The organism is Cryobacterium sp. Hh38, from assembly GCF_004403235.1.
GTDB classification, from domain to species: domain Bacteria; phylum Actinomycetota; class Actinomycetes; order Actinomycetales; family Microbacteriaceae; genus Cryobacterium; species Cryobacterium levicorallinum.
This window is the reverse complement of sequence record NZ_SOHD01000028.1, coordinates 1-114602: the sequence shown is the minus strand read 5'-3', so window position 1 is coordinate 114602 and position 114602 is coordinate 1. Positions and strand designations below refer to the sequence as shown.

At 65.8% G+C, this 114602-nt stretch carries 108 protein-coding genes, 2 tRNA genes, 1 pseudogene and 1 riboswitch (1 of these 112 running past the window's edge); of the genes and pseudogenes, 76 read left to right on the top strand and 35 right to left on the bottom strand.

Going from position 1 to position 114602, the window contains the following annotated elements; translation table 11 throughout:
* The 9 genes from E3T41_RS10130 to mutM form a co-directional block, all read left to right on the top strand.
* Positions 1–1176, top strand: the 3' portion of a protein-coding gene (locus E3T41_RS10130) for an ATP-dependent DNA helicase RecG (protein ID WP_104132593.1). It extends 1068 nt beyond the left edge of the window; the window shows 1176 of its 2244 coding nt (coding positions 1069–2244); its start codon lies off the left edge, out of view; it ends in the stop codon at positions 1174–1176.
* Between the two features lie 63 nt (positions 1177–1239).
* Positions 1240–1728, top strand: a complete 489-nt coding sequence (coaD, locus tag E3T41_RS10125; RefSeq protein WP_092449249.1) for a pantetheine-phosphate adenylyltransferase — start codon at positions 1240–1242, stop codon at positions 1726–1728.
* A gap of 134 nt (positions 1729–1862) precedes the next feature.
* Positions 1863–2912 carry a MoxR family ATPase gene (locus E3T41_RS10120; protein WP_134478502.1) on the top strand — a complete coding sequence of 350 codons (1050 nt, stop codon included), beginning with the start codon at positions 1863–1865 and terminating at the stop codon, positions 2910–2912.
* Between the two features lie 3 nt (positions 2913–2915).
* A complete protein-coding gene (locus tag E3T41_RS10115; protein WP_134478402.1) occupies positions 2916–4292 on the top strand; it encodes a DUF58 domain-containing protein in 1377 nt (458 codons plus the stop codon).
* Entirely contained in the window at positions 4285–6666 is a 2382-nt protein-coding gene (locus tag E3T41_RS10110; protein WP_134478400.1) for a DUF3488 and transglutaminase-like domain-containing protein, read from the top strand. Before E3T41_RS10115 ends, E3T41_RS10110 begins: the two co-directional genes overlap by 8 nt.
* 37 nt (positions 6667–6703) lie before the next feature.
* Complete coding sequence (locus E3T41_RS10105; RefSeq protein WP_241991115.1) at positions 6704–7273, top strand: DUF177 domain-containing protein; 570 nt, start codon at positions 6704–6706, stop codon at positions 7271–7273.
* Between the two features lie 2 nt (positions 7274–7275).
* Positions 7276–7479: a 50S ribosomal protein L32 gene (gene rpmF, locus E3T41_RS10100; protein WP_092108959.1), complete on the top strand. Its 204-nt coding sequence runs from the start codon at positions 7276–7278 to the stop codon at positions 7477–7479.
* Between the two features lie 33 nt (positions 7480–7512).
* Positions 7513–8205, top strand: a complete 693-nt coding sequence (gene rnc / locus E3T41_RS10095) for a ribonuclease III (protein ID WP_092449246.1) — start codon at positions 7513–7515, stop codon at positions 8203–8205.
* A 5-nt stretch (positions 8206–8210) separates the two neighbouring features.
* The gene (gene mutM / locus E3T41_RS10090; RefSeq protein WP_092449245.1) at positions 8211–9122 is read left to right on the top strand and encodes a bifunctional DNA-formamidopyrimidine glycosylase/DNA-(apurinic or apyrimidinic site) lyase; all 912 of its coding nucleotides are present in this window, start codon (positions 8211–8213) and stop codon (positions 9120–9122) included.
* A gap of 29 nt (positions 9123–9151) precedes the next feature.
* Here the strand turns inward: mutM and E3T41_RS10085 are convergent, their stop codons facing one another.
* On the bottom strand, positions 9152–10237 hold the full coding sequence (locus E3T41_RS10085; RefSeq protein ID WP_158251638.1) for a GNAT family N-acetyltransferase: 1086 nt from the start codon (positions 10235–10237) through the stop codon (positions 9152–9154).
* 233 nt (positions 10238–10470) lie between these two features.
* On the opposite strand from E3T41_RS10085, the gene smc reads away from it, so the two are divergent.
* Together smc and E3T41_RS10075 are read left to right on the top strand one after the other, a co-directional pair.
* Positions 10471–14136 (top strand): chromosome segregation protein SMC, encoded by a 3666-nt coding sequence (smc, locus tag E3T41_RS10080; protein ID WP_134478398.1) that lies wholly within the window; start codon positions 10471–10473, stop codon positions 14134–14136.
* Between the two features lie 40 nt (positions 14137–14176).
* Positions 14177–14734: a HutD family protein gene (locus E3T41_RS10075; protein ID WP_092449242.1), complete on the top strand. Its 558-nt coding sequence runs from the start codon at positions 14177–14179 to the stop codon at positions 14732–14734.
* Here E3T41_RS10075 and E3T41_RS18760 read toward each other — a convergent pair.
* From E3T41_RS18760 to E3T41_RS10030, 10 genes are read right to left on the bottom strand one after another with little or no spacing between them, the layout of a single operon-like run.
* Positions 14731–14856: a hypothetical protein gene (locus tag E3T41_RS18760; protein ID WP_255452959.1), complete on the bottom strand. Its 126-nt coding sequence runs from the start codon at positions 14854–14856 to the stop codon at positions 14731–14733. The two genes, E3T41_RS10075 and E3T41_RS18760, sit on opposite strands and share 4 nt — an antisense overlap.
* Before the next feature lie 42 nt (positions 14857–14898).
* Entirely contained in the window at positions 14899–15216 is a 318-nt protein-coding gene (gene fdxA, locus E3T41_RS10070) for a ferredoxin (protein ID WP_134478396.1), read from the bottom strand.
* Entirely contained in the window at positions 15213–16613 is a 1401-nt protein-coding gene (locus tag E3T41_RS10065; protein ID WP_134478394.1) for an FAD-dependent oxidoreductase, read from the bottom strand. The genes fdxA and E3T41_RS10065 overlap by 4 nt, the downstream gene beginning before the upstream one ends.
* Before the next feature lie 44 nt (positions 16614–16657).
* A complete protein-coding gene (locus tag E3T41_RS10060; protein ID WP_104132585.1) occupies positions 16658–17578 on the bottom strand; it encodes an ABC transporter permease in 921 nt (306 codons plus the stop codon).
* Entirely contained in the window at positions 17568–18353 is a 786-nt protein-coding gene (locus E3T41_RS10055) for an ABC transporter ATP-binding protein (RefSeq protein WP_092449238.1), read from the bottom strand. Before E3T41_RS10055 ends, E3T41_RS10060 begins: the two co-directional genes overlap by 11 nt.
* Positions 18350–19777: a sulfate adenylyltransferase subunit 1 gene (locus E3T41_RS10050; RefSeq protein ID WP_134478392.1), complete on the bottom strand. Its 1428-nt coding sequence runs from the start codon at positions 19775–19777 to the stop codon at positions 18350–18352. Before E3T41_RS10050 ends, E3T41_RS10055 begins: the two co-directional genes overlap by 4 nt.
* A gap of 4 nt (positions 19778–19781) precedes the next feature.
* Positions 19782–20828 carry an ABC transporter substrate-binding protein gene (locus E3T41_RS10045; protein WP_092449236.1) on the bottom strand — a complete coding sequence of 349 codons (1047 nt, stop codon included), beginning with the start codon at positions 20826–20828 and terminating at the stop codon, positions 19782–19784.
* The gene (gene cysD / locus E3T41_RS10040; protein WP_233195300.1) at positions 20828–21739 is read right to left on the bottom strand and encodes a sulfate adenylyltransferase subunit CysD; all 912 of its coding nucleotides are present in this window, start codon (positions 21737–21739) and stop codon (positions 20828–20830) included. Before cysD ends, E3T41_RS10045 begins: the two co-directional genes overlap by 1 nt.
* A complete protein-coding gene (locus E3T41_RS10035; RefSeq protein WP_134478390.1) occupies positions 21736–22521 on the bottom strand; it encodes a phosphoadenylyl-sulfate reductase in 786 nt (261 codons plus the stop codon). The genes cysD and E3T41_RS10035 overlap by 4 nt, the downstream gene beginning before the upstream one ends.
* Positions 22518–24254: a nitrite/sulfite reductase gene (locus E3T41_RS10030; protein WP_092449417.1), complete on the bottom strand. Its 1737-nt coding sequence runs from the start codon at positions 24252–24254 to the stop codon at positions 22518–22520. The genes E3T41_RS10035 and E3T41_RS10030 overlap by 4 nt, the downstream gene beginning before the upstream one ends.
* 321 nt (positions 24255–24575) lie before the next feature.
* Between E3T41_RS10030 and ftsY the strand changes: the two genes are divergently transcribed.
* Together ftsY and E3T41_RS10020 are read left to right on the top strand one after the other, a co-directional pair.
* Complete coding sequence (ftsY, locus tag E3T41_RS10025) at positions 24576–25451, top strand: signal recognition particle-docking protein FtsY (RefSeq protein ID WP_104132582.1); 876 nt, start codon at positions 24576–24578, stop codon at positions 25449–25451.
* Between the two features lie 22 nt (positions 25452–25473).
* Positions 25474–25977 carry a DUF2004 domain-containing protein gene (locus tag E3T41_RS10020; protein ID WP_092449232.1) on the top strand — a complete coding sequence of 168 codons (504 nt, stop codon included), beginning with the start codon at positions 25474–25476 and terminating at the stop codon, positions 25975–25977.
* 102 nt (positions 25978–26079) lie between these two features.
* Here E3T41_RS10020 and E3T41_RS10015 read toward each other — a convergent pair whose 3' ends face one another.
* On the bottom strand, positions 26080–27573 hold the full coding sequence (locus E3T41_RS10015) for an MFS transporter (RefSeq protein ID WP_104132581.1): 1494 nt from the start codon (positions 27571–27573) through the stop codon (positions 26080–26082).
* 61 nt (positions 27574–27634) lie between these two features.
* Here E3T41_RS10015 and E3T41_RS10010 point away from each other — a divergent pair, with 61 nt between their 5' ends.
* The 3 genes from E3T41_RS10010 to E3T41_RS10000 all read left to right on the top strand — a co-directional run bounded on the left by E3T41_RS10010 (position 27635) and on the right by E3T41_RS10000 (position 31006).
* Positions 27635–28234, top strand: a complete 600-nt coding sequence (locus E3T41_RS10010) for a TetR family transcriptional regulator (protein WP_158251637.1) — start codon at positions 27635–27637, stop codon at positions 28232–28234.
* Between the two features lie 79 nt (positions 28235–28313).
* A complete protein-coding gene (gene ffh, locus E3T41_RS10005) occupies positions 28314–29903 on the top strand; it encodes a signal recognition particle protein (protein ID WP_092449230.1) in 1590 nt (529 codons plus the stop codon).
* A gap of 314 nt (positions 29904–30217) precedes the next feature.
* Positions 30218–31006 (top strand): LLM class F420-dependent oxidoreductase, encoded by a 789-nt coding sequence (locus E3T41_RS10000; RefSeq protein WP_104132580.1) that lies wholly within the window; start codon positions 30218–30220, stop codon positions 31004–31006.
* A gap of 136 nt (positions 31007–31142) precedes the next feature.
* Here E3T41_RS10000 and E3T41_RS09995 read toward each other — a convergent pair whose 3' ends face one another.
* A complete protein-coding gene (locus E3T41_RS09995) occupies positions 31143–32279 on the bottom strand; it encodes a glutamate--cysteine ligase (RefSeq protein ID WP_134478386.1) in 1137 nt (378 codons plus the stop codon).
* Positions 32280–32480: 201 nt separating this feature from the next.
* On the opposite strand from E3T41_RS09995, the gene rpsP reads away from it, so the two are divergent.
* The 3 genes from rpsP to rimM are packed head-to-tail and all read left to right on the top strand — an operon-like array spanning position 32481 to position 33786.
* Positions 32481–32885 carry a 30S ribosomal protein S16 gene (rpsP, locus tag E3T41_RS09990; RefSeq protein ID WP_092449227.1) on the top strand — a complete coding sequence of 135 codons (405 nt, stop codon included), beginning with the start codon at positions 32481–32483 and terminating at the stop codon, positions 32883–32885.
* Between the two features lie 3 nt (positions 32886–32888).
* The gene (locus tag E3T41_RS09985) at positions 32889–33125 is read left to right on the top strand and encodes an RNA-binding protein (RefSeq protein WP_035879344.1); all 237 of its coding nucleotides are present in this window, start codon (positions 32889–32891) and stop codon (positions 33123–33125) included.
* A gap of 4 nt (positions 33126–33129) precedes the next feature.
* Positions 33130–33786, top strand: coding sequence for a ribosome maturation factor RimM (rimM, locus tag E3T41_RS09980; RefSeq protein WP_233195299.1), 657 nt, complete (start codon positions 33130–33132; stop codon positions 33784–33786).
* Between the two features lie 115 nt (positions 33787–33901).
* On the opposite strand, the gene E3T41_RS09975 is transcribed toward rimM, so the two are convergent.
* The 3 genes from E3T41_RS09975 to nirB are packed head-to-tail and all read right to left on the bottom strand — an operon-like array spanning position 33902 to position 38572.
* Entirely contained in the window at positions 33902–35140 is a 1239-nt protein-coding gene (locus E3T41_RS09975; RefSeq protein WP_134478384.1) for a uroporphyrinogen-III synthase, read from the bottom strand.
* Entirely contained in the window at positions 35140–35949 is an 810-nt protein-coding gene (cobA, locus tag E3T41_RS09970) for a uroporphyrinogen-III C-methyltransferase (protein ID WP_134478382.1), read from the bottom strand. The genes E3T41_RS09975 and cobA overlap by 1 nt, the downstream gene beginning before the upstream one ends.
* A gap of 4 nt (positions 35950–35953) precedes the next feature.
* The gene (gene nirB, locus E3T41_RS09965) at positions 35954–38572 is read right to left on the bottom strand and encodes a nitrite reductase large subunit NirB (protein WP_241991114.1); all 2619 of its coding nucleotides are present in this window, start codon (positions 38570–38572) and stop codon (positions 35954–35956) included.
* Positions 38573–38883: 311 nt separating this feature from the next.
* Here nirB and nirD point away from each other — a divergent pair, with 311 nt between their 5' ends.
* From nirD to E3T41_RS09920, 9 genes are all read left to right on the top strand, one after another.
* Entirely contained in the window at positions 38884–39297 is a 414-nt protein-coding gene (gene nirD, locus E3T41_RS09960; RefSeq protein WP_241991113.1) for a nitrite reductase small subunit NirD, read from the top strand.
* Positions 39294–40148 carry a sirohydrochlorin chelatase gene (locus tag E3T41_RS09955; protein WP_092449223.1) on the top strand — a complete coding sequence of 285 codons (855 nt, stop codon included), beginning with the start codon at positions 39294–39296 and terminating at the stop codon, positions 40146–40148. Before nirD ends, E3T41_RS09955 begins: the two co-directional genes overlap by 4 nt.
* Positions 40149–40157: 9 nt before the next feature.
* Positions 40158–40991 (top strand): tRNA (guanosine(37)-N1)-methyltransferase TrmD, encoded by an 834-nt coding sequence (gene trmD, locus E3T41_RS09950; protein ID WP_104132578.1) that lies wholly within the window; start codon positions 40158–40160, stop codon positions 40989–40991.
* Between the two features lie 9 nt (positions 40992–41000).
* Positions 41001–41543, top strand: coding sequence for an MFS transporter (locus E3T41_RS09945; protein ID WP_134478378.1), 543 nt, complete (start codon positions 41001–41003; stop codon positions 41541–41543).
* A gap of 175 nt (positions 41544–41718) precedes the next feature.
* The gene (gene rplS, locus E3T41_RS09940; protein ID WP_092108884.1) at positions 41719–42060 is read left to right on the top strand and encodes a 50S ribosomal protein L19; all 342 of its coding nucleotides are present in this window, start codon (positions 41719–41721) and stop codon (positions 42058–42060) included.
* Positions 42061–42209: 149 nt separating this feature from the next.
* Positions 42210–42938 (top strand): signal peptidase I, encoded by a 729-nt coding sequence (gene lepB / locus E3T41_RS09935; RefSeq protein ID WP_092449220.1) that lies wholly within the window; start codon positions 42210–42212, stop codon positions 42936–42938.
* Positions 42938–43582 (top strand): ribonuclease HII, encoded by a 645-nt coding sequence (locus E3T41_RS09930; RefSeq protein ID WP_134478376.1) that lies wholly within the window; start codon positions 42938–42940, stop codon positions 43580–43582. Before lepB ends, E3T41_RS09930 begins: the two co-directional genes overlap by 1 nt.
* Before the next feature lie 12 nt (positions 43583–43594).
* Positions 43595–43918, top strand: a complete 324-nt coding sequence (locus E3T41_RS09925; protein WP_092449218.1) for a DUF2469 family protein — start codon at positions 43595–43597, stop codon at positions 43916–43918.
* A 49-nt stretch (positions 43919–43967) separates the two neighbouring features.
* Entirely contained in the window at positions 43968–45467 is a 1500-nt protein-coding gene (locus tag E3T41_RS09920; protein ID WP_092449217.1) for a glyceraldehyde-3-phosphate dehydrogenase, read from the top strand.
* Positions 45468–45672: 205 nt separating this feature from the next.
* Here E3T41_RS09920 and E3T41_RS09915 read toward each other — a convergent pair whose 3' ends face one another.
* The gene (locus E3T41_RS09915; protein WP_092449216.1) at positions 45673–46116 is read right to left on the bottom strand and encodes a nitroreductase family deazaflavin-dependent oxidoreductase; all 444 of its coding nucleotides are present in this window, start codon (positions 46114–46116) and stop codon (positions 45673–45675) included.
* 39 nt (positions 46117–46155) lie between these two features.
* On the opposite strand from E3T41_RS09915, the gene E3T41_RS09910 reads away from it, so the two are divergent.
* The 4 genes from E3T41_RS09910 to dprA all read left to right on the top strand — a co-directional run bounded on the left by E3T41_RS09910 (position 46156) and on the right by dprA (position 50881).
* On the top strand, positions 46156–47295 hold the full coding sequence (locus E3T41_RS09910) for an alcohol dehydrogenase catalytic domain-containing protein (RefSeq protein ID WP_104132573.1): 1140 nt from the start codon (positions 46156–46158) through the stop codon (positions 47293–47295).
* A gap of 150 nt (positions 47296–47445) precedes the next feature.
* The gene (locus E3T41_RS09905; protein WP_092449214.1) at positions 47446–47802 is read left to right on the top strand and encodes a YraN family protein; all 357 of its coding nucleotides are present in this window, start codon (positions 47446–47448) and stop codon (positions 47800–47802) included.
* Positions 47802–49337, top strand: coding sequence for a YifB family Mg chelatase-like AAA ATPase (locus E3T41_RS09900; protein ID WP_092449213.1), 1536 nt, complete (start codon positions 47802–47804; stop codon positions 49335–49337). The genes E3T41_RS09905 and E3T41_RS09900 overlap by 1 nt, the downstream gene beginning before the upstream one ends.
* Complete coding sequence (gene dprA, locus E3T41_RS09895; RefSeq protein WP_241991112.1) at positions 49334–50881, top strand: DNA-processing protein DprA; 1548 nt, start codon at positions 49334–49336, stop codon at positions 50879–50881. The genes E3T41_RS09900 and dprA overlap by 4 nt, the downstream gene beginning before the upstream one ends.
* A 102-nt stretch (positions 50882–50983) precedes the next feature.
* Here dprA and E3T41_RS19010 read toward each other — a convergent pair whose 3' ends face one another.
* A complete protein-coding gene (locus E3T41_RS19010) occupies positions 50984–51511 on the bottom strand; it encodes a hypothetical protein (protein WP_370257450.1) in 528 nt (175 codons plus the stop codon).
* Positions 51512–51569: 58 nt separating this feature from the next.
* Entirely contained in the window at positions 51570–51923 is a 354-nt protein-coding gene (locus tag E3T41_RS19005; RefSeq protein WP_370257447.1) for a hypothetical protein, read from the bottom strand.
* Positions 51924–52095: 172 nt separating this feature from the next.
* Here E3T41_RS19005 and E3T41_RS09885 point away from each other — a divergent pair, with 172 nt between their 5' ends.
* Positions 52096–53064: a metallophosphoesterase gene (locus tag E3T41_RS09885; RefSeq protein ID WP_134478374.1), complete on the top strand. Its 969-nt coding sequence runs from the start codon at positions 52096–52098 to the stop codon at positions 53062–53064.
* A gap of 126 nt (positions 53065–53190) precedes the next feature.
* The gene (locus tag E3T41_RS09880) at positions 53191–54204 is read left to right on the top strand and encodes a tyrosine recombinase XerC (RefSeq protein ID WP_241991111.1); all 1014 of its coding nucleotides are present in this window, start codon (positions 53191–53193) and stop codon (positions 54202–54204) included.
* 57 nt (positions 54205–54261) lie between these two features.
* Here the strand turns inward: E3T41_RS09880 and E3T41_RS09875 are convergent, their stop codons facing one another.
* Positions 54262–54798 carry a murein hydrolase activator EnvC gene (locus E3T41_RS09875; RefSeq protein WP_134478372.1) on the bottom strand — a complete coding sequence of 179 codons (537 nt, stop codon included), beginning with the start codon at positions 54796–54798 and terminating at the stop codon, positions 54262–54264.
* A gap of 339 nt (positions 54799–55137) precedes the next feature.
* Here E3T41_RS09875 and rpsB point away from each other — a divergent pair, with 339 nt between their 5' ends.
* The 9 genes from rpsB (at position 55138) to E3T41_RS09830 (ending at position 61950) form a co-directional block, all read left to right on the top strand.
* Entirely contained in the window at positions 55138–56082 is a 945-nt protein-coding gene (gene rpsB / locus E3T41_RS09870) for a 30S ribosomal protein S2 (RefSeq protein WP_092449210.1), read from the top strand.
* A 10-nt stretch (positions 56083–56092) separates the two neighbouring features.
* Positions 56093–56920 carry a translation elongation factor Ts gene (gene tsf, locus E3T41_RS09865; RefSeq protein WP_104132570.1) on the top strand — a complete coding sequence of 276 codons (828 nt, stop codon included), beginning with the start codon at positions 56093–56095 and terminating at the stop codon, positions 56918–56920.
* Between the two features lie 122 nt (positions 56921–57042).
* The gene (gene pyrH / locus E3T41_RS09860) at positions 57043–57825 is read left to right on the top strand and encodes a UMP kinase (RefSeq protein WP_092449208.1); all 783 of its coding nucleotides are present in this window, start codon (positions 57043–57045) and stop codon (positions 57823–57825) included.
* A gap of 30 nt (positions 57826–57855) precedes the next feature.
* Positions 57856–58410 (top strand): ribosome recycling factor, encoded by a 555-nt coding sequence (frr, locus tag E3T41_RS09855; protein WP_092449207.1) that lies wholly within the window; start codon positions 57856–57858, stop codon positions 58408–58410.
* 11 nt (positions 58411–58421) lie between these two features.
* A complete protein-coding gene (locus tag E3T41_RS09850) occupies positions 58422–59435 on the top strand; it encodes a phosphatidate cytidylyltransferase (protein ID WP_092449206.1) in 1014 nt (337 codons plus the stop codon).
* A gap of 46 nt (positions 59436–59481) precedes the next feature.
* A complete protein-coding gene (locus E3T41_RS09845; protein ID WP_134478370.1) occupies positions 59482–60126 on the top strand; it encodes a DivIVA domain-containing protein in 645 nt (214 codons plus the stop codon).
* A 54-nt stretch (positions 60127–60180) separates the two neighbouring features.
* A complete protein-coding gene (locus E3T41_RS09840) occupies positions 60181–60840 on the top strand; it encodes a lytic transglycosylase domain-containing protein (RefSeq protein WP_134478368.1) in 660 nt (219 codons plus the stop codon).
* 52 nt (positions 60841–60892) lie between these two features.
* Positions 60893–61195, top strand: a complete 303-nt coding sequence (locus E3T41_RS09835) for a hypothetical protein (RefSeq protein ID WP_174775294.1) — start codon at positions 60893–60895, stop codon at positions 61193–61195.
* A complete protein-coding gene (locus E3T41_RS09830; protein WP_104132567.1) occupies positions 61192–61950 on the top strand; it encodes an alpha/beta hydrolase in 759 nt (252 codons plus the stop codon). The genes E3T41_RS09835 and E3T41_RS09830 overlap by 4 nt, the downstream gene beginning before the upstream one ends.
* Positions 61951–61964: 14 nt before the next feature.
* Here the strand turns inward: E3T41_RS09830 and E3T41_RS09825 are convergent, their stop codons facing one another.
* Both E3T41_RS09825 and E3T41_RS09820 read right to left on the bottom strand, forming a co-directional pair.
* Positions 61965–63014, bottom strand: coding sequence for an AI-2E family transporter (locus E3T41_RS09825; RefSeq protein ID WP_092449202.1), 1050 nt, complete (start codon positions 63012–63014; stop codon positions 61965–61967).
* Between the two features lie 23 nt (positions 63015–63037).
* Positions 63038–64645 (bottom strand): hypothetical protein, encoded by a 1608-nt coding sequence (locus E3T41_RS09820; protein WP_092449201.1) that lies wholly within the window; start codon positions 64643–64645, stop codon positions 63038–63040.
* Between the two features lie 244 nt (positions 64646–64889).
* Here E3T41_RS09820 and E3T41_RS09815 point away from each other — a divergent pair, with 244 nt between their 5' ends.
* The 5 genes from E3T41_RS09815 to E3T41_RS09800 all read left to right on the top strand — a co-directional run bounded on the left by E3T41_RS09815 (position 64890) and on the right by E3T41_RS09800 (position 69840).
* Positions 64890–66716, top strand: a complete 1827-nt coding sequence (locus tag E3T41_RS09815) for a hypothetical protein (RefSeq protein WP_104132565.1) — start codon at positions 64890–64892, stop codon at positions 66714–66716.
* A complete protein-coding gene (locus E3T41_RS09810) occupies positions 66713–67690 on the top strand; it encodes a tetratricopeptide repeat protein (RefSeq protein ID WP_092449199.1) in 978 nt (325 codons plus the stop codon). Before E3T41_RS09815 ends, E3T41_RS09810 begins: the two co-directional genes overlap by 4 nt.
* Before the next feature lie 573 nt (positions 67691–68263).
* The gene (locus E3T41_RS09805) at positions 68264–68995 is read left to right on the top strand and encodes a hypothetical protein (RefSeq protein ID WP_134478366.1); all 732 of its coding nucleotides are present in this window, start codon (positions 68264–68266) and stop codon (positions 68993–68995) included.
* A gap of 175 nt (positions 68996–69170) precedes the next feature.
* Entirely contained in the window at positions 69171–69464 is a 294-nt protein-coding gene (locus E3T41_RS17925) for an IS110 family transposase (protein WP_166791536.1), read from the top strand.
* On the top strand, positions 69391–69840 hold the full coding sequence (locus E3T41_RS09800; protein WP_166791535.1) for an HNH endonuclease signature motif containing protein: 450 nt from the start codon (positions 69391–69393) through the stop codon (positions 69838–69840). Before E3T41_RS17925 ends, E3T41_RS09800 begins: the two co-directional genes overlap by 74 nt.
* Before the next feature lie 100 nt (positions 69841–69940).
* On the opposite strand, the gene glgB is transcribed toward E3T41_RS09800, so the two are convergent.
* Complete coding sequence (gene glgB, locus E3T41_RS09795) at positions 69941–72280, bottom strand: 1,4-alpha-glucan branching protein GlgB (protein WP_134478362.1); 2340 nt, start codon at positions 72278–72280, stop codon at positions 69941–69943.
* Positions 72277–74373, bottom strand: a complete 2097-nt coding sequence (locus tag E3T41_RS09790; RefSeq protein WP_370257440.1) for an alpha-1,4-glucan--maltose-1-phosphate maltosyltransferase — start codon at positions 74371–74373, stop codon at positions 72277–72279. The genes glgB and E3T41_RS09790 overlap by 4 nt, the downstream gene beginning before the upstream one ends.
* A gap of 116 nt (positions 74374–74489) precedes the next feature.
* Here E3T41_RS09790 and glgP point away from each other — a divergent pair, with 116 nt between their 5' ends.
* A complete protein-coding gene (glgP, locus tag E3T41_RS09785) occupies positions 74490–77057 on the top strand; it encodes an alpha-glucan family phosphorylase (RefSeq protein ID WP_134478358.1) in 2568 nt (855 codons plus the stop codon).
* 105 nt (positions 77058–77162) lie between these two features.
* On the opposite strand, the gene glgX is transcribed toward glgP, so the two are convergent.
* On the bottom strand, positions 77163–79241 hold the full coding sequence (gene glgX, locus E3T41_RS09780) for a glycogen debranching protein GlgX (protein WP_134478356.1): 2079 nt from the start codon (positions 79239–79241) through the stop codon (positions 77163–77165).
* 70 nt (positions 79242–79311) lie between these two features.
* Here glgX and E3T41_RS09775 point away from each other — a divergent pair, with 70 nt between their 5' ends.
* The 3 genes from E3T41_RS09775 (at position 79312) to ligA (ending at position 83993) form a co-directional block, all read left to right on the top strand.
* On the top strand, positions 79312–80490 hold the full coding sequence (locus E3T41_RS09775) for a cysteine desulfurase family protein (protein WP_134478354.1): 1179 nt from the start codon (positions 79312–79314) through the stop codon (positions 80488–80490).
* Positions 80491–80551: 61 nt separating this feature from the next.
* Positions 80552–81748 carry a tRNA 2-thiouridine(34) synthase MnmA gene (gene mnmA / locus E3T41_RS09770; RefSeq protein WP_104133022.1) on the top strand — a complete coding sequence of 399 codons (1197 nt, stop codon included), beginning with the start codon at positions 80552–80554 and terminating at the stop codon, positions 81746–81748.
* On the top strand, positions 81741–83993 hold the full coding sequence (ligA, locus tag E3T41_RS09765; protein ID WP_134478352.1) for an NAD-dependent DNA ligase LigA: 2253 nt from the start codon (positions 81741–81743) through the stop codon (positions 83991–83993). Before mnmA ends, ligA begins: the two co-directional genes overlap by 8 nt.
* A 189-nt stretch (positions 83994–84182) precedes the next feature.
* Here ligA and E3T41_RS09760 read toward each other — a convergent pair whose 3' ends face one another.
* From E3T41_RS09760 to E3T41_RS19000, 4 genes and pseudogenes are all read right to left on the bottom strand, one after another.
* Entirely contained in the window at positions 84183–85325 is a 1143-nt protein-coding gene (locus E3T41_RS09760) for a glutathione-independent formaldehyde dehydrogenase (RefSeq protein ID WP_092451956.1), read from the bottom strand.
* Positions 85326–85562: 237 nt separating this feature from the next.
* On the bottom strand, positions 85563–86384 hold the full coding sequence (locus E3T41_RS09755; RefSeq protein ID WP_092451954.1) for an aldo/keto reductase: 822 nt from the start codon (positions 86382–86384) through the stop codon (positions 85563–85565).
* Between the two features lie 39 nt (positions 86385–86423).
* Positions 86424–87149 carry a zinc-binding dehydrogenase gene (locus E3T41_RS09750; RefSeq protein WP_233195424.1) on the bottom strand — a complete coding sequence of 242 codons (726 nt, stop codon included), beginning with the start codon at positions 87147–87149 and terminating at the stop codon, positions 86424–86426.
* 6 nt (positions 87150–87155) lie between these two features.
* Positions 87156–87362 (bottom strand): annotated as a pseudogene (locus E3T41_RS19000) (alcohol dehydrogenase catalytic domain-containing protein); the annotation flags it as partial.
* A 318-nt stretch (positions 87363–87680) separates the two neighbouring features.
* On the opposite strand from E3T41_RS19000, the gene gatC reads away from it, so the two are divergent.
* From gatC to E3T41_RS09725, 5 genes are read left to right on the top strand one after another with little or no spacing between them, the layout of a single operon-like run.
* Positions 87681–87977, top strand: coding sequence for an Asp-tRNA(Asn)/Glu-tRNA(Gln) amidotransferase subunit GatC (gatC, locus tag E3T41_RS09745; RefSeq protein WP_092451940.1), 297 nt, complete (start codon positions 87681–87683; stop codon positions 87975–87977).
* Positions 87978–87979: 2 nt separating this feature from the next.
* Positions 87980–89527, top strand: a complete 1548-nt coding sequence (gatA, locus tag E3T41_RS09740) for an Asp-tRNA(Asn)/Glu-tRNA(Gln) amidotransferase subunit GatA (protein WP_134478350.1) — start codon at positions 87980–87982, stop codon at positions 89525–89527.
* The gene (gene gatB / locus E3T41_RS09735) at positions 89527–91032 is read left to right on the top strand and encodes an Asp-tRNA(Asn)/Glu-tRNA(Gln) amidotransferase subunit GatB (RefSeq protein WP_092451936.1); all 1506 of its coding nucleotides are present in this window, start codon (positions 89527–89529) and stop codon (positions 91030–91032) included. The genes gatA and gatB overlap by 1 nt, the downstream gene beginning before the upstream one ends.
* 3 nt (positions 91033–91035) lie before the next feature.
* Positions 91036–91302: a hypothetical protein gene (locus E3T41_RS09730; protein ID WP_092451934.1), complete on the top strand. Its 267-nt coding sequence runs from the start codon at positions 91036–91038 to the stop codon at positions 91300–91302.
* A complete protein-coding gene (locus E3T41_RS09725; RefSeq protein WP_092451932.1) occupies positions 91299–92402 on the top strand; it encodes a VIT1/CCC1 transporter family protein in 1104 nt (367 codons plus the stop codon). The genes E3T41_RS09730 and E3T41_RS09725 overlap by 4 nt, the downstream gene beginning before the upstream one ends.
* On the opposite strand, the gene E3T41_RS09720 is transcribed toward E3T41_RS09725, so the two are convergent.
* Positions 92363–93187 (bottom strand): PDC sensor domain-containing protein, encoded by an 825-nt coding sequence (locus E3T41_RS09720; protein WP_092451930.1) that lies wholly within the window; start codon positions 93185–93187, stop codon positions 92363–92365. The genes E3T41_RS09725 and E3T41_RS09720 overlap by 40 nt on opposite strands.
* The gene (locus E3T41_RS09715) at positions 93184–93990 is read right to left on the bottom strand and encodes a FadR/GntR family transcriptional regulator (RefSeq protein ID WP_134478348.1); all 807 of its coding nucleotides are present in this window, start codon (positions 93988–93990) and stop codon (positions 93184–93186) included. The genes E3T41_RS09720 and E3T41_RS09715 overlap by 4 nt, the downstream gene beginning before the upstream one ends.
* A gap of 119 nt (positions 93991–94109) precedes the next feature.
* Between E3T41_RS09715 and E3T41_RS09710 the strand changes: the two genes are divergently transcribed.
* The 11 genes from E3T41_RS09710 to E3T41_RS09660 all read left to right on the top strand — a co-directional run bounded on the left by E3T41_RS09710 (position 94110) and on the right by E3T41_RS09660 (position 104172).
* Positions 94110–95156 carry an ABC transporter ATP-binding protein gene (locus E3T41_RS09710; protein WP_134478346.1) on the top strand — a complete coding sequence of 349 codons (1047 nt, stop codon included), beginning with the start codon at positions 94110–94112 and terminating at the stop codon, positions 95154–95156.
* Between the two features lie 23 nt (positions 95157–95179).
* Positions 95180–96373, top strand: a complete 1194-nt coding sequence (locus tag E3T41_RS09705; RefSeq protein ID WP_134478344.1) for an extracellular solute-binding protein — start codon at positions 95180–95182, stop codon at positions 96371–96373.
* Positions 96374–96394: 21 nt separating this feature from the next.
* Entirely contained in the window at positions 96395–97318 is a 924-nt protein-coding gene (locus E3T41_RS09700) for an ABC transporter permease (protein WP_092451922.1), read from the top strand.
* 9 nt (positions 97319–97327) lie between these two features.
* Positions 97328–98128 carry an ABC transporter permease gene (locus tag E3T41_RS09695; protein WP_092451920.1) on the top strand — a complete coding sequence of 267 codons (801 nt, stop codon included), beginning with the start codon at positions 97328–97330 and terminating at the stop codon, positions 98126–98128.
* Positions 98129–98302: 174 nt separating this feature from the next.
* On the top strand, positions 98303–99517 hold the full coding sequence (dinB, locus tag E3T41_RS09690; RefSeq protein WP_092451919.1) for a DNA polymerase IV: 1215 nt from the start codon (positions 98303–98305) through the stop codon (positions 99515–99517).
* A 26-nt stretch (positions 99518–99543) separates the two neighbouring features.
* Positions 99544–99864 carry a hypothetical protein gene (locus tag E3T41_RS09685; RefSeq protein ID WP_134478343.1) on the top strand — a complete coding sequence of 107 codons (321 nt, stop codon included), beginning with the start codon at positions 99544–99546 and terminating at the stop codon, positions 99862–99864.
* A 340-nt stretch (positions 99865–100204) separates the two neighbouring features.
* Positions 100205–100315: riboswitch (TPP riboswitch) on the top strand.
* A 32-nt stretch (positions 100316–100347) separates the two neighbouring features.
* Positions 100348–100986 (top strand): ECF transporter S component, encoded by a 639-nt coding sequence (locus tag E3T41_RS09680; RefSeq protein WP_092451916.1) that lies wholly within the window; start codon positions 100348–100350, stop codon positions 100984–100986.
* 8 nt (positions 100987–100994) lie between these two features.
* Entirely contained in the window at positions 100995–102491 is a 1497-nt protein-coding gene (locus E3T41_RS09675; RefSeq protein ID WP_174775293.1) for an ABC transporter ATP-binding protein, read from the top strand.
* Positions 102488–103270: an energy-coupling factor transporter transmembrane protein EcfT gene (locus E3T41_RS09670; protein ID WP_134478341.1), complete on the top strand. Its 783-nt coding sequence runs from the start codon at positions 102488–102490 to the stop codon at positions 103268–103270. Before E3T41_RS09675 ends, E3T41_RS09670 begins: the two co-directional genes overlap by 4 nt.
* Positions 103271–103274: 4 nt before the next feature.
* Positions 103275–103826 carry an AAA family ATPase gene (locus E3T41_RS09665; protein ID WP_170851591.1) on the top strand — a complete coding sequence of 184 codons (552 nt, stop codon included), beginning with the start codon at positions 103275–103277 and terminating at the stop codon, positions 103824–103826.
* Between the two features lie 73 nt (positions 103827–103899).
* The gene (locus E3T41_RS09660; RefSeq protein WP_092451912.1) at positions 103900–104172 is read left to right on the top strand and encodes a hypothetical protein; all 273 of its coding nucleotides are present in this window, start codon (positions 103900–103902) and stop codon (positions 104170–104172) included.
* Here E3T41_RS09660 and E3T41_RS09655 read toward each other — a convergent pair whose 3' ends face one another.
* The 4 genes from E3T41_RS09655 to orn all read right to left on the bottom strand — a co-directional run bounded on the left by E3T41_RS09655 (position 104173) and on the right by orn (position 106673).
* Positions 104173–105474, bottom strand: coding sequence for a hypothetical protein (locus E3T41_RS09655; protein ID WP_092451910.1), 1302 nt, complete (start codon positions 105472–105474; stop codon positions 104173–104175).
* 24 nt (positions 105475–105498) lie between these two features.
* A complete protein-coding gene (locus E3T41_RS09650) occupies positions 105499–105849 on the bottom strand; it encodes a metallopeptidase family protein (RefSeq protein ID WP_092451908.1) in 351 nt (116 codons plus the stop codon).
* A 29-nt stretch (positions 105850–105878) separates the two neighbouring features.
* Positions 105879–105954 (bottom strand) — tRNA-His (locus tag E3T41_RS09645).
* Positions 105955–105998: 44 nt separating this feature from the next.
* The gene (orn, locus tag E3T41_RS09640) at positions 105999–106673 is read right to left on the bottom strand and encodes an oligoribonuclease (RefSeq protein ID WP_092451906.1); all 675 of its coding nucleotides are present in this window, start codon (positions 106671–106673) and stop codon (positions 105999–106001) included.
* A 123-nt stretch (positions 106674–106796) separates the two neighbouring features.
* Between orn and E3T41_RS09635 the strand changes: the two genes are divergently transcribed.
* The 8 genes from E3T41_RS09635 to E3T41_RS09600 all read left to right on the top strand — a co-directional run bounded on the left by E3T41_RS09635 (position 106797) and on the right by E3T41_RS09600 (position 113928).
* Positions 106797–107015: a thioredoxin gene (locus E3T41_RS09635; protein WP_233195426.1), complete on the top strand. Its 219-nt coding sequence runs from the start codon at positions 106797–106799 to the stop codon at positions 107013–107015.
* Positions 107016–107018: 3 nt separating this feature from the next.
* Positions 107019–108530 (top strand): ABC transporter substrate-binding protein, encoded by a 1512-nt coding sequence (locus E3T41_RS09630; protein WP_104133194.1) that lies wholly within the window; start codon positions 107019–107021, stop codon positions 108528–108530.
* A 78-nt stretch (positions 108531–108608) separates the two neighbouring features.
* Entirely contained in the window at positions 108609–109556 is a 948-nt protein-coding gene (locus tag E3T41_RS09625; RefSeq protein WP_134478339.1) for an ABC transporter permease, read from the top strand.
* Complete coding sequence (locus tag E3T41_RS09620) at positions 109553–110410, top strand: ABC transporter permease (protein WP_134478337.1); 858 nt, start codon at positions 109553–109555, stop codon at positions 110408–110410. The genes E3T41_RS09625 and E3T41_RS09620 overlap by 4 nt, the downstream gene beginning before the upstream one ends.
* Complete coding sequence (locus E3T41_RS09615) at positions 110407–112188, top strand: ABC transporter ATP-binding protein (RefSeq protein ID WP_134478335.1); 1782 nt, start codon at positions 110407–110409, stop codon at positions 112186–112188. The genes E3T41_RS09620 and E3T41_RS09615 overlap by 4 nt, the downstream gene beginning before the upstream one ends.
* 72 nt (positions 112189–112260) lie before the next feature.
* Positions 112261–112336: transfer RNA gene (locus E3T41_RS09610), tRNA-Arg, on the top strand.
* Between the two features lie 168 nt (positions 112337–112504).
* A complete protein-coding gene (locus tag E3T41_RS09605; RefSeq protein ID WP_134478333.1) occupies positions 112505–112741 on the top strand; it encodes a helix-turn-helix domain-containing protein in 237 nt (78 codons plus the stop codon).
* The gene (locus E3T41_RS09600; RefSeq protein ID WP_134478331.1) at positions 112741–113928 is read left to right on the top strand and encodes a site-specific integrase; all 1188 of its coding nucleotides are present in this window, start codon (positions 112741–112743) and stop codon (positions 113926–113928) included. The genes E3T41_RS09605 and E3T41_RS09600 overlap by 1 nt, the downstream gene beginning before the upstream one ends.
* The last annotated feature ends 674 nt before the right edge of the window (positions 113929–114602 follow it).

The following is a 114602-nucleotide window of genomic DNA, read 5'->3' as shown; positions in this document are numbered from 1 at the left end:
GGGCAACATCTGCGGTCGATTACGACCCTGCTCGGCCCCGATCTCGCGGCCGAACTCATGCCGACCCTGCTCACCGGCAAACTTCCAGTCGCGCAGAAGCGCAAGGCCCTGTTGCGCACAGTGTCCGGCCAGTCCCGCATCGTGATCGGCACCCACGCGCTACTCAGCGACACCGTGACGTTTTTCGACCTTGGGCTGATCGTGATTGACGAACAGCACCGATTCGGCGTCGAGCAGCGGGAAACCCTGCGGTTGAAGGGCGCCGAGCCACCGCACGTTCTCGTCATGACGGCCACTCCGATTCCCCGCACCATTGCCATGACGGTGTTCGGCGACCTCGACGTGAGTACCATCCGCATTTTGCCGGCCGGGCGCCAGGGCATCACGAGCATCGTCGTGCCGCTGGCCGATCACCCAGACTGGTTCCAGCGCATCTGGACCAAGCTCGCCGAAGAGCTCGCTTTGGGTCGACAGGGATTCGTGGTCTGCCCGGCAATTTCGCCCGCCGAGGTTGAAGAAGACGCCGAACTGGCACCCGCGTCTGAGGACGACAAGAAGACTCCGCTCGCCAACGTTGAGACCGTGCACGAGAGGCTGCGTGGATTTGCGCCCCTGGCCGGGTACCGCATCGAGGCCCTGCACGGGCGCATGACGAGCGAGGAAAAGGATCGCATCATGCAATCCTTTGCCGCCGGTGAGATCGACGTTCTCGTCGCGACGACCGTCATCGAGGTGGGCGTTGACGTGCCCAACGCTTCGGCCATGGTCGTGCTCGACGCTGAACGCTTCGGCGTCTCCCAACTGCACCAGCTGCGCGGTCGGGTCGGACGTGGCGGCGTGCCCGGGCTGTGCCTGTTGGTCACCAACTCCCGCACCGGCTCGCCTTCCCGCCAGCGCATCGGTGATGTCGCCGCGACCCTCGACGGTTTTCGGCTCGCCGAACTCGACCTGGCGCTCCGCCGGGAAGGTAATGTGCTCGGCGATATGCAATCCGGCGAGGGAACGTCCCTGCGTTTTCTTCGGGTGGCCGAGGACGGCGACCTGATTGCCGAGGCGCGACAAGCCGCCTTCCATCTCGTTTCGGGGGATCCGGGCATCCGCACCAACCCGGCCCTGCGCGACGCGATTGCCCGTCGACTGAACGAATCCGAGCGCACCTGGCTCGTGAAAGGCTGAATATGCCCACTGAAGCGCACGACCAGGCAGCACACCGTCAGTCTCTGGCAGTAGGGTGTGAGCATGCGCAGGATCGCCGTTGTCCCTGGATCATTTGACCCCGTCACACTGGGCCACTTGGACGTGATCAATCGCGCGGCCGGCCTGTTTGACGAGCTGCATGTGCTTGTGGTGCACAACCCCGACAAATCGGCCCTGTTGCCGATCAGTCAGCGCGTGTCGCTGCTGGAACAGGCCATCAAAGAAGCCGGACTCCCCACCAACATCGTGGTCGCCAGCTGGAGTATGGGCTTGCTCGTCGACTACTGCATGGATGTCGGCGCCAGCGTGCTGGTGAAAGGCATCCGCTCTCAGGTGGATGTGGCTTATGAGACGCCGATGGCGATTGTCAATCGCAACTTGGCCGCAGTGGAGACGGTCTTCCTCTTGCCGGATCCGGCCAACGCCCACGTCTCCAGCTCGCTGGTCCGTCAGGTGGCCGGCCTCGGCGGCGACGTCTCGCCGTATGTGCCGCGGGCCGTGGCGCAGTATCTGGAGCGGTCGCGGGTATGAACCGCCAGCCGGCTCGCTCCTCTGAGGACTTAGCGTCGGTTCCGCCAGCCGACACCGCTCAGCTCCGGACTGCGCCGTTCACCACCGAGTCGGGCGTTGACCTCACCGAGCTTCAGGCCGCCGGGCGCGCGATCATGCGCAACGTCGAGACGGTCATCGACGGCAAGCACGAGGCCGTGCAGATCGCCCTGACCGTGCTGCTGGCCGAGGGACACCTGCTGATCGAGGACGTTCCCGGTGTGGGTAAGACCATGCTCGCCAAGGCGCTGGCTCGTTCCGTGGACTGCACGGTCGGGCGAATCCAATTCACGCCCGACCTGCTGCCCTCGGACGTGACCGGCGTCTCGGTGTTCAACCAGGCCGAACGTCGCTTCGAATTCAAGCCAGGGCCGGTGTTCGCCAACATCGTCATCGGTGATGAAATCAACCGGGCGAGCCCAAAGACTCAGTCGGCGCTGCTGGAATCGATGGAGGAACGCCAGGTCACCGTCGACGGCGTCACCTACCCGCTCGCGCTGCCGTTCACCGTGATCGCCACCCAGAATCCGATCGAGATGGAGGGCACCTATGCCCTCCCGGAGGCTCAGCGGGACCGATTCATGGCGCGCATCTCCATGGGGTACCCCGACATCGGGTCCGAGCTCGCCATGCTCGACTCGCGGGATACCAACAGCCCGCTCGCGCTGATCTCCGCTGTTGTTTCGGGGCAGATCCTGCGCGACATGATGCACACCGCCCGAGCAGTATTCGCCTCCGGCGCCGTGAAGGAATATGCCGTCAATCTGGTGCGCGCCACACGCGATGATCGGGACCTGCGCCTCGGGGCCAGCCCGCGGGCGACCCTGCAGCTCATTCGCGCGGCCAAGGCACAGGCCGCCCTGAACGGACGAGACTACGTGCTGCCCGACGACATCGACTCCCTGGCCGTGGCGGTGCTCGGCCACCGGCTGGTTCCGACCAGCCGCGCCCTCGGCCACCACCACCAGGACAGCGGCCCCGTCATCGACGACATCGTGCGCCGAATCCTGGGCGACACTCCCGTTCCGGTGGGAGCTGCTGCGTTCGCTGTCCCGGCATCCGCTGTACTCAAAACGGCCGTGCTGGCATCGGGGCGGTCAGGGCCGGTGCTGCCGGCCGTACGCGGGATTCCAGCCAAACCGGTCGGTTCCACCGGACAGCCCTAGCTCATGGCCGCGCGCGGGGCAGGTGGTTCGGAGCGGTCGGCTTGGCTGCAGCGGCTCACCGCTGGGTTGACCTCCCGGCTCACCCGGCGCGGCGGTGTCTGTCTGATGGTCGGAGCCGTGATCTTCGCCAACGCGGTCGTCGTGAACAGCCGGGATCTGCTGTTCGTGGCCAGCATGCTCATCGTGGCGCCGCTCATCGCGGTCGGCTATGTGTCCGTGCGACCGGCGCGGGTGGAAGTGACCCGCACCTTCCGGCCGCCGATCCTGTCGGCCGGCGGCGAGAGCGTCGTGTCGCTGCATCTGCGCAACCTCTCGGCGCGGCCGTTGAGCGGCGCCCGCTGGGCCGATACCCCATCGCCCGGTATTACTACGCCGCCCGCGGCCATCCTGCCGCTGGTGAGTCGGCGAGGCGCGCCCGGTGACAGCGTGCGGCTGGAATACGCACTCTCGCCGCGTCAGCGCGGTGTCTACGCGGTGGGACCCCTCGGGGTGTCCCGTCACGACCCGTTCGGCTTCGCGCACGGCCTACGTCTGTTCGGTGAGCCGCATGACCTGATCGTCACACCGCGGGTCATGCTCCTTCCCGGCGGGGGACTGGCCCAGACCAGCAATGACGGTTCGATTCGGGAACTGCTGCGCCAGGCCATCCAAACCTCCGACGAACTCATCGCTCGTGAGTACCGGCCCGGGGATGCTCTGCGCCGCGTGAACTGGCCGGCCACAGCGCGGCACGGCGAAATCATGGTGCGGCAGGAGGAACAGCGCAGCAATCCTGAGGCCCGCATTGTGCTCGATACCACCCTGGCCGGTGCCGCCGGCCTGGGTCCCGGTCGGGTACCGCCGCATCTCGTGGCCGCATTCGAACTCGAGGTCGAGCTGGCGGCATCCGTTGGGGTGCACCTGATAGACGCGGGCTACCGGCTCGAAGTCATCGAACTCGGCGCGAGCCAGTTGGTGCCGGGCGGCGAACAGACGCTCGGTGGGCTGCACGGCGACGTGCCGGCCAGTTATCGTGCCCTCGGCGGCGATCGGGCCCTGTTGGAGGGCCTAGCGAGCGTCGTTCCGGTGCCGTGGCCAAGTCGCAGCACGCGCCTGGCGGCGTCACGACGAGTGCCGGTGCGTGCGGCCCTGCGCGGCGCAGAGTCGTTGCTGCCGACCTTTGCACTGTTGGTCAGCCTGTCTGAAGCGGATGTCGACGACCTCGTCGCCCTCGCCCGTCACTGCGATCCCGCCATTACGTTCGTGCAACGTACCGTCGTCGCTGTCGCCCGCGAACGGCTGCAGGAAGCCGGCTGGCGCTGCCTGGAGGTCGCGAGCATCGATGACCTCGAAACCGTGTGGAACGACGTGAATCGGGAGCGAGGCCCCGTTCATGACTAGCCTGGCGACGAAGCCGGTCGCTCTGCGCGGAGTCACCCCAGCCCAACCCCGACCGCGTGCCCGGCGGGGCGGTCGAGGTGCCGCCCGCTGGCCGCTGGCCCTGACCCAGCTCGTGCTGGTGCTCGTGTGCTGTGCGGCACTGGGCCCCCTGCTGCGGGGCACCGCCTGGTGGTGGGTCTGTGCAGTGGTCGCCAGCGCCGTGCTGCTGGGTTCTTCCGTATTCCGCCGTCTCGGCCTGCCGAGGGCCGTCGTTCCGTTGGCGAACACGGTGGTGTTGCTGGGCGCTCTGACGCTGCTGTTCGGCGGCGGATCCGGCCTGTTCTGGCTCATTCCGACACCACAAACGGTGGGCACGTTCAGCGGATTGATTGCCGCAGGGGGAGAGTCAGTTGCCCAGCAGAGCACGCCGGCGGCGGTGACCGTCGGCATCCTCTTTCTGCTCGCCGGCGGAACGGGACTGATCGCTATTCTGATGGACCTGCTCGCCGTGACCCTGCGCCTGCCGGCCGTCGGCGCGGCTGTGGCGCTCGTGCCGCTGCTGATTCCGGGCTTCATCATCGAGGACGGTGCCGATCTCGCCGCACTCGTGGCGGCGGCCGCCGCCTTTCTGCTGCTGCTGCGGGTGGACGTCTACGTTGGCCGCGTGCGGGAAGCCCGGCATTCACCGGCCGGACCGCACGCGCCCCGCGCCTTTCGGTCGGATCGGCCACGCGGGCCCGGACCGATGAGCGGCTCCATCGTGGTGGCATCGTTGACCATCTTGGGCGCCCTGATTCTGAGCACGGTCGCCCCGGCCTTCACTGTCGGGGGACTGGTCGCCTCCCGGTCCGGCGGTTTGCTGTTCGGCAGCGGCGTCAGCCCGATGATCAACCTGGGGCAGGATCTGCGTCGGCCCAAGGCCGGTCCGGCCTTCCATTACACCTCGACCGGCACCGAGCAGCCCTATTTCACACTACTGACCCTCGACGAAGTGATCGGCCTGAATTGGACGGCGCGCATCGACGCAGCCGACGTGCAAAACACCGTCGATCGCATTCCGCGACCCTTCGGTCTCGACGCCAACGTGGAGACCGCCCCGGCATCGACCACGGTCGTCATCGACGGCGTCACCAGCCGATGGCTGCCAGCGCCGGCCCGTGCCACGAGCATCGACGGGCTGAGCGGCCGATGGTATTGGGATAGCCGCACCCGGGCGATTACCAGTCGTTCCTCGAACACCGTCGGCCAGGAATACACGGTGTCGGCGTTGGAGCTCAAGCCAACGGCCTTGCAACTGCGCAGTTCGAGCACGAACTTTCCGGCGAGCGTGCAGGGCAACCTGCAACTGCCGGTAGACTCGCCGCCCATCATCGAGGAGACGGCCCGGCGAGTCTCAGCCGACACCACGTCGAACTATGACGCGGCGGTCGCCATGCAAAAGTACCTGCGCAGCAGCGTTTTCGCCTACGACACCGATGCCCCGGTCGAGGACGGCTACGACGGCGGCGGCGTCGACGTGATCGGGCAGTTTCTAGAAGCCAAGCGCGGCTACTGCGTGCACTTCGCCGCCACCATGGCCGCGATGGCCCGCACCCTCGGCATTCCCTCGCGGGTGTCGCTCGGCTATCTGCCCGGCGTCAAGTCGCAGGATCTCGAACAGGGGCTGGGCCGCTACAACGTTGATTCGCACGACCTGCACGCCTGGCCGGAACTGTACTTCGTCGGCATCGGCTGGGTGAAATTTGAGCCGACGCCTGGCCGGGGCATCGTGCCCAACTACGAGCAGGCCGAGGTTACTGGCACGCCGTCGACCGAGCCCGGTGCGCCCGGCTCCACGAACGCACCAGGCCTGAGCCCCGATCGGCTCGCCGACGATTCCGCCCTGGAACGCGGCGCGTCGGCGCAAACCGGCGACGCCGGTAACCGGCTCGGCATCGTCGGATTCAGCGCACTGGGTCTGCTCCTGCTTCTGGTTCCGGGTGCGGCGAGACGGATGCTGCGGCGCTGGCGGGTGCGCCACATCCGCTCCAAAAATGCCGGCGCGAGCCTCGCCTGGCTCGAAGTGCAGCACACCAGTCTCGATCTCGGGGTGCCTGTGCGCGTCACCGAGACGCCGCGCGCGTTCGCCGTGCGCCTGGAGCGGCTCGGCCCCCTCGACCCGGCGTCGGCGGCAGCGCTCGAACGAGTGCTGCTGGCGGTGGAACGGTCCCGGTTTGACCGATCGTTGGGCCAAGCGGAAACCCTCGTCGACGATCTGGCCCTGGTGGTGCGCGGGCTGCACGTCGGCGCGAGTGTCGGCATCCGTTTGCGAGCCCTGTTTGCGCCGCGATCGCTGTTCACCGTGCTGGGAGCGGTGCTGCGCGGGGAACGTCGAGCCGCCCCGATCGCCCCCTGAACGGAGTACCCACGCAGAAAGCGTAGAATTTACGACCGTGACTAAGTTCAAGAAGACGCCGTACACGGTCGACGTGCGTGACCTCATTAACCGCCCGGGCACCATGCACGAACGCCACCTCGGCATTGACGTACCCGACGACCTCGGCGCTGGCCTCGTGGCGGTGAAAGCCGGGTCGACCCTGTCGACTGAGCTGCGCCTCGAGGCGATGCACGAGGGAATTCTGGTAAGCGTCGAGGTCTATGCGCGGGCACTCGGTGAGTGCGGTCGATGCCTGAAAGACATCGACCTGCCGGTCCGAGTTCATTTTGCCGAGCTTTTCGGTTATCCTCAGGAGGAAGCCTTCGAGTTTGAGATTTCGGACGACCATGTCGATTTGGAATCTTTGATCCGGGACGCGGTAGTGTTATCACTTCCGTTCCAGCCGGTATGTCGGCGTGATTGCCCTGGTCTTGACAGTGAGACCGGGCTGCCGCTTGCCGAACTGCCCGAACTCGTTTCCGACGAGAGCTACGATCCCCGGTGGTCAGCGCTTGCGGGGTTTACGGCTTCCACAGACAAAGACATGGATGCGGACATCCATGTTTCAGACAGAGAAGAGAAGTAGTCATGGCAGTACCGAAGCGCAAGATGTCGCGTTCCAACACCCACTCGCGTCGCGCGCAGTGGAAGGCCACGCCTCCCACCCTCGTAAAGACCATGGAGGGCGGCAAGGTTGTCTACAGCCTGCCGCACCGTGCCAAGGTTGTCACCGACTCCACCGGCACTCCGTTGTTCATGGAATACAAGGGCCGTAAAGTCGCCGACATTTAAGTCGCCTCTTCTCTCCAGACCAGAACTCGGTCGATGAAAAGAGTTAATACCGAGCGGTCGCCCCTGTTGGCGACCCTCGGCGTGCAGATTGAACCGGTGATTCTGGAGCTAGCTCTGACCCACCGGTCTTTTGCGTACGAAAACGGCGGCATTCCCACAAACGAGCGCCTGGAATTTCTCGGCGACTCGATTCTGGGGCAAGCCGTCACGGTCATGCTTTACCGTACCTACCCGAACCTCGACGAGGGTCACCTCGCGAAGCGTCGGGCCAGCCTGGTGTCCACGGCCGCTCTCGCGCAGATTGCCCGCGGCCTCGGCCTGGGCGACTACATTCTGCTCGGTCGGGGCGAGACCCTCACCGGCGGCCGCGATAAGGCATCCATTCTCGCCGATACCGTCGAGGCGCTCATCGGCGCCACGTTTTTGGATGCCGGTGGCGAAGCTGCCACCGCGTTCGTGCTGCGCTTGATCGAGCCACTGCTGGCTGAACCTGGCCATTTTGGTGTGTCGATGGACCCGAAAACGAGCCTGCAGGAGCTCGCAGCGAGCGCTGGCGTCGGCGTTCCCGTGTACACACTCGAAGGTAGTGGCCCCGACCACTCCAAGGTGTATGTCGCGACGGTCGTTATTGGTTCGGCCGTGACCGCCCAGGGCGTCGGCCCCAGCAAGAAGTTCGCCGAAATGGCTGCGGCTCGTGACGCAATCGACCAGCTCAACGCGCTCTAACTTCTATGCCGGAGCTCCCCGAGGTGGAGGTCGTGCGTGCCGGTCTCCAGCCGGCCGTCACCGGCGCTCTCGTCACCGGGGTTGAAATCTTCGACGAGCGCTCCCTGCGTCGGCACGTTCCGGCGGCCGGATCCTTCGCCGAGCAGCTCACGGGGCGGCGAATTCTCGCCGCCGTGCGTCGCGGCAAATTCCTCTGGTTGCCCCTCGACAGCGATCGCGCCCTGGTCGTTCACCTCGGTATGAGCGGCCAGGTGCTGCTGCGCACACCGGGTGCCGCGGAGGATCGCATGTTGCGCATCCGCTTGACGCTGGAACACCCGACCCACGGCGAGCTGTGGGTCAATTTCGTCGACCAGCGCATCTTCGGCAGCATGGCCGTCGACGCGATGGGCCCGACCCGTGACAGCCTGCCGGGCGGATATTCGGGTCAGCCCCAAGCGGATGCCGCCTGGCAGAACCGCATTCCCTCACAGGTAGCGCACATTGCTCGCGACCCGATCGACCCCTCGTTTGCTTCGAACGCCTTCTTCGCCGCTCTCGCGCGCAAGAACACCGGCATCAAGCGGGCGCTGCTCGACCAGAACCTGATCAGCGGCATCGGCAATATTTACGCGGACGAGGCGCTCTTTGCCGCGCGGATCCACTACGAGCAGCCCGCAGCATCGCTGTCGGCGGCGAAGGCCAGAACGTTGCTCGCGGCCGTGCGCACCATTCTGCAGCGTGCCCTCGCCGAGGGCGGCACCAGCTTCGACGCCCAGTACGTCAACGTGAACGGGCAGTCCGGCTACTTCGCGCACAGCCTCGAGGCCTACGGTCGGCAGGGCACGCCGTGCTCCCGTTGCGGGACCCTGATCGTGCGCGAGCAGTTCATGAACCGCGGCTCGCACTTCTGCCCGCGCTGCCAGCGCCTGCGCTGACTGCCGGTCGGAGCCCTCGGTTTTCCGGATCATTTTTCGGCCGGCACGACCCGTTTCCAGGCACCCTCATAGCCCATCGGCACGAAGCCGAGCGCCTCGTTGACCACGAGCATGTGCCGGTTCTCTTCGGCGTTGAAGGTCGTCACCGACGGATGCCCCGGGCTTTCCTGCGCAAGATACTCCAAATTCGCCGTCTTCAGTAGCATGCCGAGGCGGTGCCCGCGGTGTTCCCGCAAGACCAGGGTGTCCTCCTGGCTGACGGACCGCTCGCGTTCGGCCGGTACCGACAGCTGGGTGAAGGCGACCAGGTGACCGCTCGGCTCGTGCAGCGCGGCGGCGGTGAGCATTCTCCGGGGGCTGGAGCCACGGGAGGTCTCCTCGTCGACCAGCCGGTCGGCGGTCCAGACGTCTTCGGGTTCCGTAAGGCCCGCAGTCGGGGCGTCGGTGCTCATCCGGGTATAGGGGACGGCGAGGTCGTCGCGCCAGCGCGGGGGAGTGCCCGCGCTCCAATAGTGAACGGTGTAGTCGCCGCCGGCGTGCGCTGCTGCATCCGCTTGAAAGCGGCGGATCACGCCCTCGTCGGCGGGTAGTGCGAGTCGGCTGCCGCGCTCGACCTGTTCTAGCCGGTAGCCGCGCGCGAGCAGAAAACGCACCTCGGCGTTGTCTTGTGGGACCGACCCGAAGCCGGTCGGTGCGGTCAGGCGTTCTCCGGGGGTATCCGCAGACACCGTGTACACGATCAGCTCGTGCCGATTCTCGGTCCCGACAAGGTGTTCGACCCGGTCGGCGAGGGCCGTGCCGATGCCGCACCTGCGCCAGGCTGGCAGCACCTGCACGCCCAGCCAGGCATGGTCGTCGTTTGCGTCGAGCAGGGTTTCATAGGTGGCGCGGGCCACCACTGTGCCCTCAACCCGAGCAACGAACATGCGCTTAGGGTCGTATTTCGGATTGAGCCATCCGGGCAGCAGCTCGGCAGCCGAATAGTTGAGTGCGTTCGTACCAAACCCCTCAGCCTCGACGAGGTTTCGCAGCGCGGCCACCGCCACGAAGTCGGGCCAGCTGGGCGCGTGCGGTGTAGCGGGAATGACGAGTTCGTCGATTGAGAAGTCGCTCATGCTGCGCCACAGTAATCCGAACAGCACCAGTCCGTGCGGCCGGCCCCGCATAGAACCGCGGATAATTTCGCCCGCAGCCCCGATCTGAGTGCCGAGGCCGCCGAAACGTCTCCGCGGTTCTGCACGCAACTCTTCCCAATAAGCGGATGTCCCGGCCGCTGTCGGTGGCGCAGGGTACCGTTGAACCAGCCCCGAGACCAGGACTCGCGGCCGACCGACCGAAAGGGTGCCCGTTGTATCTGAAGAGCCTCACCCTCAAGGGGTTCAAATCGTTCGCGCAGCCGACGACGTTCGCCTTCGAGCCCGGCGTTACGTGCGTGGTCGGCCCGAACGGGTCGGGCAAGTCCAACGTGGTCGACGCGCTCGCCTGGGTGATGGGGGAGCAGGGTGTGAAAACCCTGCGCGGCGGCAAGATGGAAGACGTCATCTTCGCCGGCACATCGACGCGCGGGCCGCTCGGTCGGGCCGAAGTCATCCTCACCATCGACAACTCCGACGGCGCCCTGCCGATCGAGTACTCCGAGGTCACCATCTCCCGCACGCTGTTTCGCAATGGCGCGAGTGAATACGCCATCAACGGGCGCACCTGTCGGCTGCTCGATATGCAAGAGCTGCTCAGCGATTCCGGTCTCGGCCGGGAGATGCACGTCATCGTCGGTCAGGGTCAGCTCGACGCCGTGCTGCGTGCGACCCCCGAAGAGCGTCGCGGCTTCATCGAAGAAGCCGCGGGCATTCTTAAACACCGACGTCGCAAAGAGAAAACGCTGCGCAAGCTCGACGCCATGCAGACCAACCTCACCCGGCTGAGCGACCTCGCCGGGGAAATTCGCCGCCAGCTCAAACCGCTCGGCCGTCAGGCCGACATCGCCCGCGAGGCGCAGACCATCGCCGCCGTGGTGCGCGATGCCCGCGCGCGCTTGCTCGCTGACGACGTTGTGCTGCTGCGCGCCGCGCTCGACGCCCATAATCACACCGAGAGCGAACGGCACACCGAACGGGTCGTGCTGCAGGAGCAGCTCGCGCAGAAGCAGGGTCGGGTGCAGCGGCTCGAACTGGCCCAGGTCGGCGACGCCGTCGATCTGGCCCGCCGCACCAGTTTTGGCCTGGAGTCGGTGCAGGAACGCCTGCGCGGCCTGTTCACTCTCGCCAACCAGCGACTGGCCCTGCTCGGTTCGCAGGCTGAGCCGACCGGTCCGGCCTTCAGCGTCACGCCCGCCATGCTGACGGATGCTGCTGCCGAGGTTGAACAACTGCGCGCAAGCATCGGGACGGCCGAGACGGCCTGGGGCACCGCCCGGGAGCAGAGCGCGGCGGCACGGTCGCAGCTGGATGCCGTCGACGACGACATCGCCGCTCAGGCTGCGCTCGTCACCCGGCATGATCTCGAAATCTCGCAGCTGACCGGCCAGTCCGAGACGGCCCGGTCGCGGCTGGCCGCTGTACGCGGCGAACAACTACGGCAGCAGAACGCCCTCGACGCGGCGTTCGATCGCAGCGAGAAGGCACAAAGTCAGCTGGCCGAGCTCGAAACGGCCGTGACCGAGGCCGCCGAAGAACCAGACTCCGACGACCTGTCCGAGGCACTCGCACTGGCGCAGACCGCAGTGCAGCGCGTCGAGGCCGACGTGGAACGACTGCGCGATGAGCTGCACCAGCACGAACGCGAGCGCGACGCCCAGGCGGCCCGGCAGGGTGCATTTTCCCTCGCACTCGACCAGAAAGACGGTTCCTCCGCACTCCTCGGCGCGCAGCTCCCCGGTATCCGTGGCCTGGTGGCCGATCGGGTGCGCGTGCAACCCGGGTTCGAGGCGGCGATCGCCGCCGCGCTCGGGTCTCTCGCCGACGCGGTGCTGGCCGACAACCGCGAGGCAGCACTGGAAGCCATCGGCCACGCCCACACCGACGATCTCGGCCGGGTCGAACTCCTCATCGCGGACGGTGCCGACACCCTGGCTCCGGGCGTTGATTCCAGCGTTGATCTGGGCGCGGGCATCCGTTGGGCGACGTCGGTCGTCGACGGGCCGGCCGGAGTGCGTGCTCTGCTCGCCCAGACCGTGATCGCCGACGATCTCGCCGTAGCCCGCGCCGCCCAGCTGACCGACACCGTGACGATCATCACACTCGTCGGTGAGGTGCTGGGCCCGTGGGTCGTGCGCGGCGGATCCGGCGCCCGGCCGAGCAAACTCGAACTCGTCGCCGAACGCGACACCGCCGCCGAAAAGCTAACCACCGTCACAGCACTGATCGAGCGGGTGCGCTTCGACCTCGGCGATCAGCGTACCCTGCTGCACGCGCACAAAGAGCAGTCGGTCAGCGCGCGGGCGGCCGTGCGCGCCCTCGAAACGCAGCTCGCCACTCAGACGGAACGCCGCGGCCGCCTCACGGTGCAGGCCGACGCCGCGACCGCCGACCTCGCCCGGGTCAGCGCCGCCCTGACACTCGCGACCCGCGCCGTCGAAGAGGTCGAAGCCGTCGTCGCCGAGGCGTCCGCCACGCTGGTCACCGCCCAGTCCCGGCCACGACCCCTCCTCGATGCGACCGTGCGCGATGCGCTCTACCGTGAGCTGGAGGTCGCCCGGGATCGTGAGGTGGAAGCTCGCCTCCAAGTTGAAACGGCCCGCGAACGGGTGCGGGCCGGTGAGGCACACGTCGTCGCCCTGACCGAGCAGCTCGCGGCCGAGCATACGGCCGCCGAGGCCGCGGCCCGGCGCGCCGTCATTCGCCGCCGCCAAGTGGATGCCGCTTCCCGCGTTGCCGAGGCGCTCCCGGCCGTGCTCGCCGCGGCCGACCGCTCGGTCGCCGAGGCCCGGCTGCGTCTGGCCAGCGCCGAGGCCGAACGCACCAGTCAGAACACCGAACTGCAGCAGCTTCGCCTCGACGAGAGCGCCTGGCGTGAGCGGCTGGCCGCGATCACCGAGAACGTGCACGGTCTCGAACTCGAGATCTACGAGAAGAAGCTGCACCTCTCGGCTCTGCTCGAACGGGCCGGCAGCGAACTGGGCCTGACCGAAGACGTGCTTGTGGCCGAGTACGGGCCCGATCAGCTGATCCCGACCGACGGCATGATCGTCTCTGACGACTCCGGCGCCGACAGCACCCCGCACGCCAGTGGGGCCAGTGAACGCGCTGCCGGTGAGCGCGACAGCGACGACCGCACCGCGAGCGATCGCGACATCGCGGGCCGCAGAGCCGACGGCATCCGCTTTAATCGGGCTGAACAGCAGAAGCGGTTCGCGGCCGCCGAACGCAAGCTCGGCCAGTTGGGCAGGGTCAACCCGCTCGCGCTCGAAGAATTCGCCGCGCTCGAGCAGCGGCACCGATTTCTCACCGAACAGCTCACCGACCTCACCGAAACTCGCAGCGACCTGCTCACCATCATCGCCGACATCGACGAGAAGATGCAGGCCATCTTCTCCGACGCCTTCGACGACACCCAGGCGGCCTTCGCCGAGGTGTTCCCGGTGCTGTTTCCCGGCGGCAGCGGCAGTATCTGGCTCACCGACCCCGATGATCTGCTGACGACCGGCATCGAGGTGTCGGTCAAACCGGCCGGCAAGAAGATCGAACGGCTCTCGCTGCTTTCGGGCGGTGAACGTTCCCTCGCCGCGGTCGCTCTGCTGATCGCCATTTTCAAGGCCCGCCCCAGCCCGTTCTACATTATGGACGAAGTGGAAGCGGCCCTTGACGACGCCAACCTCGGCCGGCTGCTGACCATCTTCGAAGATCTGCGCGAAACCAGCCAGCTCATCGTCATCACGCACCAGAAACGCACCATGGAAATAGCGGATGCCCTCTATGGCGTCAGTATGCGGCAAGACGGGGTCAGCGCCGTCGTCGGTCAGCGCGTGGGGACTCGTGCTGACCAACGAGAGCGCGACCGGGAACCGGCGGCGTCCTGACCGCTCGGCGTCTGCCGTCTGCTAACCTGAGCCTGAAATCATGCACATTATTCGACTTGACTCTCTTCGACCCGCCCCCTGGCGTAACGGCGGAGGGACCACCCGCGAGGTGGCGTCCTTCCCCGCCGGCGCGGTGGACTTCGACTGGCGCATCAGCATCGCCGACGTGACCGCGGCCGGTGATTTCTCGAGTTTTCCAGGGGTCGACCGCATCCTCACGGTGATCGAGGGCGAGCTGATGGTCGTGATCGTCGATGGCGAAGAGCACGCCATGGAGCAATACCGGCCATTCCGGTTTTCCGGTGACAGCGCGACGAGCTGCGCCCTGCCGGTCGGCGATACCAGAGACCTGAATGTGATGACGAGGCGCGGAGCATTCAAGGGCTTTCTGTCGATCGTCGAGCTGTCGAAGAAACGCGCCCACCCGGTGTTCGACGACCAATTCGCCCTACTGCTGAAGGGGTACGCCGTCGTGACCGCCGGCGGCGAGGAGGCCAAGCTGGGTGCCCTCGATACCGTGCGCGGCGACGATCCAGCCCCGGAAGTTCTCGGACGGGGATTCCTCGCCGTCATCACCCTGGAAGCGGTTCCGACCTAAGCGGATGCTGTTGCGGCATTCGCCACCGCTTCGTTGCCGAGCAAGCCTGCGGCATACAGAATCACGAGCGCGATGAGAAGTGCTCCTGCAATGAGCAGTGCTACCCACAGTGCCGGCCTCAAGCCCGAGCCTTATCCATAGCGTGCAGAATAGCAGTCGCGCCGTTACCCCTGTGGCGGCAGCGCGCTGATCAACGCGTGGTCCTTGGCGAGCACGCCGACCTTGGCCGCGCCGCCCGGGGAGCCGAGGTCGTCGAAGAATTCGACGTTGGCCTTGTAATAGTCGGCCCACTGTTCGGGCAGGTCGTCTTCGTAGTAGATGGCCTCGACCGGGCAGACCGGTTCGCAGGCGCCGCAGTCGACGCACTCATCGGGGTGAATATAGAGGGAGCGTTCGCCTTCATAGATGCAGTCCACCGGGCATTCGTCGATGCAGGCACGATCTTTGACATCGACGCAGGGCAGCGCAATCACATAGGTCACAGTGTCAGCAACGCTTCTGTGCGAGAGATCGCAACCTGTTCGGCCCGAGAGACGACTTTGACTCGCTCCCGACCGGGAGTGACCAGGTCCTGCGCGCCGAGCAGCTGCTCGTGCGCGTCCAGGGTGCGCCAGCCCTCCCAGGTCGTGAACTCGACGCCGCGCTCCGCCAGCAGGGTCAGAATCGCCTCCGCTGATTCGTCAGCCGTTTCGCCGGAGACGAGCGCGGGCAGGTCGGCCACGAGCCGGGTCACCGTCTCGAGGGCGTCGCCTTTGGTATGGCCGATCAGGCCGACCGGGCCGCGCTTGATCCACCCGGTGGCGTACAGCCCGGCAAGAGGCTCGCCGGCGGCATCAAGCACCCGCCCGCCGTCGTTCGGAATGACGCCGCGCACGGCGTCGAACGGCACCTCGGTCAGAGCGCTGCCCCGATAGCCGACCGCGCGATAGACGGCCTGCACCGGGTAGTCGACGATCTGGCCGGTCGACCGCACGCCACCGTCTCCGGTGTGTTCGGTACGTTCAAAGCGGATGCCTTCCACTCGTCCATCGCCGTAGACCTCGACCGGCGAGTGCAGAAAGTGGAGGTGCAGGCGACGTGAGGCGCCGAGCGGAGCCTTGGTGAGCCATCCGTTCAGCGTGCGGGTCATGATCTTGACCTGGTTGTTGCTGGCGACGAGCTGTTCGCTGTGCGAATCGGGAGTGAAGTCTTCGGCGTAGACGACGAGGTCGACGTCGGGAATATCGGCGAGTTCGCGCAGTTCGATCGGGGTGAATTTCACCTGTGACGGCCCGCGGCGGCCGAACACGTGCACGTCGGTCACCGGGGATCCGGCGAGCCCGGCGTAGACCGAGGCGGGAATGTCGGTGCTGAGCAGATCGTCGGCGTGCTTGGCCAGGATGCGGGCCACGTCGAGGGCGACGTTGCCGTTTCCGATGACGGCCACGTCGGTCGCGTCGAGCGGCCATTCCAGCGGCACATCGGGGTGGCCGTCGTACCAGGAGACGAAGTCGGCGGCGCCGAACGAGCCGGGCAGGTCGATGCCGGGAATGACGAGCGGGGCGTCGAGAATGGCGCCGGTGGCGAAGATGACCGCGTGGTAGTGCTCGCGCAGATCAGCCAGGGTCAGGTCGGTGCCGTAGGTGACGTTGCCGATGAAACGAATGATGCCTGCGTCGAGCATCTCCTGCAACGACTTGACGATGCCCTTGATGCGCGGGTGGTCGGGGGCGACGCCGTAGCGAATGAGTCCGTAGGGGGCCGGCAGCGCATCGAACAGGTCGATGGCCACGGTGTGACCGGTTTCGAGCACGAGCCGGTTGAGAATATTGCCGGCGTAGATTCCGGCCGGGCCGGCGCCGATAATGGCAACGCGCAGTGCAGAGGGAGCGGGGGTCATAAGGAGCCTTTCAAACAAAGGGAAGAAGAGTGGATGCGGGCGGGTCAGCGCAGGCCAGCGGCCATCAGTCCGCGGCGGCGCAGCAGGCGACGCTCGATCGGGGCGAAGATCACGAGTTCCACCAGGATTCCGACGAACAGAATCACCAGGATCGTGGCGAGCACCCCGGACAGGTCGGCGAGCTCGCGGCTTTGGTGCAGCATGGAACCGAGACCGAAGCCGATCGTGCCGCCCATGGTGATGATCTCGGCGGCCATGAGTGAGCGCCAGGCGAAGGCCCAGCCCTGCTTGAGGCCGGAGAAATAGCCGGGCAGGGCGGCGGGCAACACCACGAGGGTCGCCATCTGCAGGTGCGAGGCGCCGAGTACCGTGCCGACGCGGCGCAGCTGCGGTGGAATCTGATCGACGCCCGAGACGAGCCCATTGGCAATCGAGGGGACAGCGCCCATCAGAATGACGAAGTACACCGTGGCGTCGGTGAGGCCGAACCACATGATCGCGGCGGGAACCCAGGCGACCGAGGGGAGCACCTGCAAGCCGGAGAGCAGCGGTCCGAGCGCACGCCGCACCGGGCGGCACTCCGCGAGCAGCAGCCCGATCGGGGTGCCGATGGCGATGGCGATGAGAAAGCCGAGACCGCCGCGCTCGAGGCTCGTCGATACCGCGAGTTGCAGGCGGTCGCTCGACCAGGCACTCACGAGGGAATCGAATACGTCTAAGGGGCCGGGAGTGAGGTCGGGCCGGGGTTTGACGATGAGAATGTAAACCTGCCAGGCCGCGACCAGCGCAATGAGCAGCAGAATCGGGGGAAGGACACCGTCGAGGGTGCGGCGAAAGGCGCCGCGGGGCGTTTCGGGAACGGCCTGCAGCGAATCCAAACCGGCTTCGAGGCGGCGCAGTTCGTCGTGGCTCGGGTCGTTGGTTGCTCCGCCACGAATGGTGTCGGTGCGAGCATCAAGCGGCATTGCGGCGGATCTCCTCGCGCAGCTGGTCAGTGATTTCGTCACCGAGGCGGGCGACCTCGGGGGACTCGATCCGGCGGGAGCCGGTGTCGGTGATGGTCCATTCGTTGACGATGCGGCCTGGGCGTGAGGACATCAGCAGAATGCGCTGTCCCAGCCGTGCGGCCTCGCGCACGTTGTGGGTGACGAACACGATCGTGCGGCCGGTCTGGCGCCAGACCCGTTCGAGTTCTTCGTGCAGCAGGTCGCGGGTGATGGCGTCGAGCGCGGCGAAGGGTTCGTCCATCAGCAGCACCTTGCGGTCCTGCGCGAGCGAGCGGGCCAGGGCGACCCGCTGCCGCATACCCCCGGAGAGTTCGTGCGGGCGTTTGTCGGCGGCATCGGCGAGGTTGACCAGGTCGAGCAGTTCGAGGGAATCCGCTCGGCGGTCCTTGCGCGGAACCCCGCGCAGTTTCAGGGCCAGCTCCACGTTGCGGCCGGCCGTCAGCCACGGAAACAGCGCTGCGTCCTGGAACATGACGGCGGCCTTGCCGCTCGCCACGGTGACGGCGCCCTCGGTGGGTTTCTCCAGGCCGGCAATGATGTTGAGCAGCGTGGACTTTCCACATCCGCTTGCCCCGAGCAGGCAGACGAACTGGCCGGCTTCGATCGACAGGTTGATGTCATCGAGCACGAGCGGACCGGTGCCGTAGCGCTTACCGAGGCCATCGATCGTGATCGCGACGGGTTCGAGCGCGGTCGGGGCCGGGGCGACAGACACGCTGGTCAGGGAGGTCACGGCGACACGTCCGACCCGGCACCCGAGCCGTCGCCGGCGCGGGTGGGCTCGCCCGGCGCGGTGACGATACCGGCGGCCAGGGTTGCGCCGTCCTGCGGGTGAATGACGAGGAACGCCCCGGAGCGACGATTCTGCGCATAGCGTTCCACCGGCAAATCGCGCGACAAACGGATGTTGGCCTGCCCGATATCGTTCACGGCCAGGCTGGTGGCGGGTTCGACGCCGAGGGTCGTGAGGTCGAGGCGGCCGGTGACCTCGCGAATCAGGGCCTGCACGACGGTCGTGCCGAACTTCAGGAGCACGCGGGCTCCCGGTGCGAGCGGACGCGGGTCGAGCCAGAACAAATCGGCTTCGAGGGCGCGGGTGACCGGGGGCAGGCTGCCTGCGGCCGCGATGACGGCCCCTCGGGCGATGTCGAGGTCGTCGGCCAGGCGCAGCGCGATCGACTGGGGCGCGAAGGCCTCGTCGAGCTGCACTCCGGCGAAGTCGATACCGGTGACGGTGCTGGTGCCTCCGCCGGGCTCGACGCTTACCATGTCGCCGACCTTGATGCTGCCGCTCGCGACCTGCCCGGCGTAGGCCCGGTAGTCGCGGTAGGAATCGACCAGTTCCGGGGAGACGACGACCGCGCCCTGCGGCCGCAGCACGAGCTGAACCGGCAGGCGGAACGCCTCGGTGGCGCGCCCGGAATCGTCGAGGTCGTCGATCACGGTGAGGGTTTCGAGCAGTTCGAGCAGGCTCGGACCGGCATACCAGGGGGTGCGCTCGGAGCGGTCGACGACGTTGTCGCCGACCAGGGCCGACACCGGAATGACGTGGACCTCCGCACGCGAGTCAGAACCGAGGCCGAGTTCGGCGGTGACCAAGCGAACGCTCGCCTCCACCTCACGGAAGGAGGCCTCGTTGTAATCGAGGAGGTCGATCTTGTTGACCGCGACGATTACGTGCGGCACGCGCAACAGGGCGACAACGCTGAGGTGCCGGCGGGTCTGCTCGAGCACGCCCTTGCGGGCGTCGATGAGCATGATGACGGCATCCGCTGTGGTGGCGCCGGTGACCATGTTGCGGGTGTACTGCACGTGGCCGGGGCAGTCGGCGAGAATGAACGAGCGGGCGGGAGTCGCGAAGTAGCGGTAGGCCACGTCGATGGTGATGCCCTGTTCGCGTTCGGCGCGCAGGCCGTCGGTCAGCAGGGCGAAGTCGATGCCACCGCTCTCGCCGCCGAAGCCACGCTCGGTGGACGTGCGGGTGACGGCTTCGAGCTGGTCGGCGAGGATCGCCTTCGAATCGTGCAGCAGCCGGCCCACCAGGGTGGACTTGCCGTCGTCGACCGAACCGGCCGTCGCGAAGCGGAACAGGGTGCCTTCGGGGGCGGCGACGGCGGCTTCCGTGGTGAGGTCCTGGGTGTCAATGGTGAGGGTCATGCGATTACTCCGTTCCGAGTCCGGCGGCCGAAACAGGCGCGCCTTGCGCTGCGGCGAGAATGCCGTTGAGCTGGGTCAGGTCAAACAAGCCATTGAGGTCGCCGTCTTTTGCGAGGCCGGCAGAGACTGCTCGTTTCAGCGAGACCGGAAAAGTGCCGGCCAGGGGGTCATTGGTGAAGTGCAGGCCGACCAATGCGCGTTCGATGACCGCGTCGGCGAGCGGCTTGCCGGTGTCGGCGGTCAGCTTCGCGTTGATCACGCCGGCCGCCTCGGCCTGGTGCTCGTTCAGCCAGGCAATGGATGCCGTGTGTCCCTCGAGCAGCGCCCGCACCGTTTCCGGGTGGTCGCGATTGAAATCAGCACCGACAAGCAGCACGGTCGTGGGGAATTCGCCCTTCGGCCACCGGGATGATTCTTCGACGAGCACGTGAGCATCCGCTTCGAGCACCAGCCGAGAGACCCAAGGTTCGGGCAGCCAGGCGCCGTCGATCTGCCCACTCTGCAGCAGGGTGAGCGCGCGGGCGTTGTCGGTCGGGGTGACCGTCACGTCGCCGCCACCGGTCGTGCTGGTCTCGTAACCCTCGTCCTCGAGCCAGGAGCGGAGGGCAATGTCCTGCGTGTTGCCGAGCTGAGGGGAGGCGAGAGTCGTGCCGGCGAGGTCGGCGGGGGAGTCGATGCCGTCGCGCACGACGAGGGCGGCGCCGCCGATTGTGGCACCCGCCACGATCACCGCGCTCTGCCCCTTGCTCTGAACAAACGTGTTGATGGCCGGGCTCGGACCGACGTAGGCGGCATCGATAGCACCGGCGCTGAGCGCCTCGATCGCGGCCGGACCGGCACCGAAAGCCTGGGCGGTCAGGGTCGTTTCGCCGAGGGCGTCGGCGAAGAATCCCTGCTCGATGCCGACCAAGGCCGGGGCATGGGTGAGGTTGTCGAAGTAGCCGAGTCGGATTTCCTGGACCGGCCCGGTGGCGGAGGCCGCGCCGGAGCATCCGCTCAGCAGCAGCGTCACGGCCAGGGTGACGCCGACCGCGGAGATGGGGACGCGCATCAGAAGTATCCTTCCTTCTTGCGGTCTTCCATGGCGGCCTCTGAAATGCGGTCGTCGGCGCGGGTTGCGCCTCGTTCGGTGATGGTGGAAACGCCCACTTCGCGCACGACATCGGCGACGGATGCTGCGGTCGAGTCGACCGCACCGGTGCAGCTCATATCACCCACCGTGCGGTACCGAACCGTGCGCGTTTCGACGGTTTCGTCGGCACGGGGCAGGCTGACCGGGCTGACCGAGCGCCACATATTGTCGCGGCGGTAGACCTCACGCTCGTGGGCGTAGTAAAGCGGGGGCAGCTCGATGTTTTCGCGTTCGATGTAGCGCCAGACGTTGAGTTCGGTCCAGTTGCTGATCGGGAAGGCGCGCACGTGCTGGCCGACGGTGTGGCGGCCGTTGTAGAGGTTCCACAGTTCGGGGCGCTGGTTGCGCGGGTCCCACTGGCCGAATTCGTCGCGCAGGGAGAGGATGCGTTCCTTGGCGCGGGCTTTGTCTTCGTCGCGGCGGGCGCCACCGAAGACAGCGTCGTGCCGGCCGGCGGCGATGGCGTCGAGTAGCGGGAGGGTCTGCAGCGGGTTGCGGGTGCCGTCGGCGCGTTCGGCGAGACGGCCGTCGGCGACGTAATCCTCGACCTTGGCGACCGTGAGGCGCACCCCGTGCGCTGCGACGGTCTTGTCGCGAAACTCCAGCACCTCGGGGAAGTTGTGGCCGGTGTCCACGTGCAGCAGCGAGAAGGGAATCTTGCCCGGCCAAAAGGCCTTCGCGGCGAGGTGCAGCACCACGACGGAGTCCTTGCCGCCGCTGAACATGAGCACGGGCCGCTCGAACTCGGCGACGACCTCACGAATAATGTGGATGGCTTCGCTCTCGAGCACGTCGAGTTCGGAAAGGCGGTGTGCCGTCGTGGTAGTCATAGGTGGAGCCCGCATTCTGTCTTCTTGAGGGTGGCCCAACGGCCGGAACGGGGATCGGCTCCCGCCGCGACGGGCTGGGTGCACGGGGCACAGCCGATGGAGGGGTAGCCCTGCGACAGGAGTACGTTCACCGGCACGTGATTCTCGGTGGCGTAATCCATCAGTTCGTCGTAGCTCCAGGCGGCGACCGGGTTGACCTTGACCAGGCCATTGCGTTCGTCCCAGGTGACCAGGGGCGTGTTGGCGCGGGTAGGGGCTTCGTCGCGGCGCACACCGGTGAACCACAGTTCGTAGTCGCCGAGCGAACGCTGTAGCGGTTCCACCTTGCGCATGGCGCAGCAGGAGTTGGGGTCGCGGGCGAACAGTTCGGCGCCGTGCAGGGCGTCCTGCTCCGGAACTGTCGTGAGCGGCAGCACGTCAACGACAGTCACCGGAAGGGCGGCGGCGACAGCGTCGCGGGTCTCGTAGGTTTCGGCGAAGTGGTAGCCGGTATCGAGAAAGAGCACGTCGACGTCGGGCAGCTGCTTAGACACGATCTCGGGGAGTACCGCGTCGGCCATGGAGCAGGCGACGGCGACACTGTCGGCGCCGAAGTTGCGCGCGACCCAGGCCACGACCTCCGCAGCGGTGGCCTCGCGCCCGTTGGCTGCTGCGGCCGCTTCGAGTTCGGCTGAGCCAGCTTCGGCGAGGGCCTGCAGTTCGGCGGCCGGTCGGCGCGGCGGCAGGTCACGGGCAACGGATGCCGCGGCCTGTTTGACCGCGTTCAGATTGATGGCGCTCATTTGAGGTCCTCCTCGTCGGCGCGGTGCGCCCACTGGGCAAAGGTTTCGTCGTCGGTGCGGGCGGCCAGGAAACGCAGCACGAGGCTCTCGACATAGTCGGCGAGGTTCTCGGCGGTTACCTTGAGGCCGCGCACGGTACGGCCGAGGCCGGCCTCGTCACGGTCAGCGGAGACCAGGCCGCCGCCGAGGTGCACCTGGAAGCCGGGGGTGGACCCGCCGTTGCCGTCGGGCAGCAGCTGGCCCTTGAGCCCGATGTCCGCAGTCTGAATGCGGGCGCAGGAGTTGGGGCATCCGTTCACGTGCAGGCTGATCGGGTGCGGGGCATCGATTCCGGCGAGCCGTTTCTCCAGCTCGAGGATGGCATCCGTTGCCGTCTGCTTGGTCTCGACGATGGCGAGCTTGCAGAATTCAATGCCGGTGCAGGCGATGGTCGAGCGGCGGAACAGGCTCGGGCGGGCCGACAGCCCGATCTCGTCGAGGGCCGCGATCAGGGGTTCGACGTGTTCTTCGGCGATGTCGAGCACGACGAGCTTCTGGTGCGGCGTGGTGCGCAGTCGGCTCGAACCGTGGGCTTCGAGCAGGTCGGCGACACGGGTAAGGGTCTGACCGGAGATACGACCGACGAAGGGGGCCAGCCCGATGTAGAAGCGGCCGTCCTTCTGCTTGTGCACACCGATGTGGTCGCCCTGCGTCTTCGGGCGCGGTGCGGCAGGGCCGTCGGGCAGGGTATAACCGAGATATTCGTCTTCGAGAATACGACGGAACTTGTCGGTGCCCCACTCGGCGAGCAGAAACTTGAGGCGGGCCTTGCCGCGCAGGCGGCGGTAGCCGTAGTCCCGAAAGATGGAGACGACGCCGCGCCAAACCTCGGACACCTGGTCGGGAGCGACGAAGGCTCCGAGCCGTTCGGCCAGACGCGGGGTGGTGCTGAGCGCGCCGCCGACCCAGAGATCGTAGCCGATGCCGAGTTCGGGGTGCTCCACGGCCACGAGGCCGATGTCGTTGATCTCGTGCACGACGTCCTGGCTGGGGTGACCGGTGATGGCGGTCTTGAACTTGCGCGGCAGGTTGGCGAATTCGTCGGTGCCGAGATATTTGCGGGCAAGCTCGTTGATCGACTCGGTCGGGTCGATGAGTTCGTCGGCGGCGATGCCGGCCACGGGGGAGCCGAGGAACACGCGCGGCACATCACCGCAGGCCTGGGTGGTTTCGAGTCCGACGGCTTCGAGGCGGCGCCAGATTTCGGGCATGTCCTCGATCTGGATCCAGTGCAGCTGAATGTTCTGGCGGTCGGTCAGGTCGGCGGTGTCGCGGCCGAAGTCGCGGGACACCTCACCAATCACACGGGCCTGTTCGGTCGTGAGCTGGCCGCCGTCGATGCGCACCCGAAGCATGAAGTAGCGGTCTTCGAGCTCTTCCGGTTCCAGGGTGGCGGTCTTGCCGCCGTCGATGCCGGGCTTGCGCTGCGTGTAGAGGCCCCACCAGCGAAAACGGCCGTGCAGGTCGGTGCCGTCGATCGAGTCGAAACCCTGCTTGGAATAGATCTGCTCGATGCGGCCGCGCACGGCGAGGCCATTGTCGACCTGTTTCCAGACCTCGTTGCCGTTGAGCGGTTCGGTGCCGTCGATCTTCCACTGGCCGTTCGGACGGGTGGATGGCCGCGGCGAGCGAGCTGCTGCCAGCTTGGTGGCTGCCGCCGGAGCGTTCTCGGCCCCCGTCGTGACGGTGGGCACCGTCTCGGTTTCGTTCGGCACGTCGGCTCCCTCGGTTTGCGGCGCCGCTCCAATGATTTCGATCGCAGCGACCCCGCCAACGCTACTGCGACCACGGTGCAATGTCGCAGCCGAGGGTCACGTGCTGTCACACACTGTCACGCAGCGTCATACAGACCGCCGGGTACTCGGCGCGCCTTCCGGGCAGTGGATGACGGCGGCGCCTGAGTGGTGTCGCGGACATCCGCTTGGTTGGTGCCGCTCACCGGCCATTGCTGCCACGGGGACAAGCTGGTGCCGCTCGCCGCGCGCAAGGCGGCGGCGCCCCCGTAGGCTAGGGACATGGCTGAACGCACCCCCTGGTCCCTCTCCGGCGCACTGCGCGGAATGTTCACGAAGAAGACCATCGACGCGCAGACCTGGGACGACCTCGAGGACGCCCTGCTGCAGGCCGATTTCGGCCCGAATATCACCGAGTCGGTCATCGCCGACCTGCGTGCCAAGGTCGCCAAGTACAACACGACCGACCCTGCCGATTTACAGCGGATGCTGCGCGAAGGAATTGAAGAGCGGCTGTCCGTTCTCGACTCCACCCTGACCCTCTCCGAACGGCCGGCCATCGTGCTCGTCGTCGGCGTCAATGGCGTCGGCAAGACCACCACGATCGGCAAATTCGCCAAGTTTCTGCAGACCTACGGTCGCAGCGTCGTTATCGGCGCGGCCGACACTTTTCGGGCGGGGGCGGTCGAGCAGCTGGCGACCTGGGCCGAACGAGCCGGGGCGCAGATCGTGAAGCCGCAGATGACCGGCCAGGATCCGGCCTCCGTCGCCTTTCAGACGGTCGAGAAGGCGAAGAACGAGGGCATCGAGATCGTGCTCATCGACACCGCCGGGCGGTTGCAGACCAAGGGCGGACTGATGGACGAGCTGACCAAGATTCGCCGGGTCGTCGAAAAGCAGGGACCGATCGCCGAGGTGCTGCTCGTGCTCGACGCCACGACTGGTCAGAACGGGCTTGCCCAGGCCGAGGCGTTCATCGAGCACGCCGGGGTGACCGGGCTCGTGCTGACCAAACTTGACGGCTCAGCGCGTGGCGGCTTCGTGCTCGCCGTGCAGGAAAAGACCGGCATTCCGATCAAGCTGGTCGGGCAGGGTGAGGGCATCAACGACCTCACCGGTTTCACCCCGCACGTGTTCGCGCAAAAACTCGTCGGCTGATGAAGAATTTAAGAGGAGCACTATGAGCATCGAACACGATTTCTTCGGAATTCTCGGCGACGAAGACGAGGGCGAGGTGTACTGGTCGGAGTCGGCTGAGCTCGGAGACCAGAGCGTCGAGATCGACCTCAGCTCGCCCGACGAAGATTCGGTCACCGCCGAAGCGCTCGATATCGCCGCGGCCATGATCGGGTCGATGGAGGACCTCGACTCCCAGGTGCGGGAATCCCTCGTCGCTGATCTGTCGGCCGAGGTCTCCGTGACCAGCCAGTACATCGCCGAGCAGCTCGACGAAATGGACCAGGAAGCGATCGAAAACGCCATCATCTGGGATTCCGGCGACCAGCAAATTGACTTCCTGCGTTCGCTGCGCCTGCAGCGCATCGGCTTTCACCCGCACCGCGCCGGCAGCGAAGCGCACTTCGCGGTGCTCGAATACGCCATCAGCCCCGACGACACCGACGGCCTGCTAGTCGTGACAATCGACGTACACGGCGACACCGTCCAGGTAACCCTGGACAGCTAACCCATCATTTCCGGGCCCGGGCCCGGAAACCGGGCCCATGATCTATCGTGGGCCCGGTTCCTTAGGGTGGGCCCAGGTGAGCGCCGGCAGCCCCGAACCGGGCTACCCGAGGTGTGCGGCCTGCCCCGCGCCGAGCAGGTCTTCCTTGCGCGGGCGCACCAGGAAGAAGGCGATGGGCCCCGCCGCGAAGATAATGATGGCCGCCCACAGGAAGGCGGACTGGTATCCGCTCACGAGAGCGCCCAGCTGAACGACTTCGGTGGGAACCTTACCGATCAGGTACGAACTCACGGCAGCGGTGTACAGCGCGGTGAACAGGGCGGTTCCGAGCGAACCGCCGATCTGCTGCATCGCAGTCACGGCCGCGCTCGCCGCACCGGCATCATGCTCGGCAATTCCCGACAGAGCCACGTTCTGCAGCGGCACGAAGATCATGGCGAGTCCGGCGCCGAGCAGAATGAGCCCCGGCAGCACCTCGAGCGAATAGTTGCCGTTCACCGTGATCTGAGTCATCCAGAGCAGCCCGGCCGCGCCGACGATCGGTCCGACGGTCATCGGAATGCGCACGCCGGTACGCGCCAGAAACTTCGACAGCACGCCGGCACCGATCATGATCGTCGCGGTCATCGGCAGGGAAGCCAGACCGGACTGAATCGGGGTGTAGCCCAGCACGATTTGAAAGTACAGGGTGAGAAACAGCAGCCCTCCGAGCAGCGCAGCACCCGAGAGCAGCGCCGTGAGGAAGGCTCCGCCGCGTACCTTGTTTGCCATAATGCGTAGCGGCAGCAGCGGATGATTCGACCGCTTTTCCACCAGCACGAACAGCACGAGCAACACCAGTCCGAGCGGGAGGCAAACGAGCACGGGCGAGCTGGCCCACCCACTCTCGGCCTGCGCGAAGCCGAATACCAGGGATCCGAGGCCGAGTGCCACGAGAATAGTCCCCGGCACGTCATATCGGGTATTTCCGTGTGCCTTGCTCTCGCGAACGACCGGGATGGCGGCCGCAATCGCCACGATGGCGATCGGCACGTTCACGTAGAGGCACCAGCGCCAGCTTGCGTACTCGGTGAGCACGCCGCCGAGGATGAGGCCGACCGCCGCGCCGCCGCCGGCGATCGCGCCGTAGACGGCGAAGGCTTTGATGCGGTCCTTGCCGCCGGGAAAGTTGACCGTGAGCAGGGCGAGCGAGGCTGGCGCGAGCAGCGCGGCGAACAGGCCCTGCAGGCCGCGGGCGGCGAGTAGCTCCCAGGTGCTCTGGGCGGCGCCGCCGAGGGCCGAGGCAATGGCGAACCCGGCCATGCCCACGATGAAGGAGCGTTTGCGGCCCCAGAAGTCGGCAATACGCCCGCCGAGCAGCAGCAGCGCGCCGAAGACAAGCGAGTACAGCGTGACGACCCAGGTGCGCTCGCCGTCGCTCATGCCGAGCGCGGTCTGTGCCTGGGGGAGCGCGATGTTCACGATGGTTCCGTCGAGTACGACGGTGAGCTGGGCGAGCGCCACGATGGCCAGCAGCAACCACTTTCGTGGGTGGGGCGCGGTGGCCGCCGACGCGGGCGGGGCAGAACTGGACTGGTTTGTACTGATACCGGGCATAACAATGACTCTATCGTGCAAACCGAACGAACTCGTTCGTTTTGTGAACTATAGTGAAAACATGGCACGCGACGGAGCAGACCCCCAGACCCGCATTCTTGAGGCGGCGCGCACCGAATTCGCCGCCTACGGACTAGCCGGGGCCCGCATCGACCGCATCGCCAAGAGCGCCGCGGCGAGCAAGGAACGCCTCTACGCCTACTACTCCGACAAGCAGCAGCTGTTCCTCGAGGTGTTGGAGCTCAACCTGCGCGAGTTCGCGAGCGATGCCGTGCTCACCGACAATGACGTGCCGGCCTTCGCCGGAGCGCTGTTCGATCACGGAATGCTGCACGGTGACCACCTGCGCATGATCGACTGGGCCCGCCTCGAGACCGATGGTACCTGGCTGCCGGCCCTCGAGGTCATGCTGGGCTATCGGGACGAACAGGTGCGGCGCATCCGCTTGGCACAGACAGCCGGTCGGGTCGATGCTTCCTGGCAACCGGTGCAGCTCATGACGCTCATCTTCGGCATCGCCTCAGCCTGGGTTCACGAGCCCGGGGCGGTGCTCGCGCACGGGGGCCCTCCTCCGGACGTGACGGCAATCGCGGTTCGCCGAGCCAACGTCGTTCGTGCGGTCGAGCGGCTGATTGCACCGAGTGTGGCGGCGCAGAACTGACGCTCGCCCGAATTTGACGGAACCGCGCCTCAGCATCCGTTTCGAAGTAGCAGCGGCCACCGGTTAAACTAAACGCATCATGGCAACTTTTGGAAACCTCTCAGATCGTCTTGCCGAGACGTTCAAAAACCTCCGCACCAAGGGCAAGCTCAGCGCAGCGGATGTCGACGGCACCGTTCGTGAGATCCGTCGCGCCCTGCTCGACGCCGACGTCGCCCTCGAGGTCGTCAAGGATTTCACCGGCAAGGTGCGCGAGCGCGCCCTCGGCGACGAGGTCAGCAAGGCGCTGAACCCGGCCCAGCAGGTTGTGCAGATCGTCAACGACGAGCTCATTACGATTCTCGGCGGCCAGCAGCGCCGGCTGGAATTCGCCAAGAAGCCGCCGACCATCATCATGCTCGCGGGCCTGCAGGGTGCCGGTAAGACCACCCTCGCCGGCAAGCTCGCGAAGTGGCTCGCCAAAGACGGCCACACCCCGCTGCTCGTCGCCGCCGACCTGCAGCGCCCCAACGCGGTCACCCAGCTCGAGGTCGTCGCTAAACAGGCCGGTGTCGCCGTCTACGCGCCCGAGCCCGGAAACGGTGTCGGCGACCCGGTCAAGGTCGCCCGCGACGGCGTGAAGTACGCCCTGCAGAAGGTTCACGACGTCGTCATCGTCGACACCGCCGGACGTCTCGGTGTCGACGCGGAGCTCATGAAGCAGGCCGCCAACATTCGCAAGGCGATCGATCCAGACGAGGTGCTCTTCGTCATCGACGCCATGATCGGCCAGGACGCCGTCGCCACGGCGAAGGCCTTCCAGGACGGCGTCGACTTCACCGGCGTCGTGCTCACCAAGCTCGACGGTGACGCCCGCGGTGGCGCCGCCCTGTCGGTCGCTTCGCTCACTGGACGCCCGATCATGTTCGCCTCGACCGGTGAAGGACTCGACGACTTCGAGCCGTTCCACCCGGACCGCATGGCCGGTCGCATCCTTGACCTCGGTGACATCCTCACCCTGATCGAGCAGGCGCAGGGTGCCTTCGATGAGGACGAGGCCCGCAAGGTCGCCGAGAAGTTCGCGACCGACTCCTTCACCCTCGACGACTTCCTCGGCCAGATGCAGCAGCTGCGCAACATGGGTTCGATCAAGAAGATGATGAGCATGCTGCCCGGCGCCGGCGCCATGAAGGCGCAGCTTGAGAACTTCGACGAGCGCGAGATCGTGCGCACCGAGGCTATCATCCAGTCGATGACCAAGCTTGAACGCACCACCCCGAAACTGCTCAACGGATCGCGCCGTATGCGCATCGCGAAGGGTTCGGGCATGACCGTCACCGAGGTGAACCAGCTTGTGCAGCGCTTCGAACAGGCCGCCAAGATGATGAAGACAGTCGCCAAGGGTGGTATGCCCAATATCCCCGGCATGGGCCCCATTCCCGGTGCCGGCTACGGCGGCAAGCCCAAGCAGGTGGCCAAGAAGAAGGGCTCCAAGTCGGGCAACCCAGCCAAGCGCGCTGCCGAGAACGCCGCGATCGCCTCGGGCGTTAAGTCTGCCGGTGAGTCTTCCAAAGCGGATGCCGCCGGCTCCGGTTTCGGCCTCGGCTCCGGCGCCCAGCCGGGTAAGGGCAAGGCCGGCGGCCCCACCGAAGAGGAAATGGCCGCGCTGCAGAAAATGCTCGGCCGGTAGTATCCGTTTGGGGAAAGCCTTTGGTGAGCCGGGCCCGCCTTACGGAAGCGGGCCCTTGATGGATCATGGGCCCAGTTTCCGGGCCCGGGCCCGGTCGCAGAAGGTGGGCCCAATCTGATCGCTGAGTCCGTGGACCGCGCGTAACTCCTGCAAATCGTGAGCGCCAGAAGCCCGTTCCGTGCAAATTACTGGGATCTGCGGTGATCGCCGAAGAAATGGCAGGAGTTGTGCGCGTGCAGTGGCCTTCGGTCGGCGCTGGAGGCCGGGGGCCTGGGCGCCGGGGCACGAACCGTGGGCGGTCTTAGGCTGGACGCATGACTTCGACGGCGAACCACAACGTGCGCATCGGTGTGCAGATCGCCCCGCAGCACGCCCAATACTCCAAGATTCGCGACACCCTCACCGAGGTCGAGGCCCGAGGCGCCGACATCGCCTTCAACTGGGACCACTTCTTTCCGCTCACGGGCGAGCCCGATGGTCTGCACTTCGAGTCGTGGACCATCCTCGCCGCCTGGGCCGAGCAGACCACGACCCTCGAGTTCGGCGCCCTGGTCAACTGCAACAGCTACCGGAACGCCGACCTGCAGGCTGACATGGCGCGCACGATCGACCACATCAGCGGCGGTCGCTTCATCTTCGGCACCGGCGCGGGCTGGTTCGAGCGCGACTACCAGGAATACGGCTACGAGTTCGGCACTCCCGGCACTCGGCTGAACGCCCTCGATGCCAGCCTGGGCCGCATCGAGGCCCGCTGGGCCAGGCTCAACCCGCCGCCCACCCGCGACATCCCGGTGCTCATCGGCGGTGGCGGCGAAAAGAAAACCCTGCGCATCGTCGCCCAGCACGCCGATATCTGGCACTCGTTCTCCAACCCCGAGGTGCTCGAGCACAAGCTCGGAGTACTCGGCGCCTGGTGCGACGAGGTCGGCCGCGACCTGAGCGAGATCGAGATCTCCACCGAGCTGCGCGGCCGCACGGTGGACGACGCTGACGCGCTCTACGACCTCGGCACGCGCCTGTTCACCGTAGGAATCTCCGGCCCCGACTACGACCTCGGCCAGGCCACCGACTGGCTGGCCTGGCGCGACAGCAAGAACGCCTGACCCGAGCGGATGCTGCTGCGCGGCCCCGCGCTGCTTGCGCGGCTGGTGTGCGCCGCGCGCGAGCCAACAAGGGGCGCCCGTGCAGCGAACCGGCGCGTGGCGACCGCACGGCTTGGGCGCGCGTGCATCCAACGCGCTAGCTCCCGAGCCCCTCCGCGAGCTCGTGGCTGAGCGCCGCAACCACCGCCGGCAGGCTGCCGTCATGCGTGGCCGCGACGGCGAGCTGCCGCTGGTAGCTCCCGCCCTCATCGATGATGCGGTGCAGTCCGAGCAGCTCCGGCAGGCAGCCGAGCCGCTCGGCGACGGGGGAGAGGGTCTCGATGAGGCGGCGCACATCATCCGTTACCAGGCATTCGGCGCCCGCAGCATCGAGGATGATCTCGGCGTCGAGCCCGTAGCGGGCGGCCCGCCACTTGTTCTCGCGCACGAACCACGGCTGCATGCGCGGAACGTCTTCCCCCGCGTCGAGGCGGGTGGACATCCACTCGACCAGGCACTGGATGAACGCGGCGATCGCGCCGAGCTCCACGGACGTCGAGACGCCGTCGCAGACTCGAATCTCGATTGTGCCCCAGCGCGGCGACGGGCGAATATCCCAGCGCACCTCGGTGACGTCCTCGATGATGCCGGTCACGGCCATGTCGTCGACGTAGCGCTCCCAGGCTTCCCAATCGGGCAGGTCCCAGGGCAATCCAGCGGTCGGCAGCTGCTGGAACATGAGCGAGCGGTTGCTGGCATAGCCCGTGTCGACCCCGGCCCAAAACGGGCTCGACGCGCTCAGCGCCTGCAGGTGTGGCACGTAGGTGAGCAGGCCGTTCATGATCGGAATGACCTTGGCCTTGTCCTCGATGCCGACGTGCACGTGGATTCCCCAAATCATCATATTGCGGCCCCACCACTGGGTGCGGTCGATGAGCTTGTGATAGCGGGCTTTGTCGGTGACGGTCTGGTCGAACCACTGCGCAAACGGATGCGATCCGCTGCAGATCAGGTCGACCTCGCGTCCCGAAAGCACGCGGCGCACCTCGCCGAGCTGGTCGGCGACATCCGCTACCGCACCGCCTACGGTGGTGTGCACGCCCGAAACCAGCTCGACCGTATTGAGCAGCAGCTCGCCGGTGATCGTTGGGTGGGCCGAGCCGTCGGGGCCGCGCAGGGCGTCGAGCACTTCGTCGGCGATATTGACCAAATCGCCGGTCGAGCGGTCGACGAGGGCGACCTCCCACTCGATGCCCACGGTGGATCGGGCGGATCGGGCGAATTCCAGTGGCACGGGGGCTCCTTGAGTGGGCCGGTAAAAGTCGTTGAGGTCCGATTATCACAATGCCCGCAATCTCTGACAGAATGATTAGTCGCGATCCGTTGTGCCCGACCCTCTATCTCGGTGCAACGTGATCCTATAGAGCTTATGCCGAGTGTGCCCCCACGCTCACGGCCCAAGGTTCGCCAAACAACGAATTAACACTGGAGAATTGTGGCTGTCAAAATCCGTCTGAAGCGCATGGGCAAGATCCGTGCACCGTACTACCGCATTGTCGTTGCCGACGCGCGCACCAAGCGCGACGGTCGTGTCATCGAAGAAATCGGCATCTACCACCCCACGGAGGAGCCCTCGGTCATCGAGGTCAAGTCCGAGCGTGCGCAGTACTGGCTGAGCGTCGGCGCTCAGCCGACCGAGCAGGTTGCTGCACTCCTCAAGCTCACGGGCGACTGGGGCATCTTCAAGGGCGACAAGAACGCTAAGAACACCGTCAAGGTGAAGGAACCGAAGGTCGCTTTCGTCGCTGACGAGAAGAAGAAGCCGGTTCTCAAGCCCAAGGCCGAGAAGCCGGTCGTCAAGGCCCCCGAGGTTGCTGCCGAAGCAACCGAAGAGGCGTAACTGTTGCTTGCTCCCGCGCTCGAACACCTCGTCAAGGGGATCGTTGATCACCCCGATGATGTGCACGTTGCAGAAAAGAACTCGCCCCGAGGCGAGGTGCTCGAGGTTCGTGTGAACCCCGAGGATCTCGGCCGGGTCATTGGTCGTGCCGGTCGCACAGCCAAGGCCCTGCGCACCCTCGTTGCGGCTCTGGCCGATGGTCGACGCGTACGTGTCGACGTCGTCGACACCGATTTCTAGTTCAGTGAACGACACGACGGTGAACGATAGCGAGAAGGACCGCACCCAGCAATTACGGGTGGGGCGCCTGACTAAGGCTCACGGCCTCAAGGGAGCAATCAAGCTCGAACTGTTCACGGATGACCCGGGACGACGTTTCGTCCCGGGCGCCGTGTTCACCCTGCAGGTTCCGACCGGGTCGGCCTGGCACGGCAAGACGATTGAACTCGTCGAGCTGCGCTGGTATAACCAGCACGCGGTCGGTTTTTTTAAGGATGTTCCCGACCGCTCCACGGCAGAAACGCTCGCCAAGGCGATCCTCTGGATCGACGCGGACGTCGCCGAGCAGTCGGATGAAGAAGACGCCTGGTACGACCACCAGCTCGTCGGGCTCGCCGTCATGCGTGACGGTGTGCGCATCGGCACCATCGGTCGCCTCGAGCACATGCCCGCGCAAGATCTGCTGATCGTGAAGACGCCCACTGGCGACGTCATGATCCCCTTCGTGAAGGCCATCGTGCCGAGCGTCGATGTGAAGGCCGGCATCGTCACCATCACCCCGCCGCCCGGACTGCTCGAAGAGCTGCCCGAGGACCCGGCCGATGCTGCAGCCGACGCCGTGGCCGAACCGGTCTCTGAAACGGATGCCGCGGCATCCGCTCTCGAGACCGACCGCCCGTAACGCGCTCCATTCACAGCGCGCGGGACTTGCGCCGCTGCGCGGGAGGCGCAACTCCCGCGTACTGGCGCAGTTCCCGCGCAGGGCGAGGCGCCGGTCACGAGTGGTACCGCCCGGCCTACACGTTGAGCCGGTAGCCTCGTTTGACCACGGTTGCAACCAGTCCGGGCACGGCGAGCGTCTGCCGCAGGCGGCTGAGCGATACCTCCATGGCGTGATCGTCGGAGTAGCCGGCCAGCGCGAGGTCTTCGCGGGAGACGACCGCTCCGCGCGCCCGCACGAGAGCGCGCAGAATGGCGAGTGCCGTCGGGGGAAGCTGCACGCGTTCCTCGCCGATCTGCACGATCGAACCACGCAACTGCAAGAGTCCGTTCTGGGTTTCGATGCGCTCGACCATGTTCTGTTCCAGGTGTTCGCAAACCAGGCGAATCAACGCGCCCATGCGAAACCGGGTCGGTTGAATCGGCGCGATCCCCGCGGCAATCAGCGGCGCACTGGTCACCGGTCCGACGGCGGCCGCGCAGACCTGAGTCTGTAACGCTGCAATCAGCTCGGGGTAGACATCCATTCCCTCTGCCGCGGTGAACAGGGCGTGCACGGCCGGGGCGCTCGTGAAGGTGACGCAGTCCAGCTGACGGGAGCAGATGGCCTCGACAAGCTTGTAGACGCGCGCGTCGCTGTCGTCCATGGCAATCCAGCGGTACGGCGCCACGACGAGCACACGCTGATGCACGGCGCGCAGCCGGTCGAGTTGTACCTCATCGGTGGCCCCGTGCACCTGAATTCCGATGGTCAGTCCCGGCGGATACTCGGCCAAAACCTTGTCAACGAGCGAGGCGGTCGTCTCTGAATCGCTCATTCCAGAGTCATTGAGCCCGGTTGCGCGAATGCCGCCGCGGGCCTTGGGCCCTCGCACCAGAATCGTGGTGTCGGCGAGCGCATCGGTCAGTTCGGAGCCGATTCCGTCGGCCTCGGCCACCTCGAACCAGCGCCGTACGCCGTAGCCGGTCGTCGCGAGCAGTAGATCGGGCCGCGCGGCGATCATGGTGCGGGTATCGTCGAGCAGCGGGCCATCCTGCTGCGAGTGGGCGATGCGCAGCGTCGGTGCGTGCACGACCCGCGCGCCGCGTCGTTCGAAGGCGTCGATCAGGTCGCTCGAGCGGCGATCACTGGTCACGCCGATGCGAAATCCCTCGAGCTGGTTTGGCTGCAGAAACGGGGCAGCGACCTTAATGGGCTCGGTCGCTCCCGGCAGGCGTACGTGCTGCGCCTGCCGGTCCGGTGCCGGCAGCTGCGAAGCGGATGCCGCCGGCTCGCCTCCCGAAGCAGCCTCGGCCCCGTCGTTCGTCGCCGCCATCAGTCGGTCACCGAAAATTCGGCGGCGCGGGTCACGAGGTCGTTCGCGGCCGCGTCACCGCTGAACGCGAGGCGTACGACCTCGCCGACGACCAGCACGGCGGGGCTGCGTACGCCGGCCGCGGCCGCATCGGCCAGCACCGTCGCGAGCGTGCTCACGGTCGTGCGCTGGGTGGCACTGAAGCCGCGCTCGATAATCGCCACCGGCATGCCGACTGGCATGCCGTGGCGGAGCAGGCCCTGGCTCAGGGTCGGCAACGTGCCGACTCCCATCAGCACGACGATGGTGCTGCCGAGCAGAGTGAGACCCTCGAGCTCGTTGTCGGTGAGCGGCGCGTGGCCGCTGATCACGGTGAACGCGTGGCTGATGCCGCGGTGGGTGAGCGGGATTCCCGCCGCCGCCGGAACGGCGATCGCACTGGTGACGCCGGAAATCACGGTCACTGGAATGCCGTTGCGGTGGCAAGCCAGAACTTCTTCGCTGCCGCGCCCGAAGACATAGGGGTCGCCTCCCTTGAGCCGCACCACGCGCTTGCCAGCCAGGGCATGTTCGACAATGAGTTCTTCGATGCCGGTCTGCGAGACCGGATGGCTGCCGGCGCGCTTGCCGACGTCGATGAGGACCGCGTGGGGCGCGAGCAGGGCGAGTTCGTCGTTCGGGGCGAGGCGGTCGAACAACACGACATCCGCTTGAGCGATGGCCGTCACTGCTGCGACGGTCAGCAGTCCGGCGGCGCCGGGGCCCCCGCCCACGAGTGTGACTGATCCGGTGCTGACTGACCCAGTCGTTCGGGAATTCTGGGCTGTCATTTGCTTACTCTTTTCGTACAGGAATGCGGCTTCCGCTTAGGAGAACAGTACTCGACGAGGCTCGCTCGGCCGGGGTCGCCGGCCGGATTTGGTCACGCTCCGTAACGAGCACGATGCTCGGGTCGGGTTCGGTCGGCGCGTTCACGAAGGAACGGAACCGGCGCAACCGCTCCGGATCAGCGAGCGTCGCCGCCCACTCGTCCTCATAGTTGTCGACGTGGGCGAGCATGGCCTGTTCGAGTTCCTCGGCCAATTCGAGCGAATCATTGATAACCACGTCGCGCACGTGCTCCAGGCCGCCCTCGAGGTCTTCCATCCAACGGGCGGTGCGCTGCATCCGATCGGCCGTGCGAATGTAATACATCATGTAGCGGTCGATGTACTTGATCAAGGTTTCTTCGTCGAGGTCGGTCGCGAGTAGCTGCCCGTGGGCCGGCTGAAAGCCGCCATTGCCGCCGACATACATGTTCCAGCCGTTGTCGCTCGCGATGATGCCGACATCCTTGGCGCGGGCCTCTGCACACTCGCGGGCGCAGCCCGAGACCCCGAACTTGAACTTGTGCGGCGCGCGCAGCCCGCGGTAACGCAGTTCAAGGCGGATCGCGAGGCCGACGGCATCCTGTACTCCGAATCGGCACCAGGTTGACCCGACGCACGATTTCACGTTGCGCAGCGCCTTGCCGTAGGCCTGCCCGGATTCGAATCCGGCGTCGACCAGGATTCGCCAGATGTCCGGCAGCTGCTCCAACCGGGCACCGAACAGGTCGATTCGCTGGCCGCCGGTGATCTTGGTGTAAAGGTCGAAATCGAGAGCGACCTGCGCGATCACGGCGAGTTTGGTCGGAGTGATCTCGCCGCCCGGAATGCGCGGAACGACGGAGTAGGTGCCGTCTTTTTGCATATTGGCCATGGCGCGGTCGTTGGTGTCCTGCAGGGTGCCGCGGCCGGCATCCAAAATGTAGGCGGTGTTCTGACTGGCCAGAACCGAGCCGAGGGCGGGCTTGCAGACATCGCAGCCGCGGCCGGTTCCAAAGCGGGAGAAGATCTCATCGCTCGACGAGAGGCCGAGCACCCGCACCGATTCGAACAGTTCCTGCCGGCTTAACTCGAAGTGTTCGCACAGCGCGTGCGACACGGTTTGACCGGATGCCGTCAGCTCGGCCTCGAGGATCTTCTTGACCAGCGGCACGCACGACCCGCACTGGGTGCCGGCCCGGGTGCACACCTTGAGCGCGCCGAGTTCGGTGCAAGCTTCCGTTTGGTGTTCATTGTTCACATCGTCGCCGCGCACGGCGCTCCGCACCGTTCCGGCCGAGACCATGTTGCAGGAACAGACCAGCGCGTCGTCGGGCAGTTCGTCGCCGGCCGGAGCCTCGGTGCCGGCGGCCGAGAGGTAGGCGGCGGGTTCGCTGCTGAGCTCGCGGCCGACCATGGGGCGCAGGGCCGAGTAGGGCGTGGCGTCGCCGACGAAGATGCCGCCGAGCAGGGTCTTGGCGTCGTCGGTCATGACGAGCTTTTGGTACAGGCCGCGGGCCGGGTCGGCGTAGACGATTTCGAGCGACCCCGCCGTGGTGGCAAGTGCGTCGCCGAAACTCGCGACGTCGACGCCGGAGAGCTTGAGCTTGGTGGCCTCGTCGACGGTTGTGAACTCGGCGCTGCCACCGAGCAGCCGGTCGGCCACGACCTCGGCCATGGCGTTGGCCGGGGCGACGAGGCCGACGCAGCGGTCGTTCCAGCTGGCAACCTCGCCGATGGCCCAAATATTCGCATCGCTCGTGCGGCAGTCGTTGCCGATCGTGACGCCGCCGCGGGTACCGACGGCGAGTCCGGCGTCCCGGGCGAGCTCGTCGCGCGGGGAGATGCCGATCGCGTAGACGACCATATCGGCGGCGATCGTACGGCCGTTGCCGAGTTGCAGGCCGGTCACTGCGGTGTTGTCATCGTTCGTGAGAATGGTGCGGGCCCGAGTGCCGAGGTGCAGCTCGATGCCCTGGGCCACGATGAGCCGGCCGAGGGCCTGTCCGCCGCCCTCGTCGAGCTGGGCCGACATCAGCCAGCCGCCGGAGTGTACGATGGCGGATTCGGCGCCGAGCTTGTGCAGTCCGCCGGCCGCTTCGAGGCCGAGCAATCCGCCGCCGGCCACGACGACCTTGGGGGTGCGGCCGAGTGAGGCCGTGAGGGCGGCGAGTTCGTCGACGAGGGCGTCGACGTCGTCGACGGTGCGGTACACCCGAATGTGATCGCGACCGGGCATCTCCGGAACGGGCGCGCTTGACCCGGTGGCGAGCACGAGGTCGTCATACTCGAGCACGGCTCCGGCCCCGGTTGTGACTGTCTGGTTGACCCGGTCGATGCGGGTGGCGCGTTCGTTGATGCGCAGGGCGATCCGTTCGCTGTCCCACGGCGCGGTGGGCTCCAGAGTGAGGTCGATCATTCCGGCGAGCCGCTGGCTCAGCGCGACCCGGTCGTAGGGGCGGTGGTTCTCCTCGGCCAGCACGACGATCGACAGGGTGTGCTCGGTGTCGCGGGAGTGCAGGGCGTCGGTGAGGCGGTGGGCAGCGGGTCCGCCGCCGATCACGATGACCCGGCGCGGCGTCTCGGCAGCGGGAATAGCGGCATCCACTTTGCTCGTCGATGTGACGGCGTGTGTCGCAGTCCCAGCGGTTGTTGCAGGGTCTGGGGCAGAATACGCGGAAGCGGTTTCATTCGAAGCTGGCATCAGCATCCTTTCGAAGCGGGGCAATTGTGAGCGTAGTTCGGGGCAGTTTCCCCCTCGTGTCGCTCGTGTGTCCCGTGCTGGTCGAAAGCCCCACAGCGGCGCACCCCCGCTGTGAGGCGAGTTTCACGGCGAGGAAACATAGGGGGCGTCTGGTCGAAATATGGCCCGCCTACCGTGGGATCAACGCACAAACGCGACAACCCAGGGAGCGCACCATGACGATGACAACCGCCGAGTTTCGCCCTACCGTTGCACTGACCCGCCCCACCTTGGTCTGGGAGCGCGCCTGCGCCGTGGCCGATCTGGAACTCAGCTGGGGCGAAGCGGCCCTCATCCGCGAAAACCAGATCGCCCTGTTTCTGCTCTCGCCCACCGAAATCTACGCCGTCGACCACCGCGACCCGCACACCGAGGCCCACGTCATGGCCCGCGGCATCGTCGGCTCCAAGGGCGACCGCCCCACCATCGCCTCCCCGCTGCACAAAGAGGTCTATGATCTCGGCACCGGAGAATGCTTCACCAACCCGACGCTCGTACTGAACACCTACGAAACCCGCGTGGTCGGCGGTTTCATCGAGGTCGCCGTCGAGACTAAACGGTACGCCCCCGAACTACTCAGTGCCGCATGACCCTGCTCGGCGAACGACTCAGAACCGACCAGGTGCGAACCATTCCGGCTCGCGCCCCCCAGGCTCGCACCGACCAGGTGCGAGCGGATCGACCCCGCAGCAATCAAGCGGATGCCGCGCCCCAGACGGCACTACCCGCCGCGCTCGTCGCCATCTCGCACGGCACGAGTTCTGCTGACGGGCAGGCCGCCATTGCCGCCCTCGTCGATGCCGTCGCGCTCGCGCGCCCCGATCTGAGCGTGACCGGCGGTTTCGTTGACGTGCAACAACCGGATATCGCGGCCAGCCTCGGCGCGCTGCGCCCGAATCGCGCCGCAGTGGTGGTGCCCCTGCTGCTTTCCGCCGGCTATCACGTGCACGTCGATCTGCAACGCGAGTCCCGCGTGCCCGGCCGCGTGACCACCGTCTCCCGGGCCCTCGGCCCCGATGATCGCCTCATCGATGTGCTCGAGCACCGGCTCGCCGCCGCCGGATTCACCGCCCAGCCCGGCCGCGAGGTCGTCCTCGCCGCTGCCGGTTCCAGCGACACACGCGCGGTCGAGGACTGCCGCCGAATCGGCGAGATGCTGGCGCAGCGCCTCGGCGTGCGCGTCACGGTCGGTTTTTTGTCCGCCGCCTCGCCCCGACTGGCGTGCGCCGTCACCGAGGCCCGCCTCCGCAGCGACAGCGTCACCGTGAGTACCTACTTGATGGCACCGGGATTTTTCTTCGACCTGACCCGCGCCCAGAGCGCCGGTGCCGAGTCGGTCACCTCTCCACTGCTGGTGCCGGGCGAACCAGCCCCCGCTCCGCTGGTCGATTTGGTCGTCGGCCGGTACCTTGAGGCGAAAGCGCACGCCGGACTCTTCTAGAATTTGACCATGCGCATCGACATTGTCACCATTTTTCCCGAATTCTTCGATGTGCTCGATCTGTCGCTGCTCGGCAAGGCTCGCCAGAGCGGACTGATCGAACTCGGCGTGCATAACCTGCGCGACCACACCCACGACCGGCACCACTCGGTCGACGACACGCCCTATGGCGGCGGTGCCGGCATGGTCATGAAGGCCGAACCGTGGGGCGCAGCCCTCGACGCCATCCTCGGCGCCGCTCCCGAGGCCGTAGCGACCGAAGCTGTAGCGACCGACGCCGCGGCCGTAGCGACCGAGGCTGCCGCAACTGAAACGCCGACCGCCGTCAACGCCGCCGACGACGGCCCGATCCTCATCTTTCCCTCCCCGGCCGGCGCTCAGTTCACCCAGGCGATGGCCCGCGAACTCTCGCTCGAGCAGCACCTCATTTTCGGCTGCGGCCGGTACGAGGGCATCGACCAGCGCGTCGTCGACCACTATGAAGCCCGCGGCCGGGTGCGCCTGGTTAGCCTCGGCGACTACGTGCTCAACGGGGGAGAGGTTGCCGTGATGGCCATGATCGAAGCCATCGGACGCCTCATCCCCGGCGTCGTCGGCAACCCGGAAAGCCTCGTCGAGGAATCCCACGAAGACGGCCTGCTCGAATACCCGAGCTACACCAAACCGTCCAGCTGGCGCGGCCTCGACGTACCGCCCGTGCTGCTCAGCGGCAACCACGGCGCCATCAGCACCTGGCGCCGTCAGCAGCAGATCGAACGCACCGAACGGGTGCGCCCCGACCTGATGTCACCCGATCTTCTGCCCCCAGCGAACGCCAAGCAAAGCCCCAGCCGCCGTCGATAAACTGGCGCGGTGATCATCCGCCGCGTTTTCTACCACTGGCAATTCATTGCCGCCGGAGCCCTGCCGCTCTGGCTCCTCGTCGGGTCCTCGATCTTTGGATCGGGCGCCTGGGCCGTTCTGGGCATCTTCTTCGGAGCCGTGCTCATCGGCCTCGGGCTTCTCCTCGTCGCCCTCCTTTTCTTTGCGCGCAAAGAGGTGCGCGAAACCCGCGCCGTCTCCTACGCCGACGTCGGCGTTCTCACCCTCTGGCACACCCTCATCATCGCGATCCCCTTTTCCGCGGATGCCGCCGGCTGGCTCAGCGTGTTGGTCATCGTCGGCGGGCTGGCCGTGTTCTGGTTTGCACTCTGGGAGCTGTTCGACTCCGCCAAGCGTCGAATGCGCGCGATGGTCGACCTGGTGGAGCAGACGGCACGCGGGCAGTCTGCACCGGCCGCGCCGGGGCATCCACTGCCCCATGTGTCGCCGAAGACGACCAGGCCAACGCCCGGCTTTGGCCGTACGGGCACCCCGGAGGTCATCGTCATCGAAGAAAAGCGCGACTGCATCTAACTCAATCGAGCCCGACTTTGCAGCCGGGCCTCGTTCATGGCAGAATAGGCGATTGTGCCGCTGCAGGACTCTGCCACAGGGGAACCTGCTTTGTGCGGCGCACAACTCATACTGATTGCTTCGAATGAAGCACCTAGCGTAGTCGACCTGTGGCGGGTACAGAGAGCGAAACAACATGCATATTCTCGACGCGGTAGACGCCCCATCACTGAAGAAGGATCTTCCTGACTTCCGTGCCGGCGACACCGTCAAGGTTCACGTCAACATCATTGAGGGAACCCGCTCTCGTATCCAGGTCTTCCAGGGAGTCGTCATCGGCCGCTCCGGCGAAGGCGTGCGCGAAACGTTCTGCGTTCGCAAGGTCAGCTTTCAGATCGGCGTCGAGCGTACCTTCCCGGTGCACTCCCCGGTCATCGACCACATCGAGATCGTGACCCGCGGCGACGTTCGTCGCGCGAAGCTGTACTACCTGCGCGACCTGCGTGGCAAGAAGGCCAAGATCAAGGAAAAGCGCTAACTTTCGCGCTGACCCAAGGTTCAACCGGATTCTTACTGAGCTCCCCATCACCTAAACTGATGGGGAGCTCAGGCGGTTAAATGACAGATGAAGTGCTCACCTCCAGGTCCGATCATCGGGTGTCAGAGTCGAAGAGGTCCCGAAGCAAAATGGCACGAAGTACGAAGGCGCCCAGCAAGAAGCGCAGCGTCTTGCTGTTCATTCGCGACCTGTTGATCATTTTCGTGGTGGCTTTGCTGATCTCGTTTTTGATCAAGACCTTTCTGATTCGGTCGTTCTACATCCCGTCCGGGTCGATGGAGAACACCCTGCAGGTGGACGATCGCATCATCGTGAACCAGCTCGAACCCGAGCTCATCCCGATCACGCGCGGCGATGTCGTCGTATTCAAAGATCCGGGCGGATGGCTGCTGCCGCAGGCCGAGATCGTGCAAAACCCGATCGTTGCCGGCGCCGACTGGCTGCTCTCGGTCGTAGGCCTGTCTGCCCCCGACAGTAACGACCACCTGATCAAACGGGTCATCGGCCTGCCCGGCGACCACGTCGTCTGCTGCAACGCCCTCGGCCAGATGAGTGTGAACGACGTTCCGCTCGACGAATCCGCCTACGTGCTGCTGCCGGCCGGCGAGGCCAAGGTCTCCGACATCGACTTCGACGTGACCATCCCGGACGACTCGCTCTGGATGATGGGGGACAACCGCTACAACTCCAAGGATTCCCGGTTCAACGGCGAGACCGCCGGTCAGGGCTATGTGCCCGTCGAGAACGTCGTCGGGCGGGCTCTGGTCGTGAGCTGGCCGCTGGCCCATTGGGCCTGGCTCGATGACTACCCCGACGTCTTCCGCGAGGTCGAGCAGGCCGAGCAGGGCACCGAGTAGTGGCAGTATCTGATCCCACCCTCGACGTGGAGTTCGACCTGCTGCACCGCGGCGCGAGCTTCGTCATCGGGTGCGACGAGGTCGGCCGCGGTGCCCTCGCCGGGCCGGTGGCCGTCGGATTCGCCGCGGTGAACGCATCCGTTCTGACCATGCCCCTTGGACTGCGCGATTCGAAGATGCTCAGCGAGCCGCGCCGCGAACTTCTTGCGCCGCTCGCCGCGGCCTGGGCGACGTTCTCGGCTGTCGGACTCGCCTCGGCCGCGGAGGTCGACGAACTCGGCATCATCGCCTGCCTCGGCCTGGCCGGCAAGCGTGCCCTGTCCGAGCTGTATGCGCAGGGCGTCGACGTGGCCGGCAGCATCGTGCTGCTCGACGGCAGTGACGACTGGTTGAATAAGGCGCTGGCCACCCCGCTGAACGTCGTGACCCGCATCAAAGCCGACCGGGATTGCGGGTCGGTCGCGGCGGCATCCGTTATTGCGAAGGTATACCGCGACCGTCTGATGATCGCGGCGCACGATGACGAACCTGGCTACGGCTGGGCGTCGAATAAGGGCTATGGCAGCGCGGCGCACATGAGCGCGATCGACCTGCTCGGACCGAGCCCTTTACATCGAAAATCGTGGCTGAAAATCTCATTGTAAGATGAGGTCACCATGGAAGAAGACGAAATCGAGGACTACGACCGAGAGGTCGAGTTGGCCCTGTACCGGGAATATCGAGACGTCGTTGGCCAGTTCCAGTACGTTGTCGAAACCGAACGACGCTTCTACCTCGCGAACGAGGTCGAGTTGGTGCGCCGTGACACTGAGCACGACTTTTATTTCGAACTGACTATGAAGGACGTCTGGGTCTGGGACGTTTACCGCTCCGACCGGTTCGTGAAGTCGGTACGCGTGCTGACCTTCAAGGACGTCAACGTGGAAGAGCTCGCGTCGAAGGACTTCGAACTTCCCAAGGAACTTGCGCTCGACGAGTAAGGAACGACTCCGGTGCCCTGGGTGGCCGGGGATATCGCCATACTGACTAATGAAGGTTAAGGAAGGCAACCCTGTGATCCAGGACGCTGATCGTGCCCGTGCAACGTGGAGCAACCGCGAGGCTCTCGCCGAGGCGATGATTCCCCTGATCGGCCGCCTCTACCGCGACAACAACGTGGTGACGAGCGTCTACGGGCGCGGCCTGGTCAACAAGTCGGTCATCGGCCTAATCAAGGCACACCGCTTCGCGCGTCATATAGCGGATGTTGAGTTGCCGCTCGACGAGACGCTGCCGATTCTGCAGGCCCTCGACGGGTTGGGTCTCGGTGCTGCCTCGGTCGACCTGGCCCGCCTCGCCCTCGGCTTTCGCGAGCAGAACGACCGAGTCACCCTCGAGGAATACCTGCGCGGCGAACTCGCCGATGTGGTCGGCCAGCACGGACGGGACGGTCGCTCCAGCACCGACGTGGTGCTCTACGGGTTCGGCCGGATCGGCCGACTGCTCGCGCGCATCCTGATCGAGCACGCCGGTGGTGGCCAGGGGCTCCGTCTGCGGGCCATCGTCGTGCGGCGCGGATCCGCCAATGACCTGGTGAAGCGCGCGAGCCTGCTGCGCCGCGACTCGGTGCACGGCCCCTTCGAGGGCACGATCACCATCGACGAAGAGAACAACACCATCCTCGCCAACGGCACGCTCATCCAGGTGATCTACTCCGGCGACCCGGCCAGCGTCGACTACACGCAGTACGGCATTCACGACGCCATCGTCGTCGACAACACCGGCAAATGGCGCGACGAAGAAGGCCTGTCGCAGCACCTGAAATGCCCCGGAGTGTCCCGGGTACTGTTGACCGCGCCGGGCAAGGGCGCGCTCAAGAACATCGTGCACGGCATCAACCACGGCGACATCCTGGCGAGCGACCGCATCATCACCGCTGCGTCCTGCACCACGAACGCGATCACCCCGGTGCTCAAGGCGATCAATGACCGCTACGGCATCATCGACGGCCACGTCGAAACGGTGCACTCCTTCACCAACGACCAGAACCTGATCGACAACTTCCACTCCGGCGACCGCCGTGGTCGCTCGGCCGCGCTCAACATGGTGATCACCGAGACCGGTGCGGCGAAGGCCGTCGCCAAGGCTCTGCCCGAGCTCGCCGGCAAACTCACCGGCAACGCGATTCGCGTGCCCACGCCCGACGTGTCGATGGCCATCCTCAACCTCAACCTGGCCGGAGCCACCGATAAGGACGAACTCAACACCTACCTGCGCACCATGTCGCTGCACTCTTCGCTGCACCGGCAGATCGACTACATCGACTCGCCTGAGGTCGTCTCCAGCGACTTTCTCGGCTCGCGTCGCGCCGGTATCGTCGACGGGCTGGCCACCATCGTCACCGAGCAGAAGGCCGTGCTGTACGTCTGGTACGACAACGAATTCGGCTACAGCTGCCAGGTCATTCGGGTACTCGAGGAGATGGCCGGCGTGCACGCGCCCATCTTCCCGGCCATCCTCGCCGCTGAGGCCCTCGAGCCCGTCGCCTAGCAATGTGATTTGCACCGGGCCCGGGCCCGGAAAGTGGGCCCATGATCTATCACGGGCCCAGCTTCCTAAGGTGGGCCGGGGGATGTGCTCGCGTTCCGCTGGCGGCCCGCGGAGTCGGCGAGTCACCCGCTCCTCGCTCAGACATCGAGGGTAAGCAGGGAAGCCCGCCGCCGCCGCTTTCGCGTAGCGTAACCTCAACACCGGGTTAGCGCGGCTCGCAGATGACCACGGGAATGTCGCGGTCGGTTTTTGCCTGGTAGGCGCCATAGCCGGGGTAGGCGGCCACGATGCGCGGCCACAGCGCGGCTTTCTCAGCGGATGTCGCGGTGCGCGCCCGAAAAGGCCGCGTCACCCCGCGAATGGTCAGGTCTACGTCCGGCTGCGCCACGAGGTTGCTGTACCAGAACGGATGCCGGTCGTCGCCGCCCTTGGACGCCACCAGCACATACCGCCCGCTCTCATGAATCGGCGCCGTGAGCATCGTCGACCGAGGAAGCCCGCTGCTGCGGCCGATCGTGTGCAGTTCAACGGTCTGCATGGTGCCGATGGTCCAGCCGAGGCGTCCGCCCGTGAGGGCCAGAAGCATCCGGTGCACACCATTCATGGCGCGCATTGTGAAATCGGTCACCCGGTTGCGCAGCGTGGTCATAAGCCCAGCGTACGTGGCCACTGGCGATAGGTTGAAGGAATGACTCCAACAATGATGCTCAGCACGATTCTTCGCGAAGCGGGCTCGGCGCGCCCCTACGCCGACAGCCGCCCGCTGACGTTTGAGCAGATTCCGGTGCCGGTCCCGCGCGCCGGCGAGGTGCTCGTGCGCATCGAACGGGCCAGCCTCTGCCACTCGGACCTGTCGGTCATTGACGGTTCGCGCCAGCGCCCCCTGCCGATGGCGCTCGGCCACGAAGCCGCGGGAACCGTTGCCGGTCTCGGCGACGGCATCGATGATCTCGAGCTCGGCGACCGGGTCGTTCTCGTGTTCGTGCCGAGCTGCGGCGACTGCCGCGCCTGCCGGGCCGGGCGGCCAGCACTCTGCCACCGCGGCGCCGAGGCCAATGGAACCGGCGACCTGCTGCACGGCTCGGCCGTGCTGGTGGGCGGAGCGGGGGAGCGTATCAACCACCACCTGGGCGTCTCGGCGTTCTCCCAGTACGCCGTCGTCGCCCGCGAATCCGTCGTGGTGATCGACCAGGATGTTCCGTTCGAGGTTGCTGCAATGTTCGGCTGCGCGGCCCTGACCGGCATCGGCGCCGTGCTGGGCACCGGCGCCCTCGCGCCCGGCCAGTCGGTGATCGTGTTCGGTCTCGGCGCGGTCGGCCTGATGGCGGTCATGGCCGCCGCGCAGGTCGACGGCACGACCGTGATCGCCATCGATCCGCTGCCCGAAAAACAAGCCCTCGCCGTGCGGTGCGGCGCCGACCACGCCGGATCGCCCGAGCAAGCAGCGGAGCTCGTGAACACGCATGCCGGCGACGGTGTTGATCTCGCCATCGAGGCGGTCGGCAGCGCCCGGGTCATGGAGGCGAGCCTCGCCCTGCTCACCCGCGGCGGCGCGCTCGTCTCGGTCGGCCTGCCGCACCCCGAGCAGACCATCACAACGCCCGCGCTGCAGTTCGCGGGGCTCGGTCGCCGGCTGCTCGGCTCCTATATGGGCGACTCCGTGCCGAGCCGGGACATTCCGGCCTACCTGCAGCTCTGGCGCGACGGCAAGCTGCCGGTCGAGCTGCTGCACACCGATACGCGTCCGCTCGCCGACCTCAACGAGAGCCTGGATGCGCTCGTCGCCGGCGAGGTCGTGCGCCGCTTGTTCGTGCTGCAGGACGAGTAGCCGCCCCGGTCTGTTCTGCACCCCGACGCAGCCTGCTCCTGCTGCGGGTAGCCTCCTCCACAGCGCCCGGATCGCCGCATTCTGGACCAATGCGGTGGCGGCCCGGCCACGGCGCCCCGCGAGCGGTCACTCTGGTTCTCGGAGGCACTCGTGGCGCGCAAAGACGAAGTCGGCAAACTCGGTGAAGAGCAGGCCGCTCGCTTTCTGGAGGGTGCCGGCTACACAATTCTGACCCGCAACTGGCGGTGCGCCGAGGGAGAGATCGACCTCGTCGCACAACGCGGTTCTGCGGTGGTTTTTGTCGAGGTGAAGACGCGCAGCAGCCTGAGCTTTGGGCATCCGTTTGAAGCCATCACCGTGAAAAAACTTGCCCGCATGCGCCGCCTCGCCGCGGCCTGGTGTGTGCAGGCCGAGCGGTGGCCGCGCCAGATTAGGCTTGACGTCATCGCCGTGATCGCCCCGCGGGGCCGCGAACCGGTCATCGAACACCTCGAGGGCGTGTTCTGATGGGGATCGCCCGCACCCATGCCGTGGCGCTGCTCGGCCTGACCGGAGCGCTCGTCGAGGTCGAGGCCGATATCTCGGCGCAACTGCCCGGCATGATTCTGATCGGCCTGCCCGACGCTGCCCTGTCCCAGGCGACCCAGCGGGTGCGTGCTGCGGCCGCCAACAGTGGATGCCCCCTCACTGTTCACCGCCTCACCATCAATCTGTCGCCGGCCGCGCTGCCCAAACACGGTGCCGGGTTCGACCTCGCGATCGCCCTGGCTTGCCTCGCCGCCGACAGCACCATTTCGCAGGTGTCGGTGGGCAAGGTCGTGCACTTCGGCGAGCTTGCCCTCGACGGGCGGCTGCGACCGACCCCGGGAATCCTGCCGGGCGTGATGACCGCCGCCCGCCTCGGTCACACGACGGTGATGGTACCCATCGGCAATGAGGCGGAGGCGCGACTCGTTCCCGATATTCGAGTGATCGGCGTCGCATCGCTGCGCGATGCGGCGATCTGGCATGGGGCAAACCTCCCGACGATTCCGGTCGAGCCGATCCTGGCGACGACCGTACCGAGCAGTCTGGCTGCCGAACCCGACCTCGCCGACGTGATCGGCAACGACGACGCCATCCTGGCGCTGCAGATCGCCGCCGCCGGTGGGCACCACGTTTTTCTGCTCGGCCCGCCCGGCGCCGGCAAGACAATGCTCGCGGCCCGACTGCCCGGGCTGTTGCCCGATCTCGACCCGGCCAGCTCGCTCGAAGTCAGCTCCCTGCGCTCGCTCAGCGGTCTCGGACTCGGCGATGCCCTGATTACCCGGCCGCCGTGGGAAGCGCCCCATCACACCGCAACGGCCGCAGCCATGGTCGGCGGCGGCAACGGGCAGATTCGTCCCGGTGCTGCCTCGCAAGCCTCGCACGGAGTGCTGTTTCTCGATGAAGCCCCCGAATTCGCTTCGCCGGTGCTTGACGCGCTGCGCCAACCGTTGGAATCCGGCTGGATCAGCATCCACCGGGCCAATGCCGTCGCCCACTTCCCGGCCAGTTTCCAACTGGTGATGGCGGCCAATCCGTGCCCCTGCGGGCAGTACGGGGCCGGCGACCTGAGCTGCACCTGCCCGCCGAACGCGCGCCGCCGCTATCTTGCGCGCATCTCCGGTCCGCTGCTCGACCGCATCGACATCCAACTCAACGTCAAGCGCATTACCGCCGCCCAGCTGCGCCTCGCCGCCGGCACCCAGCGCGTCACGAGCATTAGCGCCCGGGATCGGGTGGTGGCCGCTCGGGCTGCAGCAGCCGAACGGCTGGGCAGCACGCCGTGGACCGTGAACTCCCAGGTGCCCGGACCGTGGCTGCGCGGTGCCCCGGTGCGGCTGGCCCCGGCATGCACGGCGGGCCTGGATCGCGCCCTCGAACGTGGCGGAATCACCATGCGCGGCTACGACCGGGTGCTGCGCATCGCCTGGACCCTCGCCGACTACGACGGTCTCACCAGTCCCGGCGCCGACCAGGTCGGTCAAGCCCTTTACCTACGCAAAGGAATGACATCATGAAGCTGTTTGGACTGGACGAATCCCGGGTCAGAGCACTCACCGCCGGTGTGCGCGGTGGGATGCCAGCGGCCGGTGACGGACCGCAGACCTGCGACGGCACCGCGGCTGCAGGCCAGAACCTGGTCCCGATTTCGAGCGCCAAGACACCAGGTCTGGCCGGCAGCGCAGGCGTAGCTGATAGCACAGATCGGGCCGTCGGTGCAGATCGGGCCGTCGGTGCAGATCGGGCCGACGGTGCAGACAGGAGCGGCACGACCAACGGCGCCGCCATGGAAATCGAGACCGCAATGGTCGCCGAGGTGTTCGCTCGCGCCGCGTGGTCGGGCATCGCCGAGCCGGGCGACGGCATGGCTGGAGTGCTCGTGGCGAGCCTCGGTGCCAGCGTCGCCCTGACCGCTATTCTCGAGGCGTGGAGCCCGGTGCGCCTCGGTGCCCTGGTGCGCGACGCGCTCTCCGGCGACACGACGGTCGGCCCGAGTGTGCTGTTCGCAGTGAGTCCGTCCATCGATTTCAGCGAAGCGGATGCCGACACCAGCGCCGAACTCGAGGCCGCGTTAGACCAGGGGCTGCAGCGCTGGCGCCCGCGGCTCAACTCGACCGAGGTCATCCGCTCGCTGCAACAGGCGGCCCGCGTCGAGGCTCGTTTGCTGCTGGCCACGGATTCCCTCTGGCCGGCGGCTCTCAATGACCTCGAGAAGCACGCCCCGCTTGCCCTGTGGTGGCGTGGCGGACCCGGTGCCCTCGCCGCGCTGCCCAACTCCATCGCACTGGTCGGGGCGCGGGCCGCCACCGGATACGGCGAGCACATCGCCATGGAAGCTTCGGCGGGGCTGGTCGACCGTGGCTTCGCCATCGTTTCCGGTGCCGCGTACGGCATCGACGGGATGGCCCACCGGGCCGCCCTGGCCAGTGACGGTCTGACCGTGGCCTTTCTCGCCGGGGGAGTCGACCGGTTTTACCCGAGTGGCCACGACTCCCTGCTCACCCGCATCGTGGCCTCCGGCGCGGTCGTTTCCGAGCTTCCCTGCGGCGCAACACCCACGAAATGGAGGTTTCTGCAACGAAACCGGCTCATCGCCGCGTCCAGTGCGGCGACGGTCGTGCTTGAGGCCGGCTGGCGGTCCGGCTCGCTCAACACAGCCGGCCATGCCTCCGCGCTCGGTCGCCCGCTTGGCGCGGTGCCCGGCCCGATCACGAGCCCGACCTCGGCTGGCTGCCACCGCCTCATCCGGGAGTTCGCCGCGGTGTGCGTGACCAACCCGACCGAAATGGCCGAGCTGGTCGGCGATCGGTCGATTCAGGTGCCCTTGGCCAATTTCCACCTGGAAGCGGGGCCCAACACCGATGCGGGCCCCGGTCCGATTCCCCGCACGAGCGACCAGGTGCGCGTGTTTGATGCTCTCAGCGGTCGCTCGCCGCGCACGGTCGCCGACCTGTCACGCCGAGCCGGGCTGTCGAGTGCGGCCGTGCGCGGCGCCCTGGGCGGCCTCGACCTCGACGGGGCCGCCCAGGAACGCGAGGCTGGCTGGGTGCGCCGCGCGTAAGGCGCGTATGGGGCTACCAGGAGCCAGCTGGAGCGGCGCTCCCGTGGCCGGGCGTGCGGCGTCACTGGATGGTGGTCGGATGCGGCCGTTAGATCCGCAGGGTCAATTTCGATCGTCCGTTGCGGGGCTATGGATCGCGTGCGGGTGTGGGTGCGGAGCAGGGCACGTGGCGTCCGGCCGGCGCTGCACTATGTCGTTGGCTGTGTCCACAACTGTGCCCATCGCTGCCGCCAAGTCCGGGACCACTGCTATGTCCTCGGCCCCGTCCATGGTCGAGCAGGCTCGCTTTACGGCGGCGCGGGAGAACGCGACGTCCGCGGCATCCGTCGACCAGTTGCTCACCGAGATGCGCAGAATGTCCCGGTCGTGCCAGAGCGACCCCGACATCCACGCTGAGCCGTGGGCAATGAGCTGTTGCGTCACCCGCCGGGTGCGAGCGTCGCGGTCGAAACTCACGCACACCTGCGTGAACACCACCTCGTTGAGGACCTCGACCCCCGGCATCGACCGCAGTCCATCGGCCAGGGCACGCGCATCGGCCGCGAGACGGTCGACCAGCGCGATCGTGCCATCACGACCAGGGGATCGGAGCGCCGCCCAGACTGGAACGCCTCGCGCCCGACGGGACATCTCCGGCACCTTCTCGAACGGGTTGCCCGGGCCAATGTTGCCGGAGTGCCGTCGGCCGCTACCCACAGGGCGAAAGCCCCGTCCACGTGCACCCAGACTCCCTGCCGCTTCGCCACGTCGATCGCTGTACCCATCGGGTCGAATGCTCCAGAACCCACTGCCGACCGGCGGCAAGACCGACGAAATTGGCCATCGTCGCGCCCGTCGTGAATCCGACATCGGATCCGAGAGGAAGCCCGAGCAGATCGAGGATCCAGCCCGCAGCGTTCTCGTCGAGTACGGCAGTCGCGGGAGTGGCGAAGCGCATTCCGGCGTTCTGGTCCCACGCGGTCACCAACCAGTCGGCGGCGAGGGCTGCGGGCAGGGTCCCCCCAATCACCCAGCCGAAGAAGCGACCGGACGGCAGTGCCATCAGTCCGGGTTCCGCGAAGGGAGTGACGTAAGCCAGGCTTGGGCGTGCAACAGCGCACGGTCCAAAGCCTGGGTGTAGGAGTCCGGCTGGGCAGACATGCCGCCATGATAGCCCTGGGTGACCGGCCTGTCGGTGGCAGCCCGTAGGGTGGATCCCAACGACGGGACGGGAAATGGCGAGCATGCAGTGGGGCCAGTATGCGCCCGCCGACAAGATTCTGGTTCACCTCAGCGACACCCATTTTCTAGCGGATGCCGCGGCGCTGTACGGCACCGTCGACACCGACACCACGGTGCATCGTGCCCTCGAACAGCTGCACCGGTCGGGCATCCGCCCCGATGCCCTCATAATCACCGGTGATGTCGCCGATCGTGGCGAAGCGGATGCCTACCGCCGCATCCGCGGCATCGTCGAAGCCGCCGCGGCCCAGTGGCAAGCGAAGGTCATCTGGGTGATGGGCAACCACGACCAGCGCGCCGCTTTTCGGAGCGTCCTACTCGGGCAGGATCAGCCGGGCGAAGCGGCGCGCGCAGCTGATCAAGGCACTGTCGACCAAGGCCGCGTCGACCAGGACCCCGTCGACCAGGACCCCGTCGACCAGGTGCACGACCTCGACGGCCTGCGAATCATTGCCCTCGACACCAGCGTTCCGGGCTATCACCACGGTGAGGTGACCGACGCGCAGCTGGAGTGGCTGCGCACGGTGCTCAGCACGCCCGCCCGTCACGGCTCCATTCTGGCGCTGCACCACCCGCCGATTCCCACCCCGCTGCCGTTGATGAGCCTGCTCGAACTGCAGGAACAGCCGCGCTTGGCGGCGGTGCTGGACGGCAGCGACGTACGCGCGATTCTCGGTGGTCACCTGCACTATGCGACCCAGGGCCTGTTCGCCGGAATTCCAGTCTCCGTGGCCGCGGCCACCTGCTACACGATGGATCTCAGCGCTCCCGAGCGTGAACTGACCGGCGTCAAAGGCGGCCGCACCGTCAACCTGCTGCACGTCTACGCCGACCAGATCACGCACTCGCAGGTACCGATCGGCGCCTTCGATACGGCCACCCATTTTCCGGCCGACTATGTCGATCGACTGGCCATCCTGTCACCCGAAGCCCGACTCGAAGCCTTTTCCCGCCAACAATGATCACGCGAAGTGTCCCAGCGCCAGCAGACCAACTCGACCACGAACGGGTGCCGTTCGGCCCGCCAATTCTGCCCCCGTGCCGCGGGTCGCGCGCGGCACGCTCGCTGCCGAGACGAAACTGAATCCGTGCCCCTGACCGACGACATCGACGCGTTTCTGCGATACCTGAGCGCGGAGCGTGGCTACTCGGCGCACACCGTTCGGGCGTACCGCACCGATCTGGCGCAGCTGGCCGCGTTTGCTGCGGAACGTGGTAGCGCGGCATCCGCTGATCTGACCCTGGAGCTGCTCCGGGAATGGCTGTGGGTGGGTACCCAGGCCGGCCTCGCCCGCGCGACGCTCGCCCGTCGGTCGGCGTCGGCGCGCAGCTTCACCGCCTGGCTGGCGCGGGCCCGCGACGACAGCGTGGATCCGGCCGCTCGCCTGCGCTCGCCGAAGCCTGGCCACACGCTTCCCCGCGTGATCACCCACACCCAGATGAACGAGTTGCTTGAACTGCTCACGACCCGCGCGCACGGGGAAGTGGAGGCCGGCGGTAGGCCAGATGGCGCCGAGTCCGGGACCCGCATCGATCGCGAACCTGCCGTGCGTGATCTGGCCGCGCGTGATCTGGCGATCGTCGAACTGCTCTACGCTTCGGCCCTGCGTGTTTCCGAACTCGTCGGACTCGACGTCGCCGACGTCGACCTCGACCGGCTGACCGTGCGGGTCACGGGCAAGGGCTCCAAGGAGCGCGTGGTGCCGTTCGGCGTGCCGGCGCAGCGTGCGATCGTGCACTACCTCGGCCAGGCCCGCCGCTCGCTCGTGGAACACGCGTCGAGCTCGGGCCCGACGTCAGCGCCCGGCGCCACAGCACCCGGCACCACCGCGTTGTTTCTTGGCCGCCAGGGTCAGCGTCTGGGCACACGCGGGGTCTACCGACTGGTTGCCACCCTGCTCGCCGAGGTTCCCGGAACCGGTCCGGCGGGTCCCCACGCCTTGCGCCACACCGCGGCCACCCACCTTCTCGACGGCGGCGCCGACCTGCGGGCCGTGCAGGAGCTGCTCGGACACGTCAGCCTCGGCACCACCCAGATCTACACGCACGTCTCCGCCGAACGGCTCAAGGCCAGCTACGGACTGGCACACCCCCGCGCCTGACCGCCAGCGTTGGTTCCTCGTTTCGACGTCGCGCTGACCTGCCAGTACGGCGCACCGTCACGGGCCGGCCGGAAGTAACACGGCCCGCTGCAAGCCGCCGAGATAGAGCAGCGGCGACACGTAGTTCCCGTGCAGGCGTACCCCCAGGTGCAGGCAGCCCGGCGGGCAATGACCGCCCGTCGCCACAGTTCCGATCTGCTGCCCGGCCTGCACCCGGTCGCCCTCGGCCACGAGCGCCAGCACCGGCTCCACCGTTGTGATCAGATCACCGACCTGGGTGATGGAGAGCACCGGTCGATCAACGACCACGCCGGCGAATGATACGACGCCGTCGTGCGGAGCCAGCACGGTATCGCCGGTCTGCGCCGTCAGGTCGATGCCGCGATGACCGGCAGCATAGGGCATGACCGGCGCAATGAACGGGACGATCACCCGGTGCGGCTCCGGGAGCGGCCAGCGCCAGCCATCCACTCCCGGCGTCACGACCGCCGGGGGAACCGCGCTCGCCGTGGCAAACGGACTCCCGAGGAGAATGAGCAGCATCACAGCGGATGCCGCCAGGCGGCGAATCGCGAGATTGCGTAACGTATGCATGGGGCCAGCCTGGTCGGGTGGCGCCTCGGGCGAACAGCTCGTGGGCGCATTCGTGCAGAGGACATAAGGACCGCTGCGGTGGAGGAGCTGTTTTCCTACGGTCCGGTCTCGACCACCCGGCCGACGGTGATACGCTATCCACAGCAGCGCTTCGTGCGCTGACTACGCGTGCCCATTTGGCCGCCATGTCCAATCGGTCCCGTACAGCCAGATTCATGCACAGCGAATCTTGCAGGTACAGGGCGGACATGTGCCGGGTACCAGGAGTGATGATCGACCGATCATCGCACAAACCGATTGGTGTGCGTGCGAACGCGCATCAGAACAGGAGTACGGCACATGGCCGTCGTAACCATTCGCCAGCTGCTTGACAGCGGCGTGCACTTCGGGCACCAGACCCGCCGTTGGAACCCGAAGATGAAGCGCTTCATCTTCACCGAGCGTTCCGGCATCTACATCATCGACCTGCAGCAGTCGCTCGGGTTCGTTGACAAGGCCTATGACTTCGTCAAGGAGACGGTTGCCCACGGCGGCACCATCCTCTTCGTTGGCACCAAGAAACAGGCCCAGGAATCCATTTCAGAGCAGGCGCAGCGCGTAGGCCAGCCCTACGTCAACCAGCGCTGGCTCGGTGGACTCCTCACCAACTTCCAGACCGTTTCCAAGCGTCTGGCCCGCATGAAAGAACTCGAAGAGCTCGACTTCGAAGACACCGCCAAGAGCGGTTTCACGAAGAAGGAAATGCTCATCAAGAAGCGCGAACTCGTCAAGCTGCACAAGAGCCTCGGCGGAATCCGCAACCTCACGAAGACCCCGTCTGCGCTGTGGGTTGTTGACACCAACAAGGAACACCTCGCTATTGACGAGGCGCGCAAGCTCGGCATCCCCGTCATCGCCATCCTCGACACCAACTGCGACCCCGACGACGTGCAGTACCCGATCCCGGGCAACGACGACGCCATCCGCTCCGTTGGCCTGCTGACCCGCATCATCGCGGACGCAGCAGCCGAGGGCCTGATCCAGCGCCACGCCAAGCCGGAGGCTGAAGTTGAGCCCCTCGCCGCGTGGGAAGCTGAACTGCTTCAGGCCTCCGACGCCGAAACCACCCCCGCGCAGTCCTCTGCCGAGACCGAGAAGGTTGCCGACGCTACCGTCGTCGCCGACGAGGCCGTCGTTGCAGAGCCCTCCGTCACCATCGCCGACGCTGTCGCCGACTCCGACGTTGCCGCCGTACTGGCTGCCGTCGCCGATGAGCCGACCGTTGCCGCCGAAGAGACCAAGTAAGGAACCCGGTATGGCAAACTTCACACTCGAAAACGTCAAGGCTCTCCGCGAGAACCTCGGCACCGGAATGGTCGACACCAAGAACGCCCTCGTTGAAGCCGACGGCGACATGGACAAGGCCATCGAGATCCTGCGTCTCAAGGGTGCAAAGGGCAACGCCAAGCGCGCTGACCGTTCCACCTCTGAGGGACTCGTCGCTGCCAAGGAAATCGGCACGACCGCGTACATGATCGAACTCGCCTGCGAGACCGACTTCGTCGCCAAGGGTGACAAGTTCGTCGTTCTGGCCGACAAGGTGCTCGACGCGATCGCCGCCGCTGGCGCGACGACGGTTGAGGCTGGACTGGCCGCAACGGCCGGCACCCAGACCGTTGCCGAGCTCATCGACGGCGAAGCGGCCATCATCGGCGAGAAGTTCGAACTTCGCCGTGTTGCCGCCGTCACCGGCGAATCGTTCTCGATTTACCTGCACAAGACCAGCAAGGACCTGCCCCCGCAGGTCGGCGTTGTTCTCGGCTTCTCTGGAGCCGACGTGGAGACCGCTCGCAGCGTCGCCCAGCACATCTCGTTCGCCAACCCCGAGTACCTCGCGGCCAGCGATGTTCCTGCTGACCTGGTGGAGACCGAGCGCAAGATCGTCACCGAGATCTCGAAGAACGAGGGCAAGCCGGAAGCGGCACTGCCCAAGATCGTTGAGGGACGCGTTAAGGCGTACCTCAAGCAGGTCGCCCTGCTCGAACAGGACTACGCCAAGGACAACAAGGTGTCCGTTGCGAAGGTCCTCGACGATGCAAAACTGACCGTGTCGGGCTTCGCCCGGTTCAAGGTCGGCGCCTAACAACGAATGACGGAGGTCGGATTGCGAAAGCAATCCGGCCTCCGTTTTTGTGTGTGCCCCCTGGGGTACGCGCACGCTCTTGGTAGTTTGGTAACACCCCACTTCGGAAGGCCCCGCACGCCATGACTGACACGGCCAGCACGCACACCCATAACAGCCCGGCCAGTACTTTTTCTGTACCGGTCAGGCCCACCGCTATCGTCAAGAAACGACGAGTGCTTCTGAAATTGTCGGGTGAGGCTTTTGGCGGCGGCGCCGTCGGAGTCAACCCGGATGTCGTCAGCTCGCTGGCCCGTGAAATCGCCGAGGGCGCCAAGCAGGTCGAGGTCGCCATCGTCGTCGGCGGCGGCAACTTCTTCCGCGGCGCAGAGCTCTCCCAGCGCGGCATGGACCGTGGCCGCGCCGACTATATGGGCATGCTCGGCACAGTCATGAACGCTCTGGCCCTGCAGGACTTCCTGGAGCAGGCCGGCGCTGAAACCCGGGTGCAGTCCGCGATCTCGATGACCCAGGTCGCCGAGCTGTATATTCCGCGCCGCGCCGAGCGTCACCTCGAGAAGGGCCGCGTCGTCATCTTCGGTGCCGGCGCCGGACTGCCCTACTTTTCCACCGACACCGTCGCTGCCCAGCGCGCCCTCGAAATCGATGCTGACGTTGTGCTCGTGGCAAAAAACGGTGTCGACGGCGTCTATTCCGACGACCCTCGCACCAACCCCGATGCGCAGAAGATCCACCACATCACCTACCTCGAGGCGCTGCAGCGCGGGCTCAAGGTGGTCGACTCCACCGCTTTCAGCCTGTGCATGGACAACCACATGCCGATGCAGGTCTTCGGCATGGCCCCGGAAGGCAACGTCACCGCCGCCATTCTGGGCACCGATCTGGGCACGCGCGTCTCCAACTAGAATTATTCCACCACCAATAAAGGAGTCACCGTGATCGCGGATGTTCTTTCCGACGCCACTGCGCGCATGAATCGGGCCCTCGAGGCCGCCAAAGATGATTTTGGAACCGTGCGCACTGGACGTGCCAACCCGCAGATGTTCGCGAAAATCCTGGTGAGCTACTACGGCACCATGACCCCGCTGGAGCAGCTCGCTTCCCTGCAGAACCAGGAAGCCCGCACCATGCTGATCGGCCCGTACGACAAGGCGGCCCTGCGCGACATCGAGATCGCCATTCGCGACACTCCGAACCTGGGCGCCAACGTCGGCAACGACGGCACCACCATTCGCGCGACCCTCCCAGAGCTCACCACGGAACGCCGCAAGGAATTCGTGAAAATCGTCAAGGCCAAGGCAGAGGATGCCCGCATCTCGGTGCGAAACATCCGTCGCAAGGCCAAGGATGAGCTCGACGCGCTCAAGAGCGAGGTCGGCGACGACGAGGTCGGTCGGGCCGAGAAAGAGCTGGAGCTGATCACCAAGAGCCACGTGGACGGCATTGATGACGCGTTCAAGCGCAAGGAAGCCGAACTCCTCGAGATCTAGGGAGCCTTCAGATGACCGAGAAACCCGGGAACGACCAGCCGCCCAAGCGCGGTCACGGTGTCAGTCGTGCCGAGTTTCGGGCGCAAGTGAAGACGACGCGGGCCGATTTTGAACGTCAGGTGCAAACTACCAAGGCTGATTTCGAGCGGCAGGTGCAGGCGACGCGTGCCCAGCTCGATGCCACCAACGAGCGCATTGAAGCCCGTACCGGGCGCAACCTCATTCTCGCGATACTGATCGGGCTCGTGCTCGGCGGTTCGATGCTGGTCAGCCTCATCATCGTTAAGCAACTGTTCATGATCTTCGCGGTCGTGATCGTCGCCTTCTGTGCCTTCGAGCTGGCCCAGGCGCTGCGGCACGCGGGACGTAATGTTCCGCGCATCCCGGTCCTCATCTCTGCCGTCGCGATCGTCCCGGCCGCGTTCTACGGCGAGGCGACCGGCCAGTGGCTCGTGATGCTCGGCGGGATCGTGCTGATCGCCCTGTGGCGGCTGGCGCTTCTGGTGATTCCGTCCCATCGCGCCCCGGCCCGGTCTATTGTCGGCGACGTGGGCGGCGGCATCCTGATTCAGGTCTATGTCGTGTTCCTGGCGAGCTTCGCCGTGCTACTCGTCGCCCAGCCCGAGGGGCAGTGGTGGGCGCTCGCCTTCCTGATCCTGGTTATTTCCGCCGATACCGGGGCCTACGTCAGCGGGCTCAATTTTGGCAAGCATCCGATGGCACCCTCGATCAGCCCCAAGAAAACCTGGGAAGGCTTTATCGGTGCCGGCCTGATCTGCATGATCGCCGGCGTTCTGCTGTCCATCTTCATGCTGGATCAGGAGTGGTGGTTCGGCCTGGTCTTCGGCCTCGTGATTCTGCTCACGGCGACGTTCGGCGATCTGGCCGAATCGCTGATCAAACGCGACCTCGGGATCAAGGACATGAGCTCCTGGCTGCCCGGGCACGGCGGTTTTCTGGACCGGCTGGACTCGATCCTCCCGTCGGCCGCCGCGGCCTACGCCCTCTACCTGGTCTTTGCGTGAGCCGAACCGATTCGCTCCCCGTCAGCACAACCGAGACAATGAGGCTATGAGCACCATATTTCCCCGAGTGGCCAAGAAAACTCTCGGCTACAACGTGAGTCAGGTCGATACTTTTCTGGCCGCGGCCCGACGCGCCTACGATCGGCACGACCTGACCGACAGTGAAACGGATGCCGACACCGGCGCGAAGGGGACCGAGGCCATCCACACCATCGTCGCGGACAAGGCAGCCGCGGAGGCCGAGCGAACCGGCGCGACCTTGACAGCCGAAGCCATTCGACACACCGCCTTCGCCATGCACAAGGGCGGATATTCGCCGGAACATGTCGACGCCGCACTGGAGCGACTCGAGGACGCCTTTGCCGCCCGGGAACGCGATCACGCCTCGCGCACCGGGGGAGAGCAGGCCTGGACGGTCGGCGCCGAGAATGCGGCCACGGTACTTGTTGCCCGCCTCAGCCGTGCGCCCGGGCATCGATTCACCCGTACCAGTGTGCTCGCGGTCGGCTACAAACGGGTCGATGTCGATCGGTTCGCAAACAAACTGGTGAAGTATTTTCTGGACGGTCGTGAGCTTACCGTCGACGAAGTACGAACCGCCGTTTTTCGCCCTGAACGGGGCGGATACCGCGAAGGCCAGGTCGATCTGGTGCTCGACAGCGTCGTCGACGTGATGCTGGCGGTACGTTGATTTGGTGACCGTTATCTGGCCGTTACCAAAGATGTGGGCTAGGGTCATCTAGTAATGGGTAGGCATCTGCAACGAATCGAATCCGTCCCGGCCAAGGCGCGGCCGCCGGTTCGTCGAACTCGGCGTCGGGCCAAGCCGTCTCACTTTCTGTTCGGATTCACCGCCGCCTTCGCGTTCGTGCTCGTGACCGTCGTCGATCCCTACTCGGGTGCCACTGCATCCCCCTACTTTCAACTCGCCGGCAGCACCACCGACGAGGGGCCGGCCCAGGCCGTGCTCGTGGCCGGCAGCTACACGAATACCACCACTCGCGACGGCTTCACCGTCACCGAGAAGCCCAAACCAGTTCCGGTGGTCGTCGCCGTGGAAAAGAAGCGAAGCGTCACCGCCCCGTCTGCCGCTGTGCCGGATCCCGGCTCGGCTCAGGCTTACGCCTACGATGCTGTCGCGGGTCGCGGCTGGGGCGAAGACCAGTACAACTGCCTGGTCTCGCTGTGGCAGAAGGAATCAGGCTGGCGTGTGAACGCCGAGAACAGTTCGAGTGGAGCCTACGGCATCCCGCAGGCGCTTCCCGGCTCCAAAATGGCCACGGCCGGTGACGACTGGGCGACCAACGCCGGAACCCAGATCGAGTGGGGCCTCAGTTATATCACCGGCCGCTACGGCACCCCGTGCGGTGCCTGGGCCAAGTCCCAGGCTTCCGGCTGGTATTAGCGCTTACCCTTCTGATTTACGGCGTCGTCGGGCAGCAACCTAGACTGTTGTGATGGCGCGCAGCAATCGACCCCGAGGCCGCAAGAGCGCTCCGCGAGACGATGGCGAAGGCGCTGACCTGAACGACCTGCTGGCGGGTTGGCGCCGCAGTGAGGTGCGCCGCGACGGACTGTGGCACGTTCAACCGGTGCCGGCCATGCAGGCCGCGAAGACCTATCTGTGTCCCGGCTGCACCCTCGACATCGTGCCCGGTACGGCGCACATGGTCGCCTGGCGCGGCGACGGAGTGCTCGGCGATGCGGCCGACCTGGCCAACCGGCGGCACTGGCACACTCACTGTTGGAGAATCAAATGATCGAGGAGACGTCCGTGACCCTGCCGGTCGGCATTCGTGGCGGCATCGAACTGCCCGCCAGCATCGAGCACATTGAACTGAAAACCAGCGATGGCCTCACCCTGGTGGGGGAGTTGGCGACCCCGATCGGGCGTACGCCGGTGGCGACGCTCGTGACGCTGCATCCGCTGCCCACGGCCGGTGGATTCATGGACTCGCACATTCTGCGCAAGGCGGCCAACCGCCTGCCGGCGATGGCCGATCTGGCCGTACTGCGCTTCAACACCCGCGGGACCTCGTCGCCGCGCGGCACCAGTGGCGGTGACTTCGGGGAGGGCATCACCGAACGCGCCGACGTGGCCGCGGCGATGGCCTTCGTCGCCGAACGCCAGCTGCCCAATCCGTGGCTGGTCGGCTGGTCCTTCGGCACTGAGCTCGCCCTCAAGTACGGGCTGGAGCACCCGATCCGCGGTGCCATTCTGCTGTCACCGCCGCTGCACCGCACGACGAAGGCCGAACTGGCCGCGTGGGCCGGGAATGAGCGGCAGCTGGTCGCGGTCATTCCCGAATTCGACGATTACCTGCGACCGGATGCCGCTCGCTTGCGGTTCGCGAGTGTGCCCAGCCTTCGGTTCGTCGCCGTCGAGGGCGGCAAACACCTCTGGGTCGGCGAAAACCTGACCCGGCGGGTTCTCACCGAGATCGTCGCCACCGTTAACCCCGCCGCGCTGCCACTACCCATCGAATGGACGGACGGCCTGCGCGACCCGTCCTAAGCCGGTTGTAGCAGCTAGAGCTCGTTCTGGCGGGGGATGACGACCTGCTTGACGATCATGATGACCGACGCGGCGACCGGGATGGCGATCAGCGCGCCGAGAATGCCGAGCAGGCTGCCGCCGGCCAGGGCCGCAATCACCACGACAGCGCCCGGAACCGACACGGCGCGGCTCATGATGTTTGGACTGAGAACGTATGCTTCCACCTGCATATAGATGAGGTAGTAGATGGCGGCGGCCAGCGCGGTCTGGGGTGAGCTGCCGATCTCGGGAATCAAACAGGTCAGCACGATGATGACCGAACCCGAGATGGTTCCGACGAGCGGAACGAGCGAGAGCAGAAAAGCGATGAAGGCGAGCAACGCCGGGAACGGTGCGCCGATGATCGAGAGAAAGATGAAGCTCAGCACGCCGTTCACCGAGGCGAGCGCGGCCTGTCCCACGATGTAGCGGCCGACGGCCGTGGTGATCTGCTCACTGATATCGGTGAAGCGCTCCCGCTTTGAAGCGGGAACCAGCTGGTAGGTGGCGCGCTTCATGCTGTTGAGGGAGGCGGTGAAGTACAGCGTGAGAATGAGAATGATGAGGGCACCGAACAGGCCACCGACAAACGCGAGGCCCGACTGAACGATCGTGGTCGTGATGTTGGTGAGGTTGCCGCCCAGAGAATCGGTGACGGTCTTGGTGATCCCCGTGATGTCGAGGCCGGGAAACTGCTCTTGCAGATCACTCAGAAACGTTGAACTGTTCACCGCCTTGACCAGATCCGGAATGAGCTGGGACAGCTTGGAGACCTGGTCGACGATGATCGGAGCGATTGCGAACACGACACCGGTGAGCACACCGAGCACGGCGGCGACCACGGTCAGAATGGCCGCCCAGCGGGGAAACCGCTTCTTCTCCAACCAGGAGACGGCCGGGTCGAGGCCGAGCGCAATGAATAGCGCGGCTCCCACGTAGATGATGATCGTCTGCAGGGTGATCACCGAAGTGATGATCAACAAGCCGAGGCCTACGCCCAGGGTGCCGACGAGTCCGAACCTAAACGCATTCTGAATTTTCACGGGTCGTCTCCAGGAGTAGGGAATTACTCGGCTGCGACCCGTTCTGCCTGGGTCAAAACGCTGCGCAGACTTTCAAAGTACCCTGCCACGGCATCGCGCTCAATTCTAATCTGCGCCATGCGATCTTCCGCGTCAGCGACCAGGGCACGCGACCGTGTCGTCGCATCCTCGACGAGTGCCGAAGCGCTGGTCTGGGCGTCGTGCAGAATGCGTGCGGCAGTCTCGTCGGCGTGGTCCTTGTTGGCCTTGGCCTCCGCCCGGGCTCCCGCGTCCAACTGCTCGTTGAGCGTACGCAGTTCGAGCGTACGCTCAGTGGTCTCGGCGAGCTGCCCGGCGGCATCCGTCTGGAATTTCTGCGCCAGTGCCACCGCCTCCTGGTGCGAGGTGAGGTGTTCCTGCTCTGCTTCGTCGCGGCGGGCTTTCAGCTCGACATCGAAGTCGGCTCGGGCCTGGTCGATTTCTCTGGCCAGCTGGGCGGCCTCGTGCTGGCCGGTCTTCCGGGTCGCGGCGAGCTCGGTTTGTACGTCGATGCGGGCCTGCTCGGCCTCGGCCTCGGCCTCGAGGCGGGCTTGCTGGTTGTCCCTGGTCAGGTCGGCGCCGGCCTGTTCCACGTCGGCGGCCAGGGCGGCACGTGCCTGCTCGATCTCGCGATCGGCCGTGACGCGCTTGCGCTCGAGGTCGCGGGCGAGGTCAGTCTGGGCCTGCGCGCTTTCGACCTCGGCGACTGCGCGGGCCTGCTCGATTTCGCGGGCCACGTCGATGCGGCCCTGTTCCACCTCGGCGGCGAGCAGGGTGCGTGCCTGCTCGGCTTCGTGTGCGCGGCTCAGGCGGGCTTCTTCGGTGTCGCGCGCGAGATCCACACGAGCCTGGTCGGTTTCGGCAGCCAGTGTTACGCGGGCCTGGTCGGTTTCCTGGTTGAGCGTCGCGCGCTGCTGGTCGAGTTCCAGCGCTACTTCGGCGCGAATAAGTTCTGTTTCGCGCGTCAGGCCGGCCGCTTCTTCGCGAGCCTCGGTGGCCTCACGCTGCGCGACGACGCGCACCTCGGCGGCTTCGCGATCCGCTTCAGAGCGGATGGCTGACACCTCACGTTTCACTGTGGCTCGGGCCTCGGCCGCCTCGGTGGCGACAGAGCCGCGAATCAGCGAGGCGTCCCGGGCAGTGTCCTGCATGACCCTCGCCTGCTCGTCCTGGGTACGTGCGCGTAAATCATCCGTTTCAATGCGAGCATCGTCGAGCAGTCGGCGAGCTTTGACGGCGGCGTCGGAAAGGGTGCGCTCGGCCTGCTCAGTGGAATTCCGTCGCAGCTGCTCGACCTCATCGCTGGTCGTGGCGCGCAGTTTCTCCGCGTCGATATCGGCCTGGGCGATGACGCGGGTGGACTGTTCCTCGGCGACGCGAAGGGTGTTTTCCAGTTTCGTGCCCAGACCGGAGAACGTGGGACTGCCCACCTCTTCGATCTCGGCGGTGAGGTCATCGATGCGGGCGGCCAATCGTTTGACCTCGCGGCCGGCCTCAGCATTTTGGGTATTGGCCTGGATGAGTTGTCGGCGCAGGGATTGAACAGCCTTGGCGACCTCATCCTTGTCATAGCCACGAAAGACCTGGGTGAAATCGGCGTCGTCGTCAGACACTTGTACTCCTTACACGCGGGGCCCGGCCCCTCAATGGATCGTGCATTACGGGGCACCCGACCAATTTTAGTGTGTTGGTGCCCCGCACGGTACGCGCCGGCTGCCAAATGGAGGCTGAACGGCTATTAGGCTCCTTTCAGGCGAACGGAGTAACGTTGAAAATCGTGTCTGAGGACTTTCAGTCACGTGGTTCAGCCAAAGTGACTGAACAGTACCAACCAGCTCAATTGCTGAAGGGTGATACGTGCGTTTTGTTCTAGCCATCGTGGCATTCGTGCTTGCCGCCGTGATGATCGTGCTCGGCATCGCGCAGCGAACTATCCTGCTCGAACCAGCCTTCAGCTCACTAACCTCGACCGCCACCGGCGAGACTTTGTACACCGTGATCGACCCGAGCGCCCTCGCGGCCTCCCCGGGGAGCCAGACGATCAACGTACGCGGCGAGGGACCCATCTTTTTGGCCTACGGGCGCTCCGAAGACGTGGCCGCCTGGATCGGTGATGACGCCTACGCCACCGTGGCGCTGAGCGAAAAAACGGGCGAACTGACCTCCACTGTCACGGCTGCCGTCGAACCCGACACGGACGACGACAGCTCGGATGAGCCGGTTGCCGCCGATGCTGCCGAGCCCCTGATCGTCAATCCGGCCGGTTCCGACCTGTGGCTCGAGGAGGTCAGCGACACGGATTCGTTGACGACCACGCAGACCCTCCCGGAGGGCATCTCGGTGCTCGTTGCTTCGGACGGAGTCGAACCGGCGCCCGCGAATATCCGTTTGTCGTGGGCATCGGATAATTCCACCCCGTGGGCCGGCCCGCTGCTTGCCGGTGGCGCCCTGTTGCTGCTGTTCGGACTCGTGTTGTACCTGCTGGCCCTGTTGCACCTGCGCCGGTCCCGGCGACCGCGCCGCAACGTTCCGCGCGGACCGCGCCTGCCGCGGCTGCCGCGCGCACCCCGGCCGAAGGCCATCAAGGCCAGTCAGATCACCTCGTCGCGCCGCGGTATTGCCCGTCGCACCGCGATCTTGCCGATGATTTTGGTGTCCGGTCTCGCTCTGAGCGGATGCTCGGCCGATCTCTGGCCGGATTTCAGCGCAACGACGACGGAAACAGCGACCCCGACCCCGACTCCGGTGTCTACCGACTCGGTCGAAGCGGCCGCCGAGCTGGCACCGCCGGCCGTCACGGTCCCGCAGCTTGAAATCATCATGGGCGAGATTTCGCTCCTGACAGCGGATGCCGATGCGACCCTCAACGCGGACACTCTCGCGACCCGGTTCACCGGACCCGCGCTGGAACAGCGCCTGGCCAACTACGCGATTCGGGCGGTCGACGCGACAGTGCCGCCACTGCTGGCCTTGCCGGGAGCCCCACTCACCTTCACGCTGCCGCAGCAGACGAATTCCTGGCCGCGAGTGGTGATGACGGTGATTCAGAACGAAACGGATGCCGAGATTCCACCGACCGCAATTATTCTGCAGCAGGAATCACCGCGGGCGAATTACCTCATCGAGTACGCCTTCCAGCTTGAGCCGGCTGCGCGGGTGCCCGAAGTTGCTCCGGCCCTGATCGGGGCGCCGGCGATCGCCCCCGACAACAAACTCCTGCTCTTGCCGCCGAACGAATTGGCCGCGGCCTACGCCGATGTGCTCCTGCAGGGCGCTGCGAGCCCGTCCGTCGACCTGTTCGAAGACGAAGTGGATGCCTTCCGCGCCCAGTTTGACGCCAGTCGCGCCGACCGGCAGGCGACCCTGCCCGCCACCGCATCGATCGAATTCGGCACGGCGGCGGGGGACGGCAGCACTGTCGCCCTGGCCACCAACGACTCGGGCAGCATCGTGGCGGTCAGCGTCAACGAGACCGAGATCGTCAAACCGATCAACGACGGTGCCACGGTCAGCCCGAGCGGTGCTGCTAGCAAGGCACTGTCGGGAATCTCGTCGTCGTCCAAGGGCATTCTCAACACCTACAGCGACCAGCTGTTGTTCTACGTGCCGACGGCCGGATCGAGCGACAAAATCATCCTCCTGGGCTTTGCCCAGGGCCTCACCCAATCTGCGGAGCTTCCATGACCAACCTGCCCCCGTCCGGATCCAACCTGCGCGGAGCGGTTGACCTTTCCTCGCTCGTCAACCGTGGCCAGGCGGCAGCGCCCGCAACACCCGGTGCCGCAGCGGCACCAGCGGCTGCTGGCGTGCCCGCCGGTGTCGTGCCGGTGCCGAGCCTCGTGCTCGACGGCACCGACGCGAACTTCGGTGAGCTGCTCGAGCTGTCTTCGCGCGTTCCGGTTATCGTCGGTCTTTGGGCCTCGCGGAGCGAACCGTCCACGGCGCTGATGACCGTGCTGGAGAAGCTGATCACCGATCTAGCGGGCCGATTCGTACTGGCCCGCGTCGACATCGACGCCAACCCCCAACTCGCCCAGGCGTTTCAGGCCCAGTCGGTGCCCACGGTCGCGGCCGTCATCACCGGCCAGCCGGTACAGCTGTTCAACGGCCCGCTGGCCGAGGAGCAGATCAGCGACGTGCTCGGCCGCGTGCTCGAACTTGCTGCCCAGCAGGGCGTGACCGGCACGGCCGAGGCGCCGGCCGCCGCCGCAGACGGAGAACCGGCCGAGGTCGTCGAAGAGCCCCTGCCGCCGCACCACGTCGAGGCCTATGCCGCGATCGAGGCCGGCGATTATGCCACCGCGCAGAGCGAATACCGCACGGCGATCGCCCAGAACCCGAATGACACCATGGCCGTCGCCGGCCTTGCCCAGGTCAGCCTGCTGGCCCGCCTGCAGGGCAAAACGATCGACCAGATTCGGAACGGTGCCGCGTCTTCTCCCGACGATCTCGACGCGCAGTTGCTGGTCGCCGACCTCGACCTGTCCGGTGGGCACATCGAGGACGCCTTCGACCGACTGCTGAGCCTGTTCCCGGCCCAGCCGGCTCCCGGCCGCAACGCTATTCGCGAGCGCATCCTCGAACTGTTCGAGGTCATCGGCCAGGATGACCCCAGGGTCCCGCCGACTCGGTCCCGGCTGACGGCCCTGCTCTACTAGCGTCCTGAGGCGGAAGCCTGCCGTTTCACGGATTCGGGGACCTGTTTCAGATTAAGGACCTGACGAACGCGGCGACTGCTGCACGAACGGATGCCGCCGCCTCGGCCGCCGCCGACGTTTTAGTCGGAGGCGCCGGTCATCTGCTGCGCGAAGCAGGTGAGCGGCTGCCGGTCGGACGCGTCGAAACCGCCTTTGACCAACGCGGGTGGCCTGCGAAACCTGGCCATCCCCCGTTGGTCGAGCCTATCGAGGCCCCCAGGGATCAACGATGGCAACTTGCGAAACCCGGCGACTTCCATTGGTCGATCCCGTCGAGACCGCTGTGGATTGGCCTGAGCGGTCTGGAGAACCCGGCCATTTGTCGTTGGTTGAGCTTGCCGAGACGGCTGTGGACTGGCCAGAGTGGTCTGGAGAACCTGGCCATTTGTCGTTGGTCGAGCTTGCCGAGACCGCCGTGGACTGGCCTGAGCCGTCTCGACAACGCGTGGTCGGCCCGAATGCATATTCGCACATAAATCCAAACATATCTGAGAATCTCTCGACTCTGGCGCATGGTTTTGGTATACTTCTTCTATGAGCCAGAGCGGCGATACTCCCCAGCCGGGCCGTGTCGATCCGTTCTTCGCGGCTCACGACTACCCGCCGTCCACACCCGAAGAGCGCGCCGAGTTCGAGGTGTTCTGGGCGCAGTGTCAGGCTGATTGGCGGTTTGAAATTGCCGAGGGGCTCGGAGACTGCGCCCCGTACGAGGTCACCGACCCGGTCGATCCGGAACCGGTCAACCTGGAACCGGTGAGCCCGGCAGCACTGAGCCCGGTGCCTGGCCGCCCGGAGCTGATTGACGGCCCGACCATTCCGGCAGGCCTCGATCTGACCGAGGTGTTCGGTGCGGTGCCGCCCGAGCATCTCTTCGATGAGGACCTCCGCGAGGAGTTCCTCTATACGAATTACCTCGCGGACAATTTTCTCCCGGTCGATTTCATCCCGGACGGATTTACCACGGACGAATGCACCGCTGACGAGCGTCACACTGACCCTGCCGACATTGACCGTGGCGAGGCTGACCGTGCCGAGGCTGACCCGGTTGAGGCTGACCCGGACCAACCCGACTCGGAAGACGACAGTCCCGCGGATGTGCTGAGTCCGTTCCAGCGGCACCAGGCGCAGTTCGTCGACCGGGTGATTTACCTGGAGAAGGTGATCGCGTGGGCGCAGGCGAGTAAGGCTGAGGTCTTGACGGAGGCGTGGGATTACACAGAGATACTGGATGTGACTCTGGTGCGGGGTGACTCAAAATTACACTGACTCCTTTCGAGGTTGTCTTTGAGTGGATCTGTCCGCCGCACCAGAGCCGCTAATGCCGCTTGATCGGGGCGACATGACTTGATAGGAGCCTGGCCAACAGTCTCACCTCTGTGCTGTCTGCCCTCCCGACCCAACGGTGATTTCCCTTCAACGACGAAACGGGAGTACCGAAGTCATGACAGTTGCAATTCTTGAACCGCCACAATTCACCGTCGCGGCCGAGTCACCACGAATCATCTTCGCCGGGGTTGATACCCACAAAGACACGCACTACGTCGCCATCGTTGACGACCATGGACAACCGATCGCCGACCGGGAATTCTTGGCAGTCGGGAGCGGCTATCGGAAAATCATCGAGTTCCTCCACGCCTACGGCATCGTGGATGCTGTTGGCGTTGAAGAAATACCTGCGCCTACGCGATGGAACCTGCCGGTTCCCCGGCTGCGACCGCTCCGCCGGCCACTCTGACCTTGACCACACCATAGATAAACAATTCGGCGGCCCCACCACCGCCACCAACCTCCACTTCCTCTCGCCCGCCCACCACAACCTGAAGCACTTCTCCGATTGGAAAGCCACCGCGGATCCCGACGGCACCGTCCACTGGACCAGCCCCGCCGGCAAACACTACGCCACCGACCCCGCCACCCGCATCAACCCACCGCGACAACAACAGGCAGCTCCACAGGCATCAGCGCCACCCGAACCACCAGCCCCACCGCAGCCGGCCCCGCCCGCACCGCTGCCGCCAGCCGAACCGATCAGCGATCCGTGGAATAGCGACTGGAACGGCAGCTGGAACACCCCGCGGGACACCGACCCCACCGAGCCCCCACCGTTCTAGGGTCGACGGACAGGGTGAACACCACCGATTCTCAATGAATGCTGCGTCGTCAGATTGCTGTCGTTGGGCGCAGCCCCCCCCGCAATGGAAGGTCGGGGAGTTAGCGGCGGAGGCGCAGCCAAAGACCGGCCAGGGGTGGCAGGGTCAGGGTTGCGGAGGCGGGGCGACCGGCCCAGGGCTCGTTGTAGGCCTCGACGCTGCCCTGGTTACCCACCCCGGAACCACCGAAGTCTCCGGCATCCGTGTTGAGAATCTCCTCCCACGCTCCGGCGAATGGCAGCCCCACCCGGTAGTCCGTGTGCGGCTGCCCGGCGAAGTTGAAGAAGCACGCGACCGGAACGCCGTGGTTGTCCCAGCGCAGGAACGACACGATGTTTTGGCTCGCGGCACCGCCGTCGAGCAGCTCAAAACCACCCGGGTCGTTGTCGCGGCTCCACAGACTCGCGTTGTCGCGGTAGACCCGGTTGAGCTGACCGACCAGGTTGAACAGGCCGCGGTGCGCCGGCTGGTCGAGCATCCACCAGTCCAGGCCGCGCTCCTCGCTCCACTCCGAACGTTGTCCGAACTCGCTGCCCATGAACAACAGCTGCTTGCCCGGGTGCGCCCACATGAATGAGAGGTAGGCGCGCACGTTGGCAAGCTGCTGCCAGGAGTCGCCGGGCATCTTCGACACCAGGGCGCCCTTGCCGTGCACGACCTCGTCATGGCTGATCGGCAGCAGAAAATTCTCGCTGAACGCGTAGATGAACGAGAACGTGATGTCGTTGTGGTGGTACGAGCGGTACATCGGGTCGACCTGCATATACTCGAGCGAGTCGTGCATCCAGCCCATGTTCCACTTGAACCCGAAGCCGAGCCCGCCGCCGCTGGTCGGCGCCGTGACCCCGCCCCAGTTGGTGGATTCCTCAGCGATCATGATGGTGCCGGGGTTGCGTTTGTAAGCGGTCGCGGTGATCTCCTGCAGCAGGCTGATCGCCTCGAGGTTCTCGTTGCCGCCATACTGGTTCGGCTCCCACTGGCCGTCTTCGCGCGAATAGTCGAGGTAGAGCATCGAGGCGACCGCGTCGACGCGCAGGGCATCAATATGGAATTCCTCGAGCCAGTACAGGGCATTGGCGACGAGGAAGTTGCGCACCTGCATCTGACCGAAGTCGAAGATGTACGTTCCCCAGTCCAGCTGTTCACCGCGGCGCGGGTCCGGGTGCTCATACAGGGCCTGACCGTCGAAGCGGGCGAGGGCGAAGTCGTCTTTGGGAAAGTGGCCGGGCACCCAGTCCATGATCACGCCGATGCCGGCCTGGTGCAGCCGATCGATCAGGTAGCGCAGGTCGTCTGGCGAGCCGAACCGGCTGGTCGGCGCGTAATAGCCGCTGACCTGATAGCCCCACGATCCGCCAAACGGATGCTCAGCCAGGGGCATGAATTCCACGTGCGTGAAGCTGAGTTCGTTCAGGTACCCGACCAGCTCGTCGGCGAGTTCCCGGTAACCGAGCCCGGGTCGCCAGGAGCCCACGTGCATCTCGTAGATGCTCATGGCCTGGTTGTGCGGATCGGTGGCGCTACGGTTGGCGAGCCATTCGGTATCCGCCCATTCGTAGTTCGACGCGGTAACGACCGACGCCGTCTGCGGTGGAACTTCGGCGAGGCGGGCCATCGGGTCGGCCTTATCGATCCAGGCGCCGGACTGCGTGAGCAGCTGGAACTTGTAGTTGGTGCCGAGCGCCAGGCCCGGAATGAACAGTTCCCACACGCCGGTGCTGCCCATGTTGCGCATGGCGTGGGTAGAGCCGCTCCACCCGTTGAAGTCACCGATGACCCGCGCGGCCTGCGCGTGCGGCGCCCAGACGGCAAACGAGGTACCGGTCGAACTGGCCGTGACGCCCTGGTGCTGACGGTGGTGTGCTCCCAGCACGTCCCATAGGCGTTCGTGGCGGCCCTCGCCGATCAGGTGCAGGTCGAGTTCGCCGAGGGTCGGAATGAAGCGGTAGGGGTCGTCGCAGATCCACGGTGGCGCCGACTCATAACGGGCTTCGATCGTATAGTCGCTGAGCCCGACGGTGCTTTCGCCCTGCCAGATGCCGTGCGCGAGGTGGGCCAGCTCAACGTGCGACCCGTTGGCGAGAATCGCGAACACCTCGGTGGCGAGTGGACGCAGCGCCCGGATGGAGACGCGCGGGTCGGACACGCCGGTCTGGTGGGCGAGGTGCTGGCCGAGGATTTCGTGCGGGTTGTAGTACCGGCCGGCGGCGACGGCCTCGAGCACGTGCTCGGGTATGGTCGCGGGTTCGATCGGGGCCGAGTTCTTCTGGACTGTGCTGGGTCCGGATTTCGGGGACTGTGCCTTCTTGCCGTCGATTTTCTTTGCCTGACCCTTCGCATCCGTGGACTCGTGCTTCTGGTGTTTCTTGTGTTTCTTGTCTTTTTCTTTGTGACCGCTCATGCTGGGCCCGAAGTGTGCGGTGTGACGTGCAGAATATGCACCGGCTCTGTGAAGGCGTCGAGTCGCACGAAGTTGTCGGCCGCCCAGGTCCAGGTGGCTCCGGAGACTAGATCGTGCACGTCGAAGTTGTCACCGCGGACAATGCCGAACCGGGTGACGTCGAGGTGCACGATCGTTTCGCGCACGGAGTGCGGGTCGACGTTGGCGACGATGATGAGAGCATCCGCTTGGCCGGTGCCGGTGAACGCGGCGTCGAGGTACTTGCTGTAGACCAGAATCGAGTCGTCGTCACTGGCGTGGATGTCGAGGTTGCGCAGTTGCGCCAGCGCCGGATGCTCGGCCCGAATGCGGTTGAGCAGGGTGAGGTAGGGCGCGAGGGACTTGCCGAGTTCCTCGGCCTTGCTCCAGTCGCGCGGCCGATACTCGTACTTCTCGTTGTCGATGCTCTCTTCGGCGCCGGGCCGGGCGACGTTTTCGAACAGGTCGAAACCCGCGTAGACGCCCCAGCTAGGCGCTGCCGTAGCGGCGAGGGCCGCGCGAATCTTGAACGCGGCCGGGCCGCCGAACTGCAGATACTCGGTGAGAATATCCGGCGTGTTCACAAACAGGTTGGGGCGCAGAAAATCGGCCGTGTCGTTGGCGAGGCCATCGAAGAATTCCTCGAGCTCAGTCTTCGTGTTGCGCCAGGTGAAGTAGGTGTACGACTGCTGGAAGCCGACCTTGCCGAGCGCCTGCATGAGCGCCGGGCGGGTGAACGCCTCGGCCAGGAACACCACGTCGGGGTCGGTCTGATTGACTTCGGCGATCAGCCACTCCCAGAAGTCCAGCGGCTTGGTGTGGGGGTTATCGACCCGAAAGATGCGCACGTCGAGGCTGATCCAGTAGCGGAGCAGGCGCAACGCCTCGAGCCGGATGCCGGCCGGATCGTTGTCGAAATTGATCGGGTAGATGTCCTGGTATTTTTTCGGCGGGTTCTCGGCGTAGGCGATGGAGCCGTCGGGCAGGGTCGTGAACCACTCCGGGTGCTGCTGCACCCAGGGGTGGTCGGGGGAGGCCTGCAGGGCAAAGTCGAGGGCGATCTCAATGCCGAGGTCCGCCGCTTTTTTCAGAAAGGACTTGAAATCGGCGACGGTGCCGAGGTCGGGGTGGATGGCATCGTGGCCGCCGTCGGCCGAGCCGATCGCCCACGGCGAGCCAGGATCACCGGGGGCGACTGTGAGTGAGTTGTTTGGACCCTTGCGGAAGGCCTGCCCGATCGGGTGGATCGGCGGCAGATACAGCACGTTGAACCCCATCGCCGCGACGGCGGGCAGGCGTTTCGCGGCGGTGGGGAACGTTCCGCTCTTCCAGCTGCCATCTTTTTGCCGAACGGCGCCCTCCGAGCGCGGGAAGAACTCGTACCACGAGCCCACCCCAGCCCTGGCACGTTCGACGATGATGGTGCGTTCGGCCGAGAGCGAAGCCAGCCCGGCGAGGGGGTGAGCGGCGATGGCTTGCCGCAGCGCGGCATCCGCGATCGCGAGTAGTCGTGCAGCGGCCGGCTTGCTGGTGTCGGCGAGGGCGGTCGCTGCGGCCTGAAACAGGCGGCGGGCCGCGAGCGGGCGATTCTGGTCGATGGCGGCCTGCTGCAGCAGCGCGCCGCCGATGCTGAACATGAGTTCCACGTCGATGCCGGCCGGAACCTTGATCTGCGCGTTGTGTTCCCAGGTGGCGAACTCGTCGGCATAAGCACGCACCCGATACCTCCAGTGGCCGGCGACGCCGAGGAGCACCTGCACGCCGTAGCGGTCGGTCCCCTCGCCCTGCAGCAGCATGGGATGCCGGGTTTCGCTGCCGTCGGGCGCCGTGAGCTGCAGGTCGACGCCGATCAGGTCGTGGCCCTCACGAAAAGCGGTCGCCCCAAATGGGACGACCTCGCCGGCGAAGGCGCGGGCCGGCCATTGGTTGTCGGTCAGCTGAGGCGAGAGATCGAGAACGGGGATACGGCCAATGGCTGCGCCGGAGGCACCGCTAGCCTCTTGTGGAGACGCACCGGCCGTGGCGCTGCTCGATGCTGTCGGCAGGGTCGTCTTTTTTGCTGCTGTCTTGGCCACAGAATGACCGTAGCGTGAAAGCGTGGCAATCATGCTCGCCTCGCGCCACCCTCGCCCGCGGGACGCGAACATTCGGCGTTACGTGTTCGCCATCTGGCACCCCTAAGGTTGACCTCGTGAAGGCGATCCGCAAATTTACCGTCCGTGCCGTCCTCCCCGCGCCCCTCTCGGCGCTGGAGGAGCTTGCCGGCAATCTTCGCTGGTCGTGGCACGAGCCCACCCGCCAGCTGTTCGAGCGCATCGCCCCCGAGCTCTGGCGCGAGATCGGCACCGACCCGGTCGCCCTGCTCGGCGCCGTCGACCCGCACCGTCTCGACGATCTCGCCCAGAACCACGATTATGTGGCCGAGGTCAACTCCGCCCGAGACGCCCTGCGCGACTATCTGGAGCAGCCGCGCTGGTATCAGAGCCTCGACGGCGAGAAGCCCGCCGCGATAGCGTATTTCTCACCGGAATTCGGTATCGCCGCCGCGCTGCCGCAGTACTCCGGCGGCCTGGGCATTCTGGCCGGCGACCACCTCAAGAGCGCTTCCGACCTCGGCCTGCCACTCGTCGGCGTTGGCTTGTTCTACCGCGCCGGCTACTTCAGCCAGTCCATCTCGCCGGACGGCTGGCAGATGGAAAGCTACCCGCTGCTCGACCCCGACGGGCTGCCGCTCTCCGTGTTGCGCCGAGCCGACGGCTCTGCAGTGCAGGTCTCGCTCGCCCTGCCGGATGACCGAACCCTGCATGCCCGGGTCTGGCAGGCCAAGGTCGGTCGGGTGCGCCTGCTGCTGCTCGACGCCGACATTCCCGAAAACGCCGACGACCTGCGCCTGGTCACCGACCGGCTCTACGGCGGCGGCGGCGAACACCGCCTGTTGCAGGAGCTGCTGCTCGGCATCGGCGGCGCACGCGCCGTCAAACTGTGGAGCTCGCTGCACGGTTTGCCCGAACCCGAAGTGTTCCACACCAATGAGGGCCACGCCGGGTTTCTCGGTCTGGAGCGCATTTCGAGCCTGATCGGCGAGGGCTTGAGCTTTCAGGAAGCCCTGCAGGTGGCCCGCGCCGGAACCGTCTTCACCACCCATACCCCGGTCGCCGCCGGCATCGATCGGTTTGAACGCTCCCTGGTTCGCCGCTATTTCGGCACCGACCTGCTGCCCGGCGTCGACGTGGAGGACCTGCTCGCTCTCGGGGCCGAAAGCTACGCCGGCGGTTCCTCCGACGTGTTCAACATGGCCATTATGGGCCTGCGCTTGGGCCAGCACGCCAACGGCGTGTCGACCCTGCACGGGGAGGTTAGCCGCCGCATGTTCAACGGCCTCTGGCCCGGTTTTGATTCAGCGGATGTCCCGATCACGTCGATCACGAACGGCGTGCACGCCCCGAGCTGGACCGACCCGGCGCTCAAGAGCCTCGCGCTGAATAAACTCGGCACCAGTGACACGTCAACGGCCAACTGGGCCTCCGGTGAGGTCTCGGACCAGGATCTCTGGTCCGTGCGCGGTCAGATGCGCCTACAGTTCGTCGAGGATGCCCGCCGCCGCTTGCTGAACGCCTGGCGCGACCAGAACCCGGGGGGCATCGCTCCGGCCTGGATCGGCCGGGTCTTCGACCCGAACGTGCTGACCATCGGATTCGCCCGCCGCGTGCCCACCTACAAGCGCCTGACCCTGATGATGCACGACCCCGCGCGCTTGCGTGCCCTGCTACTGCACCCGGAGCATCCGATTCAGATCGTGATTGCCGGCAAATCGCACCCCGCCGATGAGGAAGGCAAACGGCTGATCCAGAAGATCGTGCAGTTCGCCGCCGACCCGGCGCTGCGCAGCCGCATCGCATTTCTGCCGGACTACAACATTGCGATGGCCCAGTTGATGTATCCGGGAACGGATGTCTGGCTCAACAATCCGCTCCGCCCGCTCGAAGCCTGCGGCACGAGCGGCATGAAGGCTGCGCTGAACGGCGCGCTCAACCTGTCGATCCTTGACGGTTGGTGGCCGGAATATTACGACGGCAAGAACGGCTGGGCGATTCCCTCGGCCGATTCCGCCGGTGATTCCGCTGAACGTGACCGGCTCGAGGCCGAAGCGCTCTACGAGCTGATCGAGCACCAGGTCGCGCCGATGTTCTACGAGCGTAACGCCGACGACGTGCCCGAACGCTGGGTCTCCAACATTCGGCACACGCTTTCGACGCTGTCACCGCAGCTGTCGGCGGATCGGATGGTGAGCGAGTACGTGGAGCGACTGTACCGTCCGGCCGGTCATTTTGAGGCGCTGATGTCGGCCAACAACTACCGGGCCGCCCGCGAACTGGCTGCCTGGAAGGGCAAGATCGTCTCCGCCTGGCCCCAGGTTGCCGTGACCCACGTCGAATCCGGCGGGGTCTCCTCGGTGCCCGAAGTGGGCGACGACCTGCACCTGCGGGCGCACGTGCAGCTGAACGGGCTGTCCGCCGACGATGTGACCGTCGAAGTCGTCTACGGCAAGAGCCTCGGTACCGACGAACTGCGCGATGTCGCGATTCAGGCGCTCGCTCCGGCTTCGCTGAAGAAAGCACCGGCCGGCGGAGCGACCCTGTTCACCGGAACGGTCGAACTCGACCGGGCCGGAGCCTTCGGCTACACCGTTCGGGTCGTGCCCAAGAACGCGCTGCTGATTAGCCCGGCCGAGATGGGTCTGGTCGCCGTCGCGAACTAGCGGTTGCGGCCGGCCCACCGGTTCACGTTGGCCGGCTCACGCTGGCCGGCTCATGCTGGCCGGCTCATGCTGGCCGGCTCATGCTGGCCGGCTCATGCTGGTCGGTCAGGGACGCGCGGTGCTGCGCGGAACGAACGCTCCGTGCGCCCGCATCAGCTGCATCGAGGCCCCCGGCACGAACAGGCGAGCGCCCGGCGCATGCTCGATGACCGAATCGCGCAGGTCGTCGTGACTGGAATCCCAGAGCAGCGTGTAGGCATCCACTCCCTCGTGTTTGGGCAGGGTGACGGTCTCATCCTGCTCGCGCGCGTTCACCACGAGCAGGATGCGGTTGAAGGCTTCGTGCTCCGGTGTGGACGCCGCCATGTACTGCAGGGTGCGTTCGGTGGGGGAATTCCAGGCGTCACCCTGCAGCGCGTCACCGGCGATGTTGTACCAGTCCAGTTGGCTGGCACTCGGGGTGGTCTCGCCGAACCGGCCGAAGTGTACCGGCCGTAATGCCGGGTTCTCCCGGCGCAGCTGCAGCAGCCGCCGGGTGACTCGGTGCAGGTCCTGCTGCCAATCGTCGAAGTCCCAGTTGAGCCAGGTCAGCTCGCTGTCCTGGCAGTAGGCGTTATTGTTGCCGCGCTGGCTGCGACCGAATTCGTCGCCGGCCGTGAGCATCGGAATTCCGGCCGATAACAGCAGCGTGCCGAGCAGATTACGCATGGCCTTGCGCCTTGTGGCCAGAATCGCCACGTCGCGGGTCGGGCCCTCGACGCCGTGGTTGTAGGAGCTGTTGTTGTCGGTTCCGTCACGGTTCGACTCGCCGTTGCCGAGGTTGTGCTTGCTGTTGTACGCGGTCAGGTCGGCGAGCGTGAACCCGTCGTGTGCGGTGATGAAATTGAGCGAGGCGAGTGGGCCGCGTTTCTCGGAGAACGTGTTCGAGGAACCGGCGACCCGGGTCGCGAACCGTCCGATCCCGCTGCCGGCTGAGTCGCTTTGGCGCAGGCTCTTTATATCCGAAAGCCAGAAGTCGCGCATGCGGTCGCGGTAGCGGTCGTTCCACTCGGTCCAGCCGGGTGGAAAATTGCCGGTCTGCCAGCCGCCCTGGCCGACATCCCACGGCTCCGCGATGAGCTTCACGCCAGCCAGATCCGGGTCGTCGCGAATCTGGGTGAGCAGCGGATGCTCCGGGTCGTAGACGACGCCGCCGTCGCGGCCGAGCGTCGCCGCCAGATCGAAGCGGAACCCGTCGATCTGCACATCGTTGGCCCAGTAGCGCAGCGAATCGAGTACGAGCCGTTTCGGCACGTCGTGGCTGAAGTTGACAGTATTGCCACAGCCGGTCACGTCGATGTAGGCACCGGACTCGTCCTGCCGGTAATAGCCTGCATTGTCGATGCCGCGCAGACTCGTGACCGGGCCGTTCCGACCCTCCTCGGCGGTGTGGTTGTAGACGACGTCAAGGATGACCTCGAGCCCCGCCTCGTGCAGCAGCTTGACCATGCCCTTGAACTCGCGCAGCACCGCTGCCGGCCCGGCGGACTGGGCAGCCTGAGTGGCGTAGTCGGCGTGCGGGGAAAAGAAATTGAGGGTGTTGTACCCCCAATAGTTGATCAAGCCCTGTTTGATCAGGCGCTGCTCGGACACGAACGCCTGCACCGGCAAGAGTTCAACCGCGGTCACGCCGAGGTCCGTCAGGTAAGCGATAGTGGATTCGTGGGCGAGACCGGCGTAGGTGCCCCGCAGTGCGGCCGGAACCAGCGGGTTCATCCGGCTGAGGCCGCGAACGTGCGCCTCGTAGACCACGGTGTGATCGAGGGCCGTGCCCGGTTTCTCGGCGCCGTTCCAATCGAAATCGTCGTCGATCACCGAGGACTGCCACAGTCCGGCGCCGACCCGAACCAGACCACGTGAATACGGTTCGATCAGAGTCTTCTCGGGGTGGAAAGAATTCTGTGCGCTGGCCGGACCTGACACACGGATGCCGTACCGGCGCCCCGGTGACAGCGTGCGCGATTTACCGGACCACACACCATGCGCATCCTGCGTCATCGGTACGCTTTTGATGATCCAGTTCGGGTCGACCTCGTCGAACAGGCACAGGTCCATGGCGTCGGCATGTTCGGCCCAGACGCGGAGTTCGCCGCCGGCGCTGGTTAGTCGCACACCGAGGTTGCGCAGGGGATCGGTGGAACTCATGGATTCAAGAGTAATCAGTGTGGGGGAGGGTGACGACCACCGGCATCCGCTCGACTGTAAAATGGCAGGCATGGTTGTCTATTTGGATCATGCGGCGACCACGCCCATGCTTCCCGCCGCTATTGCCGCCTACGCCGAAGCGATGAGCGTCGTCGGTAACCCCGCCTCCGTGCACAGCCAGGGTCAAAATGCGAAACGGATGCTCGAAGAGTCGCGCGAGATCGTGGCCACGAGCGTCGGCTGTGACCCGATCGAAGTCGTCTTCACCGGCAGCGGCACCGAGGCGATCAACCTCGGCATCAAGGGTTTGTACTGGGCGCGCGCCCCGCGCCGACGCATTCTGGTGCCCGGCGGCGAACACCACGCCACCCTCGACACCGTCGAGTGGCTGGCTCAGCACGAAGACGCCATCGTCGAGTGGATTCCGCTCGACGACCGGGGCCGCATCGACCTCGGCGCGCTCGAGGCCGCCATTGCGCGTGACCCGCTCGATATCGCCCTGGTCAGCGTGATCATGGCCAACAACGAGGTCGGCACCATCGAACCTGTCGCGGAGGTGGCGGCGCTCGCCTCAGCCCACGGAATTCCGGTGCACGTCGATGCGGTCGCTGCCTACGGCTACATACCTGTCGATTTTCGCATCCTCGCGGCCGCGGGCGTGTCGGCGCTGAGCGTCTCGGCGCACAAGGTCGGCGGCCCGGTCGGCATCGGGGCGCTCGTGCTCGGTCGTGCCACGACCGTCGAACCTCTCATCCATGGTGGCGGCCAGCAGCGCAAGGTGCGCAGCGGCACCCAGGATGTCGCGGCGGCGGTCTCGTTCGCGGTGGCGGCATCGGCTCTCATCGCGCACGGCGATGAAAACGCTCGCCTGATGGCGCTGCGCGATCGCGTCATCGCTGGTGTGGCCCTGGTCGCGCCGGGGGCGCAGCTCAACGGCGACCCGACCCACCGGCTGCCCGGTAACGCCCATTTCAGTTTTCCGGGCTGCGAGGGCGACTCGTTACTGTTCGCCCTCGACGTTGCCGGCGTGTCGGTGTCGACCGGATCGGCCTGCCAGGCCGGCGTGCCTGAGCCCTCGCACGTGCTGCGAGCGATGGGACGCAGCGAGGTCGAATCCCGTGGGGCGCTGCGCATCACGCTCGGGCACACGTCGACCGACGCCGACGTCGACGCGCTGCTGGCGGCGCTGCCCGCGGCGCACGCCCTGGCGCTCGCCGCGGGCATGGCCGATCGAGTGCCCGGGCACTGACCCTTACGTTTGCGGGGTCAGCACTGGCGCGTACACTCGTTGGGTGAAGGTTTTAGCAGCAATGAGTGGCGGTGTTGATTCCGCCGTCGCAGCCGCGCGTGCGGTCGAAGCTGGACACGAGGTGGTTGGCGTGCATCTGGCGCTGAGCCGGATGCCGGGCACACTGCGCACCGGCAGCCGTGGCTGCTGCACCGTGGAAGATTCGATGGATGCCCAGCGTGCCGCCAACATCATGGGCATTCCCTACTATGTCTGGGACTTCTCGGAACGGTTCAAACTCGACGTCGTCGACGACTTCATCGCCGAGTACGCCGCCGGCCGCACGCCGAACCCGTGCATGCGCTGCAACGAGAAGATCAAGTTCGCCGCCCTGCTCGAAAAGGCCATGGCCCTCGGCTTCGACGCCGTCTGCACCGGCCACTATGCGAGTATCCTGACGGATGCCGATGGCAACAAGCAACTACACCGCGCGGCCGCCTGGGCGAAAGACCAGTCCTACGTGCTCGGTGTGCTCACCGCCGACCAGATCAACCACTCCATGTTTCCGCTCGGCGCCACGCCGACCAAGGCCGAGGTGCGCGCCGAAGCGGCCGAACGCGGCTTTTCGGTGGCGAACAAGCCCGACTCCTACGACATCTGCTTCATTCCTGACGGTGACACCAAGGGCTGGCTCGGCGAACGCGTCGCCCCGGTCACCGGCGACATTCTCGACCGGGAGGGCAACACGCTCGGCCAGCACGACGGCGCCGTTGCCTTCACCGTGGGCCAGCGTAAAGGGCTGTCGATCGGCACCCCGGCCGCCGACGGCAAGCCGCGCTTCGTGCTCGAGGTGCGCCCGATCACCAACACGGTCGTCGTCGGTCCCAAGGAGGCGCTCGCCATCAAGGAGATCGCCGGCAACAAGTACACCTGGGCGGGGCTTGCCCCCGAACATCCAGATGTCGCGTTCCCCTGTCACGTGCAGATCCGCGCCCACGCCGATCCGGTACCTGCGGTAGCCCAGGTCGTCTCGACCACCGCAGTGACCGGAGTCCCCGGCTCGGTCGAGTTGCGCATCATTCCGAACGAGCCGCTGGCTGGCGTCGCCCCCGGGCAGACCGCCGTGGTGTACGTCGGAACCCGGGTAGTCGGCCAATGCACCATCGACCGCACCGTCAGCGCCGTTCCGGTTGCTGTCACCGCTACTGATTCCACCGCTTCTGTTCCCACCGCTACTGTTTCCACCGCTTCGGCCAGCCCCGTCCCGGTCAATGCCTGAGTCCGTCGCTGCCACCACACCCGCCGCGCTGAGCGCCGCAGCCGCTGAGGCTGTCGACATCACCACCCGCGTGCTCGCCGCCCGTGACGCCTATTACGAGCGCGATACCGTCATCATCTCCGACGCCGAGTACGACCGGCTGGTTCAACACCTCGGCGAACTCGAGCGATTGCATCCCGAGCTGGCGAGCCAGGACAGCCCCACCCAAACGGTCGGCGGTCGAGCTGAAGTCACCCTGTTCGACCCGGTGACACACGCCGAACGCATGCTCAGCCTCGACAACGTTTTCTCTCTCGAAGAATTCGAGGCCTGGGCTCGCAAAGCCGCGGAGAACTCCGGCCGCGCGGTGCACTACCTGTGCGAGCTCAAGATCGACGGCCTCGCCATCAACCTGAGGTACGCCAATGGAGTGCTCGTCTCTGCCGCGACCCGTGGCGACGGGGTCGTCGGCGAAGACGTGACCGAGAATATCGACCTCGTACCCGGCATCCCTAGTCGCCTGGCTGGTACCGGGCATCCGTCACTCATGGAGGTGCGCGGAGAGGTGTTCTTTCCGACGGTCGCGTTCGACGAACTGAACTCGGCGCAGTCCGCGGCCGGCGAGCGGACGTTCGCCAACGCCCGCAACGCTGCGGCCGGGTCGTTGCGGCAGAAAGCCTCCGGCAAAAACGTGGACCAGCTGCGCCTCATGAAGGCGCGCCTGGGCCGGCTGCGCATGCTTGTTCACGGCATCGGTGCCTGGGAGAACCCGCCCGTGCACACCCAGTCCGAGGTCTACGGCCTGCTCCAAGGTTGGGGGCTGCCGACCAGCAGCTACTTTCGTGTGGTCCCCTCGGTCGCCGAGGCGGCTGAGTTCATCGAGTATTACGGAGCCCACCGCGGCAGCGTCGTACACGAGCTCGATGGCATCGTGATCAAGATCGATGAGCTCGCCCTGCACGCCGAGCTTGGCGCGACCAATCGGGCGCCGCGCTGGGCAATCGCCTACAAGTACCCACCCGAGCAGGTCAACACGAAACTGCTCGATATCGTCGTGAGTGTCGGCCGCACCGGCCGCGCCACCCCCTTCGCGGTCATGCAGAAAGTACTCGTGGCCGGCAGCGAGGTACGCCAGGCGACACTGCATAACCAGGACGTCGTCAAGGCCAAGGGGGTCCTGATCGGCGACACGATTGTGCTGCGCAAGGCCGGCGACGTCATTCCCGAGGTGCTGGGCCCGGTCGTCGAACTGCGCGACGGCACCGAACGCGAATTCGTCATGCCCCAGAACTGCCCGGAATGCGGCACCCCGCTGGCCCCGGCCAAAGAGGGCGACATCGACCTACGCTGCCCGAACGCGCGCAGCTGCCCCGCGCAGGTACGCGGCCGGGTCGAACACATTGGCAGCCGTGGGGGGCTTGACATCGAGGTGCTCGGCGAGGTCGCGGCTTCTGCGCTCACTCAGCCGACCGTGCCGGTCGACCCGCCGCTGTCGACCGAGGCCGGCTTGTTCGCCCTGAGACTGGCCGACCTGTTGCCAATCCAGGTGATCGTGCGCGACGCCGAAACGGGCTTGCCGAAGGAAGACGACGGGGTTGCGAAAATTCGTATGCCGTTTTGTCGCAATCCGAGTCCGGCCGAGAAGAAGCAGGGTCTGACCGGCCTGCAGCCGTCCTCCAGCGCGCTCAAGCTCCTGGCCGAGATCGAGAAGGCCAAGACGAAGCCGCTGTGGCGCATTCTGGTGAGCCTGAACATCCGTCATGTCGGCCCGGTCGCCGCCCGGGCATTGGCCAACCATTTCGGCTCACTCGGCGCCGTTCGTGCGGCGACCCGCGAAGAACTCGCCGGGGTCGACGGGGTTGGCGGCATCATCGCCGACGCAGTGCTCGCCTGGTTCGTGGTGGACTGGCACGTCGATATCGTCACCCAGTGGGCTGCGGCCGGCGTGCAGTTCGCCACCCCGGGCCATCCCGGTCCGGGCGCGGCCGAGGCCGCCGGGGGAGTGCTCGCGGGGCTGACCGTCGTGGCCACCGGATCCCTCGAGGGCTTCACCCGGGAGGGCGCGCAGGAAGCTATCATCGCCGCCGGCGGTAAAAGCGCATCGAGCGTGTCCAAGAACACCGACTTCGTGGCAGCCGGGCCGGGCGCGGGATCGAAACTCGGCAAGGCCGAAACCCTCGGCATCCGAATCCTCGACGCCGACGAATTTCGAACCCTGCTCACGGAGGGGCCGGCCGGGTTGGCGACCGTGCCGGCATCCACGTAGGCTGCTGCACCGGCGCCGCGCTGAACGCGGGGCGGCACTCGCAAATGCCACCCCGCCGAACGCCGCGCCCAAATTAGAGCGTGTGCTGGTTGCGCTTTCGGTGTGGATTACTATCCGAACTCGAGTTCACGCCCGCATTCGTCAAGTCCGAGGGTAGAACACGCTGCGGCGAGTTCGTTCAACGGTGCCCTATTCGGGCTTGAGGATGACTTTGGTCCACCCGTCGTTGCGGTCACCGAAGTTCTTGTAGGCATCCACGGCTTTACTGAGCGGGACCTCGTGCGAAACGATCCACGACGGCTTGGCTTTGCCGACGGCAATCAGGTCGCGCAGTTGTCGATTATATTTCTTCACCGGGCATTGGCCGCTGCCCATACTCTGGCCTTTGAGCCACTGCAAGCCGTAGTCAATAGCAAGTTTGCCCTGTTTGGCGTTCTCGTCGAAGCCGCCGGGATCCGCCGGCAGGAAGACACCGACTACGCCGATGCCCCCGGTGATGCGCACGGACTGAATCAGCCGGTTCAGAGTCATGGCAGGATCCTCGGTGCCCTGGGGGTCGTGAGCCTGATAGCCGACGCATTCACATCCACGGTCAGCGCCGATACCCTTGGTCTGGTCCAGTACGAATTGCACCGGGTCCGTCTTCGAGTCATCAACGGCGATCGCGCCGATCTGCTCGGCCAGGGCCAGCCGGTCGGGGCGTCGGTCCACAACCCAGACTTTACTGGCGCCCTTGATCGTGGCAGACAGGGCAGCCATGAGTCCGACCGGGCCAGCGCCGTAAATCACGACTGTGTCACCGGGCATGACGCCGGCCATCTCGGTAGCGTGGTAGCCGGTAGGGAAGATGTCCGAGAGCATCACGTAATCGTTTTGCTTTTCTACGGCATCTTCACCCAGGCGCAGGCAGTTGTTGTCGCCGTAGGGCACACGCAGCATTTGGGCCTGCCCGCCGGGGTACGGACCCATGCCAGCAAAGCCGTAGGCGGCGCCGGCGCCGACGGGGTCTGGTTGAGTGGTCATGCAGTAGTTCGTGAAACCGCGTTCGCAGTTCTTGCAAAACCCGCAAGAAATATTGAACGGCAGTACGACGAGCTCGCCGACCTTGACCGCATCGACGCCGTTACCGACCTCGATGACCTCGCCCATGTTTTCGTGGCCAAACGTGCGTCCGACCGCGAAATCGGTACGTCCCTCATACATGTGCAGGTCTGAACCGCAAATATTTGTCGCTGTGATGCGCACGAGAACGTCAGTGGGGCGTTCGATCTTGGCATCTGGAACTTCTTCCACGGCGACCTCATTGGGTCCTTTGTAAACGACTGCTTTCATTTTTTCACTCCCTGAATTTGTGACCGTGTAGGACGGAGGGTCCGCCTTCACTTTCGGAGGTATTGAATGGATGAATGTCCGACAGCCCTAGACTGTGCAGAACATGAGCATGTATCAGTTTTATCACAATCCGACGGGACCTGCCACTGTGCTCCCGGAGGGGTGGCTGGCAGCGCGGTAACCATATTCAGCGCACTCCGCCTGGCCGGAGCGCGCTTCAGAAATAAGTGGGCGGCGTCAGAGAATATCGAGCGGTTGTTTGCTGCGGGGCGCCGGGAATGCGCTATCCAGCGACAGGCAATCCTCGGCGTCGAGAACCACCGCGCCCGCGCCGACATTCTGCTGCACGTGCTCGAGCGAGGATGCTTTGGGGATCGCGATGACGCCCGGTTGCCTGATGACCCAGGCCAGCGCGATCTGGGCACCAGTCACTCCGTGGCGCTCTCCGATTTCGGCCAGTAGCGGATGCTCGAGCAGGGTCGGTCCCTGACCGAGTGGCGAGTACGCCATGAGCGGCATGCCTGCGCGTTGTTGCCAGGGCAGGAGATCAAACTCGATGCCCCGACTGCCGAGGTTGTAGAGCACCTGATTGGTGGCGCATCCGTCTGGTGCTCGCTCCAGGTCATCTTGGTCGAAATTCGATAACCCCCAGCTCCGGATCTTGCCCGCTGCACGGAGGTGTTCGAACCCGTCAACGGTCTCGGACAATGGAACACCGCCAGACCAATGCAGGAGGTAGACATCGAGCCGATCGGTTCCGAGCCGGCGCAGGCTGCGCTCGCACGCCGCCACCACGCCGCTCTGGCTCGCGTTGTGTGGATAGACCTTGCTCACCAGCACGACGTCATCGCGTCGGCCTCGGATGGCCTCGCCGACCAGTTCTTCCGAGGCGCCATCGCCATACATTTCGGCCGTGTCGATCACGATCAGGCCGGCATCGATCCCCGCGCAGAGGGCCGACACCTCGGCCTTTCGCTTCGCAGCGTCCTCACCGAGATGCCAGGTTCCCTGGCCGATGACGGGCACCTGGACGCCGTTGAAGAAGTCGGTTTCGCGCATGTGGTTCCTTACCTAGTGTGCATTTCCAGACGTTCTGGCTTACGTATTTTCAAGACTCAAAACAATCTTGCCCAGGTGCGAGTTCGCGGCCATGAGATCCTGCGCTTGTTGAACTTCGGTCCAGGGCAGGATCCGATCAATCGATGGGCGCAGTGCTGCGAAAGCCGGATCGACGTCGGACAGCAGCGCGGTGACGATAGCGGCTTTCTCCGCAGCGTCACGGGTACGAAAAGTGACCCCGATGATGCTTATTCGTTTGAAGGCCAGTGCTTCCAGATCAAGATCACCGTGGGCACCACCGAGGCGCCCCACACCGACTACGCGTCCCCGGAGCGCGGCGCAGCGAATATTATCCGCCAGATAGGGGCCGCCGACATGGTCGACGATGACGTCGACCCCGCGGCCATCCGTGAGTTCCAAAACCCGATTTGCAAAACCAGCCTCGCCAACCTCGACCACGTGATCGGCACCCGAAAAACGGAGCAGATCTGTTGCCCGGTCCGTGCGAACGGTGGCAATGATCAGTCCAGCGCCGAGATATTTTGCCAGCTGTACGCACTGAAGCCCCACCGTTGAGGCCGCCGCATGAACGAGCACCGTTTCGCCCGGCTCAAGCTCACCCGCAGTGCGGAGCGCGTTGTGCTCGGTCATCAACCCGAGGATGGCAGCAGCACCCTCCGCGTAGGTCCACGCCGGCGGAATCGGTATGACCAGCGCAGCGTCGACAACGACTTCCTCGCTCAAACCTCCACTGACGATGGCCATGACGCGGTCCCCGACGTGAACGCCCCTCACCTCGCTTCCCACCGTGACAACGTCGCCCGCGGCATCGAGCCCCACGACGACCGGACCGCTGCCCGGGTTGACCGGCTGGTGGGTTCCCGCGCGCTGGCCCAGGTCGGCACGGTTCACCGAAGCATTCCGCACACGGATCTTCACCTGATGCGGGCCCGGTGCAGGGCTTGAGAGATCCCGCATCGACAACACGGATCCGCCCGGCTTCTGCTCGACAACAATTGCTCTCATATCTGCCAGTGTGCTACTTCACGGTTACTTCCTGCCGAAATTTCGGCTCAGTGGAGACTTTTTTCTCCTCGTCGGCGATGCCTGGTTTTGTACGATCAACGCGAATCGCCTACCGGTGCCGGTGCCGGTGCCGGTGTCGGCGCCGGTCCTGGGCAGCGGATACGGACTTCACCAGGGGCGCGGGTGCCCACCTAACGCGGTCGGCGAATCGGGCGCGCGGCGGCTGGCGAATAGGATTGGATTATCCACCCCAATGCGTATCGGAGCACCATGTCTGAAATCACGGCCGAGCAGGTTGCCCATTTGGCATACCTTGCCCGGATCGACCTCAGCCCCCTCGAGATCACCAGTCTCACCCGTGACCTCGGCCAGATCGTCGACTCGATTGCCAAGGTCTCCGAGGTGGCCACCGCTGACACCCCGGCCACGAGCCACCCGATGCCGCTGACCAACGTCTACCGTGAGGACGTCGTAGTGCCGTCGCTGACGGTCGAGCAGGCCCTGTCCGGCGCCCCCGACCGCGCTGGCGACAAATTTCGCGTGCCCGCCATTCTGGACGAGGAGTAACCATGACCTATCTCACCAAGCTCTCCGCCGCCGCGCTCAGCGACCTCCTGGTGCGCAAGGAGGTCAGCGCGGTTGAGGCGACCCGCGCCCACCTCGACCACATCACGGCCGTCGACACCGACCTGCACGCTTTTCTGCACGTCGCCGCTGACGCCGCCCTGGCGACCGCCGCCGAGATCGACGCCCGCCGCGCAGCCGGTGAGGCGCTGAACCCGCTCGCCGGCGTGCCGATCGCGATCAAGGACGTGCTCGCCACCCAGGACATGCCCACCACCGCGGGGTCAAGAATTCTCGAGGGCTGGGTTCCGCCCTACGACGCGACCGTCGTTGCCCGACTGCGTGCGGCCGGCCTGGTGCCGCTCGGCAAGACCAACATGGACGAGTTCGCCATGGGCTCCTCCACCGAACACTCCGCCTACGGAATTACCCGCAACCCGTGGGACCGCGATCGTATCCCCGGTGGCTCCGGCGGTGGCTCGGCCGCGGCTGTCGCCTCGTTCCAGGCACCGCTCGCCCTCGGCAGCGACACCGGCGGATCCATCCGCCAGCCAGCCGCCGTCACCGGCTCGGTCGGCGTCAAGCCCACCTATGGCGGAGTCTCCCGCTACGGCGCCATCGCGCTCGCCTCGAGCCTCGACCAGGTCGGCCCCGTCTCTCGCACGGTCTACGACGCCGCCCTGCTGCACGACGTCATCGGTGGCCACGACCCGCTCGACTCCACCTCGCTGACCGACAGCTGGCCGTCGATGGCCGCAGCCGCCCAGGCAGGTCTCAAGGACGGCGCCCTCAAGGGCGTGCGCATCGGAGTTATCAAGGAACTCTCCGGCGACGGCTTCCAAGCCGGCGTCACCCAGCGCTTCAACGAAACCCTCGCGCTGCTCGTCGCCGCCGGCGCCGAGATCACTGAGATTTCCGCCCCGAACTTCGAGTACGCCGTCGCGGCCTACTACCTGATCCTGCCGGCCGAAGCGTCGAGCAACCTGGCCCGCTTCGACTCGGTGCGGTTCGGCATCCGCGTCAACCCGGCCAGCGGCTCGCTCACCAGCGAGCACGTGATGAGCGCCACCCGCGAGGCCGGTTTCGGGGCAGAGGTCAAGCGCCGCATCATCCTCGGCACCTACGCCCTGAGCGCTGGCTACTACGACGCCTACTATGGCAGCGCGCAGAAGGTGCGCACGCTCATTCAGCGTGACTTCGCCGCCGCGTTCAGCCAGGTCGACGTGCTCATGTCGCCCAGCGCCCCGACGACCGCGTTCAAATTCGGTGAAAAGCTAGCCGACCCGATGGCCATGTACATCAACGACGTCACCACCATCCCGGCGAACCTCGCCGGCGTGCCCGGAATGAGCATCCCGATCGGGCTCGCGCCGGAAGACGGCCTGCCGGTCGGCTTGCAGATCATGGCCCCCGCCAAAGCGGATGCCCGCCTCTACACCGTCGGCGCCGCGATCGAGCAGCTTCTCGAAGCGAGCTGGGGGCACACCATGCTCAGCCAGGCCCCAGCACTGACCCCGACCGAAATGTTTGCCAGCGAAGAGGGAGCCGTCTAATGGCCAAGCCAGAATTGATGGACTTCGACAAAGCGCTCGAATTGTTCGAGCCGGTGCTCGGCTTCGAGGTGCACGTCGAACTCAACACCAAAACCAAAATGTTCTGCGGCTGCGCCAACGAGTTCGGCTCCGGCGCCAACACGAACACCTGCCCCACCTGCCTCGGTCTGCCGGGCGGGCTGCCGCAGGTGAACAAGAAGGCGCTGGAATCCAGCATCCGTTTGGGGCTGGCATTGGGTTGTGAAATCGCGGAACACTCGCGGTTCGCCCGCAAGAACTACTTCTACCCCGACACGGCGAAGAACTTTCAGACCAGCCAGTACGACGACCCAATCTGCCATGACGGATCGATCACGATCGAACTCGAAAGCGGACGTCAGGTCACCGTCGAGATCGAACGTGCCCACATGGAAGACGATGCCGGCAAGCTCACCCACATGGGTGGTGCGACCGGACGCATCCAGGGTGCCGATTATTCGCTGGTCGACTACAACCGCGGCGGCGTGCCGCTGGTCGAAATCGTCACCCAGATGATCGAGGGTGCCGAACACGACGCCCCCGAGATCGGCAAGACCTACGTCGCGGCCATTCGCGAGATCGCCAAGGCGCTCGGCGTCTCCAACGCCCGGATGGAAGAGGGCAACGTGCGGTGCGACGCCAACGTCTCCCTGCGCCCGCGCGGGTCGAACGTGCTCGGCACCCGCACCGAAACCAAGAACGTCAACTCCCTGAGAAGCGTCGAACGCGCCGTGCGCTACGAGATCCAGCGTCAGGCGGCCGTGCTGTCTGGTGGCGGCACCATCACGCAGGAGACCCGGCATTGGCACGAAGACACCGGCATCACGAGCGCCGGTCGGCCCAAGAGCGACGCCGACGACTACCGCTACTTTCCGGAGCCCGACCTGCTGCCGATGGCGCCGTCGCGCGCCTGGGTCGAAGAGTTGCGCCTCACCCTGCCGGAGCCGCCCGCGGCCCGCCGCAAGCGCCTGCAGGCGGCGTGGGGTTTTGTGAACCTCGAGTTCCAGGACGTCGTGAATTCCGACCTGCTCGACGCGGTCGAGGCGACCGTCGCCGCCGGGGCATCCGCTCAGGCTGCGCGCAAGTGGTGGACCGGCGAGATCGCCCGGCTCGCCAACGTGGCCGGGGTCGCGGCCGACTCGCTCGTCACGCCGGAGCAGCTTGCCGCGCTGATCCAGCTGGTCGAGGCTGGCACCCTCACCGACCGCCTGGCCCGCCAGGTGCTCGAAGGCGTCATCGCCGGCGAGGGTACCCCTGCCGAGGTCGTCGAGAACCGTGGCCTGGCCGTAGTGTCCGACGACGGCGCGCTCATCGCGGCCATTGACGCCGCGCTGAGCGGTCAGCCCGACGTGCTCGCCAAGATTCGCGATGGCAAGGTGCAGGCCGCCGGCGCGGTCATTGGCGCGGTCATGAAGGCCATGCGTGGCCAAGCGGATGCCGCGCGCGTGCGCGAGCTCGTGCTCGAACGCGCCCAGGCGATCGAGTAGCACGTGACAACTCAGGCTTTCGGCGTGGGCGTGCAGGTGATCGTGCACCTCGACCGCACCCGCTTTCCCGACTCCCTGATCGACGACCCGATCGGTGTGATCGTGGCTGCGGGGGAGTCGGAGGGGTCTGGGCTGTACGCACCGACCGTGGTGCGGGAAAAGTTCTGGGTGGTTCAGTTCGAGCAACCGTTCTTTGGCCTCGATGGCTCCGGCCCGCACGATTCGGCGCGCATTCCGCAGGGCCTCCTCGAAGCGGCGCCGGAGGCGTGACCGCTCCGGGGCCGGTCGGGCGTGAGCCATCGCAGCGGGACATCCGTCGGTGGCGGCAATACCTGGCCGACGAGCGGGCTGAGGCCGCGGTTTATCGTGACCTCGCCAACCGTCGGGCCGGTGAGGAGCGCCAGATTCTGCTCGCCCTCGCCGAAGCCGAGGGACGACACGAAGATCACTGGCGCCAACTGCTCGGCAGCGACGTGGGCTCGCCACGTCGTGGTGCCCTGCGCACCCGGTTTCTGGGGCTGCTGGCCCGCCGGTTCGGTTCGGTGTTCGTGCTCGCTCTCGCCCAACGGGCCGAGAGCCGCTCGCCCTACGATGCGGATGCCGACGCGACCAACGCGATGGCGGCCGACGAAACCGTGCACGAAGAGGTCGTGCGCGGCCTCGCCGCGCGCGGTCGCAAACGCCTGTCCGGTACCTTTCGCGCCGCCGTGTTCGGCGTCAATGACGGCCTGGTCAGTAACCTGGCCCTCGTGCTCGGCATCGGCGCCACCGGCGTACCGGCTGCAACGATTCTGTTCACCGGGATTGCCGGGTTGTTGGCCGGGGCGCTCTCGATGGGCGCTGGCGAATATGTCTCGGTGCGGTCCCAGCGGGAGTTGCTCGAAGCATCCACTCCGGCGGCACCGGCCAAGAGTGTGCTCTCGCACCTCGACCTCGCCGCCAACGAGCTGACCCTGGTCTACCGGGCCCGCGGTATGTCCGAGGATGAGGCCGAGACCTATGCCCGTGGCGTGCTGGCCACCGCGTATGCGGCGACCGGTCCGATTTCCGCGGTCACCAACGCGGCCGTCGAGCCCGACGAGCACGAAGCCATCGGCACGGGCACCGGCGCGGCCCTGTCGAGCTTCTGCTTCTTCGCATCCGGAGCGCTGCTGCCCGTGCTGCCCTACCTGTTCGGCCTGACCGGCTACCCGGCCATGATCCTGGCGACCGTCCTGGTCGGCGTGGCCTTGCTCGCGACCGGCGCCGTCGTCGGTTTGCTCTCCGGCGGGCCGCCGCTGAAGCGTGCCCTGCGGCAGCTCGTCATCGGCCTCGGCGCAGCCGCGGTGACCTATCTGCTCGGATGGGTGTTCGGCGCCTCGATCGGCTGACCCGCGGCCGGGCCGACAACGACGGCGAGTCCGGTCTGACCGCACCACCGGAACGCGTGTGCCCCATCGGCCAGTAGAGCCGGTGACGACGCCGGGTCGCGCAGGCGCTCGGTCAGCCCCGGCAGGCGCAGCAGCGCGCCGGTGGCGAGGTGGGCGTCGGTCGAGACGACGACCCGTGCGCTGGCGTTGATGAGCGTCACCGGCACACCGCTGGCGCCGAGGCGCGGCACGAGTTGGCGCTCGAGCTGATCCACCGACAGGTCGATTCCGACCACACCGATCAGCTCGGTCCCGCCGCGGTAGACCGGCAGGGTCAACGTGAGGGTGTATTCATCGGTGCACAGATAGTCCACGTAGGGCCCGGTCACGTGGCGGCGCCGGGTCTGGGCGGGAACGCGCCACCATTCCAACGCCGTGTAGTCGCGAAAACTCTCGTCGCGGGGGTCTTCAACCGTTTCCAGATGACGGATGCCGGTGGCCGGCAGCGCAGACCCCGCCGGGTTCTGCCCGCCCAGCCACCAGGCCAGGTGCCAGCCCAGGAAGCTCGGCGCGGAGACGAAACCGGCCCCGATCACCATCCCATCGGCGTCGGCGAATTCCGTTCGCATCAGGGTCTCGATCAAGGGATCGAGTGTGGTTCGGCCGCACTCGGGCTGGCTGGCGCAGTCTTCGACCTGCGCGGCCCAGCCCACGAGGCGTGCGAACACCGGGTCGAAGACGGCCGCTATCCAGGACACGCTGGCGAAGCCATGCGCCTCGTTGTGAACGAGCGGCTCGAACGTCATAAGCGGGTGTCCTCGGGCTCCGGTGTCGTTGTTCTGGCTTGCATCGGTGACACGCTTTCCTGTTCCAGAATGGACTTGGCCTCGATCAGCCACTCGATGGAGTCGGTGATCTGGTTCACGGTGAGCTGCCTGGCTCGAGCGCCGTTCTCGGCGACGAGGGCGGCGACCGTCTCCCGTTGTACCGCTCGGCAGCGTTCCCGCCGAAGTGGTTCGCTCAGGCTGAGCCAGAGCAGGGAGCCAAATTCGGCCTGCAAGCGCAGTTCTTCGCGCACAAGCCGGGCGGACTGGCTCAGCGCGGCCACCTCGAGACGGAACGTACCGTGGCCGCGGCGCGCGGCATCCGCTGTGAGGGCATCGGAGCGATCGAGAATGCGCTCGAGGTTGTCGATATCGGCTGCACTGGCGCGGTCGGCGGCGAGTTCGGCGGCCAGACCGGCGATCGCGGAATAGTGCACGCCGAAGTCGCGCACCTGAACCCGCGACCAGGCCAGCAGCCGTTCGTTCTGAAGGTCGTTCGCGCCGCGCCCGGCGAACGTGACGAAACTGCCGCCGTCGCGGCCGCGCTTGGTGTGCACGAGCTTATTCCGACGCAGAATCTCGAGTGCTTCCCGGGCGGTGACCGTGGCGACGCCGAGCTGCCTGGCCAGCTCGGCCTCGCTCGGCAGACGCTCGCCGTCGTGCAGCACCCCGAGCACGATGGCGTCGGTGAGACGCTGCAACACCAGTTCGGCCCGGCCGGCACCGTCGAGCGGCGCGAAAATAGCCGCGCGGGTTCCCGATCCGGCACGGATGGACTGCGGCATGGGCTGCTCATTTCAGGTTGTGACACGACCGTAACATCACGGCGCACTTTCATGACATCTAACTCCATATGATTACCCTGTGAGTGAGCAGGGAGATATTCAATGATCAGGGAGCAAATGTGACCGGTGCGCAGCCCGCCATCCGCTTGAGCGGCCTGACCAAAAGTTTCGGCTCGGTCAATGCCGTCGACGGGGTCGATCTCAACATCGTCGAGGGGGAATTCTTCTCCATGCTCGGGCCGTCCGGGTCGGGCAAAACCACGGTGCTGCGCCTGATCGCCGGCTTCGAACAGCCCACCAGTGGAACGATCTTGCTGCTCGGCCAGGACGTCACCGACCGGGCGCCGTTCGACCGCGACGTCAACACCGTGTTTCAGGACTACGCCCTGTTTCCGCACATGAGTGTGCTCGATAACGTGGCCTACGGGCTCCGGGTGCGCGGGGTTGCCAAACGAGCCAGGCAGGAGCAAGCCCGAGCGGCCCTCGACACCGTGCGGCTCGGCGGATTCGCCGATCGCAAGCCGAGCCAGCTCTCCGGTGGACAACGCCAGCGGGTCGCCCTGGCGCGGGCAACCGTCGTGCAACCCAAGGTCTTGCTGCTGGACGAACCCCTCGGCGCCCTCGACCTCAAGCTGCGCGAGCAGATGCAGGTCGAGCTCAAGGAACTGCAGCGCAACCTCGGCATCACATTCATCTTCGTAACCCACGATCAGCAGGAAGCGCTCACCCTCAGTGACCGCATCGCGGTGTTCAACGAGGGCAGGATCGAGCAGCTCGGCACCCCGGCCGAGATCTACGAGCGCCCTTCCTCGCCCTTCGTCGCCGCTTTCGTGGGCACGTCCAATATCTTCGACGATGACATCTCGCGCGCGCTGCTCGGCCGGAACGGCACCCACTCGGTGCGTCCGGAAAAGATCAGCGTGACCACGGAGAACCTGCCCCTGAACGCCGATCGCACCGCGGCCGGTGTTCTCGCGGAGGTCATCTACGTCGGAAGCAGCACCCAGCTCATCGTCGACCTCGACGTCGGAACGCGCATCGTTGTGCTCGAGCAGAACGATGCGCACCGCGTGGCGACCAATGGACGCGGCGCCCGGGTCACCGTCGGCTGGAACGACTCCGACATCGTCACCCTCGCCGAACCTGCCCTCTCTTCCCGCCCCTGACCGATTCACGAATGGAGAACGTCATGAAACGCACCCCCGCACGCCGAACATCGCTCGCCCTCACCGGCGTCGCGATCCTGTCCACCGCCCTGCTCCTCACCGCCTGCGGTACCAGCCAGGGCGGCGGCACGACCGAACCGACCGAGGCTCAGACCGAACTCGGCGAGCTGGAGGGCAGCGTCTCCCTGCTGGCCTGGCCCGGCTACGTCGAGGACGGTAGCAACGATCCGGAGGTCGACTGGGTCAGCGCCTTCGAAGACGAGACCGGCTGCACCGTCACCAGCAAAACCTACGGCACCTCCGACGAAGCGTTCAGCCTCATGAAGACCGGCGATTATGACGTCGTCGCCGCCTCCGGTGACGCCTCGCTGCGGCTCGTCGCGGCGGGTGACGTGGCCCCGGTCAACACCGACCTCATCTCCAACTATGAGGGCATCTTCGACTTTCTGAAGATGCAGTCCTGGAACAGTGTCGACGGCGTTTCCTACGGCATCCCGCACGGCTACGGCGCCAACCTGCTGATGTACAACACGGAGGTCGTCATCCCGGCGCCGACGTCCTGGGACGTCGTATTCGACAAGTCGTCCGCCTACAAGGGAGCAGTGACCGCCTACGATTCGCCGATTTCCATAGCGGATGCCGCCGTCTACCTCATGACGCACCAGCCGGAACTGGGAATTGAGAACCCGTACGCGCTGGACGAGACGCAGCTGGCGGCATCCGTTCAACTATTCAAGGATCAGCGCGTGAACATCGGCGAATACTGGTCGGACTACCTCAAGGAGGTGCAGGCCTTTGAGACCGGCGACACCGTCGTCGGAACCACCTGGCAGGTGATCCGCAACTCGCTCGCCGAGGGCACCCCGGCCGAGGTCGTGCTGCCCGACGAGGGGGCGACAGGCTGGTCGGACACCTGGATGATCGCCGCCAACGCCCAGAGCCCCAACTGTGCCTATGCCTGGCTCGACTACATCGCGAGCCCGGAGGCCAACGCGCAGGCCACCGAGTACTTCGGTGAGGCACCCTCCAACGCCGGTGCGTGCGACTTCACGGTCAACCCCGATCACTGCAAGAGCTACCACGCCGGCGATGCCGAGTACGCGGCGCAGATCTGGTACTGGTCAACGCCGATCGCCGAATGCCTCGATGGGCGCACCGACGTGGAATGCACCGACTACTCCGACTGGACCACGGCCTGGCAGGAGATCAAGGGCTAACGGCCCGAATCGAGGTAGATCATGACGGTTGACGCTCCCGCGCCTCCCCGCCGGGCGGTGGTGCCCCAGCAGCGGGGCACCATTGCCCGGCGGGGCTCGGTCTTTCTCAGTCGGCATCCGCGCCTGCGGCTGTCTCTGCTGCTGAGCGCACCCCTGTTCTGGCTCGGGCTGGTCTACATCGCGGCCCTAGCCGCGCTGTTGATCACCGCTCTGTGGACGGTCGACTCGTTCACCGGGCAGATCTCGCAGACCTGGACGCTCGACAACATCGTGGCGGTGCTGACCGGCTCGCTCTACCAAACCGTGACGCTGCGCACGGTGGGGGTGGCCTTGCTGGTGACGATCATCGACATTGTGATTGCCCTGCCGATCGCGTTCTACATGGCCAAGGTGGCCAGCCCCCGGGCTCAGCGCATCCTCGTGATCGCCATTCTGATGCCGCTCTGGGCGAGTTACCTCGTGAAGGCCTACGCTTGGCGCTCTGTTCTATCGCAGGGCGGCATCTTCGAATGGCTCGTGTCTCCGTTCGGCGGGCACAGCCCCGGTTACGGGCTGCCGGCGACGATCATCACCTTGTCATACCTCTGGCTGCCGTACGTGATTCTGCCGATATATGCGGGACTGGAGCGGGTACCGGATTCGCTGCTCGAGGCATCCGCTGATCTCGGCGGGGGTACCTGGTCGACGCTGCGCCTGGTGGTGCTGCCGATGATCTGGCCGGCTATCATCGCCGGGTCGATCTTCAGCTTCTCGCTATCGCTCGGTGACTACATCACCGTGAATATCGTCGGCGGGGCCAACCAGATGCTCGGCAACCTCGTCTATACCAATGTGGGCGCGGCGAACAACCTGCCGCTCGCTGCGGCGATCGCGCTCATTCCCATTCTGATCATCTTCGCCTACCTGGCCGCTGTGCGGCGCACGGGTGCGCTCAACAACCTGTAGGAGCCTGTCATGCGTCTGAGTCGACCGGCCCGCGGACTGCTCGCGGGCATCACCGCCGTGGTACTGGCCCTGATCTACCTGCCGCTGCTCGTGGTGTTCGTGAACTCGTTCAGCATTAGCAAGAATCTCACTTGGCCGCCGCCGGGCTTCACCCTGGAATGGTGGGCGAAGGCCTTTCAGAGCGAGGGTGCCCTGGACGCGGTCGTGACCAGCCTGCAGGTGGCGCTCGCCTCGACGGCGATCGCCCTCGTGCTCGGCACGCTCATCTCGATCGGACTGCAACGCTTCGAATTCTTCGGCCGAGATGCCATCAGCCTGCTGGTCATCCTGCCGATCGCACTGCCCGGAATCGTTACCGGAATCGCCCTGAACAACGCCTTTCGCACCGGGTTGGGCGTGCAGCTGTCGATTTTGACGCTCATCATCGCCCACGCCACCTTCTGCATCGTGACCGTGTTCAACAACGTCATCGCCCGGCTGCGCCGCCTCGGCACCAGCCTCGAAGACGCATCCTCAGACCTCGGCGCCGGCATCTGGACCACATTTCGGCTGGTCACCTTTCCACAATTGCGCTCGGCGCTGTTTGCCGGGGGACTGCTCGCCTTCGCGCTGAGCTTTGACGAGATCATCGTGACGACGTTCACGGCCGGGTCGAGTGTGAAGACGCTGCCGCTGTGGATTCTGGACAACCTGTTCCGGCCCAACCAGGCCCCGGTCGTCAACGTCATCGCCGTGGTGCTCGTGCTGATCTCGATCATTCCCATCTACTTCGCGCAGCGGATCGCCGGCGCCGAGAAGGTCGTGCGCTAGCCGTTTCGCCCCCTCCCCCGCGCATAACTCCTGCAGAACGTGAGAACGGATGCCGCCCGCCCGCGTGAATGCACGGCGGCGGCCTCAGCCGGCAGGGAATTGCCGGAGTTATGCAGGAGAGGGCTCGTCACCGGGAGGTAGAGCCGCAGGCCGGGTTCGGGTTAGGGTTTTTCGGTGGGTAGACAGGACGGCAGTGGGCGGCAGGTGTCGGCGCGGGACGTCGACGACCGTTCTGCGACCGTGCTGCACGTCGACCTCGACGCGTTTTTCGTCTCGGTCGAGTTGCTGTCGCACCCCGAATTCGTCAACCTGCCCGTGATCGTCGGCCATCGCGGCGGCCGGTCGGTCGTCACTGCGGCCAACTACATCGCCCGCAAATACGGCGTGAACTCGGCTATGCCGATGGCGCTCGCGCTGCGGCAATGCCCGAATGCAATCGTGCTCGAGCCGCACATAGGGCTCTATCGGGACTTTTCCAGCCGGGTCATGAGCATTTTCGATGACGTGACCCCGCTGGTGGAACGGCTCGGCATCGACGAGGCCTTCCTCGACGTGGCCGGCGCGACCAACCTGTTTGGCTCACCGGCCGTGATCGGCGAACTCATTCGCGCCCGGGTGTTCGCCGAGACCGGGCTGGTCTGCTCGGTGGGCGCGGCCTCTACCAAGTTCGTCGCCAAACTTGCCTCCGGCCTGGCCAAACCGAACGGACTGCTCGTCGTTCCCGCCGAGGATACGGTCGAGTTTCTGCATCCGCTGCCCGTCGCGGCGCTGTGGGGCGTCGGGGCCGCCACTGAGCAGGCGCTGAGCAGACTCGGCCTGAAATTGATCGGCGACATCGCGCACACGCCGCTGACGGTACTGCGCAAAGCGCTGGGGGAGGTATCCGGTCAGAAACTGTTCGACCTGTCCTGGGGTCGCGACCCGCGCGCGGTGACGCTCGAGCGGGAGGAGAAGAGCGTCGGTCACGAGGTGACCTTTGAACACGATATGACGGATATCGACCGGTTGCGCAGCGAATTGCTGCGGCAGTGCGACCTCGTTGCCGTGCGGCTGCGTCGGGGTGATCTCGTGGCCCGGCGGGTCGCCCTCAAGCTGCGCTACACCGACTTCAGTACGGTGACCCGGTCGCGCACCCTCGCCGAACCTAGCAATGTGGGCCGGCGCATCTACGAGGAAGCGGTGGCGGCGTTCGACCTGCTGGCAGCCTCCGGCATTCGGGTGCGTCTGATCGGGGTGCGTGCGGAGCAGCTCGGCACGGCGTCTGGATCGGTTGGACTCTGGGACCCGGACGAGGACTGGCGGGGCGCGGAGCTGGCCGTGGATACCGTGACCGAGCGATTCGGAGCGGGAACCGTGCGCCCGGCTTCGCACTTCACACCTCGCCCCTGAAGTCTCAGCCACGCTAACCTGATGGCATGACCAGCCTCCCGGAAAAACTCGCAGAAACGTTCCGTTCCGCCGGTGTGAAGTCGGCGTACGGTGACCCTGTACAGATCGATGGCGTCACTCTGGTGCCCGTCGCGCTCGCCTACTACGGCTTCGGCGGCGGTGATGCCGGTGAGGCCGGGTCCGGCGGGGGAGGAGGCGGCGTTTCGCTGCCGATCGGCGCGTACGTCAAGTCGGGCGGTACAGCCCGGTTCGAGCCGAACGTCATCGCCCTGCTCGCCGTCGGTGTGCCGTTCCTTATAGTCACCGGCCGCGCCTTGGCCCGGGTGATTCGAGCCCTAAAGAAGTAGTCGCTTTCTGCACGACGGGGCCCGGGCCCGGAAACCGGGCCCATGATAGATCATGGGCCCACGGAGCTAAGGTGGGCCCGGGCGGGTGTGGCGCAACCGCCGCGCGGCGCGCGGACGGCGCGGGCGACGCGCGAAGCGTCGCCGCGCCCAGCGCGGCACTCTTGGGCGCAGCCAGGCCGGAAAGTGCCAGGGGCCGCTCACCGGCAGACCCTGCGCAATTCGCCGCCGCCGTAGAACGAACCGGCGCATGAGCAGCAGGTACAGGCCCGCCAAAACGAGCAGAATGCCGATGCTCATGTCGTGATCCCCATGTCGTCAGTCTAAACGGGGCACTATACTTGATTATGATCACGGGAGTCCGGTACACCGGGCTGAGAGGAAGCTGACCAAGCTTCGACCGTCGAACCTGATCTGGATCATGCCAGCGCAGGGAGGCTTCTCAATCCCGTGCCCTGTATTCACCTACGGAAAGGGCACGAAACAGTGCACGCTACAACGAGTTCACTCAAGCAATCCGCTCCGGCGGGAGCCACGAAGCGCAACTTTCGCTGGCGCGTCGTCGACATCGTCGTCGCCAGCGTCATCGGCGTCGCGAGCGGTGTCATCTTCCTCGTCTGGAATCAGGCGAGCAACCCCCTGAGCGGTCTGCTTTCGCCGCTGCTGCCGGGCCTGTCGGCTCTCCTGGGCGGAGGCTGGCTGTTCGCTGGCGTGCTCGGTGGTCTCATCATTCGCAAACCCGGGGCCGCGCTCTACACGGAGCTCCTAGCCGCCGTCGTTTCCACGCTGATCGGCAACCAATGGGGACCACTGACTCTGGTGTCAGGCCTGGTGCAGGGACTTGGCGCCGAGCTTGTCTTCGCTCTGTTCCTCTACACGAACTATCGTCTGTACGTCGTGTTGTTGGCGGGCGCTGGGGCCGGACTTGCCATGGCCATCAACGACCTGGTGCTGTGGTATCCCGGTTCAGCGAGCGCATTCGCGACGATTTATATCGTGAGCGCGATTATTTCGGGCGTCGTTATCGCCGGGCTCCTGTCCTGGTTCGCTGCGCGCGGCCTGGCTCGCACGGGCGCGCTCAACCGCTTCGCGGCGGGTCGCATCGCCGGTCGAACCGCGATCTAGGCGAGCGGATGCCGGTGGGCGCGACGCGGGGAGGTGCATCCGTCGACGCCCGCGACTGGGGTTGGCGCCATTCCGGTCGGCGGCGCTGGGCGGTGAGCGAGCTGTCCCTCCGCATCGAGCCTGGCGAGCGGATTCTCCTGCTCGGTGCATCCGGTTCGGGAAAATCGACGCTGCTGCACGCGCTGGCTGGCGTGCTCGGCGGCGACGAAGAGGGCGAGCAACGCGGTACTCTGCGCGTGAACGGCGCCGAGCCTGGCAACGCCAGGGGTCAGGTCGGCCTGGTCCTCCAGGACCCCGACTCGCAGGTAATTCTCGCTCGCGTCGGCGATGATGTCGCCTTCGGTTGCGAAAATATCGGCGTGCCGCGTGGGGAAATTTGGCGGCGCGTACAGGATGCCCTCGAGATGGTCGGCCTCGACGTCCCCGTTGGCCACCCGACGTCCGCCTTGTCGGGCGGCCAAAAACAGCGTCTTGCTCTCGCCGGAGTGTTGGCCATGCAGCCGGGTCTGCTGCTCCTCGACGAGCCGACGGCAAATCTCGATCCGGTCGGTGTGCGGGAGGTGCGCGAGTCCGTCGCCCGCGTTCTGGCACACACTGACTCGACGTTCATCGTTATTGAACATCGGGTTGAGATCTGGAAGGACCTCGTCGACCGGGTGATCGTTCTGGGTGCCGACGGGGGAGTCCTGGCCGACGGATCCCCGAGCGACGTTCTCCTCGCGCAGGGAGTTGCACTGACCGCCTCCGGCGTCTGGGTGCCCGGTGTGCCACACACGCTTCCCATAAGGCCTCCGCGAGAGACCGGTCAGCCAACGCTCTTGTCGACTAATTCTCTCGCGATTGCGCGCACTCGGGATTGTGTGGTTGCCGAAAATATCGACCTTGAGGTGCCGGAGGCCTGCGCTCTGCTCATCACCGGACCCAACGGAGCCGGCAAGTCCACCCTCGCGCTCACCCTGGCGGGGCTCCTGCGCCCCGCCGCCGGGCGGGTCGTCGCCAGCAGCGCTCTCGCCGCCGGCGCGGGCAGTGACCCGATCCGCTGGAAATCGCGCCAGCTTCTGAGTCGAGTGGGCACCGTCTTTCAAGACCCGGAACACCAGTTCGTCGCTGGCACCGTGCGCGCCGAACTGGCCGTCGGTCCGCGAGCCCTCGGTCTGTCGGACGCACTGCTGCACCGGCGCGTCGACGATCTGCTGGAGCGCCTTCGCCTGGACCACCTCGCCGAGGCCAACCCATTCACCCTGTCCGGTGGCGAGAAACGACGTCTGTCGGTCGCCACAGTGCTGGCCACCCAACCTCGACTTCTGGTGCTGGACGAACCCACGTTCGGTCAGGATTTTCGCACCTGGCAGGAGATCGTTGCGCTGCTGCGTGACCTCCTGGATGCGGGCACCGCCATCGTCGCGGTCTCCCACGACGCAGACTTCGTTGCCGCCGTCGCTGATCGGGAATTTCGAGTCGAGGGCCGCGGCTCCAAGTACGATCTCAGCGCGGTTCTGCCATGAGTGTCTTGACACCCACGCGGGGAGTGCGAGCGATCGACCGGATCAATCCGGTCGCGAAACTCGCTGCCGCGCTCCTGATCGCCGCAGTCCTGGTGCTGACCATTGATTGGGTCTCCGCCGCCGTCGCCCTGGCCTGCGAAATGCTGCTCTTTCTGTGGGCGGGGCTTACTCTTCGAGTCTTCTTGTGGCGAACCGCGCTGGTCTGGCTGGCTGCACCGTCCACCGGAATCACGACGCTGCTGTATGGCCAGGCCTCCGGTCAGGAATATTGGTCATTCGGACTCATCCAGGTAACCGATGGCTCAATCGATCTGGCCCTCGCCACGACCCTGCGGGTGCTCGCGATCGGGCTGCCTGCCGTCGTCCTGTTCATCACCGTCGATCCCACCGATCTCGCCGACGGGCTGGGACAGGTCGTGCACTTGCCAGCCCGGTTCGTGCTCGGCGGACTTGCGGCGCTGCGGATGGTCGGGCTGTTCATCGAGGACTGGCGTGCCCTGGGACTTGCCCGCCGGGCACGCGGGGTAGCGGATGGCGCGGTGCTGCGCCGCCTGGGCAACCAGACCTTCGCGCTCCTCGTGTTGTCCATTCGGCGGGGCAGTAAACTCGCCACCGCCATGGAAGCGCGTGGCTTCGGCGCCCCCATCCAACGCACCTGGGCTCGGAGTTCAACGTTCGGCCTGCGGGAATGGTCACTCATCGGGATCGGGCTGATGATCGCCGTTTTGGCCGTCATGATCTCGGTATCAACCGGAAACTGGAACTTTGTCTTCGCCTAAATCTGTGCGCGTCACGACCCTGCTGGCGCCGGTGTTCCAGGCCGTCGCCGCCGCCGGGCCGAACCCGGTGGTGCTCATCGATGGGCCGAGTGGTGCGGGCAAGAGCACCCTCGCCGACGCCCTCGTGGCAGAGTGGCCGGGCAGTCAAACCCCGCAGCTTGTGCGGATGGACGATATCTACCCCGGCTGGGACGGCCTCGACGCGGCCATCGACCACCTGCGCCGGTACCTTCTCGAACCCCGACGCACCGGGCGGCCGGCGGCCTGGCAGCGCTACGACTGGAGCGCGAATCAGCGAGCCGAGTGGCATCCGCTGACTAAAGAACGACCACTGGTCGTTGAGGGCTGCGGAACGCTCGCGGCCGCACATGAGCCGCTCAGCGACGTGCGCGTGTGGCTCACCGCCGACGACGACCTGCGCAAACAACGAGCGCTCGACCGCGACGGCGAGGCGTTTCGAACGCACTGGGACCAGTGGCAGGACGAATGGACGGCCTACCTCACGCAGGAGGCACCCGAACGTCGTGCCACCGTGCGCCTGCGGGCGGGCCGGTAGGCGACGAGAGCGGGCGACACGCGCCAGCGCGCCCACCGGGTAACCCGGGGCGCACAGGACTAGATTGATTGCCATGAATACCTTCGACCGTGACGATGCCGGTGCCCCCACCCTGTATATCGCCGAGTTCATCGACGGCCCGCTCGGGGGCCAGATCGATTCCCGGGCGCTCGTGCGCGGTAAACACGCGGCCCGCATCAGCATGGTCGCCGCCGTCGCCGGTCTGGAATCGGTGTTCTGGTACGACGAGGTCGACGAACGCGACGTCAACGGGCAACGCCGCGTGCGCTACTTCTTCGACAAGGGCGAGAGTGATCCGATCGACACCGAGGTGGAACCGATTTAACTACTGGTCGAGCAGCGCCGTGATCATCACGATCGGGTGCAGCAATCGCCACCCCAGCCCCGGATTGTTGATCGCCTGGTCGAGTTTCAGCGCGGCCGAGAGTTCCTCCCCGGCCACGGTGAGCTGCACCTCTCCGACGTTCGCGCCGGTGCGCGCGGTGGCGAAATCCTTGAGTGTGACCGTGGCAGCCTCCGGCGTGGCGGCCTGCCAGGCATAACGGGTGCGCGAGACGCCGACCACGGCGGAAGCCTCGTCACCCCAGGCCGATTCGAACGTCGCGTACTCGTCGCCAGCAGCCAGTACCGGCAGCGGACCGACTCCAGCGCGGGCGCTCTCCATTAGGGCGGTGAGGTCCGCGGTGAGTGCATCGTAGGTCGGTTCGCCGATGAAAGCGCCAGAGAACGTGAAGCTCGACGCGCCATCGCTGACCTCGGCGGTGAACAGAAAACAGACGCCGGCGGCATCCGTGTAGCTGCGCGAAATACCGGTGATGTCCTCCTCGGGCAGAAACGAAGTGGTGTTCTCGACACCGCGACGGTCCGCCAAAGCGGATGCCGGGCGCTCCAGGATCGAAGACACGATCGGGTCGGTCGCGGCGAGACCCGCGAGGCGAGCCAGATCGGTAGCGGTCCCAGCGCTGCCATCGCCCAGGCCGGTAGCGTCGACAACGGCGGAGCCGGTCAACCCGTTGTCGGCGAGCCAGGCGTTGGCGGCTTCAACGTAGGCGTCGAGCGAGCCGAAGGCCCAGCGCGCCACACTGTCGGCGTGGTTGTTGCTCGAGCCCAGCAGCAGTGCCTGCAATAATTCCAGCTCCGTCCACTGCTCGTCGGCGAAGACCGTGACCGAGCGGGCACCGACTTGGTCGTAGTCCAGATAGCTCTGAAAGTCGGCGGCAGTCAAAGTCACCACGGGGCCGGATTCCCCGTCCGCGATCGGCTTGGCATCGAGAACGACGAGAGCGGTGACAACCTTGGCGATGGATGCCATCGGCAGTGCTTCCGCCGTTCCGGCGACGGCGATCGGCTCCGCAGCTTGCGAAACGGTACCGGTCGACGTGGTACCGGTCGACGTGGTGCCGGAGACGTCACTCGTCGTCGCGGTGAGCACGGCGATGGCGCTGGCGCCATTGGCGGAGAGTACCGGGGGAGTGAGGGGCGAGGTACCGGCGGCGGGCGTGACAGTACTGGCGGTCACGGCGGGTAGCGGACCGAGAAGCATCGCGGGGCCGTAGACACCAAGGCCGAGAATCACGACGGTTCCGACCAGAATTCCGATCAGACGGCCAGGACGGAAGGAGCTCATTCTGCAAGGCTAGACCGCTTGCGGTCAGCTCCAGCCGAGCTCATGCAGCCTGTCGTCATCAATGCCATAAAAATGGGCGATTTCGTGCACGAGTGTGATGTGAACTTCGTCGTGCAGGTCGTCGAGTGTCGTACAGATAGCGAGTAGCGGCTCCCGGTACAGCACGATGCGATCGGGCATCTCCCCGAAGCCGTACTGGCCGCGTTCGGTCAGCGCCACGCCGTCGTAGAGGCCGAGGGTGTCCAGGGTGCCGTTCTCGGGCCGGTCCTCGACCACGAAAATAATATTGTCGAGACCATCGACCATGTCATCGGGCAGCAGATCGAGCTCGCCGACAACGAGGGCTTCGAATTCGGACGCGTCCAGCTCTAGCATCACTGACCAAATCGTGAACGGTGAATCATTGGGGTGAGTAACGGGGATTGAACCCGCGACCTCCTGGACCACAACCAGGCGCTCTGCCAACTGAGCTATACCCACCATGCGTCCCCACGTCTACAACGCGGGGCAATTCAGCAATCCTATTACACCTCGGAGGCGAATAAGTGCACAACCTCCGCGGCCTGCGACTTGGCTTCGTCACTCGAGGGCCCTGGGTCGGCCACAAACACCGTCTGGCGGTAGTACGCGAGTTCGCGAATCGACTCGAGAATGTCGGCCAGGGCACGGTGGCCGCCGTCCTTGGCTGGGGCGTTGAAGTAAACGCGTGGGTACCAGCGTCGGGCTAGCTCTTTGATCGACGACACGTCGACATTGCGGTAGTGCAGCTGGTTGTCGAGGCGCGGCATGTAGCGGGTGAGGAAGGCACGGTCCGTGCCGATGGAGTTGCCGGCCAGCGGTGCCTTTTGTTCGGCCGGAATGAACTTCAAGACATACTCGAGTACCTGGTACTCGGCCTCGGCCGCGCTGATCCCGTTCGGAATCTCGGTGATCAGCCCCGAGGAGGTGTGCATATTGCGCACGAAATCGCCCATGTTTTCGAGGGCAGAGTCGTTGGGCTTGATGACGAGGTCAAGACCGGGGTCGAGCACATTGAGGTCGTAGTCGGTGATGACGACGGCGATCTCGACGAGCTCGTCGCGGTCCAGGTCAAGCCCGGTCATCTCGCAGTCGATCCAGACCAGGCGGTCGGGGCTCTTCGAGGTCGGGGAGGCGGTCGGGGCGGGCGTCGGTGCTGTATCCGTCGTGCTGTTCGTCATGCCTTGAGTCTACCGGTGGCCCCCGACAGGGCCTGTAAACTTGAAAACACTGTTCTTTTGCGCTGATCTGCGAGGCTCCTGATGGAATTCACTTTGTATTCGTCTTCATTCTGCGAGCCGTGCATGCAGACGCGTGCCGTGCTGGCCGAGGCGAAGCGACTCGTTCCCGGTTCGACCGTGCGCGAGATTGATGTTGCCGGTGCACCCGAGCAAGCCGAAGCCCTGCTCATTCGCAACACCCCGACCGTCATCATTACCAACGGCGAAGGTGCCGAGGTCTTTCGTGCGGCCGGCGTACCGACCCTGGCCCAGGTTCTCGTTGCCGCGGCCAAAGCCCTCTGAGTGATGAGAGCCCCCACCCGGCGCACGATTCTCGCCAGCATCACGGGTACGCTGATCGCGTCGCTGGCCCTGGTCGGGTGTTCCGCCGGAACCGCGTCCACGGACGGTGGGCCGGACACGACGTTGACCGTCGGTCTGCTCGCTACGCCGGGCAACCTCGACTACACCACGACCGCCGGTGCGGCCATTCCGCAGGCGCTTCTCTATAACGTCTACGAGGGCCTCGTAAAACTCGACAACGAGGGCACGGTCATTCCCTTGCTCGCCGAGTCGTGGACGGTCAGTGATGACGGCCTGGTCTATGATTTTGTCCTGAACGAGGGCGTGACCTTCTCGGACGGCTCCCCGTTCACCGCCGACAGCGTCAAGTTCAGCCTCGAACGCGTGAAAGATAACTGGACCGCGAATGGGCCGGCCTACCTCGATCCGATTGCCGGCATCGAGGCCGTCACTGACACCCAGGCTCGAATCACTCTGTCGACACCGAGCAACGGCTGGCTCTTCAATATGACCGGCCCGGTCGGCACCATGTTCACCGAAGCCGGCATTTCCGACCTGGCGACAGCCCCCGTCGGAACCGGGCCCTACACGGTCAGCTCCTTCAAAACCGGCGACAGCCTGGTCCTGGCCGCCAACGCCGACTACTGGGGAGCGGCGCCGTACCTGACCGATGTCACACTGCGCTACTTCACCGATGCGACCGCGCAGACCAACGCCCTGCTCAGCGGTGACATTAACCTCATCTCGGGCATCTCGCAGTTTCAACTGGTCGATCAGTTCAAATCAGACGCCGACTACCAGGTGCTCGAGGGCGCCAGCACCGGTGAAGTCACCCTGTCGATGAACAATGCCAGCGATGCGTTTAGCGATGTTCGGGTGCGGCAGGCCGTCATGTACGCCATCGACCGGCAGGCGGTCATGGACACGGTGAGTAGCGGCTACGGTCTGCTGATCGGCTCGATGGTCCCGCCGACCGACCCCTGGTACGACGCCAGCCTCGCTGACCTCTACCCCTTCGATCCCGCCCGGGCCATCGCGCTTCTCGCCGAGGCAGGCATGAGCGACCTGACCGTCGCGTTCAAGATTCCGAACCTGCCCTACGCCGTGGCTGGCGCGCAGGTAGTCAAGGCCCAGCTCGCCGAAGTCGGCATCACCGCCGAGGTGACCCCACTCGAATTTCCGGCGGTGTGGCTCGACGAGGTGTTCGCCGACCACGATTACGACCTGTCGCTCATCATGCACAGCGAGCCACGGGACGTCAGCGTCTTCGCCGCCGCCAGCTATTACGCTGGCTATGATTCGCCCGCGGTGATGGCAAAATTCGCTCAAGCGGATGCCGCCGACCCGGCCGTTTATGTGGAACTCATGAAGGAGGCGACGCGCACGATGGCAGAGGAGGCATCCGCGAATTGGCTGTATTTGCAACCGGCGATCTCGCTGGCCGACGCCGATCTGAGAGGTGTGCCGAAGAATACGCCGAGCCTCGCGCTGGACCTGTCGACCATCGCCCGGTAACGGACGAAGCCGTTCACCCCTACGGTTGATGTCGAGCGGATGGCGCATCCGTTTCACGCGCTTTCGAGAAAGTCTGCAATGGTTCTGGTGATTCTGCGTCGCATCGGTATCTTCGCGACGACGGGTATTGTGGCGTCGATCGTGACCTTTCTGCTGCTGGCTATTCTGCCCGGAAACGCCGCGCGCATCGCCCTGGGCGTGCAAGCCACCGAAGCGGATGTTGCGGCTCAGGCCACAGCAATGGGTCTGGACCGCCTAGCGGTTGTGCGTTACCTGGACTGGATCGGGCACGTGCTCGTCGGCGATTTCGGTACCTCCACCGTGTCGCGTCAGCCGATCGGCCCCGACATAGCGGATGCCCTCGGCATCACGGTGATCCTTGTGCTGACCAGTGTCGTTCTGGCGCTGTTGTTCGCGATTCCGTTTGGAATTTTGACCGCGATCCGGCAGCGGGGACCGGACGGCGCGATTTTTTCGGGCATCAGCCAGATCGGTGTTGCCGTGCCCGGGTTTCTGGCCGGGCTTCTGCTCGTCACCGTCTTCGCCGTGACGCTGCGCTGGCTTCCGGCGGGCGGCTGGGTTGATCCGGCGGACGATTTCAGTGGCTTCATCGAGCACCTGATTTTGCCGGCGATCGCCCTCGGCAGTGTGCAGGGCGCCGTGCTCAGCCGTTATGTGCGATCGGCGGTTCTCGACGTCATGCGCGACGACTTTATGCGCACGGCAAGGGCCAAGGGCCTTGGAACAGCGCGCGCCCTCTTTCGGCACGGGCTTCGCAACGCGGCCGTTCCGGTGATGACCGTGCTTGGCCTGCAGATCGCCACCCTGCTGATTGGTGCCGTGGTGATCGAGCGGGTGTTCAGCATTCCCGGCCTGGGCAGCCTGCTGCTCGACAAGGTCGCACTGCGCGACCTGCCCGCAGTGCAGGGCATCGTGCTAGTGCTCGTCGTGTTCGTGCTGGTGCTGAACTTTCTCGTCGACCTGGCCTTCACTGTGATCGATCCGCGACTGCGGAGCGAGTCATGACCGCCATCAGGCCCGCGAAATCTTCTCGTCGTGCGGTTCGTGGTGGCGACGCAACGCTCCGGGTCGGTCTCGTGCTGATCGGTCTCGTTGTGCTGGCCGCCGTCGTGTCTCTGTGGTGGACGCCGTTCGACCCGGAAGGGGTCTTCTCGGACTCGATCCTGCTGCCGCCCGGCGCGGAACACCTGCTCGGCACCGACAGCTTCGGGCGTGATGTCTTCAGTTCCCTCCTGCGCGGCGCTCAGATCTCCCTGCTCGTGGGCACCGTCGCCGTTTCAATCGCGGCCGTGCTCGGCGTGCCGTTCGGCATCGTGGCCGGCATGAATCGGGGCCGGCTGGACCAATTCCTGATGCGCGGCAACGACATTTCCCTGGCTTTCCCGGCCCTGTTGCTTGCGATCATTTTCGGTGCCATTTACGGCGCCGGAACGGTCACCGCGATGGTCGCGCTCGGCATCGGCACGGCACCCGCGTTCGCCCTCATCTCCCGCAGCGGAACCCGGCAGATCATGAGCCGCGAATACGTGCTGGCCGCGCGCGCCGCGGGCAAGAACGGCCTGTTCATCGGGGTGCGGCACGTTCTGCCCAATATCAGCGGCATGCTCATCGTGCAGGCCTCGGTCTCGTTCGGCATCGCGGTGCTCGCCGAGGCCGCGCTGTCCTACCTCGGTCTCGGCACGCCCCCACCCACGCCCTCGTGGGGCCGCATGCTGCAGGATGCCCAGGGCTACCTGTTCATCGAACCGTTGCTCATCGTCTGGCCGGGGATCGCTATCGCCATCGCGGTGCTGGGCTTCAACCTGCTCGGTGACGGTCTGCGCGATCGCTTCGACCCGCGCATGCAGGTGAAACGGTGACCGCGCCCGCCCTCAGCGTGACCGACCTGCGGGTCAGTTCGCCCTTCACCGAGCTGTTGCACGGGATCAGCTTTGATATCGCCGCCGGCGAACGGGTCGGCCTGATCGGGGAATCCGGGTCGGGAAAGTCGCTCGCCGCGACATCCGTTATGGGGCTGCTGCCCGATACCCTCACGGCCACCGGTTCGGTGCGCCTGGGCGGCGTCGAAGCCAACCTGCTCACGGCTGGCGAGCGCCGCCTGAACCAGGTGCGCGGCAACACCATGGCGATGGTCTTTCAGGAGCCGATGACCGCCCTGAATCCGCTCATGCGGGTCGGAGCTCAAATCGCCGAAATCATGACGGTGCACCGCACCCAACCCAGTCGGCGACAGGCCCAGGACCGTGCCGCCCTGCTGCTGGCCCAGGTCAAGCTGCCCGACCCGGCCCAGGCGGCCCTCGCCTTTCCGCATCAGCTCTCCGGTGGTCAGCGCCAGCGGGTTTTGCTCGCCATGGCCATGGCGAACGACCCGCAGCTGCTGCTCTGCGATGAACCGACCACGGCCCTCGACGTCACCGTGCAGGCCGAGGTGCTGGGGCTCATCGGGGGTTTGGTGGCTGACCGGGGGTCCTCCCTGCTCCTGATCACCCACGACATAGCCGTGGTCGCGCAGGTCTGCCAGCGGGTGCTCGTGATGCACCGGGGGACGATCGTCGAGGAGGGGCTGGTGGGGCAGGTGTTGGCCGCGCCGCAGCATCCGTATACGAAGAATCTCATTGCGGCCGCCGATCTCTCCGCGGTCGACGACCGAGGCCGCCTGCGCACGTCCACGCGCACGCCCACGTCCGCGCCCCGGACACGAATCGCACCCAGCCGAACCGGACCCAGCCGAATCGAAGCGGATGCCGCGCCGCCGGTGATCCAGCCGCCGCGCCGCGCCGCCCACCAGCGCCTTGAACCCGGAGGCCCTCCAATTATCTTCAACGAGGTGGCTGGCGAACCCGCCATTTCGGTGCGCAACCTGAGCCGGCAGTATCGGCGGAACGGCGGCCGTCTGCTCGCCCCGAAACAGATCGTGCACGGCCTGCGCGACCTGTCCTTTGACGTGGCCGAGGGGCAACGGCTGGGCATCGTCGGCGAATCAGGGTCCGGCAAGTCCACCCTGATGCGCATCCTGTGCGCCCTCGACCAGCCCAGTTCCGGCACGGTCGACGTGCTCGGTCAACCGCTCGGGGGAACCTCTGAACGGCAACTACGCGAGTTTCGCAGGCAGGTGCAGATGGTGTTCCAGGACCCGATGGGGTCGCTGGATCCGCGCATGAAGGTGCGCGACATCGTCGCCGAACCCCTGCAGCACGTCGGTCGGGCCGAGATTCTAGCCCGGGTTCAAGCCCAGCTGGCCGCGGTCGGACTCGACGCCGACGTGATGGACCGGCATCCGCACCAATTCTCCGGAGGCCAGCGACAACGAATTTCCATCGCACGAGCGCTCATCACGAGGCCGCGGGTTCTGGTCGCCGACGAAGCGGTCAGCGCCCTGGACGTATCGGTCCGGGCCCAGGTGTTGAACCTGCTCGCCGAACTCGTCGACCAGTACCGGCTCACGCTCGTGTTCGTCTCGCACGATCTCGGCGTCGTCCGCCACCTGTGCGATACCGTGGCTGTCATCTCCGACGGGCGTATCGTCGAGTGCGGCCCCACCGGCGATGTCTACGACCGGCCCCTGCACCCGTACACCCGAAAGCTGATCAGCGCGACACCGTCGATGCCCGACCTGGTCCGGCGCAGCGCCACCTGACCTGGCAAGCTTCGTCGACCTGAGCGCTTCGGCGACCGACCGCGCTCGCGACCTGTAACCTTGTACAGTCCCGCCCCCGTAGCTCAGTGGATAGAGCACCGGCCTTCTAATCCGATTGTCGTAGGTTCGATTCCTACCGGGGGCACCAAAAAAATGGTCTGACCAGGGTTTCTTGTCCTTACTGAAGGGGCAAGACTTGATTCACTCAACGTTTATTCAACGTTTATTCCGCGGCGCCCGCTTCCTGTCGGCGCTCGTAGAGAAGGTACGCGACCCAGTTCGATTCACCTGGTGTGACCTTGGGCACCTACGGGTTATGGATGCTACAAATCTCTCGGGGCTCGGTTTGGAGCCCGTACTCACAACGAGCGAGCTCGCCAAGTATCTCGGTGTGCACGTGCAGGCGATCTACGACCTGCGTACCGATGGCCGCGGCCCATCCGGCATTCGAGTCGGACGGGAGATTCGATACCGCGTCTCCGATGTACTTCGGTGGCTGGACGGCCTTCACGAGCCCGTACCGTCCATGGGTGGCCGCGGGGGCGAGCACTGATGGCCGGCCGACCACGACTGCCGATCAGCACGTTTGGCGCGATAAAGACGACCGAGGTCGGTGCTGGGCGCTTCCGGGCGATGGCTCGTTTTCGCGACTGGGACGGTCAGTCGAGGCAGGTCAAAGCGACCGGCTCGAGTCGCAACGCGGCGGAGACAGCGCTCAAGGTCGAGCTGGCCGCGCGTACGCGCGTCGGTAACGTCGGCGACTCAGTGAACGCGGGCTCGCCGTTCAGAATGCTGGCCGAGGCCTGGCTGGAGGACCTGATGCTCGACGTTGACCGCGCGAACGGTACAAAAACCGTCTACGAGTACGAGCTGCGCGGGCTTGTACTGCCCTTTTTCGAGCACTTCACGGTTCGCGAGGTGACCGTCGGCCGCATTGAGCTTTTCCTGAAGGTGCAGCGAGCGATCTCGTACACACGCGCCAAGCACTCCCGCACGATCCTCAGCATGGTGCTGGGGTTTGCCGTACGGCGGGGCATCATCGCGCGCAATCCGGTCAAGGAAACCTCGCGGATGAAGAAGCCCCAGCACACCCCGAAGGCGCTCACGTCGGACCAGGTAGCCGCAATCCGACTCGCCGCCCGCGACTGGCGCACAGGGGAGGGCAGGATGGGGCCCAAACCCGACGGGCAGGTGCGGGACCTGATCGAGGTGATGCTCGGCACCGCCACGCGCATCGGCGAGACGCTTGCGCTTCGAAAGTGCGACATAGATATGACCGCCGACCCGCCTTGGGTACACATCCGTGGAACGCTCGTCATGCAAAGTGGCGTCGGCGTGCTTCGTCAGGAGCATCCCAAAACGCATGAGTCGAACCGGGTCGTCGCAGTGCCGCAATTCGCGGCAGAAGTGATACGAGGACGTCTGACACTGATCGAGGGGGAGGACGCGGAACATCTCCTGTTCTTCACGCGGAACGGCAAACCACTCGCGCCGCACAACGTTCGGCGCACATTCCGAGAGATTCTCCGGAACGCTGGCCTTGAAGGCATGGGGATCACGCCGCATGCCTTCCGTCGAACGGGGGCGACGCTGATCGCCAACGAACTGGGTTTGCAGGCTGCGGCCGACGTACTCGGACACACGTCAACGTCGACGACAAAGGCGCACTACGCGGAGCCTGACCGCGCCGTAAAATCCGAGCCGGCCACGGTTCTGCAGCGGCTGGCTCCGCCTTCGTAAAGAATCCCTTGAGACCCGTGTCGACAAGCTCTCTGGCGGGCCGCATCGGAAGGTCCTGCTCGGTGGGACGATCATGAACGACCAGAGTTGCTCATCTTGGATGAACCCATGACGGGGTTCGACCCCGGTAAACCGGTGCCTGGTGGTGTCTTTCAAGATGGTGCTCTCTCGACCGAAAGCTACAGTACTGCCCAAACGCGGCCTGCCCGTGGGGACATTCTGGTTGGTACGGACGCAAATTGCGTAGTTCGAGAGCTGCGTTGTTCGAGAGCTTAAGGTTCAGATCCACTGGCGGCGCGTTATGCCTCGCAACCCGTGGGCTGCGAGACACATTGACGAGACAGATCGAGCATGCACGATTGTGGAGAGCGAGGCAGAACGCATTCCTTCCTGTGACCGGGATCGGGGCGTCATTGTCCAAGGGCGACGGATGAGTCGGCGTGTCTCGAAACGTGTGTTTTTACCGGCGTTACCATTTTTGTAGTCAAGGACGGTTGGGAGACATTAAGAGGCGTCAATGGGGAAGCCGAAAGTGTCAAAGCAAGCAATGAACTGTCAATTTGGGGTGTGACCTGCCGCGGATATCTCGGACAGTGGGCCCTCTTAAAATGAGGGTTCACTGAAAGTAGAGATCAGCATGACCGCAGCACGCAGGCGTTTCACCCAGGAGTTCA

Excerpts from the sequence above, each read along its gene's own strand:
- mnmA (WP_104133022.1), top strand. The coding sequence starts at position 80,552 with ATGAGTGGCGGTGTTGATTCCGCCGTCGCAGCCGCGCGTGCGGTCGAA.
- E3T41_RS09775 (WP_134478354.1), top strand. The coding sequence starts at position 79,312 with ATGGTTGTCTATTTGGATCATGCGGCGACCACGCCCATGCTTCCCGCC.
- dprA (WP_241991112.1), top strand. The coding sequence starts at position 49,334 with ATGAAGCTGTTTGGACTGGACGAATCCCGGGTCAGAGCACTCACCGCC.
- nirD (WP_241991113.1), top strand. The coding sequence starts at position 38,884 with ATGACGATGACAACCGCCGAGTTTCGCCCTACCGTTGCACTGACCCGC.
- E3T41_RS09875 (WP_134478372.1), bottom strand. The coding sequence starts at position 54,798 with ATGCATACGTTACGCAATCTCGCGATTCGCCGCCTGGCGGCATCCGCT.
- E3T41_RS09705 (WP_134478344.1), top strand. The coding sequence starts at position 95,180 with ATGAAACGCACCCCCGCACGCCGAACATCGCTCGCCCTCACCGGCGTC.
- E3T41_RS09900 (WP_092449213.1), top strand. The coding sequence starts at position 47,802 with ATGGGGATCGCCCGCACCCATGCCGTGGCGCTGCTCGGCCTGACCGGA.
- coaD (WP_092449249.1), top strand. The coding sequence starts at position 1,240 with ATGCGCAGGATCGCCGTTGTCCCTGGATCATTTGACCCCGTCACACTG.
- E3T41_RS09625 (WP_134478339.1), top strand. The coding sequence starts at position 108,609 with ATGGTTCTGGTGATTCTGCGTCGCATCGGTATCTTCGCGACGACGGGT.
- E3T41_RS09910 (WP_104132573.1), top strand. The coding sequence starts at position 46,156 with ATGACTCCAACAATGATGCTCAGCACGATTCTTCGCGAAGCGGGCTCG.
- orn (WP_092451906.1), bottom strand. The coding sequence starts at position 106,673 with ATGACGAACAGCACGACGGATACAGCACCGACGCCCGCCCCGACCGCC.
- E3T41_RS19005 (WP_370257447.1), bottom strand. The coding sequence starts at position 51,923 with ATGGCACTGCCGTCCGGTCGCTTCTTCGGCTGGGTGATTGGGGGGACC.
- rnc (WP_092449246.1), top strand. The coding sequence starts at position 7,513 with ATGAAAAGAGTTAATACCGAGCGGTCGCCCCTGTTGGCGACCCTCGGC.
- E3T41_RS10085 (WP_158251638.1), bottom strand. The coding sequence starts at position 10,237 with ATGAGCGACTTCTCAATCGACGAACTCGTCATTCCCGCTACACCGCAC.
- ffh (WP_092449230.1), top strand. The coding sequence starts at position 28,314 with ATGGCAACTTTTGGAAACCTCTCAGATCGTCTTGCCGAGACGTTCAAA.
- E3T41_RS10110 (WP_134478400.1), top strand. The coding sequence starts at position 4,285 with ATGACTAGCCTGGCGACGAAGCCGGTCGCTCTGCGCGGAGTCACCCCA.
- gatC (WP_092451940.1), top strand. The coding sequence starts at position 87,681 with ATGTCTGAAATCACGGCCGAGCAGGTTGCCCATTTGGCATACCTTGCC.
- trmD (WP_104132578.1), top strand. The coding sequence starts at position 40,158 with ATGCGCATCGACATTGTCACCATTTTTCCCGAATTCTTCGATGTGCTC.
- E3T41_RS10015 (WP_104132581.1), bottom strand. The coding sequence starts at position 27,573 with ATGCCCGGTATCAGTACAAACCAGTCCAGTTCTGCCCCGCCCGCGTCG.
- rpmF (WP_092108959.1), top strand. The coding sequence starts at position 7,276 with ATGGCAGTACCGAAGCGCAAGATGTCGCGTTCCAACACCCACTCGCGT.
- E3T41_RS09695 (WP_092451920.1), top strand. The coding sequence starts at position 97,328 with ATGCGTCTGAGTCGACCGGCCCGCGGACTGCTCGCGGGCATCACCGCC.
- E3T41_RS10120 (WP_134478502.1), top strand. The coding sequence starts at position 1,863 with ATGCGCAACGTCGAGACGGTCATCGACGGCAAGCACGAGGCCGTGCAG.
- E3T41_RS09755 (WP_092451954.1), bottom strand. The coding sequence starts at position 86,384 with ATGCGCGAAACCGACTTCTTCAACGGCGTCCAGGTGCCCGTCATCGGC.
- E3T41_RS09975 (WP_134478384.1), bottom strand. The coding sequence starts at position 35,140 with ATGGCGGCGACGAACGACGGGGCCGAGGCTGCTTCGGGAGGCGAGCCG.
- E3T41_RS09620 (WP_134478337.1), top strand. The coding sequence starts at position 109,553 with ATGACCGCCATCAGGCCCGCGAAATCTTCTCGTCGTGCGGTTCGTGGT.
- tsf (WP_104132570.1), top strand. The coding sequence starts at position 56,093 with ATGGCAAACTTCACACTCGAAAACGTCAAGGCTCTCCGCGAGAACCTC.
- E3T41_RS09760 (WP_092451956.1), bottom strand. The coding sequence starts at position 85,325 with ATGAAAGCAGTCGTTTACAAAGGACCCAATGAGGTCGCCGTGGAAGAA.
- E3T41_RS10010 (WP_158251637.1), top strand. The coding sequence starts at position 27,635 with ATGGCACGCGACGGAGCAGACCCCCAGACCCGCATTCTTGAGGCGGCG.
- E3T41_RS09675 (WP_174775293.1), top strand. The coding sequence starts at position 100,995 with ATGCCGGTGGGCGCGACGCGGGGAGGTGCATCCGTCGACGCCCGCGAC.
- E3T41_RS09920 (WP_092449217.1), top strand. The coding sequence starts at position 43,968 with ATGAAGGTTAAGGAAGGCAACCCTGTGATCCAGGACGCTGATCGTGCC.
- gatB (WP_092451936.1), top strand. The coding sequence starts at position 89,527 with ATGGCCAAGCCAGAATTGATGGACTTCGACAAAGCGCTCGAATTGTTC.
- glgB (WP_134478362.1), bottom strand. The coding sequence starts at position 72,280 with ATGAGCGGTCACAAAGAAAAAGACAAGAAACACAAGAAACACCAGAAG.
- E3T41_RS09810 (WP_092449199.1), top strand. The coding sequence starts at position 66,713 with ATGACCAACCTGCCCCCGTCCGGATCCAACCTGCGCGGAGCGGTTGAC.
- E3T41_RS09600 (WP_134478331.1), top strand. The coding sequence starts at position 112,741 with ATGGCCGGCCGACCACGACTGCCGATCAGCACGTTTGGCGCGATAAAG.
- E3T41_RS09850 (WP_092449206.1), top strand. The coding sequence starts at position 58,422 with ATGACCGAGAAACCCGGGAACGACCAGCCGCCCAAGCGCGGTCACGGT.
- E3T41_RS09630 (WP_104133194.1), top strand. The coding sequence starts at position 107,019 with ATGAGAGCCCCCACCCGGCGCACGATTCTCGCCAGCATCACGGGTACG.
- E3T41_RS09720 (WP_092451930.1), bottom strand. The coding sequence starts at position 93,187 with ATGACGTTCGAGCCGCTCGTTCACAACGAGGCGCATGGCTTCGCCAGC.
- E3T41_RS09830 (WP_104132567.1), top strand. The coding sequence starts at position 61,192 with ATGATCGAGGAGACGTCCGTGACCCTGCCGGTCGGCATTCGTGGCGGC.
- E3T41_RS09650 (WP_092451908.1), bottom strand. The coding sequence starts at position 105,849 with ATGCTAGAGCTGGACGCGTCCGAATTCGAAGCCCTCGTTGTCGGCGAG.
- glgX (WP_134478356.1), bottom strand. The coding sequence starts at position 79,241 with ATGAGTTCCACCGATCCCCTGCGCAACCTCGGTGTGCGACTAACCAGC.
- E3T41_RS10050 (WP_134478392.1), bottom strand. The coding sequence starts at position 19,777 with ATGACCCTCACCATTGACACCCAGGACCTCACCACGGAAGCCGCCGTC.
- E3T41_RS09715 (WP_134478348.1), bottom strand. The coding sequence starts at position 93,990 with ATGCCGCAGTCCATCCGTGCCGGATCGGGAACCCGCGCGGCTATTTTC.
- rplS (WP_092108884.1), top strand. The coding sequence starts at position 41,719 with ATGCATATTCTCGACGCGGTAGACGCCCCATCACTGAAGAAGGATCTT.
- E3T41_RS09635 (WP_233195426.1), top strand. The coding sequence starts at position 106,797 with ATGCAGACGCGTGCCGTGCTGGCCGAGGCGAAGCGACTCGTTCCCGGT.
- E3T41_RS09750 (WP_233195424.1), bottom strand. The coding sequence starts at position 87,149 with ATGGCCATCGTCAGTGGAGGTTTGAGCGAGGAAGTCGTTGTCGACGCT.
- E3T41_RS09915 (WP_092449216.1), bottom strand. The coding sequence starts at position 46,116 with ATGACCACGCTGCGCAACCGGGTGACCGATTTCACAATGCGCGCCATG.
- E3T41_RS10075 (WP_092449242.1), top strand. The coding sequence starts at position 14,177 with ATGCACATTATTCGACTTGACTCTCTTCGACCCGCCCCCTGGCGTAAC.
- E3T41_RS10065 (WP_134478394.1), bottom strand. The coding sequence starts at position 16,613 with ATGACCCCCGCTCCCTCTGCACTGCGCGTTGCCATTATCGGCGCCGGC.
- ligA (WP_134478352.1), top strand. The coding sequence starts at position 81,741 with ATGCCTGAGTCCGTCGCTGCCACCACACCCGCCGCGCTGAGCGCCGCA.
- E3T41_RS10035 (WP_134478390.1), bottom strand. The coding sequence starts at position 22,521 with ATGAGCGCCATCAATCTGAACGCGGTCAAACAGGCCGCGGCATCCGTT.
- E3T41_RS09670 (WP_134478341.1), top strand. The coding sequence starts at position 102,488 with ATGAGTGTCTTGACACCCACGCGGGGAGTGCGAGCGATCGACCGGATC.
- E3T41_RS09955 (WP_092449223.1), top strand. The coding sequence starts at position 39,294 with ATGACCCTGCTCGGCGAACGACTCAGAACCGACCAGGTGCGAACCATT.
- E3T41_RS10045 (WP_092449236.1), bottom strand. The coding sequence starts at position 20,828 with ATGCGCGTCCCCATCTCCGCGGTCGGCGTCACCCTGGCCGTGACGCTG.
- E3T41_RS19010 (WP_370257450.1), bottom strand. The coding sequence starts at position 51,511 with ATGTCCCGTCGGGCGCGAGGCGTTCCAGTCTGGGCGGCGCTCCGATCC.
- E3T41_RS09925 (WP_092449218.1), top strand. The coding sequence starts at position 43,595 with ATGGAAGAAGACGAAATCGAGGACTACGACCGAGAGGTCGAGTTGGCC.
- rpsB (WP_092449210.1), top strand. The coding sequence starts at position 55,138 with ATGGCCGTCGTAACCATTCGCCAGCTGCTTGACAGCGGCGTGCACTTC.
- E3T41_RS09805 (WP_134478366.1), top strand. The coding sequence starts at position 68,264 with ATGAGCCAGAGCGGCGATACTCCCCAGCCGGGCCGTGTCGATCCGTTC.
- E3T41_RS09845 (WP_134478370.1), top strand. The coding sequence starts at position 59,482 with ATGAGCACCATATTTCCCCGAGTGGCCAAGAAAACTCTCGGCTACAAC.
- E3T41_RS10000 (WP_104132580.1), top strand. The coding sequence starts at position 30,218 with ATGACTTCGACGGCGAACCACAACGTGCGCATCGGTGTGCAGATCGCC.
- E3T41_RS09605 (WP_134478333.1), top strand. The coding sequence starts at position 112,505 with ATGGATGCTACAAATCTCTCGGGGCTCGGTTTGGAGCCCGTACTCACA.
- ftsY (WP_104132582.1), top strand. The coding sequence starts at position 24,576 with ATGGCTGAACGCACCCCCTGGTCCCTCTCCGGCGCACTGCGCGGAATG.
- E3T41_RS09685 (WP_134478343.1), top strand. The coding sequence starts at position 99,544 with ATGACCAGCCTCCCGGAAAAACTCGCAGAAACGTTCCGTTCCGCCGGT.
- lepB (WP_092449220.1), top strand. The coding sequence starts at position 42,210 with ATGGCACGAAGTACGAAGGCGCCCAGCAAGAAGCGCAGCGTCTTGCTG.
- E3T41_RS10115 (WP_134478402.1), top strand. The coding sequence starts at position 2,916 with ATGGCCGCGCGCGGGGCAGGTGGTTCGGAGCGGTCGGCTTGGCTGCAG.
- cysD (WP_233195300.1), bottom strand. The coding sequence starts at position 21,739 with ATGACTACCACGACGGCACACCGCCTTTCCGAACTCGACGTGCTCGAG.
- cobA (WP_134478382.1), bottom strand. The coding sequence starts at position 35,949 with ATGACAGCCCAGAATTCCCGAACGACTGGGTCAGTCAGCACCGGATCA.
- gatA (WP_134478350.1), top strand. The coding sequence starts at position 87,980 with ATGACCTATCTCACCAAGCTCTCCGCCGCCGCGCTCAGCGACCTCCTG.
- E3T41_RS09885 (WP_134478374.1), top strand. The coding sequence starts at position 52,096 with ATGGCGAGCATGCAGTGGGGCCAGTATGCGCCCGCCGACAAGATTCTG.
- E3T41_RS17925 (WP_166791536.1), top strand. The coding sequence starts at position 69,171 with ATGACAGTTGCAATTCTTGAACCGCCACAATTCACCGTCGCGGCCGAG.
- E3T41_RS09660 (WP_092451912.1), top strand. The coding sequence starts at position 103,900 with ATGAATACCTTCGACCGTGACGATGCCGGTGCCCCCACCCTGTATATC.
- mutM (WP_092449245.1), top strand. The coding sequence starts at position 8,211 with ATGCCGGAGCTCCCCGAGGTGGAGGTCGTGCGTGCCGGTCTCCAGCCG.
- E3T41_RS09840 (WP_134478368.1), top strand. The coding sequence starts at position 60,181 with ATGGGTAGGCATCTGCAACGAATCGAATCCGTCCCGGCCAAGGCGCGG.
- E3T41_RS10060 (WP_104132585.1), bottom strand. The coding sequence starts at position 17,578 with ATGCCGCTTGATGCTCGCACCGACACCATTCGTGGCGGAGCAACCAAC.
- E3T41_RS09700 (WP_092451922.1), top strand. The coding sequence starts at position 96,395 with ATGACGGTTGACGCTCCCGCGCCTCCCCGCCGGGCGGTGGTGCCCCAG.
- pyrH (WP_092449208.1), top strand. The coding sequence starts at position 57,043 with ATGACTGACACGGCCAGCACGCACACCCATAACAGCCCGGCCAGTACT.
- E3T41_RS10020 (WP_092449232.1), top strand. The coding sequence starts at position 25,474 with ATGAGCATCGAACACGATTTCTTCGGAATTCTCGGCGACGAAGACGAG.
- E3T41_RS09835 (WP_174775294.1), top strand. The coding sequence starts at position 60,893 with ATGGCGCGCAGCAATCGACCCCGAGGCCGCAAGAGCGCTCCGCGAGAC.
- E3T41_RS09655 (WP_092451910.1), bottom strand. The coding sequence starts at position 105,474 with ATGAGCTCCTTCCGTCCTGGCCGTCTGATCGGAATTCTGGTCGGAACC.